Here is a 115343-nt window from a genome sequence, read left to right on the forward strand (position 1 = left end):
TGCTCAATGAAATCGAAGCGGAAACCGATGGCGTGATCAAACAAATTTTGGTTGAAAATGCCGAGCCGGTGGAATACGGTCAAGTGTTGTTCATCATTGGCTGATGATTCGAGCCGATACGGTGCGTAGATCGCTGTGGTGCTACGCAGATACCGTGTCGAATGTTCTGAAAATGATTCCGAATAGTGCCTTGTGCCTTGCTCGCTCAAATGATAGAAAACGATAGAGCCGTGCTTGGTGCATGTGTACCCAATTTGATGAAAGCGTGCTATGTTTAAAAAAATTCTCATCGCCAATCGAGGTGAAATTGCTTTGCGGATTCAGCGGGCCTGCCGTGAAATGGGGATTAAAACCGTGGTGGTTTACTCCGAGGCCGATCGTGAAGCGAAATACGTGAAGCTGGCTGACGAAGCTGTGTGTATCGGGCCTGCGCCTTCTGCGCAAAGTTATCTGAATATGACCGCATTGATCGCCACGGCCGAGGTCACTCGCGCTGATGCGATTCATCCGGGTTATGGTTTCTTGTCAGAAAACGCCGATTTTTCACAGCGTGTTGAGGAATCCGGATTTGTGTTTATCGGCCCGACGGCTGAATCCATCCGCATCATGGGCGATAAAGTTGCGGCGAAACAGGCAATGATTCGTGCGGGTGTACCGACGGTTCCGGGTTCGCCCGAAGCATTGGGGGACGATCCGCAGGAAATCCTGCGCATGGCACGCGCGATTAAATTTCCTGTCATCATTAAGGCCGCCGGTGGTGGCGGTGGTCGCGGGATGCGTGTGGTGCATTCGGAGGCTGCTTTGCTTAATGCGGTGGCGATGACCAAGGCGGAAGCCCAAGCCGCGTTTGGCAATCCGAACGTGTACATGGAAAAATTCCTGCAAAATCCGCGCCATATCGAGATTCAGATTCTCGCCGACCAACACCGCAATGCGGTTTACTTGGGCGAGCGTGATTGCTCTTTGCAACGCCGTCACCAAAAAGTGATTGAGGAGGCGCCTGCGCCGGGTATCCCGCGTAAATTGGTGGATAAAATCGGTGCGCGCTGTGTGGACGCGTGTAAAAAAATCGGTTATCGCGGTGCGGGTACGTTTGAATTTTTGTATGAGAATGGCGAGTTCTACTTCATCGAAATGAATACCCGTGTGCAAGTGGAACATCCGGTGACCGAAATGGTGACAGGCATTGATATTGTGCAAGAGCAAATTCGCATTGCGGCGGGTGAAAAATTGCGTTTCCGTCAGCGCGACATCGTGCTCAAAGGTCACTCGATTGAGTGTCGTATCAATGCCGAAGACCCATTCAAATTCACCCCGAGCCCAGGGCGCATCACCATGTGGCATACAGCGGGTGGTCCGGGTGTGCGGGTGGATTCGCATGTGTACAACAACTACTTTGTACCGCCGAACTACGACTCCATGATCGGTAAATTGATTACCTACGGCGATACACGCGAGCAGGCCGTTGCGCGTATGCGTACCGCGCTGTCGGAAATGGTGGTGGAAGGCATTTCGACTAATATTCCCTTGCATCGTGTGATGATGGACGATCCGGTTTTTGTCGAAGGTGGTTTTAGCATTCACTATTTGGAACAAAAACTGGAGCAGGAAAAACATTAAGCTCAATGAATTTTCTGATCAAACAAACATCCAACCCGTCGCGGTTGGATGTTTTGTTTTTTATGCTGAATTCACGGATAATGCGGGCATTGCTAATTAAAACAATTTAAAAGGAACACTATGTGGGTAGAAATCATTGTCAGCGTGGACGAAGCACATGCGGAAGACGTCTCCGATGCACTCATGGAGGCGGGGGCGCTTTCCGTATCGGTTGAAGACGAATGGGCGGACACCGAATCCGAAGTGCCTTTGTATGGTGAGCCGGGTTTGGAGCCCACCACCCACGCATGGCAGCAGTCGCGTCTGGTCGTTCTACTCGAACCGGAAGCGGATGTGGATGCATTATTGAGCGAAGCGTACGGCGAATTAAACTTGCCGGTACCGAGCTATGAGCGGCGCGAAGTACAGGCGCAGGATTGGGTGCGCTTGACCCAAAGCCAGTTCGAGCCGATTGAAATTACCCCGCAATTATGGATTGTCCCGACGTGGCACGAAGCCGATGAGCGCGACGCAGGCCGCATCAATCTGCGCCTCGACCCGGGTTTGGCGTTTGGCACGGGCAGCCATCCGACCACGCGCCTGTGTTTGCAATGGCTCGCGCAACACATGCCGAGCGCGCAGGGCGCGACGGTGCTTGATTACGGTTGCGGCAGCGGGATTTTAGCGATTGCCGCGAAAAAAATGGGCGCGGGCGATGTGCTTGGCACCGACATTGATGGGCAGGCGGTGCAAAGCTCGCAAGACAATGCAGAACTCAACACCACGCAGGCGCACTTCGTCCTGCCGGATGCGATGCCGCATGGCGCGCAGTACCAAATCGTTGTCGCCAATATTTTGTCGAATCCGCTCAAATTGCTCGCACCGGCGCTGGTTGGCTATGTGCAACAGGGCGGTTATCTCGTGCTGTCTGGGATTTTGGAGCGCCAAACCGACGAGCTGATCGAAGCCTATGCGCCGTACATGAACATGTCGCTGTGGCGCGCCGAGGACGGCTGGATTTGTTTGGTCGGACAGGCGGTTTAAACCACGCACCATTTGAGAAAAGATTTTCTTGCTGGCGCGCAATCACAGGAGTCAATGATGTCTCAGCAAGAATTACTGCGTCAACTGGACGCCATCATGCAACGCATCCGTCGTGCGTGCGCACGCTGTGGCCGTGATCCACGCGAGGTGCGGCTGCTGTTGGCGACCAAAACCGTGCCGGCTGAACGCATTTTGTTTGCTTTACAAGCAGGGCAAACGCTCATCGGTGAAAATAAGGTGCAGGAAATTCGCGACAAGTTTGAAGCGTTGCAGAGCATTCCGCACGAAACGCACTTCATCGGTCATTTGCAAACCAATAAAATCAAAGATATTTTGAAATACGACGTGCGCTGCATTCAGTCGCTGGATCGTTTGGATTTGGCAGAAAAGCTTCAGCAAAGGCTGGAGACGGAGCGCAAGCAGATGGATGTGTTGATTCAAGTGAACACCTCGGGCGAGGCGAGTAAATTTGGCATTACGCCGGATCGCGCGCTGGCATTGGTGCAGCAAGTGGCTCAATTGGATCGTTTGCACATCAAAGGTCTGATGACCATTGGTTTATTTAGCGTGCAGTTAGAGCTGGTTCGCCCGTGTTTTCAGCTGTTGAAACGTCTACAGCAGGAGGTGATGCAGCTTAATCTGCCGAATGTGTCTATGGCCGAGCTGTCTATGGGCATGAGCGGTGATTTGGAAGTGGCGATTGAAGAAGGCGCCACCATTATTCGTGTCGGAACGGCGATTTTTGGGCAACGCATTTATTCCGATAGTTATTATTGGAATGAAAATGTGGCAGATGATTCGGCGTCATGATCGGTGAGTTGGATAAAAAGAAAGGGTGCAACGCACCCTTTAAATTTTTGTCGAGGCTGAAAGCCTGAATGAAAATTATTCACGCAGATCTTTGCGCAGGATTTTACCGACGTTGGATTTCGGTAAATCGGTGCGAAACTCGATGTATTTCGGTCGTTTGTAGCCGGTTAAGTGTTCTTTCAAGAATGCTTGCAATTCCTGCTCGGTCAGGCTCGCGTCTTTTTTCACCACAAACATTTTCACCGCTTCGCCCGAGTAGTCGTCGGCGACACCGATCACGGCGCATTCGAGCACTTTCGGATGCATCACGGCGACGTCTTCCACTTCATTTGGATAGACGTTGAAGCCGGAGACCAGCACCATGTCTTTTTTACGGTCGATGATTTTGACGTAGCCTTGCTCGTTCATGATGCCGATGTCGCCGGAGCGGAAAAAGCCGTCGGCAGTCATGACTTTGGCGGTTTCGTCCGGGCGCTGCCAGTAGCCAGCCATCACTTGCGGGCCGCGAATGGCGATTTCACCCGGTGAGCCGTAGGGTACTTCTTTGCCATCGTCGTCCAAAATCGCAACGTCGGTCGAGGAAATCGGCAGTCCGGTGTAGCCGGTGAATGCGGTCAATTTGATCGGGTTCATCAATGCGGCCGGGCTGGTTTCGGACAGACCGTAGGCTTCGCAAATTGGCACGCCGGTGATTTCGTGGAACTGGTCGGCGACGGCTTTTTGCACCGCCATACCACCGCCCAAGGCGACGCGCAACGATGAGAAGTCCAGCTTTTTGAACTCAGGGTTGTGGTTCAAGGCGACAAACAGGGTGTTGACCGCGGGCAATACATGGAACGGGTGTTTTTGCAAATCTTTGATGAACGCGGGAATATCGCGCGGGTTGGTTATGAGCAGCACGCAGCCACCGATGTGCAGCGCATACAGTGCGTTTACGGTCAGGCCGAAGATATGGTACAGCGGCAGGGCAGAGACAAAGGTCGCGCCGTTGTTCAAATCGCTGATGGCCGGTGCACACCATTCTTCGGCTTGCAGCACATTCGCAATGATGTTGCCATGCGTGAGCGCCGCGCCTTTGGACACGCCGGTGGTGCCGCCGGTGTATTGCAAAAACGCCAGATCGTCGTGGCTCAATTGAACCGGTTGATAGGTTTTTTGCGCGCCTTCGGCCAATACGCGTTTGAACTGAATCGCGGAGTCAATGCGCCACGCCGGAACCATCTTTTTCACGTTGCGCAGGACAAAGTTGACGATTTTGCCTTTGAAACCGAGCATGTCGCCGAGTGATGAGACAACGACGTGTTTGATATTCGGCAGGTTCGGCAGGGACACTTCCAATACATGGGCGAAGTTTTCGAGAATGAAAATGGCTTTGGCGCCGGAGTCGTTGAGCTGATGTGTCAGTTCATCGGGCGTGTACAGCGGGTTAATATTGGTCACCGCATAGCCCGCGCGCAAAATCGCCGGTACCAAAATCAGGTATTGCAGACAGTTGGGCATCATGATGGCGACACGGTCGCCTTTTTGCAGGCCGAGGCTTTGCAGCCACGCGGCGACGTCGCGCGAATATTGGTCAAATTCGCGGTAGGTCAGCGATTTGCCCATATTGATCGCCATCGGGCGGTCGCTAAAGCGCGCAAATGCAGAGTCAAAAATAGCGGGAATGGAATTGAAACGGTTCAAGTCGATGTGTTCGGCTACGCCGGCGTATTGGCTCAACCAAGGCTTTTGCATGAGGGTCTCCAGAGTTTTTATATAAATAGATTGTCAATCAAAATGATGCAAGCATTGCGCAACATCTGCTGTTATTTTACATAAAAATTTAGATAACGGAAGTTATTTTCAATCATTCACAGTTTTTTCAAAATACGGACGCGTAGCCAGACAATGCGAAATTCAATTGGGTTTTATGCAATAATGCTGTCACTATATAATTAAGGAAGTACGGAGCAACCCCTACCGTCTGCGCTGGTTGATTGGCGTGATGAGTAACGAGGCGTGGCGCACAGTCTATGGTCATTCCCTAGACAAGCGTCACAACAAAGTTAATCACACGCCAATCTCCAGCCCTTCGGGTTCTGGCAAAAAACACCCAGAACTTTGTTGCAGAATAGGAGTTGTCGTAGAATAACTACGACCCCTATCCTACGCCGCGTTCTGAATGTTTTTTGCTCAGAACGCAGACTGGTTTGGGTTGCTCCGTACTTCCTTAAGAATCGCGCTCGACTGATCTGATCGAGGCGACAGAATGGATGGATAAATCATATGACTGCTGTACCAGCTACCCCTATTTCCGAGCAACGCTTGTCTCAGGTTTTGCAGCGCAATCGTCAAGCGGGGCGAAAAAACTTGGTTACATTCATTACCGCGGGTTATCCGAGCTTGGCACAAACCGAGCAACTCATGCACGCTTTGGTCAACGCCGGCGTGGATGTGATTGAATTGGGCGTGCCATTTTCCGACCCGATGGCCGACGGGCCGGTGATTCAGCGTGCGAGTGAGCGCGCCGTGGCGCAGGGCGTGGGTTTGCGCGATGTGTTGGCATTGGTGGCGCAGTTTCGCCGGAGCAATTCGCACACGCCGGTGGTATTGATGGGCTACGCCAATCCGATCGAGCGCATCGGGCAGGAAGCGTTCATCGCCGAGGCGGTGCAAGCGGGTGTGGATGGTGCGCTCATCGTTGATTATCCACCCGAGGAATCCGAAGCGTTTGCACAAACGGCACGCGCGGCAGGCCTCAATATCATTTATTTGGTCGCGCCGACCACCACCGATGCGCGTATGCAGGCGACGGCGCACTCGGCCAGCGGTTTTATCTACTATGTATCACTCAAAGGCGTGACCGGCGCTGCCTCGTTGGACGTAGCGGACGTGCAGGCGAAAGTCGCGCGCCTGCGTCAGTTCACTGATTTGCCGATCAATGTCGGCTTTGGGATTTCGGATGCGAGCAGCGCGCGCGCAGTGGCGCAGATCGCAGACGGCGTGGTGATTGGCAGTAAATTGATTCAATTGGTCGAATCCGCCCAAGCGCAAGGGCAGGATGCTTGCGCGGTGGTTGGCGATTGGGTAAAAGACATTCGCAAGGCGCTGGATGCGGTTTAAATAACTGATTTTGAACAATAATAATTGATTTTGAAGCGGTTTTAGCGAACGGTTGTGCTGATAAATTTGGTGGCGTTGCGGTATTTAAAGCCTATATAATGCCGCATTCCAATGACTATGGAGCAAGACGATGAGTTGGTTAGATAAAATTTTACCCCCCAAAATGCAGTCCGAAGCCAAAAAATCAGCGATGCCTGATGGTTTGTGGGTGAAATGTCCGGCGTGCGAAGAGGTTTTGTACAAATCCGATTTGGAGGCCAATGAATACGTGTGTCCCAAATGCGATCATCACCTGCGTGTGAAAGCGCGTGATCGCATCAATCGTCTGCTGGACGCGGACGGTCGTGTGGAACTGGGACAAGAAGTCAAGCCGGTGGACAGCTTGAAATTCAAAGACAGCCGCAAGTACACCGAGCGTCTGGCCGAAGCGGTGAAAAACACGGGCGAGTCCGAAGCCTTGGTGGTGCAAGCGGGTACCATTCATGAGCAACCGGCGGTGGTTGCTGCGTTTGAATTCGATTTCATGGGTGGCTCCATGGGTTCGGTCGTGGGCGAGCGCTTCGTGCGCGGTGTGCGTCATGCGATTGACACCAATTCCGCCTTCATCAGCATTTCCGCCTCGGGCGGCGCGCGTATGCAAGAGGCATTATTGTCCTTGATGCAGATGGCGAAAACCACGGCGGCGCTCACATTGCTGGCGGAAAAACGTTTGCCTTATATTTCGATTTTGACCGATCCGACCATGGGCGGCGTGTCGGCGAGTTTTGCCTTTATCGGCGACATCGTGATTGCCGAGCCGAAAGCTTTGATCGGCTTTGCCGGTCCGCGCGTGATTGAGCAAACCGTGCGCGAAAAATTGCCTGAAGGTTTCCAGCGCTCTGAGTTTTTGCTGGAACATGGCGCGATTGACATGATCGTGCATCGCAAACAAATGCGTGAGGAATTGGCGCGATTGATTACCTTGTTGCGCAGTCAGGGTGAAATTTCACTGGCTTAATGATGCGTTAACCAGCGAATTGCTCGGTAGAAACGAAACCGCAATGGTAAAATCCGTTGCGGTTTTTTTCATGTGAATCAAAGGAATTTATTTATGGCAACATTTGCCCATCTTGCCGATTGGCTGGCGCATTTGGAAACGGTACACAAGAGCGAAATTGACCTCGGTCTGACGCGCGTCGGGCAGATGAAAGCGCGTCTGCAAGCGGCGAGCCTGCTCACGCTCAATTATCCCATCATCACGGTGGGTGGTACGAATGGCAAAGGCTCCACCTGTGCTTATCTGGAGCAAATTTTGCTGGCGGCGGGCTATAAAGTGGGTTGCCACACCTCGCCGCATGTGATCGATTTTACCGAACGTGCGCGGTTTAACGGCGTGGATGCGACCGAAGAGCAGTTATTGCCCTTATTTCATGCGGTGGAGCGCGTTCGACAGCAGGCTCCCGAAATTTCCCTGACCTATTTTGAGTTCACCTTACTGGTATTCATGTGCTGGTTCGATGCGCAACAGCCTGACGCGGTGATTTTGGAGGTCGGTTTGGGCGGGCGCTTGGACGCGACCAATGTGTTTGAATCGGCAGCAGCAGTGATAACGTCTGTGGATATTGACCACGTGGGCTTTTTGGGGGATACGCGCGAGGCCATCGGTTTTGAAAAAGCAGGGATTTTTCGTGCGCATCAGCCAGCGGTGTGCGCCGATCCGAATCCGCCGCAATCCCTGATCGATCATGCGAATGCCATCGGCGCGGATTTGAAACTGATTAACCGCGATTTCAGCTATCAAGTGATTCAGGACGACCAGCGCAAACAATGGCGCTTTATCGGCGAACACAGCACGCGCAACAGCTTGGCCATGCCGGCGATGCGCGGTGATTATCAGTTGGCCAATGCGTCTGCGGCATTGGCTGCGCTGGATGCGCTGCGCGAGCAGTTGCCGGTGACGCAGCAGGCGGTGCGCGTGGGGATTTCCAATGCCGTCGTGCGTGGGCGTTTTCAGGTTTTGCCCGGGCAGCCGACCACAATTTTGGACGTCGCGCACAATCCGCACGCGGCGCGCGCTTTGGCCAAAAATATCAATCAAATGGGCTACGCGCCTTACACACATGCGGTATTTGGCGCGATGGCAGACAAGGACATCGGGCAGGTGTTGCGTATCATGCGCGACGTGGTGGATCACTGGTATGTGTGCGATTTACCGTCCGCGCGTGCCGCCACGGCAGAGCAATTGCGCGCCATTTTGTTGGATTCGGGCTTTGTGGCGGATCAAGATCACAGCGTTCAGACATTTGACAGCGTGCAAAGCGCTTTGGCGCATTTATCTGCAAGTGTACCCACGCAGGTCTCGCCCAATGATAGAATAATCATATTTGGCTCCTTTGTGACCGTGGAACAAGCACTCAAAGGTCTGCCGCGATTCCCAAGCGTACCGGCTGAATCGACATAAGGAAAAATGGGATGTGGTTTAAGAAAAAGCAAACAAATCAATCAAATAGCGAGCCGTCAAACGCGCGTCGCAAAGGCGATATGCGCAGCGAATTGGGCTTGAGCGGCGAGACGCATCAAGCGGTGCGCGTGCGTGCGCGCCAAGTGCAACGCGACGGATTGAATGAAACAACCGCGGTATATGACGAAGAGGTGCAGTTGCACGACTTGAAGGTGCGCGCGCGTCGTCGTTTGATCGGCGCATTGGTTTTGCTGGGTGCGGCGTTTGTGATTTTGCCGTGGGTGTTTGATGGCCAACGCAAAGAAACCGCCGCGCAAGTGGCTGTGAGCATTCCCGATAAAAACGTCCAGTTTGACGTGAAAAACCCGAAAGCCACCGACGAAAGTCTGCGCGCGGCAGCGGAGAGTGCGGATAAAACGGCAGCCGATGGCAAAGCAACCGATGCAAAGCCAAGCGATAATAAGGCTGCCGCTGCAACCACGGCAACAACTACAGCCGCCACCACAGCCGCGCCTGCAAAACCAGCGGACACCAAACAAGCCGTACCTGCTACGCCGACAACGCCAACTACCCAGCCAACGCAACAATATGCGGTACATATTGGCCTGGTCAGCGACAAAAAAGAGCTGGACAGTCTGGTGGCGCGATTGCGTGCGGCGGGTGTGCAGCCCCAACTGCGCACAGTGACGGTTGATGGTGCAAGCAAAACCCGTGTGCGTTTGGGCTTGTTTAAAACCCAAACCGAAGCCGAGGCTGCTTTGGCCAAAGTGAAAGGCGTGGCGAAAAATCCTGTTGTGATTCCGATTCAACAGGAGCAAACCAAGCCCAAGCCCTAAATCCATCCGTCAGGCCGTGAGTGTACTCACGGCCTCGTTTTTTTATGGTTGAATCCATGCAATCCCAGTAAAATGCGCGCTTGAAAACAGCAGCAAAATATGGGTCGAGATAAATGAATATTTTGAAAACAGCGCGACAAGCTGTTTTCAGCAGAGTTTTAATGATTTTAATTTGAGGTGAAAGATGTGTGGCGTGATTGGTGTGATGGCGAATAGCCCGGTGAACCAACTGATTTATGATGCGCTGTTGCTGCTGCAACACCGTGGGCAAGACGCGGCGGGCATGACGACCAATCAAGGTCAGCGATTTTGCATGCACAAGGGCAAAGGCATGGTGCGCGATGTATTTCGCACGCGCAATATGCGCGACTTGCATGGCAATATGGGCATTGGTCATGTACGCTATCCGACGGCAGGCGCGGTCGATAGCGTGGAGGAGGCGCAACCGTTTTATGTTAATGCGCCGTATGGCATCACCTTGGCTCACAATGGTAATTTAACCAATACCGACGAAGTGCGCGATGAACTATTCCGTTTGGATCGCCGCCACATCAATACCGGCTCGGATTCGGAAGTGCTGCTCAATGTGTTGGCACATGAATTGGATATTTCGGTGAATGAGGAAGATGCGACAGCGGCATTGACCTACCAGCATTTTTTCAGCGCCATGCGCCGTGTTAATGCACGCATTAAGGGCGCGTATGCCTGCGTCGGCATGGCCGCTGGCTTGTCAGTATTTGGCTTTCGCGACCCGAACGGCATTCGTCCTTTGGTTTTGGGTCAGCGTCAAACCAAAAGTGGGGCAATTGAATACATACTCGCTTCGGAGAGTGTGGCGATTGAGGGCGTCGGTTATAAAACCGTGCGAGACATCGCGCCGGGCGAAGCGATTTGGATTGATATGGACGGTACTCTGCACAGCCAAATTTGCGCTGAGAATACGCAGCTAAGTCCGTGCCTGTTTGAATACGTTTATTTTGCGCGTCCCGATTCGACGATAGAGGGCACGTCCGTGTACGCCGCGCGTTTGGCGATGGGCGAAACGCTGGCGGATAAAATCGCGCGCGAAATTGATGTGAAGGATATTGACGTGGTCATGCCGATTCCCGATACCTCGCGCCCATGTGCCATGCAATTGGCCTCGAAGTTGGGTTTGAGCTATCGTGAAGGTTTTATCAAAAACCGTTACATTGGTCGCACCTTCATCATGCCGGGTCAGGAAACGCGTCAAAAATCGGTGCGCCAAAAATTAACTGCCATGCCGAGTGAATTTGCCGGTAAAAACGTGCTGTTGGTGGACGACTCGATTGTGCGCGGTACAACCAGTCAAGAGATTGTTGCGCTTGCGCGCGAGTCGGGCGCGAACAAGGTGTATTTTGCCTCGGCTGCACCGGCAGTGAAATTTCCGAATGTTTATGGCATTGATATGCCGACGCGAACCGAGTTGATTGCTAACAATAAGTCATTGGCGGAAATTAGCGAAGCGATTACCGCCGACAAAGTTATTTACCAAGATTTGTCTGCGCTGATCGAATCGGTACAGTCGGCGGGGCAAGCGGGCGGACAATCGCGCCTGACACAGTTTGATGCCTCATGTTTTAATGGCGAATACGTCACGGGTGATATTGACGATGCCTATTTGGACCGACTGGAGCAAAATCGATTCGATGCGCAGCAGTCCAAGAAAAAAGCCAAATAATCATTTCGGTGCGTCATACGAACGCCTTTGAAAGTACTTTATGACAGAACAAAAAAAATTAAACACACATATTGAAACACAACTGTTGCACAACGATCGCTGGGCGGGTATTGCGCACTCGGCAAGTCATCAGCCCGTGTATAAAAGCGTGCAATTTACCTATGATTCGGCGCAAGGCATTGCCGATGCGTTCCAAGGCAAAATCGCCGGTTATACCTACTCGCGCTCAAACAATCCGACGCTGACCGCGCTCGAAGCGCAACTGACTTTATTAGAAGGCGGGGTTGAAACCATCACTTTCGCAACCGGCATGGGCGCGATTGCGAGCGCGATGCTGGCTTTACTCAAAGCGGGCGACCATATTGTGGTCAGTCAATATTTGTTTGGCAATACCACCAGCTTGTTTGACACCTTTGGTTTGCAAGGCGTGTCCATCAGCTACGTAGATGTCACGGATGCGGCGAATGTCGCAGCGGCGTTACAGGATAATACGCGCATGGTGTTCGTTGAAACCATTGCCAACCCACGCACGCAGATCGCCGATTTGAAAGGCATCGGTCAATTGTGCCAAGCGCGCAACATCCTATTTTTCGTCGATAACACCATGGGCACACCGGCATTGGTGCGTGCCAAAGACTACGGTGCCGGTTTGGTGATGAACTCGCTGTCCAAATCATTGTCCGGACATGCGACTGTGCTCGGCGGCTCATTGACCGACACGGGCGTATTTGATTGGACAAAGTATCCCAATATATTTGATGGCTACCGCAAAGGTGATGCGAAAAAATGGGGCATTTCCCAATTGCGCAAAAAAGGTCTGCGCGATGTAGGCGCCAGCTTATCCGTGGATGCGGCGCAACAAATCGCCATCGGATTGGAAACCTTCTTCCTGCGCAATGAGCGCGCCTGCCGCAACGCCTACGATTTGGCCAAATGGCTGCAACAGCATCACGCGGTTGAACACGTTGACTATCCGGCTTTGGTCGAGCATCCGCAGCACGAGCGTGCAAAGGAGCTGTTCGGTGATTGTGGTTACGGTACATTACTCTCTTTCACGCTTAAACAAGGTAATAAAACAGCCTATCAAGTGCTCGACGCGCTCAAAGTCACCATGATTTCCACCCACTTGGGCGATAACCGCAGCATGACCTTGCCCGTTGCCCAGACCATTTATGCCGAAATGGCAGCGGAACAGCGCCAAAAATGGGGCATTAGCGACGGCCTGATTCGTGTTTCGGTGGGTATAGAGCATATCAACGACCTGATTAACGACTGGAAACAAGCGCTTGAATAAGGTGCAGAGGGCTGCTCTGTGCATGAGCAAACTAAATAATGAGTCTCATGTTGGCGATATTAATCGTATCCAATCATTACAAAGATAAGCGTTAAATAGTGCGAGCGTCATAATTGATTGAAAATAAAGAACAAATCAAAAGATGCGCACAGAATGATTGGAGAAAGTAAAAATATCGCCAAATAAGAGTTGACAATAAGAAGGCATTCGTTCATAATTTCACTTCTTCGCCGGATGGATTTGGCGGGGGAGGTTGGAAAGGGTTGGTTGAGTTAAGATTTGTTTTTAAAAAATATTAAAAATAAATTAAAAAAGACTTGACGGAATAAAAAAACTTCTTCATAATCTCGCTTCTCTGATGTTGAGACGGACGAGAAAAAACGAAGCGGTGCCAAGGTGCTGCGGGATAAAAAGATCTTTAACAAATAACAGCCGATAAGTGTGGGCATATGTAGCGAGTCTGATTGAAGAATTGGACTTAAAAAACAAATGCTCATACTTGACGAAACAAAGCGAATTTAGAAATAAATTCAAATGTCAGTCAATACTTGAGTGCTACTGTAAAAGGTAGCGAATGCGAAAGCAATGAATTAAACTGAAGAGTTTGATCATGGCTCAGATTGAACGCTGGCGGCATGCTTTACACATGCAAGTCGAACGGCAGCGAGAGAGAAGCTTGCTTCTCTTGTCGGCGAGTGGCGAACGGGTGAGTAATACATCGGAACGTACCCTGTAGTGGGGGATAACTACTCGAAAGAGTAGCTAATACCGCATACAACCTGAGGGTAAAAGTGGGGGACCGCAAGGCCTCACGCTATAGGAGCGGCCGATGGAAGATTAGCTAGTTGGTAGGGTAAAGGCCTACCAAGGCGACGATCTTTAGCGGGTCTGAGAGGACGATCCGCCACACTGGGACTGAGACACGGCCCAGACTCCTACGGGAGGCAGCAGTGGGGAATTTTGGACAATGGGCGAAAGCCTGATCCAGCAATGCCGCGTGAGTGAAGAAGGCCTTCGGGTTGTAAAGCTCTTTTGTTTGGGAAGAAATCCTAAAGGCTAATATCCTTTGGGGATGACGGCACCAAAAGAATAAGCACCGGCTAACTACGTGCCAGCAGCCGCGGTAATACGTAGGGTGCAAGCGTTAATCGGAATTACTGGGCGTAAAGCGTGCGCAGGCGGTTTTGTAAGACAGGTGTGAAATCCCCGAGCTCAACTTGGGAACTGCACTTGTGACTGCAAGACTAGAGTGTGTCAGAGGGAGGTAGAATTCCACGTGTAGCAGTGAAATGCGTAGAGATGTGGAGGAATACCGGTGGCGAAGGCGGCCTCCTGGGATAACACTGACGCTCATGTACGAAAGCGTGGGGAGCAAACAGGATTAGATACCCTGGTAGTCCACGCCCTAAACGATGTCAACTGGTTGTTGGGTCTTCATTGACTTAGTAACGAAGCTAACGCGTGAAGTTGACCGCCTGGGGAGTACGGTCGCAAGATTAAAACTCAAATGAATTGACGGGGACCCGCACAAGCGGTGGATGATGTGGATTAATTCGATGCAACGCGAAAAACCTTACCTACCCTTGACATGTAGCGAACTTTCCAGAGATGGATTGGTGCCTTCGGGAACGCTAACACAGGTGCTGCATGGCTGTCGTCAGCTCGTGTCGTGAGATGTTGGGTTAAGTCCCGCAACGAGCGCAACCCTTGTCATTAGTTGCCATCATTAAGTTGGGCACTCTAATGAGACTGCCGGTGACAAACCGGAGGAAGGTGGGGATGACGTCAAGTCCTCATGGCCCTTATGGGTAGGGCTTCACACGTCATACAATGGTCGGTACAGAGGGTTGCCAAGCCGCGAGGTGGAGCCAATCCCAGAAAACCGATCGTAGTCCGGATTGCACTCTGCAACTCGAGTGCATGAAGTCGGAATCGCTAGTAATCGCGGATCAGAATGTCGCGGTGAATACGTTCCCGGGTCTTGTACACACCGCCCGTCAAACCATGGGAGTGGGTCTCACCAGAAGTAGTTAGCCTAACCGCAAGGAGGGCGATTACCACGGTGGGATTCATGACTGGGGTTAAGTCGTAACAAGGTAGCCGTATCGGAAGGTGCGGCTGGATCACCTCCTTTCTAGAGAACGTACTTATCTACGGATAACGTACCAACAATAGAAGCTGCATGTGCTCACGCTTATCGGAATGTTTACAGAAGTAACCCTCACGGGGGATTAGCTCAGCTGGGAGAGCACCTGCTTTGCAAGCAGGGGGTCGTCGGTTCGATCCCGTCATCCTCCACCACTGAATGCAAAAGGCGAATGCTTTGAGCAAAGAATGGGTCTTTAGCTCAGTTGGTTAGAGCACTGTGTTGATAACGCAGGGGTCGATGGTTCGAGTCCATCAAGACCCACCATCAAAGTGGGTCAAACTCAACAAGTGAGATATTAAAACTACACAATGAATTGTGTAATTTTAATCTTTTACGAAAGATTGCGTCAGCAATGACGTCGGCTGTTTCTTTAACAATTAGAAACCTGAGATTATTATTTATTAAAGAGCTTCAGCAATAAAGCAGACTTAATAAATGATATGAAGCAAATTTAACAGTGAGAATTGTTATCGAGAGTTTATATAATGTGTCGATAGAATAATCACGGGTTAGATTGCATCAAAAAGTAGTTCTCAAGAAAAGTAACTTATCTTGAGTGCGGATTTCGGCGAAGCCAAAATCCAAACGAAAGAACAAGTAGTATTTAAGAATACGACTAAACTTGAAATTACGGCAAACAAACCGAGTACTGTTCTCATGTAAAAACAGTACTCACATTAGTAAATTGTCTTATAACCGGAGTCAATAGTGTTATAAGGTCAAGTGACTAAGTGCATGTGGTGGATGCCTTGGCGATTACAGGCGATGAAAGACGTGAAAGCCTGCGAAAAGCTGCGGGGAGGTGGCAAATGACCTTTGATCCGCAGATATCTGAATGGGGAAACCCGGCCCGCAAGGGTCACTGCTGACTGAATACATAGGTCAGTGGAGCGAACCTGGAGAACTGAAACATCTAAGTACCCAGAGGAAAAGAAATCAACCGAGATTCCCAAAGTAGTGGCGAGCGAAATGGGAACAGCCGTGATGTGATAATAATTGCGTTAGTAGAATGGAATGGAAAGTCCAGCTATAGAGGGTGATAGCCCCGTATACGAAAACCCAATTATGGTACTAAGCATCAGACAAGTAGGGCGGGACACGTGAAATCCTGTCTGAAGATGGGGGGACCATCCTCCAAGGCTAAATACTCGTAATCGACCGATAGTGAACCAGTACCGTGAGGGAAAGGCGAAAAGAACCCCGGGAGGGGAGTGAAATAGATCCTGAAACCGCATGCATACAAACAGTAGGAGCCCCTACTTTAATGACCTTCGAGGTGCTTTGGCAAACGAGCGTAGCGAGTTTGTCAAAAGTAAGAAGAAGGAATTGAAATAAGCCCGACTTGCAGACAAGTTGAGGGTCATTAAAGTAGGGGTGACTGCGTACCTTTTGTATAATGGGTCAGCGACTTACGTTGTGTTGCGAGCTTAACCGAATAGGGGAGGCGTAGCGAAAGCGAGTCTGATAAGGGCGATAGTAGCACGGCGTAGACCCGAAACCAAGTGATCTATCCATGGCCAGGATGAAGGTTGGGTAACACCAACTGGAGGTCCGAACCCACTAACGTTGAAAAGTTAGGGGATGAGCTGTGGATAGGGGTGAAAGGCTAAACAAACTTGGAGATAGCTGGTTCTCTCCGAAAACTATTTAGGTAGTGCCTCAAGTATTGCCTGCGGGGGTAGAGCACTGTTTTGGCTAGGGGGTCATCGCGACTTACCAAACCAAGGCAAACTCCGAATACCGCAGAGTATGAGCTTGGGAGACAGACATCGGGTGCTAACGTCCGGTGTCAAGAGGGAAACAACCCAGACCGCCAGCTAAGGTCCCCAATATAGACTAAGTGGGAAACGAAGTGGGAAGGCTAAGACAGTCAGGAGGTTGGCTTAGAAGCAGCCACCCTTTAAAGAAAGCGTAATAGCTCACTGATCGAGTCGTCCTGCGCGGAAGATGTAACGGGGCTAAGTCTATAACCGAAGCTGCGGATACGTGCTTGCACGTATGGTAGGAGAGCGTTCTGTAAGCCTGTGAAGGTGCGTTGTAAAGCGTGCTGGAGGTATCAGAAGTGCGAATGCTGACATGAGTAGCGATAAAGGGGGTGAAAAGCCCCCTCGCCGTAAGCCCAAGGTTTCCTACGCAACGTTCATCGGCGTAGGGTTAGTCGGCCCCTAAGGCGAGGCTGAGAAGCGTAGCTGATGGGAAACAGGTTAATATTCCTGTACCGTTGTTAAGTGCGATGTGGGGACGGATGGTTGCAGGTGATCCAGTTATTGGATTCTGGTTTCTGCGATGTAGGCGACTGTTAGGCAAATCCGGCAGTCACACACCGAGGTCGTGGATCGAGTGCTCTAGGGCGCGAAGTCACTGAATGTCATCCCAAGAAAAGCCACTAAGCTCCAGCTTAACAAGACCGTACCGCAAACCGACACAGGTGGGCGAGATGAGTATTCTAAGGCGCTTGAGAGAACTGCGGAGAAGGAACTCGGCAAATTGATACCGTAACTTCGGGAGAAGGTATGCCCTTGTAGCGTGAAGAGAACATCGGAGCGTGAAAGGGTCTCAGAGAATCGGTGGCTGCGACTGTTTAATAAAAACACAGCACTCTGCAAACACGAAAGTGGACGTATAGGGTGTGACGCCTGCCCGGTGCTGGAAGATTAAATGATGGGGTGCAAGCTCTTGATTGAAGTCCCAGTAAACGGCGGCCGTAACTATAACGGTCCTAAGGTAGCGAAATTCCTTGTCGGGTAAGTTCCGACCTGCACGAATGGCGTAACGATGGCCACACTGTCTCCTCCGCAGACTCAGCGAAGTTGAAATGTTTGTGATGATGCAATCTCCCCGCGGCTAGACGGAAAGACCCCATGAACCTTTACTGTAGCTTTGCATGGTATGTTGAATCGTTTTGTGTAGGATAGGTGGGAGACTTTGAAGCCGGTACGCCAGTATCGGTGGAGTCGTCCTTGAAATACCACCCTGAATTATTTGACGTTCTAACCACGGCCCATGAATCTGGGTCTGGGACAGTGCATGGTAGGCAGTTTGACTGGGGCGGTCTCCTCCCAAAGTGTAACGGAGGAGTTCGAAGGTACGCTTAACACGGTCGGACATCGTGTGTAAAGTGCAATGGCAAAAGCGTGCTTAACTGCGAGAGCGACAACTCGAGCAGGTGCGAAAGCAGGACATAGTGATCCGGTGGTTCTGAATGGAAGGGCCATCGCTCAACGGATAAAAGGTACTCTGGGGATAACAGGCTGATACCGCCCAAGAGTTCATATCGACGGCGGTGTTTGGCACCTCGATGTCGGCTCATCTCATCCTGGGGCTGTAGTCGGTCCCAAGGGTATGGCTGTTCGCCATTTAAAGAGGTACGCGAGCTGGGTTTAAAACGTCGTGAGACAGTTTGGTCCCTATCTGCCGTGGGCGCTGGAAATTTGACGGGGGCTGCTCCTAGTACGAGAGGACCGGAGTGGACGTACCGCTGGTGTACCTGTTGTTTCGCCAGAAGCATCGCAGGGTAGCTAAGTACGGAAGAGATAAACGCTGAAAGCATCTAAGCGTGAAACTTGCCTGAAGATTAGATTTCCCGGGAACTTGATTCCCTTGAAGGGTCGTTCGAGGCCAGGACGTTGATAGGTTGGGTGTGGAAGCACAGCAATGTGTTAAGCTAACCAATACTAATTGCCCGTAAGGCTTGACCTTATAACTGTATTGATTCAGTTGGTCAATTAACTAATATGTTTGTTAGTGCAATCTAATATGATTTGCGACGCTGACGAGTGTAAAGCTCTTCAGCCTCAGGTTTCTAATTCTGTTTGTTGGCTTTGCCGGCAAACGTACAAGCTTTGCTTGATGACCATAGCAAGTTGGTCCCACTCCTTCCCATCCCGAACAGGACAGTGAAACGACTTAGCGCCGATGATAGTGCAGATTACCTGTGTGAAAGTAGGACATCATCAAGCTTTAATACCAAAACCCCGTCTCCATGAGACGGGGTTTTTTATTATGGGTTTGGCGTTGTCTTGTCCGGTATCGGACTCATTGTTTGATGCGCCAAAGTGTTGCTTGGGTGAAACGCTCAAGACAGGCTGATATGCAAGTTGCTTTGAGTGCGCTTTGATTCGGGTTATACTCGCGAGCACCATGGGCAATGGTGCTGTGGTGTATATCAACCGATTCGATTAAAGGATGTGAGAGATGCGACGTTTGGGTTATGGTTTGGTGGTGTTGGGTTTGTTCGCTGCGCAAGGTGCTTGGGCCAAGGGCACGGATTTGAATGGTGACGGGGTGTTCAGCAAGGATGAGCTGTTGCAGGCGCGCCAGAAGCAATTGGATAAGAAGTTCACGAAAACCGATGCGAATCAGGATGGCCAGATCAGTATGGATGAGCTGCAGGGTAAGCGCGGTGGTATTGCGAAGAAGGCAGACGCGAATAAGGATGGGGTGATCACGCAGGCGGAAGCTCGCGCGCACATGAATCAGAGCTTGGACAAGTATATGCAGAAGAAGGATACCAATGCCGACGGCGTGCTCGATCAGAATGAGCGTAAACGTAAGCCGAAATCAGCAACACAATCAAACAGTAAGTCCCAAAAGAAGCTCAATAGCACCAACACCAATTGAGCGAGCACGATCAATAAGTACCACGCCTTCTACTGAAACCACGCACACACAGCGTGGTTTTTTTGTGAATTGGGTGGGAAATGGAGTACATTAAGTCCGCCAAGGAGAGGGGGCTGCACATGCGGACTATTAAAATTAGGTGACGAGTACAATTAGATTGTTTAGTGGGGCTTTTCTAGCTCGAATGCTGCGTCGATTTTTGTTCGGCAATAAAAAACGCATCCCAAAGGATGCGTTTTTACTTAGTTGCAAAATGAGTTATTTGCTCATTACTCGAATCATTTCGAGTACTTTGCAAGAGTAGCCCCATTCGTTGTCGTACCAAGCTACGACTTTAACGAAGGTGTCGTCCAGAGCGATACCGGCTTCGGCATCGAATGTAGAAGTGCAGGCTTCGCCACGGAAGTCAGTGGCTACGACTTTTTCTTCGGTGTAGCCGAGTACGCCTTTCATCGCGCCTTCGGACGCTGCTTTCATGGCTTTGCAGATGTCTTCGTATTTAGCTGGTTTTTCCAATTCAACAGTCAAGTCAACTACAGACACGTCTGAAGTCGGTACGCGGAATGCCATACCAGTGAGTTTTTTGTTGAGTTCTGGAATCACTACGCCAACGGCTTTGGCTGCGCCAGTGGATGATGGAATGATGTTTTCCAAAATGCCACGGCCACCACGCCAGTCTTTGTTTGACGGGCCGTCAACGGTTTTTTGAGTAGCCGTTGCTGCGTGAACGGTGGTCATCAAACCGCGTTTGATACCGAAGTTGTCGTTCAGTACTTTGGCTACCGGTGCCAAGCAGTTGGTGGTGCATGATGCATTAGAGATGATGGTTTGACCTGCGTAGGTACCGCAGTTCACGCCATAAACGAACATCGGGGTGTCGTCTTTGGATGGTGCAGACATGATGACTTTTTTCGCGCCGGCATCGATGTGTTTTTGTGCGGTTTCTTTGGTCAGGAACAAGCCGGTTGATTCAACCACAACGTCCGCGCCAACTTCGTCCCATTTCAGTTCAGCAGGGTCTTTGATCGCGGTCAGGCGAATGGTTTTGCCATTGATGATGAGGTTAGAACCTTCAACTTTCACGTCACCTTTGAAGCGGCCATGCACTGAGTCGAATTTGAGCATGTATGCCAAATAGTCTGGCTCGAGCAAGTCGTTGATACCGACGATTTCGATATCGTCTTTGAAATCCGCAACCGCCGCACGAAATACCATACGACCGATACGACCAAAACCGTTAATCCCTACTTTGATAGTCATTGTTCACTCCTTGTTAGTGGTTACAACCGATGAAAGTCACACCGCTTATTGTACTCCAAACCGCCATCATTTTTTACGGTATTTGATGCGCTTATCGGTATAACTTTATGCTATTTAAACGATTACCTAAGATATCTTTTATACCAATTGTTGCTTAACTGCTTCAACCGTTTTTTCTGCGGTAATGCCAAAATATTGGTACAACTCTTTAGCAGGGGCAGATTCACCAAAGGTAGTCATGCCAACCACTGCTCCGCGTCCGACATATTTGTGCCAGAAGTCCGGCTGTGCTGCTTCAATCGCAACGGCAGGCAGATTGCGTGGCAACACGCTGTTTTGATATTCAGCGGTTTGACGGTCAAATGCGGAGGTGCACGGCATAGAGACGACCCGTACGGCGATACCTTGTTCGGCCAATTGTTTCTGGGCTTGGAGTGCGATTTCGACTTCTGAGCCGGTGGCGATGATGAGCGCTTGGGCATGATCCGCGTCTTTCAGGACGTAGCCGCCTTTGGCGATCAATTCGGCTTGATTGAGCTGGGTAACGTTTGGCAGGTTTTGACGCGACAGAATCAATGCGCTTGGGCCGTCCATGCGCAGAATGGATTCGCCCCACGCAACGGCGGTTTCCAAACCATCCGCTGGACGCCATACATCCAGATTCGGGATGATGCGCAGGCTGGGAACGTGTTCGACGCTTTGATGCGTCGGACCGTCTTCGCCCAGACCGATGGAGTCATGGGTGAAGACGTGAATCACACGTTGTTTCATCAATGCGGCCATGCGAATCGCGTTGCGCGAGTAGTCGCAGAAGGTGAGGAAAGTGCCGCCGTAGGGAATGTAGCCGCCGTACAGCGCCATGCCGTTCATCATTGCGGCCATGCCAAACTCACGTACGCCGTAGGACAGGTGGTTGCCCCAAACGCCGGGCTTGACGCGCACGCAGCCTTTGAAGTTGGTTAAATTTGAACCGGTCAAGTCGGCTGAGCCGCCGAAAAATTCTGGCAGTAAGGGCGCCAATGCGTCCAATGCATTTTGGCTGGCTTTACGCGTGGCCACTGCGTCGGTTTTCTCGGCAATCTGTGCGTATACGCCTTTCAGTTTTTCTGCAAAATCAGCGGGCAATTGTTTGCTCATACGGCGTTCAAATTCGGCGGCTTCCGCGGGGTAAGCGGCGCGATAGGCGGCGAATTGCGCGTCCCACGCAGCTTCGCGTTCCGCACCTTTGGCGGTGGCGTCCCATGCAGCTTTGATGTCTGCCGGAATCACGAACGGCTCGTCCGTCCAGCCGAGGGTTGCGCGGGTGGCGGCGATTTCATCCGCGCCGAGCGCCGCGCCGTGTACGTCGTGCGTGCCTTGTTTATTCGGCGCGCCTTTGCCGATCACGGTTTTGCAGCAGATCAGCGTAGGTTTGCCGTCGGCAGTTTTGGCTTGTGCTTGGGCGGCGAACAGGGCTGCTTCGATGGCAGCGGTATCGTGGCCATCGACATTGGCAATCACGTTCCAGCCGTAGGCGGCAAAGCGTGCCGGTGTGTCATCAGAGAACCAGTCTTCGACATGGCCGTCAATCGAAATGCCGTTGTCATCCCAGAACGCGATCAATTTGGATAATTTGAGCGTGCCGGCCAAAGCGCAGGCTTCGTGGCTGATGCCTTCCATCATACAGCCGTCGCCCAAAAAGGCGTAGGTGAAATGATCGACGATGGCGTGATTGGGTTTATTGAATTCTTGGCCGAGCAATTTTTCGCTCAAAGCCATGCCGACTGCATTGGCAATACCTTGACCAAGCGGGCCGGTGGTGGTTTCTACGCCCGGGGTGATGGCGTATTCGGGATGGCCAGCGGTTTTGCTGTGCAATTGGCGGAAATTCTTAATTTCTTCCATCGGCAAATCGTAGCCGGTCAGATGCAACAATGAGTAAATCAACATGGAGCCGTGGCCGTTGGACAGCACAAAGCGATCACGATTGAACCAATTCGGGTTTTTTGGGTTGTGGCTCAGGTGGCTGCCCCACAATACTTGGGCGATTTCCGCCATGCCCATCGGTGCGCCCGGATGGCCGGATTTGGCTTTTTCTACGGCATCAATGGATAGGACGCGAATCGCGTTGGCCATTCGGCGGGACATTTCTGGGGTCTGTGTGCTCATGTTGTTTGCTTTCTCAAAGAATAATGATGAACAATTAAAACGAGTGCTGCGTGATAGAAAATAGGACAAAAATAATGACCGCCATTTTATCATTGATAGGCGGTCATTCGCGAGGATTTATCGGTCAACTTGCGGCACGATTTATAGGCTCAGTTGAACCGGCGCGCGCAAGGCCTGCATCACACCGCGATAGCCGCTATCCGCGTCCGGCGCGCCAAAAACGGCACTGCCTGCGACGCAGACATCCGCGCCGGCGGCGACGATCTGCGCGATGTTGTCTACTTTTACACCGCCGTCGATTTCGAGCAGGATTTTTTGCCCGCCGGATTGCATGTGCGCGTCGATTTTGGCGCGTGCGGCACGCAGTTTATTCAGCGTTTCGGGGATGAACGCTTGTCCGCCGAATCCCGGGTTCACGCTCATCAGCAGAACCACGTCTAGTTTGTCCATGACATGATCCATGAACGACAGCGGTGTGGCCGGATTGAACACCAAACCTGCTTGGCAGCCATGATCGCGAATCAAGGACAAGGTGCGGTCAATATGGCGCGAGGCTTCGGGATGAAAGGTAATGATGTTCGCGCCTGCTTTGGCGAACATCGGAATCAGCGCATCGACCGGCTCGACCATCAAATGAACGTCAATCGGAATCTGCACGTGCGGGCGGATCGCCTCGCACACCAGCGGGCCGATGGTCAGGTTGGGCACATAATGATTGTCCATCACATCAAAATGCACCCAGTCCGCACCGGCGGCCTCGATGGCACGCACTTCCTCGCCCAGTCGGGCGAAATCCGCCGATAAAATCGACGGGGCGATGCGTAATTGCGGGGGGAGATAAGCTGCGCTCATGATATTGGCTTTCTAAAAAATGGTAATGCGCCATTGTAAAGCACCTGAACGGGTAGGGCAATTTGCATCCGTGGTGAATCGGAAGTGTTTCTTTAGTGTCAGCGCTGTGGTGCGATTGATAAAAAAATCGTCTCAACTGATCGGGGTGTATCAAAAAAATTGATAAATTTGGTATGGCTTGGTATGATTCGCAGAAGAAAATTTCAATTTTTTCAAAGAATCAGCGTGATTTGATTTTTTATGTAAATTTTCCAAAAATCCAACTATAAGGATTGTTTGATATAACAACCATCACAGCACAACACACGGAGCATTTCATGCCTAACTATACCTTGCGTCAGCTCAAGACGTTTTTCGAGGTCGCCAAGCTCGGCTCGGTTTCCAAGGCCGCAGAGAAACTATTCATCACGCAGCCGGCGGTGTCGATGCAATTGCGTCAGTTGGAGGACGAATTCGGCATCGCGCTGTTTGAAAGTGTCGGACGCAATATTCGCCTGACCCACGCCGGACAGGACTTTATGGCGCAGGCCGGTCAAGTGATCGCCTCGCTCAAAGATTTGGAAGCCGTCATGGCCGAGCACGCCGGTATGAAACGCGGGCAGATTGACTTGGCGATTGTCAGCACCAGTAAATACTTTATCCCGATGCTCTTGGTACAGTTTAACCGTATGTTCCCGACGATTGATGTGCGCTTGCACATCGATAACAAGGAAAACGTGTTTGGCATGATTGAGCGCAACGAAGTGGATTTAGCCATCTCAGGGCGCGTTCCCGATTCGTCCGACTATGTGGGTGAGCCGTTCGCCAGCAATCCGCAGGCCTTCGTCTGTGCGCCGTCGCATCCGCTCTCACGCAAGAAAAACATCAGCTACGAATTGCTGAGCGAGTACCCGTTCGTCGTGCGTGAACGCGGCTCGGGTACGCGCGCGGCGATGGAGCGCTGTTTTGATGAACATCAGGCGCAGATGCAAATTTTCATGGAAATGCCGAGTAACGAAACCATCAAACAGGCGGTGATGGCAAATATGGGCTTGAGCTTTTTATCGCTGCGCACGATTCGGCATGAGCTGGCTGCGGGCTATATCGCACTGCTGGATGTGGTCGACACACCGATTCAGGGCAAATGGCAGGTGATTCACCTGAAAAACAAAAAACTCTCACCGACGCTCAAAGCATTCAAACACTTCTTGCTCGAACAAGGCGGTGCGCTGATTGATACGTGGTCTTGAGCGAATAAATATAGAAAATGCGGAACAAGTATGTTTTTCAGCTCAAGGATTGATAGATGGAAGTACCGCTTGAAAGTACGCAATTTTAACATTTTGATTTTATTCAAATTTTGTCAGGGTTTCTCTGACAAAATTTCTAATACTCAGCACGGAAAAACTAGGGTTTTACTTTTTCCGTATTTCTTATAGAGATATGACCACCTCCGCCGTTCAAACTACCTCCCAACCCGTTCGGCGTAATTCCCGTCGCAACGGATACCAGCGGCCCGATTACTGGTCGCAGGCCACGCACGAATTGGCGCAGAACGATGCAGTGATGGCGGCGTTGATCCAACGTTACCCCGACAGCATTATGAGCTCGCGCGGGCAACCGTTTTACACCCTGGTGCGCTCGGTGGTCGGGCAACAAATCTCCGTGCGTGCCGCCGATAGCATTTGGGCGCGTCTGGAGGCGCTGTGTCCGCGCATGACGCCGAGAACCATGCTGCAATGTACGCCGGAACAATTGCGCAGCGTCGGACTGTCAGCGCGAAAAGCGCAATATGTGCACGAAGTGGCGCAATTTTTCGTGCGTAATCGCATCAGTCATCGAGGACACGAATATTGGGCGCAGCGCAGCGATCAGGCCATCATTGACGAGTTGTCCGGCATTCATGGGATAGGCCGCTGGACGGCGGAAATGTTCCTGATGTTCACGCTGCTGCGCCCCAATGTATTCCCCGTAGATGATATTGGGCTATTGCGCGGCTTGGAAAAGGCTTATCATATCGATCAGCGCCTGACACCCAAACAGGCGCGAGTTTTGTACTTTGAACGATTTTCCCCTTGGGCGAGCGTCGCCACATGGTACTTGTGGCGCAGTCTTGATCCGGTCGAAGTCGCCTATTGACGCGGGTTTTCCTGGGCTTGAGTAGGGCGGTTTTACGAACGGACGTGCGGTGTTTTGCCCACATGGGCGCGAAAAACTTTGTTAAAATGCGCCCGTTCTAATCACGGAGAAATGGTGTGAGACAAATATTTTTAGACTTTGAACAGCCAATTGCGGATTTAGAAAGCAAAATCGAAGAACTGCGTTTGGTGCAAAGCGACTCGGCGGTCGATATCTCTGAAGAAATCACTCGCCTGAAGAAAAAAAGCGATGAATTGACCAAAGACACCTACGCCAAACTCGAACCGTGGCAAGTGGTCAAAGTCGCGCGTCATGCGCAACGCCCTTACACGCTCGACTACATCGACCTGATTTTCACCGATTTTCACGAACTGCACGGCGACCGTGCATTTGCCGATGACGCCGCGATTGTGGGCGGCTTGGCACGATTCGAAGGCCAACCGTGCATGGTCATCGGTCATCAAAAAGGCCGCGATACCAAAGAGCGAGGTCTGCGCAATTTCGGTATGCCGCGCCCCGAAGGCTACCGCAAAGCGCTGCGCCTGATGCACTTGGCCGAAAAATACCGCTTACCCATTTTCACCTTCATCGACACGCCGGGTGCGTATCCGGGCATCGGTGCGGAAGAGCGCGGCCAGTCCGAAGCCATTGGACGTAATTTATACGAAATGGCCAAACTCAAAACCCCGATCATCGCCACCGTAATTGGCGAAGGCGGCTCGGGCGGCGCGCTGGCGGTGGCAGTTGCCGACACCGTGCTGATGTTGCAATACGCCATCTACTCCGTGATTTCGCCCGAAGGCTGCGCCTCAATCCTATGGAAGAGCGCGGACAAAGCATCGGAAGCGGCTGAAGCCATGGGCATCACTGCCGCGCGCTTGAAACAGCTCGGCTTGGTCGATAAAGTGCTGAGCGAGCCATTGGGCGGCGCACAACGCAACCACAAAGCCACGGCGCAAACCATCAAAAAAGCCTTGGCCGACGCGCTGATTTCCCTGCAAAGCAAACCGAATGACGAACTACTCGCCGGCCGCATGGAAAAAATCATGAACTACGGCAATTTCACCGAGGCGAAAAAATAAACATTGGGAAGTGGTTTAACTCATCAAACAGGGCGCAGAAATGCGCCCTGTGTTATTGATAACGTGCGGTATTCAATAAAATGGCGGTGAACGGAACGGTTACAGATTTTATTTACAAGCCAAGTTTATTTTTCTATGCCGCCTGTGCGGCGGTGAACAGTTGATAAATGCGTGGCGTCACAGTCACCTCTTTCTAAGCCACCTATGCGGCGGTGAACGATTCACCCGACCATCGGCGCGGTGCGCGTTTTTTCTAAGCCGCCTATACGGCGGTGAACCGCGCGATCAAAGAGATGCAGATCAGCATCATTTTCTAAGCCGCCTATGCGGCGGAGAGCGGCAATTTGCAAACGTCATCTTTGTTGCGTTTTTTCTAAGCCGCCTATGCGGCGGTGAACTTGGTTCGCGGTGCGATCAAATCGGCATTCGCTTTCTAAGCCGCCTATGCGGCGGTGAACCCATACCCTTTAAGTCTTGATTGACCTTGTTTTTTCTAAGCCGCCTATGCGGCGGTGAACTGCGAAGGTGTCCAACTGCTTTTCACCCCAACTTTCTAAGCCGCCTATGCGGCGGTGAACGTGAGTGATGGCGAGTTGACTATTGTTCATAACTTTCTAAGCCGCCTATGCGGCGGTGAACTACGAGAATCTGATGCTTGATTCTACGGGCGAATTTCTAAGCCGCCTATGCGGCGGTGAACGCTTTTGCGCAGTGTGGCTCGAAGTTGGCAAATTTCTAAGCCGCCTATGCGGCGGTGAACACCAAGGGTTTGGGCAAATATTACGACGCAGTTTTCTAAGCCGCCTATGCGGCGGTGAACAATGAATCGCTGTACAAGCGGAAACTTCACATTTTCTAAGCCGCCTATGCGGCGGTGAACAAGGTTCAAATCCACGGAGGTTCTGCGGAACATTTCTAAGCCGCCTATGCGGCGGTGAACTACTGGGTAGGCAGAGATTCGCGGGATAAATGTTTCTAAGCCGCCTATGCGGCGGTGAACATTTATCGTGAGATTTTTGAATGTGTGCGTACTTTCTAAGCCGCCTATGCGGCGGTGAACATAGGCACTACAATATCCAAGTTGTTAGCAATTTTCTAAGCCGCCTATGCGGCGGTGAACTCATCGGCTCTTTTTCTTCTGGTTGGCTTTTTTTTCTAAGCCGCCTATGCGGCGGTGAACGACGTGGTGATGCGGGCTGTTGAGCGGTAAACTTTCTAAGCCGCCTATGCGGCGGTGAACATGAGTTGCGAAGAACAACAGAGCTTTCAGTTTTTCTAAGCCGCCTATGCGGCGGTGAACGAAGACGCTGCTTAGTACGAACATACAGCGCATTTCTAAGCCGCCTATGCGGCGGTGAACTAGGGCAGTTTAGTGCAAACCTGTTGTATTTTCAAGCGGTTAAAGAGCGGATATGGATTTGTCCCTTTTTCAAACGGTATTGTTAAATATTTGTTTTTAAAAGTGTTTTTTATTTGGTCTGAAAAAGGGTTTACTCAGCTTAGCACTGCGATGCGGTGGATTGTTATCGTAGTGACGCCGATTTGTTTATTTCAACATTGTGCTTTGATGTTTCTTAATGTTCATCTGTATCAGGCGTTTTGTCAGTCATCTTGGAAACAGTAATGCTCTGTTGCTTGGGTTTTTGTTATGATGTTTGAATTCAATTTTTCGCACCATGAACGATATGATTCAAAACCTTTCATCCGTCGATTTGCGCATCCCGACTGCGGTAGCGGTCAGTGGCGGCGTGGATTCAATGAGTCTGCTGCACGTACTCGCATCGCGGGCGCGTGAGGTTCAACAGCCGTTGTGGGCATTTCACATTCACCATGATTTGCAGGCTGCCGCCGATGGCTGGCAGGTTTTGGTACGCGAGGCGGCGGCTCGGCTCGGCGTGTCGTTTGACACGCGGCGTTTGGATGCGCGCACGCAGGCGCCGGCGCAGAGTGTGGAGGAGTGGGCGCGGCAAGGGCGTTATCGTGCGTTGGCCGATCTGGCGCGGCAGCACGGTGTGCGGCAAATCGTGCTGGCGCATCATGAGGATGATCAAATCGAAACGTATTTGTTGCAAACTGAGCGCGGCGCAGGGGTGCGTGGACAGTCCGCTATGCCGACACGCATGGAGCGGCATGGTATCGCGTGGTTGCGCCCGTGGTTGACGGTGTCGCGGGCGCAGATTTATGCCTATGCGCATGCGCAAGGCATTGAGTATGTACACGATCCGTCGAATGTTGATCCGCGCTTTAAACGCAGCGCTATTCGGGTGCAGTTGGCGCAAGCGCCGTTGACGGCGCAACGGCGCGCCGATATTTTGAATGCGATTCAAACGGCGCAACGGCAGCAGGCGAGTGATAGTGCGTGGGCGCAGCAGATCATTGCGCGGCACAGCGTATCGCACCGCGTGGATATTGGCGAATGCGGTCGTTTGCGTGCGGTGAATTTGAGTGAGTATGCGGCAGAGCAGGCGCATATTTTGCTACGCGAATGGATGGCGCAAATGGGTTGGCGTATGCCGTCGCGCGCAGCGTTGGATGAGTTGCTCCGACAATTGAGCAAACCGGCGCACAATCGGCAGATGTGTTGGCGGCACGCCGATGGCTGGGCGGTGACGCAGTTAAAACACGATTGGATTGCCGCGCGCTTGTTACCGACGGGCCAGTGGTTTTTGACGGATGAGGTGCGTGCGCGCATCACGCGTGAGGGACTGAGCATACGCGCTCGAATGGGGGGCGAGCGTTTGCGTTTGGCGAATCATCGTCCGAGCATTGACCTGAAACACGCCTATCAAATGTATGGCGTCGCGCCGATGCTGCGCGGGCAGCTACCCTTGCTGTACGATGGCGAGCGGCTGGTGCATGTGGTTGGCGTGGGCGATGTGCTGCCAGCAGATCATTAAAGCACCGGCCCCATGGTCGCCACCGTGTTGTACCACAGCAGTTTGGGTTTGCGCCATTGATCTATGTCGGCCAAGGTAACCGGTGTGGACGCCGCGATGTACTCGTTTTGGCGTGCGATGATGCTTTGGGTCAGGGTGCGGTCATACAGGGCAATGTTGTTCTCGTAATTCAGCTCAAAACTGCGACGATCCATATTGGCCGAGCCGATCAGGGTGACTTCACCGTCGATGGTCAGCAGTTTCGCGTGCAGCAAACCGCCGTTGTATTCGAAAATTCGCACGCCTGCCTGAACCAAGGTGCGGTAATAACTGCGGCTGGCGGCGGCGACAATCCACGAATCATTGCGGCGCGGCACGATCAGCGTCACCTGCGTACCGCAGCGCGCAGCCACGCACAGAGCATTCAAAATCGCCTCATTCGGCACGAAATACGGCGTGGTGATGATCAACTCATGTTGGGCAATATCAATCAGCTTCATGAACACATCCGACATGGCCGAATGCCGCTCGGTCGGGCCGGTCGCGATCACCTGAGCGGGGAAACCATCGGTTTCGTGGGCGATGGACGGATCGATTTCATCCAACAAATCCAAGCGTTCGCCCGTGGTCGCCTCCCAGTCACTGATAAACACCAACTGATTTTGAAACACAATCGGCCCGGCAAAACGCACCACCGTATCCACCCACGGCGCAAATTTCGCCTTCGGCGTGAACGCCGCATCCGCACAATTCTGGCTGCCGCAATACGTGATCGCATTATCAATCACCATGATTTTACGGTGATTGCGCAGATCAATCCGACCATACAAAACACGCAAAAACGGATTGCCCACCGACAAAGCCACCCCCTGCTGCACCCCAGCCGTACGCATCTGCTGCCAATGCGGCGAGCGCATCAAGGTGCGCGAACCCAAAGCATCGACCAATACGCGGCACACCACCCCGCGCTGAGCTGCGCGGATCAAGGCATGTGCCACCTTCAGTCCGCTCTCATCCGCCAACCAAATATAAAACAACAGATGCACATGCTGTGTCGCCGCATCAATATCCGCCACCAAATCATCCATCATACTGGCCGAATCGCGGGTCAAATCCGCCCGATTCCCCGCCACCGGCGCAAAACCATTGACCGACTGACCAATGCGAAACACCTGATGAAAACGCTCCGGAATCGTGTCCAAAATCGCAGTCGGAATCAAATCTGCCATGTGCGAAGCCTTAAACCGTTCAATCAAACTCTCGCGCACCTCATGCATGCGCTGCGCGCGTTTCGCCCCGACATTCGTCTCACCCAACAACACATAAATCACCATACCGAAAACCGGCACAGCCAAAATCAACAACATCCACGCGATGCGCGAGGCCGGCTCGCGATATGGGCGCAACATCACCCGCCCGACAAAATACAACACCAACACATAATGAACGACCACCACGATGATCGGCCAAGCGCTGACCCACTGAGTAGAATGGACAATCATAGCTCCTCCAAATATACGAAACAATTAAACCACATCCGATGGCAGAGGACAACAAAACGCAATGAACAGCACGCAACAAGCAACATGTAGCAACAACGCAATAGTATTAATCACGAACTAATTTCGTAGTTCAGATAAAATGACAACAAATTTTCAGCCACCCCCATTAAGCCGATTACTGACAAACGCATATTTTGCCTCATCGTCCGTGTTGCGGATAGAGTTAAGAGGTTGTGGTGAACTTTAGCCAATTGATTTTAAAAAGTTAAAATTCGTTATTCTTCATCCTGTACCTCCCTAAAGGGTGATGGGTGTTGTCAGCAGTCTGTATTTAATGATCCAATGATTAGAGTAAAACACATGGACGGAAAATCCCTCAACCTCACGCATGAACTCCTGCAACAACTGCAACAACTCGTTCCCCAAGCCTTCTCCGAGGGCAAACTCGATACTGTCGCGCTCAAACGACTGCTGGGCGAAGACGTCTTTGTGCAAGGCGAACGCTATGGACTGAACTGGGCGGGCAAAACCGAAGCCTACCAAGTGCTGCAACAGCAAACCACCACCACGCTGCGGCCCGAGCCGGAACAGTCAGTGGATTGGGACGATGCCGAACACGTCCTAATCGAAGGTGAAAACCTCGAAGTGCTCAAACTGCTACAAAAAAGCTATTTTGGGCAGATCAAAATGATCTACATCGACCCGCCGTACAACACCGGCAGCGACTCCTTCATCTACCCCGACAAATTCTCGGAGAGCAAAGAGGAATACCTGCAACGCATCGGCGATAAAAACGACGAAGGCTATATGCTACGCGAAGGCGCATTTCGCCCCAACCGTAAAGAAAACGGCCAATACCACAGCAACTGGCTGAACATGATGTTGCCGCGTCTTTATCTGGCACGCAATCTGTTGCGTGACGATGGCGTGATCTTTGTCAGCATTGATGACAATGAAGCGGCGAATCTCAAACTGCTGATGGATGAAGTGTTTGGGGAGAAGAATTGTATAGCACAACTTGTATGGCAGAAAAAGACGGGAGCCGGAGCGAAAAGTAAGGGATTTATCGGACTACATGAATATATATTGTGTTATGTAAAATCTATAACTGATGATTTAGATTTTTCTTCGCCAATGTCTGAAAAAACAAAGGCGATGTATTCAAAAAAAGATAACAATTTTGAAAAATTAGGAGGATATGCTACTTGGCCATTAGACACAACTAGCATGGATGATAGACCCAATCTTCGATTCCCTATTTTTCATGAAGGGCATGAAATCTGGCCTCGGAAGCAGTGGTTATGGTCAAAAGAGCGGGTAGAAAAAGCACAAATGGATAATCGACTCGTTTTTAATTTTAATGAGAGAACTAATTCCTGGAGCGTGCGATTCAAAGGATATTTATTTGAGGATGATGGGGTAGAAAAAAAAGGAAAACCAACAACAGTTTTTATCGGGCCATATACACAGGAAGGAACAAGAGATTTTCAAGAATATTTTGAAAGAGAGTTATTTCCTTTCCCTAAACCAGTATCTTTAATTAAGCAACTATTCTCAATTAGAACGGAAACTGCTTTATTGGAAACTATTGATAAAACAGAGATTGTTTTAGATTTCTTCTCTGGTAGTGGCACTACGGCGCAAGCGGTGATGGAGTTGAACGAAGCCGACGGCGGTAACCGTCGTTATATCTGCGTGCAGTTGCCTGAAAAAACTGAGGAGCAGTCCGAGGCGGCGAAGGCCGGCTATGCCACGATTGCGGATATTACCGCGGCGCGGATTAAAAAAGTGATAGAGAAGATCGAAGCGGCGCGTGCAGAGAAAACCGATTTATTGAATGAAAACAAATCGTTACCGAAATTGGGCTTTCGTAAATTCACGCTCGCGCCGTCGAATTTTAAACTTTGGCGCGGTGATGTGATCGAAACCGAAGCGGATTTGGTGCGGCAGATGCATTTATTCACCACACCGCAGCGTGCGACGGCGACCACATCGGATATGGCGTGGGAGTTGTTGCTGAAAAATGGTTATGGCTTGAGCGAGCCGGTTACGGTTTTGACGCTGGATGATGGTTTGTGCGTGTATCACACGGCAGATAGACATTTGGCCTTGGTATTGGATGGGTTCAGCGCGGCGGTGCAGGATGCGGTGCTGACGCTGCGACCGAAACAGGTGCTTTTGCTCGATTCACTTTTCGCCGGTTTGAGCAACGGTGATGCGGTGAAAACCAATGCGCAGTTAACCTTTGAAGATCAGGGCATAGCCTTTCGGACGGTTTGAGGACGCGCGCAATGAAGATTCAATTTGACCAGAACCAAGCGTATCAGTTGGAGGCCATTGATGCGGTGGTGCGTGTGTTTGACGGGCAGGCTTTGGCGGCGCGGGACTTTGAGCTGAGTTTGCAGCCGTCATGGGGCGCGCCGAATGCGGGTGTGTCGCAGGCTTTGATTCAGTCGGCGGTGGCGAATGTGTTGACCATTACGCCGGAGCAGATTTTGCACAATGTGCAGGCGGTGCAGCGTAGCTATAATCAGATGATGGGTGATGATGCGGCGAGCCAGAAGCGTCATATCGCGGTGTCGGAGCAGTTGAAGCCGATGATGGTGAAAAAAACGGTTTATTTACCTTTCCGCGTCGGTATGCGAGTTGGGGAGCGTCCGAGTGAGGAGCGCGATATTGCCTGTGATTTTCCCAACCTGTCGATTGAGATGGAAACAGGTACGGGTAAAACGTATGTGTATTTGCGCACGATTTTTGAGCTGAACTGTCAATATGGTTTTACCAAATTTGTGATTGCCGTGCCGAGCGTGGCGATTCGTGAGGGCGTGTTGAAAAACCTGCAAATCACCGAGGAGCATTTTAGGCAGATTTACCAAGTGCCCGCGCAGTTCAGCGTGTATGACTCGAAGAAGCTGAATGTTTTGAGTAATTTTGCGCGCAGCAATGCGATTCAGATTCTGGTGATGAATATTGATGCGTTTGCCGGTGATGGTGTGGTGATCAATCAGGTGCGCGAGCAGGGGATTGCGCCGATTGAGTTCATTCAGGCGACGCATCCGGTTGTGATTGTCGATGAGCCGCAGAATTTTGAGACGGATACGCGCCGAGCGGCTCTGGCGAATTTGAATCCGTTGTGTTGTTTGCGTTATTCGGCAACGCACAAGGAGGCGTATGACTTGATCTATAAGCTCGACCCGGTACGTGCCTATGACTTGGGGCTGGTTAAGCAGATTGAGGTTGATTCGGTGGTGGAAGCGCATGCCAACAGCGGTGCGTTTGTGAAAATCGAGAAGTTTAAGAAAGCAGCCAAATCAATCGCAGTGCAGTTGTCGATTCATAAAGCACAGGCCAATGGCGTGGATAAGGTGAGTGTGACCGCTAGGGTGAATGATGATTTGTATCAGTTATCCCATCAGGTGGCGGCGTATCGGGACGGCTATCAGATCGTGGTCATTGATTCGGAGGAGGGCTTCGTCGAATTTGCCAACGGTGAGGTGGTGGCGCTGGGACAAGCCAGCGGTGGTTTGAACGATGAGATTCAGCAGGCGATGATACGTGCGACGATTGAGCGGCATTTGGAAAAAGAGAAGCGCTTTGCCAAAGAGGGTTTAGGGGTGAAGGTTTTGTCAATTTTTTTCATTGACCGTGTGGCAAATTATCGAACTTATGATGAGTCGGGCGCTGCGGTGGCAGGGAAGTTTGCTCGCTGGTTTGAGGAGATTTTGGCGCAGTTGCTCCAGTCGCCGCGCTTTAGAGGGATGTATGCGGATTTCGTCGTGGGTGATCTGCATGATGGGTATTTTTCAGAGGATAAGCAGCATCGGGTTAAGGACAGTAAGGAGAAGAGTACCAAGGACGATCAGGCGGCGTTTGAGCTGATTATGCGTGATAAGGAGCGTTTGCTGGATATGCAAACGCCATTGCGCTTTATCTTTAGCCACTCGGCGCTGCGTGAAGGCTGGGACAATCCGAATGTGTTTCAGATTTGCACACTGAATGAAACGGTTTCTACGGTTAAGAAGCGGCAGGAAATAGGTCGAGGCTTGCGTCTGTGTGTGAATCAGAACGGTGAGCGGATACACGCGCGAGATGTGAATTGTTTGACCGTGGTGGCGAATGAGAGCTATGAGGGCTTTGCCAAGGCTTTGCAGACGGAAATCGAGGAGGATACCGGCGTTGATTTCAGCGGTCGTATCAAGAATGCGAATCGGGATAAGGTGTTTGTGCGCAATCGTTCCAAATGGCGTGATGATGCGGTCTTTTTGGATTTGTGGGCGCGTATTAGGCATAAAACCCAGTATCGTGTGATGTATGACACGGATGAGTTAATTGCCTCCGCAGCCGAGCAAGTGCGCGCGATGCCGGAAGTTTTGCGCCCGCAGATCGTGCGTACTTTGGCTCAGGTGGATGTGTCGAATACAGGGGTGAATGCCACAGTCACCAAAGGCATGAGCCAAAGCGTGGATGGAGTGCGTTATCCGATACCGGATTTTGTCGGCTTTATTCAGAGTAAAACCGAGCTGACCCGTCAGACGGTGATTCGCATTATCGAGCAGTCGGGGCGTTTGAGCGATGTTCTGGTGAACCCACAGATGTTTATGGAGCAGGCGGCCAGAGCGATTAATTTCGCCTTTGATCAGCTCAAAATCGATCATATCAAGTATGAGAAAATCGCCAATGAGTTTTATCAGGTGGAGATTTTTGATATTGGTGAAATCGAACGTTATTTGGATAATCTGGTACCGGTGACGCAGTTGGATAAGACGGTGTGTGATTATATTGAAACTGATTCGCCGACCGAGCGTGCCTTTGCTCAGGCGTGTGATGCTCGTGAGGATGTGCTGTTTTATGTGAAGTTGCCGCGCCAGTTTAAGATTAAAACCCCTTTGGGGAATTACAATCCCGATTGGGCATTGATTAAACACGAAAACGAGGATGCGCCCAAGTTGTACTTCGTGGCCGAAACCAAAGGTGCGGCAGCGATGCAGGATCAAACGACTTTACGCTTAAAAGAGTTGGGTAAAATCAAGTGCGGTGCGAAGCATTTTGAACTATTTAAAGAGCAGGTAACATTCAAGGTGGTAAGTGAAGTAGCTGAGATTTGAGTGAATTGAATGTGAAGGCGTGTAAAAAGGCTTGCAGTGTAGAAACTGCAAGCCTTTTTATGGTCTGGTCGGAACGGCGGGATTCGAACTCGCTACCCCTTGCACCCCATGCAAGTGCGCTACCAGGCTGCGCTACGCTCCGAAGACGGCAATTATATCGGTTTTTTGCTGTAAAGCAAAGCGCATGCCTTATAATACGGCTGTTGCGCCGTGGTCGGGCTGTTTATAGTGACGGGTTTTTGTTCAAGCTTGAGCGGGTGGTTCGGATGCGGATGAGGGCTTTTTAATATTTTTCGGGATGGGTATGACACGAATTTTGGTTTCTAACGATGATGGCTATCACGCGCCGGGGATCGAGGCTTTGTACGAGGCGGTGAAGGATTTGGGCGATGTGGTGGTGATGGCGCCGGAGCAGAATTGTTCGGGTGCGTCGAATTCGTTGACGCTCGGGCGACCGGTGGGTGTGCGCCAGTCGAGCAATGGTTTTTATTCGGTGTCGGGTACGCCGACTGATTGTGTGCATTTGGCGGCGACGGGTTTTTTTGATGTGAAGCCGGACATTGTGATTTCGGGCATCAATAATGGTCAGAACATGGGCGACGATACGCTGTACTCGGGTACGGTGGCGGCGGCGATGGAGGGGCTGATGTTGGGCGTGCCGTCGATTGCGTTTTCGCAAGTGGAGCGTGGTTGGGCGCATATCGAGGATGCGGCGCAGGTGGCGCGGGCGATTGTGCAGTTGGTTTTGGCGAAAAATCTGCATGGTTTGCGTCAGGCGTTTTTGTGGAATGTGAATATTCCGAATCTGCCGTTTAGCCAGTTGCAGGCCAATGGTGTGGCGATCACGCGTTTGGGGCGTCGTCATGCGGCGCAGGATTTGCACCGCTTTGAGAATCCGCGGGGCGAGACGATGTATTGGATCGGCGCGGCGGGTGCGGTGAAGGATGGTGATGAAGGCACGGATTTTTATGCGGTGGAGCACGGTCAAACTTCGATCACTCCGTTGCAAATTGATTTGACGGGCTATACGCAGTTGCAGGGTGTGAGCGGTTTGCTGGCGGATTTGACGCTGTAAAATCATGGGTGAATCGGGTGCGCTGTGAATAAGAAGAAGCCTAAATTCGAGCATTTGAGCGAAGTGCAGCGCGCGTGGTCGAGCGCGCAGGCGCGGCGGCAGGCGATGCCGGTCAAGCCGATGTCGTTTGCACCCAGCCCCACGGAGCATTTGTATTCGATTATGCGCGAGGGTACTTTGCGCAGTACGTCGGCCGATTGGCGTGCGCATCCGGAGATTTTGAGTAAATCGCGCACGCAGATGGTGGAGGCTTTGCGCCGCTTGCGTTTGGGCGATGAGGTGGTTTTGGCGGCGATGGCGCGTGTGCCGCGCCATGTGTTTGTCGATGAGGCGTTTTATTTGCGGGCGTATGACGATGATGCGTTGCCGATTGGTTATGAGCAGACGATTTCGCATCCGTCCACGGTGGCGCGCATGTTGGGCTTGTTGCGCGAGGGTGCGCTCAAGTTGGGCGGGCGCTGTGAGCGTATCTTAGAAGTGGGGACGGGTTGCGGCTATCAATCTGCCGTGTTAGCATGTTTCGTGCGCGAGCTGTATTCGATTGAGCGCATTGAGCCGTTGTATCGTTTGGCGCAGGTCAACTTGGCGAAGGTGCAAAGCGTTTTGCTCTCTGAGCCGAATTTGCGCTTTGGCGATGGTTTGGCCGGTTGGCCGGAAGTTGGCTCGTTTGATGGCATCGTCATGGCTGCGGCCGGATTGGCCATTCCGCAGGATTTATTAGAACAATTACGCGTGGGCGGTGTGTTGGTGGCTCCTTTGGTGGTCAATCAACGCGGCGCTCAACAATTTCAGCAGTTGGTTCGCATCACGCGTGTGTCTTTGCGTGAGTGGCGGAACGAGTTTTTGGATGCGGTGCACTTTGTGCCGTTGTTACAGGGTACTCAGAGTACACAAAAATAGGAGTTGAAATGATGCGCATACAAAATTTAATCGCAAAGGCGACCTTGATCGCCGTGGTCGGAACGATGGGCTTGTCTGCTTGTACCACCACGCCGACGTCGGGCACTTCGGTCTCGCGTAAGGCCGATGGTGCTGGCATGTATCGGGTGCGTTCGGGTGACACCTTGTCGCTAATTGCGCGCGCAAACGGGGTGAGTGTATCGAACTTGATGGCATGGAATAATTTGACCAACCCCGATTATCTGGAGGTCGGTTGGCGTCTGCGTGTGCGTCCGAATGCTTCCGGCTCAACATCGGTGACGGCGCCAACACCAGCGCCGACGTCGGGTCGTGCGCAAGCGACCATTAACGATCCTGAAATCAAGGTCAATACCACCATCACCAATAATGTCGTGTGGAACTGGCCATCGAGCAATTCCATCATCCGCAATTTTGACGGCAACTTGACCAAAGGCGTGGTGTTTGGCGGCGATCGTGGTTCGCCGGTGTTAGCGGCGTCTGGCGGTGAAGTGATTTACGCGGGCAACAGCCTGCGCGGTTACGGCAATATGGTGGTGATCAAGCACAATGACACTTGGAGCAGTGTGTATGCGAACAATGAAGAGTTGTTCGTGCGCCAAGGTCAGCGCGTGAATGCGGGGCAAAAAATTGCCAATCAAGGCGATAGCGATGCCTCACGCACTCAGTTGTATTTCGAGGTGCGCCAAAACTCCAAACCGATTGACCCGATGCGGATTTTGCCGGGGCGTTGATTGGGCGTGGGCGTCTTTGCTTATCTTGACGATGAGCGATCTATTGGCGATTAAGCACTTAAACGGTTAAAATAATGACCTGAATATCGTATGCGCGGTGATTTTCACCGCGCTAATTTTATAGAGGGTTGTATCAAATGCGTCACAAAAGGCGAGATCAGGGGTTAATCAAGCCCGCCGAGCGAAAGATTTTTGAATACAAAGTTGAATCCTTGGACATGGAAGGGCGCGGTATTGCGCGGCATGACGAGAAGGTCGCGTTTATTTCAGGCGCTTTGCCGTATGAAACGGTGCGTGCCGAAATTACCCGCAGCAAGCCCAATTACGATGTGGCGCAGGTAACGGAGGTGCTCAAGCCATCCGCTGCGCGTGTACGGCCCAAATGTGTGTATTTCGGTGTTTGCGGCGGTTGCGCCATGCAGCACGTGCATCCGCGAGCGCAAGTGGCGATCAAGCAACGCGTGCTGGAGGACAACCTCGAACGCATCGGCAAGGTCAAACCGGAAATCATCCTGCGCCCGATCATGGGGCCGACGTGGCACTACCGCTATCGGGCACGTCTGACCGCGCGCTACGTGGCGAAAAAGGAATCGGTACTGGTCGGCTTTTTTGAAAAGCAGCCGCGCTATGTGACCGATATGACCTCGTGCCAAATTTTGCCGGAGCATGTGTCTGATTTGCTGCCGATTTTGCGTGAAGTAATTGGCAAACTGTCGATTCGTGAGCGTATGCCACAGATTGAGGTGGCGGTGGGGCAGGAAAACACCGTGCTGGTATTTCGCAATCTGGAAAAACTGACGGAGCAGGACGAGGACATCTTGCGTCAGTTTGCCGACGCGCACAGCGTGGATGTGTGGTTGCAGCCCAAAGGGCCGGATACGGTGTACCCGTTTTATCCGCAGCGCGAGGCGCTGTACTACGATCTGCCGGAATTCGGCGTGCGCATGCCGTACCGTCCGACGGATTTCACGCAGGTCAATTTCCACATCAACCGCGTGCTGGTCGGGCGTGCGGTGCGTTTGCTCGATGTGCAGCCGAACGAGCGCGTGGCTGATTTTTTCTGCGGTTTGGGCAACTTTACCCTGCCGTTGGCGACTCAGGCGGCGCATGTGGTCGGGGTGGAAGGCTCCACGCAGTTGAACGAGCGTGCTTTGCAGAATGCGCAGGTCAATGGTTTAGCGCATAAAACTGAGTTTCACTGCCGCAATTTGTTCGAGGTGACAGCGGATGATTTACGCGGTTTGGGGCGTTTGGACAAATATCTGGTCGATCCGCCGCGAGAGGGTGCGGAGGCTTTGTGCGTGGCGCTGGGAGAGTTGGCGGTGGAGGAGCGTCCGCAACGCATCGTCTATGTGTCGTGTAATCCGGGCAGCTTGGCGCGCGACGCGGGAATTTTGGTCGAAAACGCCGGTTATCAGCTCAAAAGCGCAGGCATCGTGAATATGTTTCCGCATACGGCGCATGTCGAATCGATTGCTGTTTTTGAACGATAAATAGAACTTTCTCCTGATTTCAATCAGTAGTGTGTATTCGTTTACACAAAAGGGCAAATTTCCATTTGACCGGTTTCCTTAAGGGGTATAATACGGGGTGATTGAGCGGCGATCTGCTGTTTGGATCGAAAGCCGCTCGTATGACCCGTATGATCTTTTAAGGAGAAGGCAATGACAGTAAAAACACTGGCGCAATTGGTTGAACAAAATGCTCTGAACGGTAAACGCGTATTCATTCGCGCGGATTTAAACGTCCCTTTCAACGACGCGGGTCAAATTTCTGACGACACACGCATCCGCGCGTCCATTCCGGCGATCAAAATGGCTTTGGACGCAGGAGCGGCCGTGATGGTTACTTCGCACTTGGGTCGCCCGACTGAAGGCGAATTGACCGAAAAAGACTCTCTCAAACCGGTGGCTGACCGCATCAGCGAGCTGCTCGGCGGCTCGGTTCCTGTGCATTTGCAAGCGAACTGGGTGGATGGCGTGACTGCCAATGCGGGCGAGGTGGTGGTTTTGGAAAACTGCCGCGTGAACAAAGGCGAGAAAAAAGACAACGAAGAATTGGCGCAAAAAATGGCCAAACTGTGCGACGTGTATGTGAACGACGCATTTGGTACGGCACACCGCGCTGAAGCAACCACGCACGGCATCGCGCGCTTCGCGCCGGTGGCTGTGGCTGGCCCGTTGCTGGCGGCAGAATTGGACGCCTTGGGCAAAGCCCTGCACGCACCGAAAAAACCATTGGCCGCGATTGTGGCCGGTTCAAAAGTCTCTACCAAACTGACGATTTTGGAAAGCTTGGCCGATAAAGTGGATCAATTGATCGTCGGCGGCGGCATTGCCAACACTTTCATGCTGGCGGCCGGTTTGCCAATCGGTAAATCCTTGGTCGAAGCCGATTTGGTCGAAGACGCCAAACGCATCATCGCCAAAATGTCCGCGCGCGGCGCGACTGTACCGATTCCAACTGATGTGGTGGTGGCCAAAGAATTCTCAAAAGACGCAACAGCAACCGTGAAAAAAGCGACCGATGTGGCGGAAGACGACATGATTCTGGACATCGGCCCTGAAACCGCGGCAGTGATCGCAGCGCAACTCAAATCCGCTGGTACCATCGTGTGGAATGGTCCGGTTGGCGTGTTTGAGTTTGACCAGTTTGGTAACGGCACGAAAGTATTGGCACAGGCGATTGCTGAGTCCGAGGCGTTCTCCATCGCGGGTGGTGGCGACACGCTGGTGGCGATTGCCAAATACGATATTGCCGACAAAGTCAGCTATATCTCCACGGGTGGCGGCGCGTTCCTCGAATTTTTGGAAGGCAAAAAATTACCGGCGGTAGCGGCTTTGGAAGCCAAGGCGTAAATCATTGCAGCCCCTTGATCGCATGGATCGTACCATCGGTCGAGGGCTTTTTTACAGGTTTTTTAATTAGGAGTGTCTCATGACTAAAGTGTTGGAAGCTGTAAAAGCAGGCGTAGCGACAGGCGACGCCGTACAGAAAATTTTTGAATTGGCCAAAGCAGGCAATTACGCTTTGCCAGCAGTGAACTGCGTGAACACGGATACCGTGAACTCGGTATTGGAAGCGGCAGCCAAAGCCAAAGCGCCGGTCATCGTACAGTTCTCAAACGGCGGTGCATCGTTTTTTGCCGGTAAAGGCTTGAAACTCGAAGGCCAACAAGCGGCCATCCTCGGCGCGATTGCGGGTGCGAAATACGTGCACGCAGTGGCCGAAACCTACGGCGTGCCAGTGATTTTGCATACCGACCACGCGGCGAAAAAATTGCTGCCGTGGATTGATGGTTTGCTCGATGCGGGCGAAAAATTCTATGCCGAAACGGGCAAACCGCTGTTCTCATCACACATGCTCGATTTGTCTGAAGAATCGCTCGAAGAAAACATCGAAATTTGCGAGCAGTACCTCAAGCGCATGGACAAAATGGGCATGACGCTGGAGATCGAATTGGGCTGCACGGGTGGTGAAGAAGACGGCGTGGACAACACTGGTATGGATTCATCCGCGCTGTATACGCAACCGGAAGACGTTGCCTACGCCTACGAGCGCCTGAGCAAAATCAGCCCGCGTTTCACCATCGCAGCCTCATTTGGTAACGTACACGGCGTGTACAAACCAGGCAACGTGCAATTGACCCCGAAAATCTTGGACAACTCGCAAAAATACGTGTCTGAAAAATTCGGTCTGCCAGCGAAATCATTGGACTTCGTATTCCACGGCGGTTCTGGCTCAAGCCCAGAGGAAATCAAAGAAGCGGTTGGCTACGGCGTGGTGAAAATGAACATCGACACCGATACGCAATGGGCGAACTGGGAAGGCGTTTTGAACTACTACAAGGACAAGCAAGACTACCTGCAAGGTCAGTTGGGCAATCCCGAAGGTGAAGACAAACCGAACAAAAAGTACTACGACCCACGCGTTTGGTTGCGCAAAGGCAGCGAATCCATGGTGGAACGCTTGATGCAAGCATTCAAAGAGCTGAACGCCGTAGATGTGCTGTAATTTGTAAATGTTTGTCAATGCCGTAGGGACGGTGATTTTAATCGCTAAAACCTTGAGTTTACGGTAAAATATGGATCGAAATTTTCGATCATGGGTTCGCCCAATGAGTCGTGTCTCATTGGGCGTTTTCCATTGCATATCCCCACTTTTGAAAGAGCATCATGACAGCCAATGCACTGTATGCCACCTCGATTAAATCCCTGCCGCTATTGGCCAAAGGTAAAGTTCGCGACACCTACATCATTGACGACGATCATTTACTGATGATTACCACCGATCGCTTGTCTGCGTTTGACGTGGTGATGAATGAGCCGATTCCAAATAAAGGCAAAGTGCTCAATCAAATGAGCAATTTTTGGTTCGCGCAGCTGCACGACGTGGTGCCGAATCATTTGACCGGCATTGATCCGAGCTCCGTGGTCGCGCCGGATGAGGTCGAGCAGGTGCGCGGTCGCTCGGTCGTGGTCAAACGCCTCAAACCGATTTTGGTTGAAGCGGTTGTGCGCGGTTACATCATCGGTACGGGTTGGAAAGACTATCAAGCTACCGGCAAAGTCTGCGGCATCGAGCTGCCCGCCGGTTTGCAATTGGCCGAAAAGCTGCCGCAACCGCTGTTCACGCCCGCTGCGAAAGCCGATGTGGGCGAGCACGACGAAAACATCAGCTTTGATGAGGTGAAACAACGCATCGGTGCGGAATTGGCCGAGCAAATTCGTGACGTGAGTTTCGCTCTGTATCAGCGTGCTGCCGATTACGCCGCGGGCAAAGGCATCATCATTGCCGATACCAAATTTGAATTCGGCTTGGACAAAAACGGCGTGCTGCACGTGATGGACGAAGTGCTGACCGCCGACTCCTCACGCTACTGGCCAGCCGATGAGTACAAAGTGGGCATTTCACCGCCGAGCTATGACAAACAATACGTGCGCGACTATCTCGAAACGCTGGATTGGAACAAAGCACCGCCAGCACCGACTTTACCGCAAAATGTGATTGACGCCACAGCAGCGAAATACCGAGAAGCACTGGTGAAAATTACCGGACACGATTTGGCAGTATGAGCGTAAAGGTGCATGGAGGCGCATGGTATGCGCCCTTGTCCCTTGTACGAGATAAAGGAATCATATGAATACAGCAACCCTCAATACTTCCGTGATGATCGGCATCCTCATGGGCAGCAACTCCGACTGGCCGATCATGAAGCAAGCCGCCGAAATGCTCGAACAATTCGGCGTGGCGTTTGAGGCCAAAGTCGTCTCCGCACACCGCATGCCCGACGACATGTTTGACTACGCCGAAAAAGCGCACGAGCGCGGTATTCGCGCGATCATCGCCGGTGCGGGCGGTGCGGCGCATTTGCCCGGAATGCTCGCGTCCAAAACCATCGTTCCCGTGTTTGGCGTGCCCGTCCCGACCAAACATTTGGGCGGACAAGATTCGCTGTACTCGATTGTGCAAATGCCCAAAGGTGTGCCGGTAGCGACCTTCGCGATTGGCGAAGCGGGCGCGGCAAACGCGGCGCTGCACGCGATTGCCAACCTCGCCATGACCGACGCGGCGCTGGCGCAAAAACTCACCGAGTTCCGTGCGAGACAGTATGAGCATGCGGCGGGGATGGTGTTGGCATAATTTCTTATTTGCTACAAACGTTGCCCTCGCCCGCTTGCGGGAGAGGGGAGTTAACAAGCAGTTATGAGCGCTATTAGAATGACTCCTATGATGAAATCACTCACACAACCCATTGCACCTCCAGCCATTTTAGGCGTACTCGGGGGCGGTCAGCTCGGTCGCATGTTCGCGCAGTCGGCGCAGGCCATGGGCTATACGATCTGGGTGCTTGACCCTGATTCCAACAGTCCGGCGGGGCAGTTGGCCAATCGTCATTTATGCGCGGCGTATGATGATGCGGCGGCGTTGGCTGAATTGGCGGCGAACTGTGCGGCGATCACCACGGAGTTTGAAAACGTACCGGCGGATGTGTTGCGTGGGTTGGGTGAACGTGTGCCCGTTGCGCCATCGGGTAATGCGGTGGCGATTGCGCAGGATCGCATCGTTGAAAAAGAGTTTTTGCAAAAAGGCGGCGTGGCCGTCGCGCCGTATGCCGTGATTCGCACGGCAGAGGAGTTGGCTCTGGCGCAGGCGCGCAGCGAGTTATTTCCCGCGATTTTAAAAACGGCGCGTTTGGGCTATGACGGTAAAGGACAAGTTTCGGTCAAAACAGCGGATGATTTGGCGGCGGCGTGGGCGCAGCTGAATCAAGTGCCATGCGTATTGGAGCAGCGTTTGCCTTTGGCTTTTGAGGTCTCGGCCTTGCTCGCGCGTGGTTGGAGTGGCGACGTGGCGCACTATGCGCTGGCGCAAAACGTGCATCGTGATGGGATTTTGCATACCTCGACGGTGCCAGCACCGAGTGCGTCGGCTGAATTGACCGCGACGGCGCAGCAGGCCGCACAAAAAATCGCTGAGGCGATGGGCTATGTGGGCGTGCTGTGTGTTGAGTTTTTTATCTTGCAGGATGGCTCGCTGGTGGCGAACGAAATGGCGCCGCGTCCGCATAACTCGGGGCATTACACGCAAAATGCCTGCCTGACCAGTCAGTTTGAACAGCAGGTGCGTGCAATGGCCGGATTGCCGCTGGGCGCGAGCTTTCAGCATAGCCCGACGGTGATGTTGAATATTTTGGGGGATGTGTGGTTTGACGCGAATGATGCACAACGCAATCCCGATTGGGCGGGCGTATTGTCGCAGGTGGATAGCTTTGTGCATTTGTATGGCAAAGCCGAACCGCGCCGCGCACGCAAAATGGGGCATGTGAATTTCGTGGGCAAACGGATGGAAGCCGTGATCGAGCGTACCGAGGCGGCGATGCGCATTTTGGGTTTGAGTGGTGGCGTACGTGACTAATGTGACTGATGTGATTGATTCTGTGCGTACTCAGGTGCTGTTGGCCGCAGAAAAATTGGCGGCGGGCGAGGTCACTGGTTTACCGACCGAGACGGTGTATGGTTTGGCGGCGGATGCGGCAAACCCATCGGCAGTGCGCGAGATTTTCACGATCAAAAACCGTCCGAGCACGCACCCGCTGATCACGCATATTGCGGCGGATGCGGACATTGGCTATTGGATTGACGCCGCGCGCATGAGCGAGGACATGTGGCGTTTGACGCGTGCTTTGATGGCGGCGTTTTTTCCCGGGCCGCTGACATTGGTGCTGCCCAAACACCCGCAGATTGATGCGACTGTCACGGGTGGGCAGGATACGATTGCATTTCGTTCACCGAATCATGTGCTGTTTCAGGATGTTTTGGCGCAGTTGGCGGTGTTAAAAAATACGCCAAACGTGGGCATTGCCGCACCGTCGGCGAACCGTTTCGGGCGCGTCAGTCCGACCCGTGCGGCGCATGTGCGCGAAGAGTTCGAGCATGCGGTTTGGGTGCTGGATGGCGATGCGTCGGTGATTGGTATTGAGTCAACGATTGTGGATTTGACTTCGGGCGTGCCGCGCATTTTGCGTTTTGGGCATATTACGCCGCAAGATATTGAACGGGTGACGGGCGTAACGCCGATTTTGCCGGAAAATGCGGGCGATGCGCCACGGGTGTCGGGCAGTTTGCTGGCGCATTATGCACCGAGCACACCGATGATGTGGCTGGATGAGTTGGCGCCTGAGGATTGGGCAAAGGGTGCGGGGTTGGTGTATTCGGAGCGCTCGGAGTACTCTGAGGCGCAGGGACGCGTTATGCGTTTATCGGCAAATCCCCATGAATATGCGCGTGGTTTGTACCACGCTTTGCGGCAGTTGGACACATGGGGTGTGACGCGCATTGCGGTGGAGCGCCTGCCTGATGATGCGGCTTGGGATGCGGTGCGCGATCGGCTGAATCGGGCGATTGTCGGCTCAAATTTGCCGTCATCAGCGCCGATTCATCTAACAAAGGAATATCATGAATGACACGATTGTAACTGCGCCTGCGAGTGAACCTGTGATCCAGTGGGATGATGAGATGGTGCTCGGCAATGCACAATTGGATGCAGTGCATCATGAAATGAGCGATTTGCTCAATCGTTTGGCCATGACGCCCGAATCCGAATTGCTCGGCGTATTGGACGAGTGCATTGCACATACGCGCGCGCATTTTGATTTGGAAGAGGGCTGGATGGCGCGTCTGAGTTTTCCTGCGGCGGGCTGTCACATCAGCGAGCACAATCAGGTATTTGGCGTGATGCGTCAGGTGCGCGAGTGCGTGGTAAACGGCGACACGCAGTATGCCTATGTGCTGGCGAAAGAGTTGGGCGCTTGGTTGCGCATTCATGCGAGCACGATGGATTATGCTTTAACGTACTTTATCGAATCAACCAACGCGGATTTGAGTCAACCGGCCTCCGCGGACCAAGTTCAACAGCTCACGGGGAATGACGGTTGTGGCTGTGGCAGCGCCGATCAGAATGAAGAAAACAGCGAAAAATAATTCAAAAAGCGAGCGTTTGGCATGATGGTACGTGTAGATACCAGATCATGCGTGGCCAAAATGTTGCATAAATGTTTATGCTCAAATTAAAATAATCAATAAAATCATTGAGTTATCTAAATAATTAAAAATATTTTTAAAAAAACTCATAATTTCTGCAAATATTCGATCAATTTTTTAAGATATTGTGTCATAAACCGGTTACATTTTTGAAAAACTGGGAGTACAATAACTCACACTGGATGGTTAAAGCAGTACAAATGAGTGCAAAATCATCACTTTTTTGGCCTGTTTGCACCTTTCGGCGATTATGACCGAAGCAATCGGCACGTCCGCGCAGAGCGCGTAATTTTTTGGAGAATGTACAATGAAAAAACTATTGACCTTGGGTTTAGCAGTTGCAAGTGCAGTAACCATGATGGCTTGTGGCGGTAAGCAGGCAGAGACCAAACCGGCTGATGCTGCTCCTGCAGCGGGTGCAGCACCTGCAGCGGGCACGCCGATGATCGGTGTAACCATTTACAAATACGATGACAACTTCATGTCATTCGTGCGTCGTGCGATCGAAACCTTGTCAGCAGGCAAAGCCACTTTGTCTATGAACGACTCGCAAAACGACCAAGCGAAACAAAATAACCAAGTAGACACCATGATTGCCAAAGGCGCGAAATCATTGGCGATTAACTTGGTTGACCCGCAAGCGGCGGCTACCGTTATTTCCAAAGCAAAAACAGCGAATTTGCCAGTGGTGTTCTTTAACAAAGAACCAAAGGCAGACGTTTTGGCTGCGTGCGATAAATGCTGGTATGTCGGTACTAAATCCGAAGAATCAGGCATTTTGCAAGGTCAGTTGATCGCTAAAGAATGGGCTGCCAACAAAGCTAAATGGGACAAAAATAAAGACGGCAAAATCCAAATGGTGATTTTGAAAGGTGAGCCGGGTCACCCAGACGCAGAAGCACGTACCACATTCATGCAAGAAGAGTTGAAAAAAGCCGGTATCGAAGTGGAAGTACTCGAATTGCAAACCGCGATGTGGGACACTGCTAAAGCGAACAACTTGATGGACGCTTGGCAAGCCAAACACGGCGATAAAATTGAATTTGTTGTAGCGAATAACGACGGTATGGCGATGGGTGCACTCAACTCATTGCAAGCCAAAGGCTACTTCAAAGACGGCAAATTCATGCCGGTAGTCGGTGTAGACGCGATTCCTGACGCTTTGGCGAAAATCAAGAGCGGTGAAATGGTCGGTACCGTATTGAACGACGCGAAAAACCAAGGTAAAGCGACTTTTGAGTTGGCTCTGAATGCTGCAACGGGTAAAGACCCATTGGCAGGTACTTCATGGAAACTCGATGGTAAAGCGGTTCGCGTACCATACGTGATCGTGACCAAAGACAATTTGCAAGTCGGCGAAGACGCTTACAAATAATTGAAACCACAAACGATGTCATTGCAAAGTGACATCGTTTTGTTTCATGCGAGACAAAAGAAGTTGCGGTCGATGTTTCAACAAACGTTGCCGCAACTTTCATAAGTACAAAAGTCGGAGGGACTATGGCTGTTTCTGAAAATGTCCACAGCAATCAAAACCCCAGTTACCTGCTCTCAATGCAGGGCATTTCGAAAAGCTTTCCGGGGGTTAAGGCACTGGACGATGTGCATCTGAATGTTCGTCCGGGTACGGTTCATGCACTCATGGGCGAAAACGGCGCGGGCAAATCCACGCTGATGAAATGCTTGTTCGGTATCTACCATCCCGATGCAGGCGAAGTATTATTAGATGGTCAAAAAATTCAATTCACCAATGCCAAACAGGCGCTCGAATCGGGTGTGGCAATGGTGCATCAAGAGCTCAATCAAGTGCGTCAGGCATCTATCGTTGACAATATTTGGTTGGGACGTTTCCCTAAAAAGGGCTTGTTCACAGACGAAGCGAAAGCCTACCAAGACACCAAAGAGATTTTTAAATCGCTGGATATTCAGCTCGATCCGCACACCAAAGTCGGCGATTTGTCAGTATCCGCGATGCAGATGGTGGAAATTGCCAAAGCCGTTTCCTATCACTCCAAAGTATTGGTGCTGGACGAGCCGACTTCCTCTTTGACTGAGAAAGAAGTGGCGCATTTGTTCCGCATCATCGACACGCTCAAAGAACGCGGCGTCGGCATCGTCTATATCTCGCACAAGATGGAAGAAATTCTGAAAATTGCCGACGATGTGACGGTGATGCGTGATGGTCAATGGGTCGCGACGGAGCGAGCCGAAAATCTGACCACCGACAAAATCATCAGTTTGATGGTGGGGCGTGATTTGACGCACCGCTTCCCACCGAAAACCAATAAACCGGCTGAAACGATTCTTGAGGTCAAAGGGTTGACTGCATTGAATCAACCATCGATTCAGGATGTCACTTTCAATCTGCACAAAGGCGAGATTTTGGGTGTGGCCGGTCTGGTCGGCTCCAAACGCACGGAAATCGTTGAAACCTTGTTCGGTCTGCGTCCGATTAAATCCGGTGACATCTTGCTACATGGTAAGAAAATCCGCAATCGCGACAGCCGCGCAGCCACCGAGAACGGTTTTGCCTTGGTGACTGAGGAGCGTCGTCAAACCGGTATTTTCAGTATGCTGGATATCAACTTCAACTCCACCATTGCCAATATGGGGCACTACGTGAAGTTTGGTATCTTGAGCGATAAACAACGTGGCAAAGACACCAAATGGGTGATTGACTCGATGCGTGTGAAAACCCCGAATCAAAAAACGCAAATCGGTACATTGTCCGGCGGTAATCAGCAAAAAGTGATTTTGGGTCGCTGGCTGTTGACCGGTCCGGAGGTATTGATGCTGGACGAGCCGACGCGCGGGATTGACGTGGGTGCGAAATACGAGATTTACCAGTTGATGATTGATTTGGCGAACAAAGACAAGGGCATCATCATGATCTCATCCGAAATGCCGGAGTTGCTCGGCGTGACGGATCGCATTTTGGTCATGAGTAATGGTCGCGTTGCTGGTATCGTCAATACCGCAGAAACCACGCAAGAAGAAATTATGGCTTTATCGGCCAAATACTTGTAATCGCAAGAGTATGTTAGGAGAAAAAAATGAGTAAAGCTTTAACGAGTAAGTCGATAGGTCAGTTTTTACTGGACAATGCGATTACCATCGTTTTGTTACTGTTGGTGGCAGTGTTTGTGTACAACGACCCGAGCTTCCTGTCGCTGGTCAACTTGACCAATATTTTGTCGCAGGCTTCGACCAACGTGATTATTGCCTTGGGTGTGGCCGGTCTGATCGTGACGCAGGGTACGGACTTGTCCGCCGGCCGCATGGTGGGTTTGTCCGCGGTTGTGGCGGCATCATTGCTGCAATCACCGGATAATGTGAGCCGTATGTACCAGCATTTGCCGGGCATTTTAGCGAATCAATATATCATTGTTGCCTTGATTGTCGCCTGTATCATCACCGCGTTCTTGGGCTTTTTGAATGGTTTCGTGATCGCTAAATTGAAAGTGACACCGTTCATTACCACCTTGGGTTCGATGATTATCATCTACGGTTTGTCATCCATGTATGTCGATCGTGAGCCGATGGGTGCGCAACCGATTGGTGGTTTGGCCACGCACTATACCGAGTTTGCACAGGGTGGTTTTCGCATCGGTAGTTTGATGGTGCCGTATCTGGTGATCTACGCCACGGCAGTGACCATTTTTATGTGGATTCTGTGGAACAAAACGCGCTTTGGTAAAAACCTGTTCGCGGTCGGTGGCAATCCCGAAGCAGCAGCGGTATCGGGCGTGAATATCACCAAAACATTGTTGATCGTTTATACCTTGGCCGGTGCCTTGTACGGTTTTGCCGGTACATTGGAAGCGGCGCGTGTCGGCTCTGCTACCAACAACACCGGTAATATGTACGAGTTGGACGCAATCGCAGCCTGTGTGGTCGGTGGCGTGTCGTTCAGTGGTGGTGTGGGTAAAATCAGCGGCGTGGTCATCGGTGTGTTGATGTTCCAAGTCATTAGCTATGGTTTGAACTTCTCCGGTGTATCGCCATACTGGCAATATGTGATCAAAGGCCTGATCATCATCTCTGCCGTTGCTTTGGATACCCGTAAATATCTGAAGAAAACCTAATGACACTTCGGTAGCCAGAGCTTTCTGGCTGCAGAATCAAAGGGCACGGGTTTCAGGGATGAAACACCGTGCCTTTGTACTTAAGGGGGAAATATGGATTTAACAGAACTCAAACAACAATTCCAAGGCTATTTTAACGAGGCAGCGAGCTACGTTGCCTTTGCACCCGGGCGCGTGAATCTGATCGGTGAATATACGGATTTTAACGGCGGTTATGTATTTCCCTGTGCTTTGGGTAACGGCACATACGCCTTGGCCTCCAAACGCACCGATCGCACGGTGCGCGTGGTCTCGGTGAATTTTGAATCCGTCGGCATCATCGAGTTTGCCTTGGACGATTTGGCATTTGATAAACAGCGCCACTGGGCGAATTATCCCGCCGGTGTATTTGCCATGCTGATGGCGGATGGAGTGCGCTTCGCACATGGCTTGAATATTTTGTTCGCGGGTGATATTCCGAATGGCGCGGGTTTGTCCTCCAGCGCGTCCATCGAGTTGGTGACAGCGGTGTTGCTGCGCGATGTGTATGGCTTTGAGCGCACGCAATTGCAATTGGTGCAACTGTCGCAACGCTCGGAAAATCAGTTCAACGGCATGAACTGCGGCATCATGGATCAATTTGCCTCGGGCATGGGGCGCGCCGATCATGCCTTGTTATTGAACACCGCGACGTTGGATTATCAAACCGTGCCAGTGCAGCTGGGCGAGCAATACACCTTGCTGATCGCCAATACCAATAAGCGCCGCGAATTGGCCGACTCGAAATATAACGAGCGCCGCGCCGAGTGCGAAGCCGCATTGGCCGATTTGCAAACTATGGTTTCGATCAAGGCGCTGTGCGAATTGACGGTGGCGCAGTTTGCGCAACACGAACACGTCATTCAAAACGATTTGGCTCGCCAACGCGCGCGTCATGTGATTGGTGATAATCAGCGTACTTTACAGGCCGTGAGCGCGCTCACATCGGGAGATATCGCGACGTTTGGGCAATTGCTCAATGCCTCGCATCGCTCGCTGCGCGATGATTTTGCCGTGACGGGCGAGCATTTGGATGCACTGGTGCAGGCGGCGTGGGATCACGGTGCGGTCGGTGCGCGCATGACCGGCGCGGGTTTTGGCGGATGCAGTGTGATGATCGTGCGTACGGACGAGTTGGAGGCATTCAAGCAGAATGTGGCGCAGCAATACGAATCAGTCACCGGTATGGCGCCGACGTTTTACGACGTGCGCATTGGTAACGGTGCGCGTATGCTCGAATCTGCATAAGAAAAACTAAATAAAGGAAGATCATCTCATGACGCAAATGGAGGTCAATCACGCACTGCATACCCTGATGCGCTACGGGCGCGAGCAGGGGCTGTATGCTGCGGCGGATGAATACGAGGTGCGCCACCGATTGCTGGCGGTATTGCAATTGGATGCGTGGCCGGATGACGGCGAGGCGCAGTTGGTTGCATTGGGGCAGATTCAGCCGGTGTTGGATGTGTTGGTGGCCGATGCATTTGTGCGCGGGGTGATTCCCAACGACGGTATCACGCAGCACGATTTGCTTGATACCGCGCTGATGGGCTGTCTTGTGGCGCCACCGTCGGTGATTCAAGCCGCATTTGCGCATGAATACGCGAGCAGTCCGCAGGCAGCGACGCGGTATTTTTACCAGCAGTCGCGCGCGAGCAATTACATTCGCATGGCGCGTGTGGCGAAAAACAATTGCTGGAAACATCGCTGTGCCTATGGTGAGTTGGACATCACGATCAATCTGTCCAAGCCGGAAAAAGATCCGAAAGCGATCATTGCCGCAGGGCAAGCCAAAAGCGCTTCGTACCCGAAATGCCTGCTGTGCCGTGAAAACGAGGGCTACGCCGGACGCATGGATCATCCGGCGCGGCAGAATCTGCGCTTGATTCCATTGACGCTGAACAATGAACCCTGGTTCTTGCAGTATTCGCCGTATGAGTATTACAACGAGCATTGCATCGTGCTCAAGGCCGAGCACGAGCCGATGAAACTGACGCGCGCGACTTTTGTGCGCTTGCTGGATTTTGTCGCGCTGTTCCCGCATTACTTCCTCGGCTCGAACGCCGACTTGCCGATCGTCGGCGGCTCGATCTTGAGCCACGATCATTTTCAGGGGGGCTGTTACGAGTTTGCCATGAGCCGCGCCGAGGTAGAGCATGCTTTTGTCTGGCCGAAATATACGGATATCGAAGTGCAGCAATTGATTTGGCCGATGAGCGTGCTGAGATTGCGTGGCCAAAATGCGGCGCAGTTGGTCGATGCGGCGGATGAATTATTGAACAATTGGCGCGGGTACAGCGACGCGGCGGTGGGGATTTTTGCGCAGACCCATGACACGCCACACAACACCGTCACACCGATTGCGCGTATGCGCGAGGGTGTGTTTGAACTGGATTTGGTGCTGCGCAATAACCGCACGAGCGACGAGCATCCGCTGGGGATTTTTCATCCGCACACGGAGCTGCACCACATCAAAAAAGAAAACATTGGTTTGATCGAAGTAATGGGCTTGGCAGTTTTGCCCGACCGTTTGCAGACGGCGTTGCAGCATTTGGCGGCGTGTTTGCGCGGCGAGGATGCGCTGTCGAACCATCCTGAGCTGGCGGTGCATGCGGATTGGTTCGCGCAGATTGCGCCGAAGTATGTGGCAGGAACGGATGCGCAGGATTATTTGAAATCCGCCATCGGGGCGGTATTTGTGCAGGTTTTGACCGACGCGGGCGTGTACAAACGTGACGCGGCGGGGCAGGCGGGCTTTGCGCGCTTTATCGAGCAGTTGATTCAGTAAGGTATTCTGGCTTATGCAAACAGTAGCTATCCGGTCGTTTGAAACACAGATCGCAGCGCACACCGTCACGGTGTATGAGTTGCGCTGTGCTTCGGGCTTTAGCGTACAGTTGATGAACTGGGGTGCGAGTGTGTTGGACATTCGCATGCCCGATAAAACGGGACAAATCGAAAGTATCGTGCTGGGTTTTGCCGATCACCAGGATTATGCGCACAATCCGTCGTATCTGGGTGCAACCATCGGACGCACGGCAGGGCGCATTGCGCGGGGTCGCTATCCTTTGAACGGTGTGGTGCAGCAACTACCGCTCACTCAAGGCGCGCATGTATTGCACGGCGGATCGAACGCGATGTCGCATCAATTGTGGCAGCACCGCGCGCAGCAATTGCCCGATGGCCGTGCGCAGGTGGTGTTTTCGCTGCTAAGTTCGGCGGGGGAAAATGGCTATGCGGGCAATTTGGCGATTGAACTGACGTATACTTTGGATCACGCACAGCGCTTGACGCTGCACTATCGCGCGATGACCGATGCGCCGACATTGTGTAATCTCACGCACCACAGTTACTTCAATTTGTCGGGTAATGCGCGTGATACGGTTCACGCGCATCAGCTGCACATCCATGCGGATGCCGTGTGTGCGATGAGTGACGAGCTGCTGGTCAATGGTGATGAATGGATGGTGACGGATAGCGATTTTGACTACCGCCGGTCGCGCGCTGTGGCGGATATATTGAACAGCGCCGACCCGCGCATCACGCAGGCGCGAGGCGTTGACCACTACTTTATTTTTGACCGCGTGGATACGGCGCGTGCGCAAGTGACGCTGTGCGAGCCGAACAGCGGGCGGCGTTTGCGCGTGTACACCGATCAGCCGTGCGCGGTGCTGTATGCGCATAATTATGCGGCGGGCGAATGCTTGCGTGATGGTGTGGAGGGGCGGCCCTACGATGCGCTGTGCATCGAAACGCAACTGTACCCACACCGAGCGAAAAGCAACGGCGACCATCCGGCGCGGCTGTTGCCTGATGAAGAATACCGTCACGAATGCGTATACGCATTTGATGTAATGAACTCAAGTGACGAACCCAAGTGACGAACTAAACTAAGGAGGAGCGAGCATGTATTTAGGCGTTGACTACTACCCCGAGCATTGGCCGGTCGAAATGATGGACGAGGACATGCGCCGCATGCGCGAGATGGGCTGCAACATCATTCGCATCGGCGAATTCGCGTGGCAAAAGATGGAGCCGATTGAAGGGCAATTTGATTTCTCGTTTTTCGATCAGGTGATAGCCAAAGCCAAAGCGCACGAACTCAAAGTGATGTTTGGTACGCCGACCGCGACCTTTCCTGCGTGGTTGGCAAAAACGCATCCGTCGATTTTGGCGCAGGAAATGAATGGCGAGGTACGTGTATTCGGCGGGCGACGACAATATTGCTACAACTCGCGCGTGTACCAACAATACACCGAAAAAATCGTCAGCAAGCTGGTCAAACATTATGCGAAGGAACCGGCCATCATCGCGTGGCAAATGGACAATGAAATCGGTCACGAAGGCTCGGATCAATGCTACTGCGAGCAGTGCCACCTGTCTTTTCAGGACTATTTGCGCGACGCGTATGAGGACGACATCGGGCGTCTGAATGAGGCCTACGGCACGATATTTTGGGGGCAAACCTACACCGATTTTGCGCAGATCCCGATGCCGGTTCACACCGTGACCACGCATAATCCGGCGCTGCGCTTGGACTGGGCGCGCTTTCGCTCGGACAGCATCAATGCCTTTGCCAAAATGCAAATTGATTTGATCAAGGCCCATCGTGGCGCGCATCAACAAGTCACACACAACCTGTTCGGCGGATTTTTCAATCGCGCGTATGACCAAAATATCATGGCGGCAGAGCTGGATTTCGTCTCCTATGACAATTATCCCGTTTGGGGCGGGTTAAAAGAACCGCTCAAGCCCGCCGAAATCGCCATGACGCTGGACTACATACGCGGGCTGAAGCAGCAAAACTTCTGGATTGTCGAGCAGCTCATGGGTGCGCAAGGTCACAACCACATCGGCTATTTGCCACGTCCGAAGCAGGCTCAACTCTGGGCGTATCAGGCGATGGCGCGCGGTTGTGACAATATGCTGTTTTTCCGCTGGCGCGGTATGGATCGCGGCGCGGAGCAGTTTTGCCTCGGTATCCTTGATATTGACAATGAAACCGGTCGTAAATACCGCGAAGTGCAGGAATTCATGCATGATGTCGCGCAGCAGCCGAGTTTGAGTACGCCGATTCATGCCGATGTTGCCGTGCTGTATGACTATGACAATATTCAATCGTGGGCGATTCAACAGCAATCCGATGCGTTTGACTTTACGCAGGAGCTCATGCGGCTGTATGCGCCGTTTCACGCGGCCAATGTCATGACCGATGTGATCAGTACGGCAAAGGATTTTTCGGGCTACAAAGTCGTGGTGCTGCCGGTGATGCAAATTATGGACGAATCGTTGGCGCAGCGTCTGCGCGCATTCGTCGCAGGCGGTGGCGTGCTGCTCATGGGCTATCGTAGCGCGATTAAAAATCGCCAAAACAATCTGCATCGTTTCATGCCTACGCCTGCGTTCATTCACGATCTGCTCGGTGGACGGGTGCGTGAAAGCGAATCGCTCGGTAACGGCATCTCTGCACCCGTGGTCGCCCAAGGTGGCTATCCGCGGGCTGTGGCAACGGTTTGGCGCGATATGATTGAGCCGGGCGAAGGCGTGCAGGTGCTGTATCGCTACGACGATAAATTCTACAAAGACTACGCCTGCGTCACAGTGAATGCCTATGAGCGGGGCTTTGTCTACTGGGTTGGCGCGGGGCTGGATGAAACCACGATGAGTGATGTGGTCGGACGGGTTTTGGAGCAAGCGGGTATAGCCGATAAGACCATAGTGGATCGTTTGGAGCGCATTGAGCGTGGCGAGGGGCAGAATGGTATGGCTTGGTATTTGAACCATACCTCGCACCCACAGACCGTTGAGTTTCGCACCATTGCGCCGTACTCGGTGCTCAAGCGCACATTATCGGATGAGCCGTAATAAAAAACCGCACGGTCATGATTCATCCATCGTGCGGTTCAGATTATAGACAAACCTCTGTTTTTTTACCTCTCACCCGTTTACGGGAGAGAGGCAAGGGGAGAAGGACTTTATCAACGGCCTCAACCGCACGATCTTTGTGCGGTTTTTTTTGAGTCGAGCTGATTAGCTGAAAAATACCAACAGCAGGGCAATGATGGCGGGCAATGCCTGCTTGAGGATGATTTGCTTGGACACAGTGAAGCCACCGTATAGACCTGCGACGATCACGCAGCCCAAGAAAAATACCGCGACGCGCACTTGCCAAATTGGGTCGGCGATCATCAGCGACCAGAACAAACCTGCGACCAGAAAACCATTGTACAGCCCTTGGTTGGCCGCCATATTTTTAGTGGCGGTGAACATGGCGTCGGGCATGGCGCCTTTGAATACTTTTTTACCGACGGTTTCCCACGCGAACATCTCCATCCAGCAGATGAATAGGTGCTCTAAGGCAACTAGGGCGACAAAGACGCAGGCAATTAAACTCATATATTTCCTTATAAACGATGTCAGCACTCCAATCAATCGGTGCTGTATTGTTAAAAAAAGATAAACAATTACTTAAGTAAATCGATTACATCTTAACTTATTTTTCTAAAATATCAATCCACCTGTCTTTCGATTATTTAAATTTTGCTTGAAATTAGTCTTAAATTTTACTATTATATGGTTTTGGTAATTTTTAGGACTAATTGTGAATGAGATTTATAATTTTGAACAACTGGGTAGGCAGATCAGTGAAGTGGATCATGTGATTGATCGCTGGATTAAAAAATTGGGTTTGAACTATAACAGTTATGCTGTTTTATATTCGCTGGCGTCATCCGAGGATTTCAAAACGACACAGAAGCAGATTTGTGAGGATTGGATGCTACCCAAACAGACTGTTTTTAATGTTTGTAAAGAATTTAGAGAGAGAGGATGGATTGAGTTGATTGACAGTCCGCACGATAAGCGAGAGCGGATTTTACATTTGACACCGCAGGGAAAAGCCAAGGCGATGCCTGTGTTTCACGCTTCTCAGACACTGAGCGAGCGTACATTTAATATTTTTGGAGAAGAGCGCTCTGCGCGCTTGTTCACTTTGTTGGCCGAATTCTGTGAAGCCTGCGGACAGGAAATAGACAAAATGCCTTTTGAAAAGGATGCATCATGTGGCAGGCTGTAAGAACGATTGGTATGGATTATCGGAAAAAACTACTGATAACCTTTATCTTTGTGGCGTTGGAAAATATATTGTTTTTGGTTTATCCAATCTTTGGCGGTTTTGCGGTTAATGCCGTAATGCAAGGCCATGTATGGCAGGCACTTACTTATGCGCTTTTAGTTTTGGTCATGTGGTTGATCGGTGCAGCCCGACGTAGCGTGGACACACGTACATTTGCACGAATTTATAGTGAAATAGCGGTGCCTGTTATTGTGAAACAGCGATTACAAGGGCAAAGCGCTTCATCCATTTCTGCTCGGGTTGCCTTGTCTCGGGAGTTTGTCGATTTTTTTGAAATGCATCTGCCCACGGCAATTACTTCCTTGGTATCCATTTTTGGTGCTTGCTTGATGCTGCTTGTATCGGAGTTTTGGATTGGCGTAATGACGGTTGTCATATTGGCGGTGTTCTCTTTGCTGCTTCCCGGTTTCACCCGTATCAGCGGCAGATTGTATTTGGCTTTAAATGATCGTTTGGAAAAAGATGTTGATATGATCGGTTACGCGTCCGAAAAAGGATTGCGCAAACATTATGGTTAAATTGCAAAAATCAATCGTAATAGCGCTGCAGGCTGATTCATGGCTTTTTGTTGACGAGTGATAACAGCAGATGGTTGCTGTGTAATAGCATGTTTGTGCTGCTTAATCAAAAATGTGAAAAGCCCTTGTTTGAAGGGCTTTTCGTTGTTGTGTCGGACGGTTTGAGCAGAGGTTTTTCTTATTCCCACTCAATCGTCGCAGGCGGTTTGCCCGAGACATCGTACACCACACGGTTGATGCCGCGTACTTCGTTGATAATGCGGTTCGAGACTTTGCCGAGCAAATCATACGGCAGATGCGCCCAGTGCGCGGTCATGAAGTCCAGTGTCTGTACCGCACGCAGCGCGACGACGTACTCGTAGGTACGGCCGTCGCCCATCACGCCGACCGATTTGACCGGTAGGAATACGGCGAAGGCTTGGCTGGTGAGGTCGTACCAAGTTTTGCCGGATTCAGGATCAACCGTGTTGCGCAATTCTTCGATGAAAATTGCATCGGCACGGCGCAGCAGGTCGGCGTAGTCTTTTTTCACTTCGCCCAAAATCCGAACGCCCAAACCCGGGCCCGGGAAGGGATGTCGGTATACCATTTCGTGCGGCAGCCCCAGAGCGACGCCGAGTTTGCGCACTTCGTCTTTGAACAATTCACGCAGTGGCTCCAGCAATTTCAGGTGCATATCGTCCGGCAGACCACCGACGTTGTGGTGCGATTTGATGTTGTGCGCGCCTTTTTTCGCACCGTGTTTGCCACCGGCGGATTCGATCACGTCGGGGTAAATCGTGCCTTGCGCCAGCCATTTGGCGCTGGTGAGTTTGTGCGATTCAGCGTTGAATACTTCGACGAATTCCTTACCAATGATTTTGCGCTTGGCTTCGGGGTCGGTCACGCCTGCAAGTTTGCCCATGAAATCGTCCACCGCATCGACGCGAATCACTTTCACGCCCAAGTGGTTGGCAAACATATCCATGACCATATCGCCTTCGTTCAGACGCAATAAACCGTGATCGACGAATACGCAGGTGAGCTGGTCGCCAATCGCACGGTGAATCAGTGCGGCGGCCACCGATGAGTCCACACCGCCGGACAGGCCGAGAATGACCTCTTCGTCACCGACTTGCTCACGGATATTCGCAACGGCTTCGGCGATGTAATCGCCCATCGCCCAGTCGGCTTTCGCACCGCAGATGTCTTTGACAAAGCGGGATAACATTGCTTCGCCTTGAACGGTGTGGGTGACTTCCGGATGGAACTGTACGGCGTAGAAACGACGTGCTTCGTCGGCCATACCCGCGATCGGGCAAGCATCGGTTTCGGCCATTAAAGTAAAACCTTCTGGCAAGCGCGATACGGAGTCGCCGTGGCTCATCCAGACGTTGAGCAGGCCGTGGCCGTGTTCGTTGGTTTCGTCTTGAATGCCATCAAACAGTTTTGTATGACCACGCGCACGAATTTTCGCAAAGCCAAATTCGCGCGGTTTACCCAGTGCTTCGGCGGTTTCCACTTTGCCCCCGAGTTGTTCGGCCATGGTTTGCATGCCGTAGCAAATGCCCAAAACCGGCACATCCAATTCAAATACGCTTTGCGGTGCGCGCGGCGTGTCGCCCTCGGTCACGGAGCTCGGCCCGCCGGAGAGAATGATGCCTTTTGCGCCATAGTTGCGGATGAACTCGTCGGAGACGTCGTACGGATAAATTTCAGCAAATACACCGGCGTCGCGCACGCGGCGAGCGATCAATTGGGTCACTTGCGAGCCGAAATCAATGATGAGGATTTTGTCGTGTTGGTTGGACATAATAAATACGATTTTGGTTGGAGTCTATAACGCATCATGGCGCAGGAGATTGTCATGCGCCATGAGGGTGGTTCGGTTGAATTAACGCTTGGCTTTTTTCGCGGGTGCTTGCGTAGAAGGATTTTGGATGCCCGGTGCCAGCAGGTTCAGGCGTTCAACCCATTTTTTTTCATCAATTTTCAAAGGTTTTTTCGAGGCTTTGCCACGCTCAGCCCATTGAACCGTGTAGTAGTCGTTACTGCCTTTGATGGCGGTGATCAATGTGGTTTCGCTTTTGTTTTTGATTGTGCCGCAGCTCAAAACTGCTACGGCGACGGGTATGCCGTTCCCCATAGTGCTTTCCATAAATTTGGTGCCGGCAAAGGAGGTGGGACAAGTTTTTTGAAAATTGAGGACGATGGTGCCGATCAGCGTCATCGGCGTGAGATTTTTATTCGCGGCGGTGTTCTTTAGACCGGTCACGGTAATCACCTGCGTCCAATTATCTGCGTTTTCGCCGATTAAGCCGCGTTCGTGAATATAATTGGTGTCGTTTGCGCGTTCGCTCAATAATTGATTGCTAAAGCCGCTCGGAATGTTGTAAAAAACCTGTTGGCTAAATACATTGGAGAGCGATTTTTCGGTGACATTGGCAGGCGTTTGGGCAAAGGCCAAGGTTGAAGCGCTGCATAACAATGCAAAGGCGGTTTTTTTTAACATGGTGCTTCCCTTTCGATCGGGTAACGGTGATAGGGTTCAAGGATAAAAACACGGCGAACGACAGTTTGTCTTCGCCGTGCTCAATGGTGCTTTAGCCAATGCTGTAATTCGGTGCTTCTTTGGTAATCTGCACATCATGCACGTGCGACTCACGCATACCCGCCGAGGTGATTTCGACGAATTGTGCTTTGGTGCGCAAATCCTCAATCGAGGCGCAGCCGCAATAGCCCATGGATGAACGGATACCGCCGATCAGCTGGTGGACAATGGCCAGTACCGTTCCTTTGTAGGATACGCGGCCTTCGATGCCTTCGGGTACGAGTTTGTCTACGTTGCCTTCGTTGTCTTGGAAATAACGGTCTTTCGAGCCTTGCGCCATCGCGCCGAGGCTACCCATGCCGCGGTATTCTTTGTACGAGCGGCCTTGGAACAGCACGACTTCGCCAGGAGCTTCTTCGGTACCGGCGAACATGGAGCCGAGCATGACGGTGTATGCGCCCGCCGCGAGGGCTTTGGAAATGTCGCCGGAGTAGCGGATGCCGCCATCACCGATCAAGGGTACACCCGTGCCTTCCAAGGCTTTGGCCACGTTGGCAATCGCAGAAATTTGCGGTACGCCGACACCCGCGACGATGCGCGTGGTACAGATGGAGCCAGGGCCAATGCCGACTTTCACGCCGTCCGCGCCGTGTTCTACCAGCGCCAATGCGGCTTCGGCGGTAGCGATATTGCCACCGATCACGTCAATGTGCGGGTAGTGTTCTTTGACCCATTTGACGCGATCGAGAACGCCTTGCGAATGACCGTGTGCGGTGTCAACGATGATGACGTCCACGCCGGCTTGAGCCAGCAGGTGTACGCGTTCGTCGTTTTCAGGGCCGACGCCAACCGCTGCGCCTACACGCAATTGGCCGTGTGCGTCTTTGGTGGCGTTCGGGTGGGTGGTGGCTTTTTGAATGTCTTTGACGGTGATCAGACCGCGCAACTCGTCGTTGTCGTCAATCACCACCACGCGTTCCAAACGGTGTTTGTTGAGCAATCTTTTGGCCACGCTCAAATCATCTTCTTCTTTGACGGTGATCAGGCGCTCGCGTGGGGTCATTTTGTCCACGACTTTGGCGGCCATGTCTTCTTCAAAGCGTAAATCGCGGCTGGTGATGATGCCGACGACTTTTTTATTTGAAACGACTGGGAAGCCGGATACGCCCGCGTCTTGTGCCAATTCGACAATCTGACCGATGGTCATGTCGGGCGTGACGGTGATCGGGTCGCGCAAAACGCCGGATTCAAAGCGTTTGACTTTGGCTACTTCGAGCGCTTGCTTGGCTGGTGTGAGGTTTTTGTGAATGATGCCAATGCCGCCTTCTTGCGCGAGCGCAATCGCCAAGCGTGACTCGGTCACGGTGTCCATGGCCGCGGAAACCAATGGGATATTCAGGGTGATGTTACGCGAGAGCTGTGATTTCAGTGAGGCGTCGCGTGGGAGAATGTTTGAGTAAGCAGGTACGAGAAGTACGTCGTCAAAAGTGAGCGCTTTCTGCATGAGTCGCATGGTGGGGTTCCTTTCGCAAAGCGCGATTATACGGTATTTTTGGTTTTTGCGTGTTAGAATGTTTGCCCTTTATTTTTGCCTTTTGTATGGGTTTTATAGCGATTTTTCGGGCAAAAATTGTTTGAGAGCCGAATAAGTTTCGGTCGATAAATCGTTTTTTTGTGGTTTTGCACTTTGGCGGTGTGGGATCGTTTTTTCAGAAAGTGCTTGATGTCCAATAATCCTTCTCCAGAGCAGTTTCGTCGCGGTATCTTCGCCGGTGTGGGTGCGGGTGCGATGTGGGGACTGGTGTTTCTGTATCCACGCTTGGTGCCGGAATTCTCGCCGATGTCGCTGATGGTGTTGCGCTATATTTGCTATGGTTTGTTTGCTGTTTTGCTGTCGTGGCGCGCGCTGCGCGATGTGTGGGGGCGTTTGCAGGGGCAGGACTGGCGCATGCTGGTGAAAATTTCTTTGCAGGCAAATATTTTATATTATGTGTGTTTGGCAACGGGGGTGAAGTTCGGTGGAATCGCGCCGACGACGCTGATTATCGGGATGTTGCCGGTGACCATCGCGCTGCTGGGGCGCAATGATGTGGGGTCGCTGCCTTGGAAACGAATGATTGCGCCGATTGCTTTGATGGCGATGGGGATTATGGTGATTAGCTATGATTTGTTTACGCATGCGAGCGATCATTTGGATAGTTCTGCATGGCAGCGTGGTTTGGCGCTGTTCGCAGCGACGGCGGCTTTGGTACTCTGGACGTTGGCGGCGGTGAATAATGCGCGCTATTTGCGCAGTCACAATGCGATTGATCCCCGTACGTGGTCGGATTTGTGCGGCGTGGTGACCGGGCTGTTGGCGTTGGTGATGCTGGGCGTGGGTTTGGTTTGGGCGCAATTTTCGCCGAGCAGTATTTTTGCGATTAGCACGGATGCGAATTTGCCGTGGTTGAAGTTTTTATTGATTGGTGGCGTGGTGATTGCTTTTTGCGCGTCGTGGCTGGGCAATATTTTGTGGAATGTCGCCAGTCATTTGCTGCCGATCAGTTTGACGGGGCAGTTGATTATATCGGAAACCTTGTTTTCGCTGATTTATGGTTTTGTTTATGATGGACGTTGGCCGCGAGTGCTCGAATGGCTGGCGATGAGCTTGGCGCTGGGGGGCGTGGTGTGGGCGATTCGCCTGCATGCGGATAAAGGCGGTGAAATTTCCGAGGAAGCGGCGCAGGTGCATTGATGTCACCCATCAAAACCGTTTGTACGCAATGACGACGGTGATGCTGTTGAGCGAGATTGTTCGTGGGTAAGCGAAGTCATCGTGCAGACGGTGTCAGCGTTTTCGTTTGTTTTTTGTCTCGGTTCCTCATACTGAGGTAGTTTGAGTATTTTTTGCAACATCTTATTAAATTCAATTGACAATCATTCTCATTTGCATTTAAAATTTTCTCACTTAAACACAAAGGGAGTAAATAATGAGTGCAAAACAATGGCGTTTGTTGGGTCTGGGAGCGGTGGTTATGAGTGCCGTGGCATTTTCCGCATGTGGTCAAAAACCACAGGCATCCGCAAATCCGGCGCAAGCGACGCCAGCCGCCGATGATGGCAAGGCTTTAACCGTCTACAGCGCGCGCGCCGAGCAACTGATTCAGCCGATTTTGGATCAATACACGCAGGAAACCGGCGTGAAGTTCAAGCTGGTTTCAGACAAAGAGGGCGTGTTGATGGAGCGCATGAAAACCGAGGGCGCGCAGTCGCCCGCTGATCTGTTGATTACCGTCGATGCGGGCAATTTGTGGCAGGCGGCACAAGCCGGTCTGCTCCAGCCGGTGCAATCGAAAGTTTTGAGCGACAATATTCCGGCGCATTTGCGTGACCCTGAGAATAAATGGTTCGGTCTGTCGGTGCGTGCGCGCACGATTTTTTACAACACCGCCAAGGTCAAGCCCGAACAGCTCTCCAGCTATCAAAATTTGGCTGATGCGCAATGGAAAGGCAAGCTGTGTCTGCGTACTTCGAAAAAAGTCTACAACCAATCCTTAGTTGCCATGATGATGAGTGAAGACGGCGAGCCGAAAACCGAAGCGATCGTGAAAGGCTGGGTGGCGAATCTGGCAACCGAGGTATTCCCCGATGACACCAAATTGCTCGAAGCCATCGGCTCGGGTCAATGCGAGGTCGGTATTGCCAATACTTATTACTATGGTCGCTTGATGGGTAAATCGCCTGATCTGCCGATTGGTATTTTCTGGGCGAATCAGCAGCTCAAAGGCACGCATGTGAATGTCTCCGGCGCAGGTGTGGCGGCGCATAGCAAACACAAGGATGAAGCGGTCAAATTACTCGAATGGCTGTCCTCGGACAAGGCGCAAGGCACATTTGCCGGCAGTAATATGGAATATCCGGTGAACCCGAAGGTGCCTGCGGATGCGAAAGTCGCGGCGTGGGGTACATTTAAGCAAGACAGCAATAACATCTCTGCGGCCGGACGCGATCAGGCCAAAGCGGTGATGTTGATGGATCGTGCGGGTTATAAGTAAATACACGCAAATACAGCGTGTTTTGAATGAGATTTCATTCAGCATTTAGGTGAGGCGTCGATCGGTTTGAGAGTGATCTCAAACCGATTTGGCGTTTTATTGAGAAATAGGGGCGATGGTTATATGGACAGTGCAGTGACGAAAGGTGCGATGAATTGATGCGGATAAATTCGGGCGGCGTATGGTTTTGGCGCGTGGTGCTGCTGAGTCTGTGCGCCCTGACTTTAATTCCTTTGTCGGGGCTGTTGCAATGGGACGGCGTGGATCGCACGGTTTGGGCGCATCTGTGGGCGTATCAAGTGCCGACGCTGTTGCGCAATACCACGGTGCTGTTATTTGGCGTGGGTTTTGGTGTACTGCTGCTCGGGATTTCGTGTGCGTGGCTGGTTAGTTTTTATGAGTTTCCTTTGCGCGGTGTGTTGCGCTGGTTATTGATGTTGCCGATGGCGATGCCGGCGTATGTGCTGGCGTTTGCCCTGCTGGGTGTATTTGACTATTCGGGCGGCGTGCAAACGTATTTGCGCACGCATGGCGTGGATGCTTCGGCTTGGCTGGATTTGCGCTCGGATTGGGGCGTGGTGCTGGTGCTGAGTTTGGCGCTGTATCCGTATGTGTATCTGCTGGCGCAGGAGGGTTTCGCGCATCTGGGCGTGCGCGTGCAGGAGGTCGGTCAGTCGCTGGGCTTGTCTCCGTGGCAGTCGTTTTGGCGCGTGGTGTTGCCGAGTACGCGGCCGTGGTGGATGGGTGGCTTGGGTCTGGCTTTGATGGAGACGCTGGCGGATTTTGGTACGGTGTCTACCTTGGGTTTTGATACGTTTACCACGGCGATTTATAAGGCGTGGTTTGCGTTGTTTTCGTTTCAGAGCGCGCAGCAGTTGGCCTCGTTGATGATCGTGCTGGTGTTTGCTTTGCTGTGGTTGGAGTTGCGCGCACGCGGTCATCGCCGTTATCAGGCTTTGGGACGAACCGCGCCGATTGTGCGCCAAAAGCTGTCTTTTTGGGGGCAAGTGGGTGTGAGCGTGTGGCTTTGGGGGATTTTGAGTCTGGCGTGTTTTGTGCCCGTGGCGCAATTGTTGGTGTGGGTCGGTGCGCAAACACAGTTGAATTGGGCGCGGGTTGGCTCGCTGTTGGGGCAGTCGTTGTTGCTCGGTGTTTTGGCGGCGTTGGTGGTGGTGCTGTTGGCGTCCATGCTGGCGTATGCGCGGCGTTATGCGCATCTGCGCGGGCAGTCGGTTCTGGTGCAAATCGCGACCTTGGGTTATGCGGTTCCCGGCTCGATTTTGGCGGTGGCGTTTTTCACGCCGATGGCTTTTTTGGATCGGATGCTGTTGAACTTGGGTTGGTTGGATGCGGGTGAGGTGTTGTTTCGTGGCTCGCTGATGGCTTTGTTACTGGCGTATGCGACGCGCTTTTTGGCGGTGGCGCATGCGTCGGTGGAGAGCGGTTTGCAGCGCATGGGACGACATCATGAGGAGGTGGCGCAGAGCTTGGGCGTGGCGGGATTTGCTTTGTGGCGGCGGGTGCATTGGCCGTTGCTGTATTCGAGTCTGCTCACGGCGGGGTTGATGGTCGCGGTCGATGTGATGAAGGAAATGCCGATGACGCTGATGGCGCGTCCGACCGGCTGGGATACCTTGGCGACGCAGATTTTTGCTTATACCAGCGAGGGAGATTGGCATAACGCGGCGTTGCCGTCTTTGCTATTGGTGTTGATCGGGCTGATTCCGGTGGGTTTGCTGGCATGGCAAATGCGGCGGCGATTTTGAGGGGGGAGCGTAGGATGGGGCATGCTTATTTGGCGGTGCGTGACATTGCGGTGGATTATGGGCATAAGGCACTCGGTCGAGGCCACAATCGAGGGCAAAACGCGCGCAACGTCGTGCTGTCGAATTTGTCTGTGCAGTTGGCACAAAGGGAAATCGGTTGCCTGCTTGGTGCATCCGGCTGCGGTAAGTCCACGGTGCTGCGCGCAATTGCCGGATTTGTCGCCATTGGCGCGGGGCAGATTGAGCTGAATCGGCGGTGCTTGGCAGCAGATGGCTTGCATACGCCGGCGCATGCGCGTGCGGTTGGCATGGTGTTTCAGGATTACGCGTTGTTTCCGCATTTGAATGTGGCGGATAATGTCGCGTTTGGCTTGTCGGCTTGGTCAAAAGCCGAGCGTGCCGAGCGCGTGCGTTATTTGCTCGAATTAACGAAATTACAGGACTACGCGCGTAGCTACCCGCACCAACTCTCGGGTGGCCAGCAACAGCGCGTGGCGCTGGCTCGGGCGCTTGCACCCAAACCGCAATTGTTGCTATTGGATGAGCCGTTCTCCAACCTCGATGTGGCTTTGCGTGCGCAACTGGCGCACGAGGTGCGTGCATTGCTCAAGCACGAAGGCACCACCGCGCTGTGGGTCACGCACGATCAGATTGAAGCCTTTCATGTCGCCGATCAAATCGGCGTGATGGAGGGCGGTGCGATTGTGCAGTGGGACACGCCGTATGCGCTGTACCACGCGCCGAAAACGCGCGAAATTGCCTCGTTTATCGGACAAAGTGTATTGCTCTCGGCGCGTGCGACGAGCAAACACACGATTGAGGTCGCTGAATTTGGCGAGTATCCGAGCGCCAGAGCTTTGACAACCGGGCAAGCGGTTCAGGTGCTTTTGCGGCCGGATGATGTGATACACGACGATCATGCGCCGATTCGCGCGCAGATCGAGGACAAACACTTTCACGGCGCGAATTTTATTTACCACCTGCGTTTACGCGACGGTCAGCGGATTTTGGCGCATGTCCCGTCGCACCACAATCACGCGGTGGGTGAGTCCATCGGCGTGCGTTTGGATTTAAATCATTTGGTGGTGTTTGATTAAGGTAGTCGTAGATACCGCTTCTGTTGGTGAGCAAGACGGTATTCACAGATTATGAACAATATGCTGAATGAGCTACGTAGATCGGATACCCGTATCCAACCTACGTTGATACAGCCCCAAAACAATCTGCGTGATTATTTTTTCCACACAATTCGATAATTCACCAACACATCCGCGCTGAGTAGGAATAGCAACAATAAGCCTTGAAACAGCATGCTCACCGACTGAGGCAGGCTCATGGAAATTTGCAGCGCTTCGCCGCCGAGGGTGAGCAGCGCCATCAGCAGCGCGCCGAGCAGAACGCCAATCGGATGCAAGCGCCCCAAAAAGGCGACGATGATGGCGGTGAAGCCATAGCCCGGGCGCCAGCTCTCTTGCAATTGACCGACTGGGCCGGCGACTTCGAGCGCACCGGCCAAACCAGCCAAGCCGCCGCTGATCAGCAGCGCCAGCCAAATCAAACGGTTGGTTTTAAAACCAGCGTAGTTGGCTGCCTTGGGTGCAAGCCCCGCGACGGTCATTTGAAAGCCGATGAAGGAGCGTTTGACGAACAGCCACATCAGCGGCACGGCCAGTAGTATCAATAAAACGCCGACATGCAAGCGCGTGGTTTCGAGCGCTGGCAACCATTGACCAAGCAGTGGCAGCGTCGCGTGCGCAGGGAACATTTGTGATTGTGGAAAACCCGCGCCCATCGGGTCTTGCAGCGGGGCGGTGTTGTCCACAGTGCCGACCAGTAAATATTGCAACAGGCTTTGCGCCACATACACCAGCATCAATGTGGTCAGAATTTCATTGGCGTTGAACTGTGTGCGCATCCATGCGGCCAAACCCGCCCACACCATGCCGCCGACGATACCGGCGAGAATCATCAGCACGACCAGCGCGCCCGAGGTGATGCTGTTTTGCGCGTAGACCATGACGGCGGTGGCGAAAATCCCACCCATGACCAATTGGCCTTCCGCGCCGATATTCCATACCTGTGCGCGGTAGGCGACCGCCAAACCCAGACCGATCAAGCATAGCGGCAGGGCTTTGAGCAGCCACTCGCTGATACCGTAGACGGAGGACAGCGGCTCGATAAAGTAGGCTTTAAACGCGATTTGCGGATCCACACCCAACAGCATGAAAATAGCCAAACCCGCAATCAGCGTGGCAATGACGACGATCAGCGGTACGATGAACTGCATACGCAATGACGGCTCTGGGCGAGGAACGAGTTTGAATGGGATGAGCATGGTGTGCTGTGCTTATATCGTTGATGGGTTAGGCCGAAGCGGTGTTTTGTGTTGGATGGTTTTCAAACAACCCTGACATCCACAGGCCGATTTGTTCGGGCGTGGTATCCTCGGTCGGGCAGGTCGGCGATACGCGACCATGTGCGATGACGGCAATGCGATCGGCGATTTGGAAAATTTCTTCCAATTCCTCGGAAATCAGCAAAATAGCCACGCCTTCTGCGGCCAGATCAAGCAGGCGCTGGCGTAAAAACGCGGATGCGCCGACGTCCACGCCCCAAGTCGGCTGCGCCACGATCATGAGTTTGGGCGCGAGCAAAATTTCGCGCCCCATGATGAATTTTTGCAAATTGCCACCGGACAGACTGCTGGCGGTGCTTTGGTTGCCTTGGCATTTGACTTGAAACTCTTGGATGCAGCGATCGGCTAATTCGCGGGTTTTTTTACGTTGAATCAGGCCGCGACGCAGCATACCGAACTTGGGTGATTGATAGGCGGTCAGCAGGGCGTTTTCGGCCAAACTCATGGCGGGAACGGCGCCTTTGCCGAGACGCTCTTCGGGTACGAAACACAGTCCCAGCCCCAAGTTGCGCCGTTGCGCCGCGTCCATGTGACCGGCACTTTGTCCCATAATTTGCACCATATCGGCGCGCGCGGCGCGCTTTTCACCGGACAAGGCGGCGAGTAATTCGGCTTGTCCGTTGCCCGAAACGCCCGCAATCCCGAGAATTTCACCGGCGCGCACGGACAGGTTGACCCCGGATAAATCGACACCGAACGGATCGTCGGTCGGCATGGATAAGTTGTTGATTTGCAATCGAATATCGCCGGTTTCGTGCGAAGCGTGCTCGTACTGCGGCAAGGCGCGACCGATCATCAATTGCGCCATGGTCTCGACGGTTTCTTCTTTAGGGGTGCATTCGCCCGATACAGCGCCGTGGCGCAGCACGGTTGCGCTGTCGCATAGACTTTGGATTTCATCGAGTTTGTGGCTGATATACAAAATACTGCAACCCTCGGAGGCCAGTTGGCGCAGGGTGACGAAGAGTTTCTCGACCGCTTGCGGCGTGAGCACCGAGGTTGGCTCGTCCATAATCAGAAGTTTGGGATTTTGTAGCAGACAGCGCACGATTTCGACGCGTTGCCGCTCACCGACTGATAAATCATGTACCAGTCGTTGCGGCGCAATCGGCAGACCATAATGCTCGGACACCTGTTTGATGCGCTCGGACAGTACGCTCATCGACGTTTTTTCATCCATGGCCAGCGCGATATTCTCGACCACGGTCAGGGTTTCAAACAGCGAAAAGTGCTGAAACACCATGCCGATGCCGAGTGCGCGCGCTTGCGCAGGAGATTTGATTTGAACTTCCTGTCCGTCCCAGAGGATTTTACCTGCGTCCGGCTGGGTTACGCCGTAGATCATTTTCATCAGCGTGGATTTGCCCGCGCCGTTTTCGCCCAGTACGGCGTGAATTTCACCCGGTGCGACGGACAGGCTGACGTTGTCATTGGCACGCATGGTGCCGTAGATTTTGGTCATGCCTTGCAGTTCAATGCGAGCGGGAGTGGCGGTATGGTGTGCAGTCATGGTGAATCACATTAGTGTGCAGGGGATTTTTTCGGCGTGAATTTGCTCACGAGGGTAACGACGAGTAAAACCAGCGCACCGACGATCGTGCCGACGATCAAATCCATAAAGATACTGGAGATGGTTTGCAACCAAGATGGTACGCTGTGAGCGACCACTTCATAAAGATGGTGGACGCCGAAGCTATGCGGCAAGTTGTGCGCAATGATGCTGCCGCCGACGAGGAACATCGCCAGCGTGCCGATAAAGGCCAAAGCCTTCATCAGGCGTGGCATGATCCATAGGGCGAGTTTGCCGAATGCTTGTGCGATGCTGCTCTTTTTTTGTAATAACCACAAGCCGACGTCATCGAGTTTGACAATGCCGCCGACCAAGCCATATACGCCGACCGTCATCAATAAAGAAATGCCTACCAATACGCCAAGCTGTTGCATGAACGGGCGATCCTGAACCACGCCCAAGGTGATGACAATGATTTCGGCGGAGAGAATAAAGTCGGTACGAACGGCGCCTTTGATTTTTTCTTTCTCATACTGCACCATATCGACGGTTTCATTTTCGATGGCGTTGACCAGCTCGGTGTGGTGTTGTTGGTCTTCTTCTTTTTTGTGCAGAAATTTATGCGCGACTTTTTCAAACCCCTCAAAGCACAAATACGCACCACCGATCATCAGTAAAATGGTGACCAGCCACGGCTGCCATGCCGCCAAAGCGAGCGACAGCGGAACGATGATGGCCTTATTAACGAGCGAGCCTTTGGCAACCGCCCAGACCACGGGTAATTCGCGATTGGCATTGATGCCGGTGACTTGCTGAGCATTCAGCGCCAAATCGTCGCCGAGTACGCCGGCGGTTTTTTTCGCGGCGACTTTGGTCATGACACTGACGTCATCCAGCAATGTGGCAATGTCGTCCAGTAGGGTTAATAAGCTTGCGCCAGCCATATGAGGGTTGTCCTTGGTTGAAAAACGTTAAACCGTAATCATAGCGTCAAACCCCTGAAAATGCATTAAAATTCAGGGAAAAGCCGCACTGGGTAGCAAGGAAATTCTGTTGCAGGAATTCAACAACTGCGAGTGATTTGTGCGTGATTTCGCGGCAGATGCGTAAAAAATCGTCAACCAGAACCGAGCTTAGGGCATTATATGGGGCGTAGGCGGATTGATTGGTATCAATTAGCCTCCCACACAAAGAAATGGAGAACCGAATGAACACTCAATTAGTCAAACGCATTGCCTTGTCCACACTGTTGGTTGGTTTGGCTGCGGGTGCTGTCGCGTATGCGGCCACGTTTGCCGAAGCGGACACCAATGGTGACGGCAAATTGTCGTTGGAAGAGGCTAAAGCCGCGAATCTGCAAGATGTCGTGACCAATTTTAAGAAAATTGACACGGATCGCGACGGCTTCTTGTCCAAAGCGGAGCTGAAAGCCAACCGCTAACCCATTCTTCAACCCATCACGGATCATACGTGAGCAATACCCTGCGAGCACCCGCCGCAGGGTATTTTCGTTATCGTTGCCATACAGCGTAGGCACTATCGCAAAACTACGCTACACTGCGAACTATTTCACACACACAGTCATTATCATGAGCAAAACCTTAAGCTTGGCCAAACGCAGCGGCGACAGCAAAACTGAAAAAGCGGCAGGACAGCGCAGTCCGATTCGCGGTCGCAACCGCAATAACCATGTCACAGGCGCAGGCGCGCATCCAAGTGGTTCGCCGGAAGCACACAAAAAACAAGGCAAACCCAACCCATTCGCGAAAAAATCCGCCGAGTCGAGTCACAATCGCTCGGCACATCCTACACGTCCTACGGCTACTGATCGTCCCGCCCGAGCGGATCGGGGCGATTCATTCGCGGCTAAAGATTCAAAGCCTCGGACATCCGCACGGCCATCGGATCGTTCGGCCAAATTCGACCCCAAAGCCAAGCCAAACAGCGATTCATCCCGCGCACAAGCCCGTACCTCTGCAGGCGCAGGCAGACCTGCGGCAAAAGCTTCAGCAAAGCCCTTGGCCAAAGCGCCACAGACCGTATTGCGTCACGGTAAAGTGCGCGACGGCGTGCGTGAGTTTAGCGATGGGCGTGTGGTTCAACCCAAACGTGGCGCGGGCAATAGCGCTGAGCGCCCCAAAAATCCGAATCTGCAGTTGAAATCGCTGCGTGATGAACGAGCAGCGGCGCAGACGATGCCAACAATGGCACCAAAGGGATCTCAAACGAAGCCATCCATCAGCAACGCCTCTAAGGAAACAGCCGCGCCCGCAGGTATCCGCATTTCCAAATACCTCGCCGATCAAGGCCTGTGTTCGCGCCGCGAAGCCGACGCCTACATTGAAAAAGGCTGGGTCACGGTCAATGGCAAGCGCGCCGAACTCGGACAGCGCGTGCTGCCGCACGAGCGCGTGCAATTGGCGCGCCAAGCGAGCGCTGCGCAAGCGTTGCGCGTCACCATTTTGATCAACAAGCCGGTTGGTTATGTGTCGGGGCAGGCCGAGGATGGCTACGAACCGGCGGTGAGCTTGATCACGGCGGACAATCAATGGGAAGACGCGCCGTTTCAACAGGATTTTGAGTTCAAACATCTACGCGGACTGGCTCCGGCAGGGCGTCTGGACATCGACTCGGTTGGCCTGCTCGTGCTCACGCAAGATGGACGCGTGGCCAAACAATTGATCGGAGAAGACAGCGAGATTGACAAAGAATACCTCGTTCGGGTGGAAGGCGAATTGATTGATAATGGTTTGCAGCTGCTCAATCACGGTTTGGAACTGGACGGCGTGCCACTGCGCCGTGCGCAAGTGAGCTGGCAAAATGAGGATCAACTACGCTTCGTGCTGCGCGAGGGAAAAAAACGCCAGATTCGCCGCATGTGCGAGCTGGTCGGGCTGAAAGTGGTGGGTCTGAAACGCATCCGCATTGGCAAGGTCAAACTGGGCAATCTACCGACGGGCAAATGGCGTTATTTGGCTGAAGATGAGGTTTTTTGACTCTATAAATCTGTGATGCAATGATTGGAAATGACTGAAGGGATGGCGTAAAAATCGCCATCCCTTTTATTATTGATAGCACCTATTTGATCTCACTTGCGCTGGTAAAATCTGCTGTGTATGATGCAGCGAAGGTAAAAATTGTTGGCATTGTCGCTCATCGCTGGTGGTTCATACTGCGCAGTGGCGAAATTAAAAAGGGAGAAACATCATGTACACATCATTCCAATCACATCTGCAAAACGAATTACAGGCCATTGAACAGGCCGGTTTGTATAAAAACGAGCGCATTATTGTGTCGCCACAGGGTGCGGTGATTCGCGTCGCGGACGGACAAGAGGTACTGAATTTTTGTGCGAACAATTATCTGGGTTTGTCCAATAGCCCCGAGCTGAAACAGGCAGCGAAAGACGCGATTGACAGTCATGGTTACGGCGTATCGTCGGTGCGTTTCATCTGCGGCACGCAGGACGTACATAAGCAACTTGAATCCGCCATCGCGCAGTTTTTCGGCACCGAGGACACGATTTTGTACGCCGCGTGTTTTGATGCGAACGGTGGGGTGTTCGAGCCGCTGCTGACCGAGCAGGATGCGATCATTTCCGATGCGCTGAATCACGCTTCGATCATCGACGGCGTGCGCTTGTGCAAGGCGCAACGCTACCGCTACGCCAACGCCGACATGGCTGATCTGGAAGCACAATTGCAAAAAGCGCAGGCGCAACGCTTTCGCCTGATCGTCACCGATGGCGTGTTCTCGATGGATGGTAATGTCGCGCCACTGGACAAAATTTATGCGCTGGCCGAGCAATACGACGCCATGATTATGGTGGACGAATCGCACTCGGCGGGCGTGGTCGGCGATACCGGGCGTGGCGTGACCGAGCGCTATAATCTGCGAGGCAAGGTGGAAATCATTACCGGCACGCTGGGTAAAGCCTTTGGCGGTGCGATTGGTGGATTTACCACCGGCAAAAAAGAAATCATTGACCTGCTGCGTCAGCGTTCGCGCCCGTATTTGTTTTCCAACTCGATTCCGCCGCTGCGCTCGTCCGCTGATCGCGACGCATTGCGTGCCGGCGTACTCGATGGCACGATTGACGCCATCGTCTCCGACCATACCGCAGTCAATGCCGATGCCAAATCTCTGCCGGTCGGTCAGGCGCAAGCCGGCGCAGTCGGCACGCAATGGCTGCTCAACAGCGTGCTGCATTTTGCCCAAGACACCCGCAGCGACATTGCGCAAGCCCTGAGCCACAGCGTGGCCAAAGCCTATGCCGTGTTGGGCTTACCCGCACCAACGTGGGAAAACGGCGCAGCAGCGAATTTCGTGGTGTTTGACGAAACCGCCCATCAGCCGATCAATGCCGAATACATCATCGGCCAACACACCAACACCCCGTGGCTGGGCTATGAGCTAACCGGACGCATCACACATGTGGTGCATCACGGTGCAGTGGTTTAAGCGATTCCAAAGCCCATAAAAAACCTCCGCTCACATACTGTGTTGCGGAGGTTTTTTCATTGCATCAACCGATCATTTACACGAGTTAACACACATTCAACTCCGATTGAATCTGCTGCGTCGCATGGCGCAGCGCGGTAACGATCCGCTCGTCACCGGCCAGCGCGCCCCACAAATTCGTGTCGGCACAAAAGGCCACAATCGGATCCGACGCTTGGCAAATCGCATGGCCGACGTCGGGATTCATCGCCTGGTCTTCGTATTTAAAGCTGACCTGCCCTTTGTCCCAACGCTGCAAAAACATCAAAAATGCCGCCGGTAAAACGGCCACCGAGCCAAACGGAATGCCTCGTGCAATGCAATCGCGGAACGTCGGTACGACATAACCCGGAATTTTGGAGAAGCCATCCATCGCCACACGCTGGATGGTATCGCGAATCGCCTCGTTACCAAAACGATCCAGCACCACGTCGCGGTATTTCGCCAGATCAATCGGGCTCGGCGACAAGCATGGGATCGCATCGTTGGTCACGTAGTCATACGCCAATTGACGAATCGCCGGATCACGCACCCCTTCGTGAATGTATTGATAACCTTTGAGTGCACCGTTCCACGCGATGCAGCAATGCGTGGCATTAAGCAAGCGAATTTTCGCCTCCTCATAGGCAGACACCGAATCCACCATTTCCACACCAACTTTTTCCCACTCGGGCCGACCGGCACAGAAGTTTTCCTCCACCACCCACTGGATGAAATCCTCCCCCATCAACGCAGCGCCGTCATCCTTCCCAGTCGCAGCCTTGACCCGCGCCCGCACCTCATCAGTCGGACGCGGCGTAATGCGATCCACCATATCGTTCGGACTGGTGGTGTTTTCCTCCACCCACGCGCGCAGCTCAGTATCGCCGATCAAATCGAGGAATTGCAAAAATCCGCCGCGGAATTTATCACCGTTGTGCCGCAAATTATCGCAGCTGAGCAGCGACACCTTGCCCACACCATTGGCAATTCGTGCACGCAAAATCGTCACCAGCGCGCCGTAAATCGTTTGCCCGACCTGCCCCGCACGCACACGCTCTATGTCTGCCTGCAAGTCGGTGAAACTCAAATCCAAGCGGTTTTGATCGTCCAGATAGTAGCCCGCTTCGGTCACGGTGAAGGAGATGATGCCAGTCGCCGGATGCGCGCCGATTTCCACCAATCCGGCGAGCGACGGCTCGTACGGGATGGCGTAGTGAATCGCATTGATCGTGTCATAACGATGCACACCCGCAGGTGAAATCGTTTCCAGAAAATAGTACCCTTGGCGTTTGAGTGCGTCAATCACCTCAACCATATCGGCACGCAAATGACCGCCGGCGAGCACCCAGCGCTCGTCCCCTGCATCCAATAACCTTTGAATATAAACCGCCTGATGTGCTCGGTGAAACGAGCCAAGCCCCAAATGCAACATCACACGGCTACTTGGATTAAAACTCATGATAACACCCTCTTTCCTTATGAAAGCCGACGGGTAATGAGCATAGATACAGGCACTCAGGTTGGACGCATCCCAATCGACTTGAGCTGACAAAAACCTTAAAAACCGCACGAGCAAACGATACAACCCTCATTGTTGGATGAATATTTTTCAATCCATCATTAGACAGGATTTTATTAAATCGTTTACATATTGAGCTATATCATACGCCGAAAATATAAATTTGCAATCACGAATTGATCCACTTACCGCCCACTTGCCACCAGAATCCCAAACACTAACGATCGCAGAACCCCAATTGCTCCAATCGCATCTCCGTGCATAAAAACACCCTCATTTCAATCATTTCGTGCATCATTAAATATGGCATAATGAACAAAAATTCACTGATATAGGTCTTGCCATGCCACGACGCAAAGCCACCCTCTCCGCACTGGAGGAGCAAAACGCCCTGGCGGTACAGGTTGCGCGTCTGTACTACCATCAGGGACTCACCTCGGACGAAGTCGCGCGTGAGCTCAATCTCTCCCGTCCGAAAGTCAGTCGCCTGCTGACATTCGCCAAACAAACCGGCTTGGTCGAAATCCGCATCCACGACCCTCAGGCATTGCCACTGAGTCTGGAAGCCAAACTCAAGGAGCGCTACCCCTTTCTGACACCGCATGTGGTCAGCGTACCGCTGGGCAGTAGCGAGGACATCTGGCTCGATCGCGTGACGGTGCTGTGCATTTGTGCGAGCGCGGGCGCAGGGTCGGCGTCTTCGGCGATTTCGCTTTGGTAGGCGGCGACGTCAATCAGGGTGTCGGCGATGTCTCGGCGTGCGTCGCGGTCGAGTTGCTGCCACTCGTCGCGGCGGATGCGGATCAGTTCGTCGGTGAGGGTGCGATTGGGCAGCATGGTGGAGAGGTTGTCCCACAGGCGCATTTCGCCTTCAAAATCAAAGGCGACGGTGTCAAAGCCAACGTGGACGTGCAGGCCGCGGCGGGCGAGCATTTCGCTCCACTCCTTGAGGTCTTGACCGCCGATGAAGTTGAACACGGGCATGAGCGGTCGGGCGCACCAGGACAGCAGGGTCAGTTCGTCGCGGTATTTGTTGAGCACCGGTTCGCGCGCGTCGATGACGTAGATGGACATGTCGCTGTGGCGTACTTGGCGGATGACTTTGGCTTCTTGGCTAAAGTCGTTTTGTGCCAGTTCGCTTTGCAAAAAGGTTTCGAGTCGCTCAATGCCGTCCGCGCGCGCGGGGGTGTTTTGCTCCAGCCATTCGAGCAGTCCTGTGGCGTCCTCCAGCCCGGGGGTGTCAAACAGGTGAACCAAATTGGTGTGGTTCAGGCGGATGGTCGCTTGCTCAACGTGGCGCGTGGTGCCTGCTTCGTCCTTGACTTCGCCAAAATGGGTGTTGCGCAACAGTGTGCGCATGAGCGAGGTTTTGCCGGTGTTGGTGTGGCCGACGACGGCGAGATTGAGTGCTTGGGTCATGTCTGCTCGGATTCGGTTGGGGTCGGTGGAATATGCAGGGGGATGTTCAACGGCATCAGGGCCGTTTGCCATAGTGTTTGCCGCTCACGCAGTGGGTCGCCGCCATCGACGGCTTTGTCATCGTTGAGTAAATAGACCCACAAACCGCCTTGCGCTTTTTGTGCAAGGGTTTCCAGTAGGCGCAATGTACCGCGTTCGGGAACCGTCTGCGCGCGAACGCCCAGCAGCAGGGCGACGGGGTGCTGTGCCATTTCGGCCAGCAGTTTGTCGGTGTCGGTGCGTCCGTCGAGATTGCCCCAATGATACCAATCGCGGTTCAGCAGGTTTTGGCTCCACGTCGCGTTGGCGGCGTATTGCGGGGATTCGAGCACGGCGGCAATGGCAAAGGCATCGGCAACGATATTCGGTCGCGTATGCGTGCCGATTTGCTCACGTAGGGTGTCGGCATCAATCACGTGCGCCGGTGTCCACAGGCGTTGTAGCCGTTGATAATACGGCAGCGCCAGCGGTAAGTCGGGTGATTTCGTCGATAAACGCAGGTGGCAAATCAGCCATGCGATCACGCGCGGCACGATACCGTACAGCAGCAGGCTGAGCATGAGCAAAATCGCCCACTGCCGCGCGTCGGCAATCTGTCCGACGGTTTGGTTGTGCGCGACGGTTTGTGCGTCCACGGTGGAAATGCCGAGTTTATTGGGCAGCCAGCTGAGCCAGCCTACCAGTTTGGCGAGCATGTGCGAGTCGAGCAGGGTGCTTTGCCAGTTGAAGGTGTATTGGCGGATGGTGAGCATCAGCGTGATACCGGCGAACAGGCCGGTGAGCGTGGCGAGCCAGAATTGGTGCGACACTTTGCCCCAGTACCAGCGCATATTTGGCTGATGCAGGTGCGCTTCGTACACGTCCACCGCCGACTGCGTCAGGGTGTCTTTGCTGCGGATGAAGGAGAGCGGGTTGAACCATGCGCCTTGCTTGCGCGCGCTTTGGCCTTTACTCATGAGTAGCCAAAACAGCCAGAGCAGCAGCATCAGCCAATTGATGCCCAAAACGCTGACCAATACATAGAAAAAGTTCACTGCGTCGGCATGCATCAACGCCATCGCGGTCATAAAGCCGCTGACCAACCAAAACAGCATGATGAGTTTCACCGCGGTGTGAATGCGCGCGTCGACCTTGTCCAGTGTGCGGCGTAGATGACCGTCGGCGTCAATGCGCTCGGCGCGCAAGCGCAGTTTGTCCGTCCAATCGCCCGCCTCGGTTTTGAGCGATTCGGTGATCGGGTGCGGGTCGGCGGAGAATACATAGCGGCGTTCTTCCAGACGGCGGATCAGTTCAATCAGGGCGTAGGCGGGTTCAATCACGGTTGGCTTTGGCTGTAATGTGTATTTGAGGAATCGGGTTCGGGTGGGGCTATCCAATGAATGCCATTTTAAAGCAATGTTCGTGCAATGTTAGCGCAATGCGGGGCTGCTGTGACTATTTCACGGCTGCTTATTCCGCATCCTGATTGCGTTGGGCGCGGTGCGTGGCGAGCAAATGCATCAATGCTTCGCGCACGGGTGAGTCTGCATCCAACTGCGTTACCAATTCGGCAATTCTCTGTGCGGATTTTTCGCTGATAACCCGTTGATTTTTAACTAATACTTTGTTTGGCGCGCGATTAATCCATTCGGGACGGTTGAATTGGCTGACTTTGACCACCATATCGCTTATGTTCCAGCCGTACATGTTCAGGCCATCGAGGATGAGCGGCGCTTGCTGCTTGATTTTCATCGCCAGCGCCTGATGTGGTACGCGCAGTGTGAGCTTTTTGCCTTCCAGGTGGGCGCGCCAGCCTGATTTGAGCGTACTCGGCATCAGATCGCTGATGTTTTGGCTCAGGCGGGTGTTGGTCTCGATGCGCGGCATGGCCTGAGCCAGCACCGGCGTCAGGCGCCAACTGTCTTGGACTTTGTAGATGTTTTTTGGCAGCGGGCTGTTTTTTATGGTCATGACGGCGGATTAGGTCGGCTTTTGTGTTTTTTGAGCGTCGGGCGTGGTAAAATGCGCCGTTTGGACGGTACGTTCACAGCGAACATTACCACAGCGGTGGTGTTTTTTAATATTTTAAGGTAAAAATTTTCATGGTCAGCGGACTTTTTAAAAAAATATTTGGCTCACGCAATCAACGCTTGCTCAAAGGCTATCGCAAGATCGTTAGAAAAATCAATCAGTTAGAGCCGCAGATGCAGGCGTTGAACGATGACGAGCTGCGCGCGAAAACCGATGAGTTCAAGCAGCGTTATGTGGACGGCGCGAGTTTGGACAGTCTGCTGCCTGAGGCCTTTGCCGTGGTGCGCGAAGCGGCACAACGCTCGTTGGGCATGCGTCATTTTGACGTGCAGTTGATCGGCGGTATGGTGTTGCACGAGGGCAAAATCTCCGAGATGCGCACGGGCGAGGGTAAAACCCTGATGTCCACGCTGGCGGTGTATCTGAATGCGATCACCGGCAAAGGCGTACACGTCGTGACCGTGAATGACTATTTGGCACGCCGCGATGCGACCGAAATGGGCGTGTTATACAACTTTTTGGGATTGAGCGTCGGCGTGAGCTTGTCGGGCATGGAGCGCGAGGACAAAATCGCCGCCTATCAGGCCGACATCACCTACGGTACGAACAACGAATTTGGCTTCGATTACCTGCGCGACAATCTGGTGTACCACAGCACCGAACGTGTTCAGCGACCGCTGCACTACGCGATTGTCGATGAGGTCGACTCGATTCTGATTGACGAGGCGCGCACGCCGTTGATTATCTCCGGTCCTGCGGATGACAACACCGAGTTGTACCACAAACTCAACTCGGTTCCGGCGATGCTGACTGCGCAGACCGTGGAACCAACCTCTGACAACCCCGATCCCGAGGGCGATTTCTGGGTCGATGAAAAGAACAAACAGATTCATTTGTCCGAAGCCGGTCACGAAAAAGTTGAGCAAATTTTGGCGCAAATGGGTTTGCTGCAAGAAGGCTCGAACCTGTACGACACGCAAAACATCACCCTGGTGCATTTCCTGTTTGCCGCTTTGCGCGCGCACAAGCTGTACACCAAGGACAAAGAATATGTAGTGCAGAACGACGAAGTCGTCATCGTGGACGAATTTACCGGTCGTTTGATGGCCGGTCGTCGCTGGTCGGACGGCCTGCACCAAGCGGTGGAAGCCAAAGAAGGTGTAACGGTGCAATCCGAGTCCGTGACGATGGCCTCGATCACCTTCCAAAACTACTTCCGCATGTACGAAAAACTTGGCGGCATGACCGGCACGGCGGACACCGAAGCCTACGAATTCCAGCAAATTTACGGTCTGGAAACCGTGGTCATCCCGACCAATCGCCCGATCGTTCGCGCGGATAAGCAGGATTTGATCTATCGCTCGGCAGAGGAAAAATTCGAGGCGGTGATTGAAGACATCAAAGACTGCGTGCAACGTGGTCAACCCGCACTGGTTGGTACGGCCTCGATTGAAACCTCGGAATTGCTGTCCAATTTACTCACGCAAGCGCAGATTCCGCACAATGTTTTGAACGCCAAACAGCACGAACGCGAAGCGCACATCATCGCGCAGGCCGGTCGTCCGGGTACCATCACCATCGCTACCAATATGGCCGGTCGCGGTACCGACATCGTGTTGGGCGGCAATGTGAAAAAACAAGCCGAGTTCATCAACAAAAATGAGGAACTGAGCGAAGACGAAAAGCAGCGTCAAATTCAAGTGTTGCACGACGAATGGGAAGCACTACACGCGCAGGTAATTGCCGCCGGTGGTTTACACATCATCGGTACCGAGCGCCATGAATCACGCCGGATTGACAACCAATTGCGCGGTCGTTCGGGGCGTCAAGGCGACCCGGGTTCATCGCGTTTTTACCTGTCGATGGACGACTCGTTGCTGCGCATTTTCGCCGGTGAGCGCCTCAAATCCATGATGGATCGTTTGAAAATCCCGCATGGCGAAGCCATCGAATCCGGCATGGTGTCGCGCTCGATCGAATCGGCGCAACGCAAGGTCGAGGGGCATAACTTCGACATCCGCAAACAATTGCTCGAATACGACGACGTGGCGAACGATCAGCGTCGCGTGATTTACGCCCAGCGCAACGAGCTGCTCGATGAAGGCGATACCGGCGCGGTGCGCGAATCGGTGAACGGCATGCGCGACGATGTGCTGGAGCAAGCGGTGCGCATTTATGTGCCGGAAGGCTCAATTGAAGAACAATGGCAATTGCACGATCTCGAAGCGCATCTGCTCAACCAATACTCTTTGGACATTCCGATCATCGAATGGATGAACGAGCATCGCAACGCGACGGATGAAGATTTGATTGCCCACATTCAAAGCATCGCCAAAGACGTGTACCAAGCGAAAATTGACCGCGTGGGCGAAGAAAGCTTCCAAAACTTCGAGCGCGTACTCATGCTGCAAACCATTGATCACCAATGGCGCGAACATCTGTCCGCTTTGGATCACTTGCGTCAAGGGATTCACCTGCGCGGCTACGCACAGAAAAATCCGAAGCAAGAATACAAGCGCGAAGCGTTTGAACTATTCAGCATGATGCTTGACCGTGTCAAAACCAATGTCTCCGGCGTGCTGATGAACGTCCAGATTCAAGAGGAAGAACAGGCCGAGCAAGCCGAGCAAAACATCCTCGCGCAAGAGCAGGCGGTGCAATCGCACATGAATCTGCAACACGATGGCGATGACGCACAAGCCGAGGAAGAAGTCGCACCCGCACCCGGCACGACTTATACCGATGAACACGGCAATACCTTCCACGTGGGACGCAATGAGCCATGCCCATGCGGTTCAGGTAAAAAGTTCAAACAGTGTCATGGCAAGCTGAAATAAGCACTACTTTTTCTGAAATAAAAAAGGACAGATGAAAATCTGTCCTTTTTTGTTGACTTGGCCAACGGTATCGACTGCTGCGCCGTGGTTTGTTTTGTAAAGTTTATTGAACGTTTACTTAAACACCACCGTCTTTTTACCATTGAGTAATACCCGATGCTCGGCGTGCCATTTGACCGCGCGCGCGAGGGTGACGCATTCGACGTCACGGCCAATGGCGGTTAATTCTTCCGGTGTCATGCTGTGATCCACGCGGGCGATGTCTTGCTCGATGATCGGGCCTTCGTCCAGATCGGCGGTCACGAAATGAGCGGTGGCGCCGATGAGCTTGACGCCTTTGGCAAAGGCTTGGTGATACGGCTTTGCGCCTTTAAAGCTCGGTAAAAAGGAGTGGTGAATATTGATCGCGCGGCCATTGAGGGCCTGACACATGTCATTGGATAGAATTTGCATATAACGCGCCAGCACGACAAAGTCGATGTTTTGCTGATGAAATACTTCCAACACACGGCGTTCTTGTTCGGCTTTTTGTTCCGCGCTGCCGCCCAGTAGTGGGAAGTGGTGAAACGGGATGTTGTACGAAGCGGCGAGTTGGTAAAAATCAGGGTGATTCGAGACGATGGCGGCGATGTCCACCGGCAAATTGCCGGATTTGTGGCGAAACAGCAGGTCATTGAGGCAGTGGCCGATTTTCGAGACCATGATCATCAGGCGCGGTTTGGCGGCTTCGTCAACCAGTTGCCAATCCATGTCAAATCGTTCGGCAATCGGTGCGAATTCGGTTTTGAGCGTTACCAGATCAATGTCGCTGCGGCGCTCCTCAAAATTCACGCGCATGAAGAATCGATCCGAATCGGTGTCGTTGAACTGCGCCGAGTCGATGATGTTGCCGCCGCGCTCGAATAAAAATCCGGAGACGGTGTGAACGACGCCCATTTGGTCGGGGCAGGACAGGGTAAGGATGTATTTGGAGGTGCTCATGGTGTGCTTTGTTTGGGGATTTTTGGAGCGCGAGGCTCGGTTACAGAGTTGCTTTATTTTACCGTACAGAGTGAAAATACATTAAAATGGCGGGGTATATTTTGTCCCATCATGTGCGCTGATATTTTACACGGACTCATGCGTTTGTTTGTATGAGTTTTTGGTGCGGGATGGCTTAAGGAAGTACGGAACAACCCAAACCAATCTCCAGCGCAGACGGTAGGGGGTTATTCCGTACTTCCTTAATTAACTTAAAAGATTGCCCATTATCATGGATACACCAGAAAAAAATACGCCAAACACCGAAACTGAAAATACCACGCATTTTGGCTACAAAACCGTTGCAGAGCACGAAAAAGAGTCGAAAGTCGCCGAAGTGTTTCACTCGGTCGCGAGCAAATACGACATCATGAACGATGTCATGAGCGGTGGGATGCACCGTTTGTGGAAGCTGTTTACGATTCAGCGCGTGGCGCCGCGTCCGGGCATGAAAATGCTGGATTTGGCCAGTGGTACGGGCGATTTGGCGATTGCTTTTGCGAAAAAGGTCGGCGCATCCGGACAGGTTTGGGCCACCGATATCAACGAATCGATGCTGCGCGTGGGGCGTGATCGCCTGCTCGATAAGGGCTTGGTGACGCCGGTGGCTTTGGCCAATGCCGAGCATTTACCATTCGCGGATAACTATTTCGACGTTGTAACCGTTGCCTTTGGTCTTCGCAATATGACGCACAAAGAGCAGGCTTTGAAGGAAATGCACCGCGTGTTGCGCCCGGGTGGCCGCGTGTTTGTGCTGGAGTTTTCCAAAGTGAACGACGCTTTGCAAAAGCCGTATGATTTTTACTCGTTCAATGTCTTGCCGAAAATGGGTGAACTGATCGCCAACGACTCGGAAAGCTATCAATATTTGGCCGAATCCATCCGCATGCACCCCGATCAAGAGTCGCTCAAGGCGATGATGGAGCAGGCTGGTTTTGAATTCGTCAAATACCACAATATGACCTTTGGCGTTTGCGCCTTGCATGAAGGTGTGAAACTGTAATGGCGGTGAACTTTTTGAATCCGTTTACGGTGCTGGAAAAACTACCCACGCCGACCGAAGTCATTTCCGGCTTGCTGGAGATGCCGAAGGTGCTGAGCGATCGGGAACTGTTTGCTGCGCACATGAGTTATCGGCTCGCGCAGGTCGTTGCCGTTGGCGTGCGACAGGCGGCGGCGCAAGAAGACTGGGTGGCCGAAACGGCATTGCCGCACAGCGGTAAAATCGTCGATGTAATCATGCCGATCATGGGGCAAAAACACACGTTACGCTGGCAAATCGAGCCGGTGGATATTTTGTCCGCACAGCGCATCGAGCCGGAGCCGGATGCGCAGACCATCACCGCCAGTCCGGCGAATGTGACCTTGACCGTCATGCCGAGCGTCTATGATGATATTCTCGATGACTGGCCGCCGCAGATACAGACGCTCATGCAGCATGTGCATATTTCGGGTGAATCGGCTTTAGCGGATTGGGTCAGTCGCCTGACTAAAAATTTGCGTCCCGACGTTTGGGCGCAATTGGCCGCCATGATTGGCGCGACACCGGCCAACTGGGTGCAACAAGGCTCCGAGCGCGCCAAACGCGATTTGCAGAAGGTTGCCGAAAAGGCACAACATCGTTTTTTGGATGATGAATCGGGCCGCGCCGTGGCGATTCGCCATGCGGCTTTGCAACAGCTTTCCGACCAAGTTCATCTGGTGCGTCAGGGTGTGGACACACTCGGGCGACGTATTGAGCGATTGCAACAAAAGGCGCGCTCATGAATCGTGCGGTGCTCAAACGCTCCATCCAAGTGGCTCGTGTGCTCAAACAGCATCACGTCCTACATCTACTGTTTGAAATGAATCCCAGTCAGGGATTCGCTGCGCGTACTGCGCGCAAACTGCTGCCGCGTTCAGACATGAGTCATGCGCAACAGGCGCATCAGTTGCGTCTGGCGCTCGAATCACTCGGACCCATTTTCATCAAGCTGGGGCAGGTGCTCTCCACCCGCCCTGATATTCTACCGCCCGAATACATCGAGGAGCTGTCTCATTTGCAAGATCGCATCACGCCGGTTCCTGCCGCGACGATTCGCGCCATCATTGAGCGCGAGTTGGGGCAGGCGGTGGACATCGTATTCAGCGCGTTTGATGATGATAACGTCGCTACCGCGTCGGTTGCACAGGTACATCGGGCAACGGTTCGCTCGGGTGAATGGGCGGGGCGCGAGGTTGCGGTGAAAGTGTTGCGACCGGATATTGACGAATTAATCAAAGTCGATATCGAGTGTATGTACACGGCGGCACGCTACTTTGAAAAAAATCATATCGATGGCAAACGGCTCAAACCGGTTGAGGTGATTGCGCAGGTAGAGCGCCATTTGCATCAGGAATTGGATTTGCAATGCGAGTCGGCCAACGCCAGCCAACTGCGCCACAATATGCAGGGCAGCGATTTGATTTTCGTTCCGGAAATCTGCTGGAATCATACCGCCCAGCGCGTGATGGTGATGGAGTGGATGAACGGCGTGCCAGTGTCGCACTTGGATACGCTGGCTGAGATGAATGTGGACTTGAAACGTTTGGCGCGTGACGGCGTGGAGATTTTCTTCACACAGGTGTTTCGCGACGGATTTTTTCATGCGGATATGCATCCGGGGAATGTATTCATTGGCACCCAAGGCGCGCAACGTGGTCACTATATTGCGCTTGATTGCGGCATTGTCGGCACCTTGTCCGAAGTCGATCGACACTATTTGGCGATCAATTTCTTGGCTTTTTTCAACCGCGATTATCGTGGCGTGGCCTATGCACACATTGAGTCGGGCTGGGTTCCGGCGGATACACCGTTGGACGAGTTGACCACCACCGTGCGCACGGTGTGCGAGCCGTATTTTGGCCGGCCGATTTCGGAAATTTCGCTCGGACAGGTGCTGATGCGTCTGTTTGATGTATCGCGCCAGTTCAATGTTTCGGTACAGCCGCAATTGGTGATGCTGCAAAAAACGCTGCTCAATGTCGAGGGCATGGGGCGCGTGCTGGATCCGAATCTGGATTTGTGGGACACCGCCAAACCGTTTTTGGAAAAATGGATGCGCAATACGCTCGGACCGAAAGGTTTGTGGCGCGGCTTGAAGCGCGAATGGCCGTATATCGTGCGGCATTTGCCCGATACGCCGCGATTGCTCTTGTCTGCTTTGCAGGCGCAGAGTAGCGACGGCTCTTGCAAAGATGAGCAGCGCTGGGCGCAGTTGGACGCGCGTTTTGACCGACAGACTCGCGAATTGCGTTTTTGGCGTTGGTTTAGTGTGACATTATTGGTGGGTCTGGTTGGCTTTGCAGTGTATTTGCTGCGTTGATGTTCAACGTTAAAAAATAAGCCCCTGATTAACGTGTGGGCTTTATTTTTGGGTAAAATGACACCACGCCAATAAAAGTGAGTCAAAAGTAAACCCGTGTATCTATGCCGCGACGGGCTTAAAAAACTGAAATGAGCCGATTTGACTGTGCTAAACTATAAAATTATATGTGCATTAAGGTTTAAAATTTAACTCGGCAAAAACAATGAATGACAATGTGAACGGGAGTTTTATATGCTCAATGTAGTGGTACTGGCGGCCGGAAAAGGCACGCGGATGCGTTCGAATAAACCCAAGGTGTTGCATCCTTTGGCGGGCGAGACCTTGCTCAACCATGTGTTGAACAGCGCGCAAAGCTTGGGCGCGAGCCAACTGTGCGTGGTGATTGGCCATGAGGCGGAACAGGTTCGCCGGTCGGTCGGTGAGCGCAATGTGGTGTTTGTGGAGCAAAGTCCGCAACTGGGTACCGGCCATGCGGTGCAATTGGCTGCAGCGCATTTGGCGGATGATGTACCTACTTTGGTGCTGTACGGCGATGTGCCGCTGACCCAAGTGGACACCCTGCGCCGACTGGTGTCACAGGTCAATGAACGGAGTATGGCTTTACTCACCGTCAATCTGGACAATCCGACCGGCTATGGTCGGATTGTGCGTGATGCGCAAGGCAATGTGTGCAAGATTATTGAGCAAAAAGATGCCGCACCTGATGAATTGGCCATCCACGAGGTCAACACGGGTATTTTGGTGGCGCCGACGCCGGCACTCAAACGCTGGTTGTCGCAATTGTCCAATCAAAATGCGCAGGGCGAATATTACCTCACTGATGTAATTGCGATGGCGGTGGCGGATGGTTTGCATGTGGCGACCGAACAGCCATCTGCCGAGTGGGAAACGCTGGGCGTCAACAGCAAAGCGCAATTGGCGCAATTGGAACGAATTTATCAGGGGCAAATTGCGCAACAGCTACTGGAGCAAGGTGTGGGTTTGAGTGATCCGGCGCGTATTGACGTGCGAGGTAAACTGGTATGTGGTATGGATGTGTCGATTGATGTCAATTGTGTGTTTGAAGGGCACGTTCAATTGGGCGATGGCGTGCAGATCGGTGCCAATTGTGTGATCCGCCATGCGCAGATCGCCAAAGGCACGCAAGTCGCGCCATTCACGCATATTGACGGTGCGACGGTTGGCGAAGGGGCGAAAATCGGCCCGTTTGCGCGCTTGCGTCCCGAGGCGATTTTGGCCGACCACACGCATGTGGGGAACTTTGTCGAAATCAAGAAAACCGTACTGGGTACTGGTTCCAAGGTCAATCATTTAGCCTATGTTGGCGATGCGAACGTGGGAAAAAATGTTAATATTGGCGCCGGTGTGATTACTTGTAATTACGATGGTGTGAACAAATTTCAGACGGTCATCGGTGATGATGCATTCATCGGTTCAGACACGCAACTGGTTGCGCCAGTGACGATTGGTGCGGGCGCGACAATTGGTGCCGGCTCAACCATTACCAAGGATGCGCCGCCGAATCAGCTGAGTTTGGCGCGTGGGCGACAAGTGACAATCGAAGGTTGGAAACGGCCTGAGAAGAAACCCAAGAATTAAGTTTTCGTTGTTAGATGTTTGTTTTTAAAGCAATTTGTTTGTATAAATAAAATGGAGAGGGTAATGGATTATAAGATTTTGATTGTGGATGACCACGGCTTGGTTCGCTCTGGTCTCAAGCCGATTTTGGATGACGCATTAAACGGTAAATGTCAGGTGCTGGAAGCGGAAACGTTAGAAGGCACTTTGGAAGTCATCGATCGTCATCAAGATGATTTGGATTTGGTTTTGTTGGATTTGACTTTGCCGGATGCGCAGGGCTTGACGGCACTTGATCGTGTGCGTGAGCGTTTTCCGAGCGTGCCGTTGGCGGTTTTGTCGGGTACCGATGATATTCATTTGATTCAGGCGGCTTATCGTCAGAATATTTCCGGTTTTATCATTAAAAATGCCAAAGCCGAGGTGTTGGTCTCTGCCGTGCGTTTGATTTTGTCGGGTGGTGTGTATATCCCGCCGGAACTGTTGACCGCAGCAATGAGCCCAGCCACCGAGCGTAAACGTGCGCGTACGGATCGTTCGCGCGAAGGCAGCGGTTCGCAGTTGACCCCGCGTCAGCAGGAAGTTTTGTATTTGATTACCAAAGGTTGCTCGAATCAGGAAATCAGCGAAACCGTCGGCGCCACCATCGGTACGGTGAAAAGTCATGTAGTCGGTATTTTGCGCGCTTTGGGCGTGCATTCGCGCACACAAGCGATTCATTTGGTACATGAGAATCCGGACTTGCTGGGACAATATCGTTCTATGAGCAGTTTGTAAGATTGTCCGATAATAGGTACGACGGCTTATGAATTGGCACTTTCTCCTGACCCCAGAAGAGCAAGAGTTATACGAATACCATATTGAAGCGTATTTACATAATACGCCGGGTTTCGTTTGGATGAATTTTGTAGGGTACGTAATTTGTACCCTACTTTTTTTTGATCATCTGTCATTAACGTCTCATCTGGTTTTGGGTGCATGGGCGCTGGGCTTTGCCATGATCGCGCATTTGTATGCCTATTTACGCTATGTCGGTCAGTTTGGCTCGCCATCAATTAATGGCGGGGTTAAGCGGGTCATTCTGATTGGCTTGATTTGGGTACTTTGGTGGTGTGCCTATTTTTATGCGCTCGTTCAGCAAGGTGATGAAGTTGCTTTGCAGCAGTTTATTATCATTCAGGCTATGGTGGTGGTGATTTCCATTGCGATGGTGGGGCGTTTTCAGCGTATTGCAATTATTAATTTATTTATTGTGGTCGGTTTCATCACGTTATTGGTGTCGACCCGAAAAGAAGAGTTTTTTGAACGTTTGTTGTTGCAGGTTTATTTGTTAAGTTTGGCTGAGTTGATGTTTTTGCGGGTATTGAATCGTCAGTTATTTGATCTGTTTCGAGTTAAAAATTTGAATACCGAGCTGGTGGATGCGCTGAAACAAAAAAATGTGGCGTTGGAGCAGGCGAATCTGGCGCAATCGCGTTATCTCTCGGCAGCCAGTCATGATTTGCGCCAGCCGTTGCATGCTTTGGCTTTGCTGACCAGTGATGCGCAAAGAAAAACCGCTCAACCCGAGGTTTCGGCGACCTTGAGCAAAATTGAGCAAGCGATTGATTCTCTGAGCACCTCGTTTAACGCGATGCTGAATTTATCGCGGCTGGATGCCGGTGTGGTCAAGCCGGATTTGCAGCTCATTCCGTTGCAACGGATATTTGATCGCATTCAAGTGGAGTTTGAAGAAACGGCGCGACAAAAAGGCTTGGCACTGGTGATTGTGCCCAGCAAAGTGTGGGTTCGTTCGGATGAAGGCATGTTGCACAGTATTTTGAGTAATTTTGTCAGCAATGCGCTGCGCTATACCGAGCGCGGAAAAGTGCTGTTGGGCGTGCGCCGTGGCACCCATCATGACATCAAAATTATGGTGATGGATACAGGCACGGGCGTTCCGACGGAGAAGGCCAAACAGATTTTTCAGGAATACCAGCGTTTGGAGTATGCGCAACAGCGGGTCAAAGGGGGCGTTGGTTTGGGCTTGGCGATTTCAGAGCGTATGGCCAAATTGTTGGAAATGCAGTTGTTTGTACAATCTATTCCGAGCAAAGGCAGTTGTTTTGGTATTGTGACCCAAGCGGCTTATCCTCCTGCCGCGAAAGAGATTCGGTATAAAGAGCGAGAAACGTTTGGTGATTACCTGAGTGGTAAGCGCATTGCGATTTTAGATGATGATGAGACGGCAGTTGATTATCTGGCTGAGTTGCTCAATAGCTGGCATCTGAATGTCTCGGTGGTACTCTCCAGTGACATGTTCCGCGAGCTGGTGAGTGAAGAAGGGTCGTTTGATTTGATCCTGTCCGATTATCATTTGGGCTTGGCTGAGGAAACGGGGCTGGATGTGTTGTTACAAGCCCGCGCGATTCAAAGTGAGCAACCGCTGGTTTGCGTATTGATCACGGGTGATACCAGCGCGGAATTGGCTCAAATGGTGCGTAAGCATCAAATTGACATCGTGTATAAGCCACTCAGTCCGGTGCGTTTACGAGCGTATCTTAATACTTTACTTATGCCTAAATAAGAGCAACGACGCCGTAAAACGGCTATTGATATTCGGGTAAAAACGTTATAATTGTCCCAATTTAAAAAGAGGAATTTATCATGTGCGGGATTGTTGCTGCCGTTGGGCAAAATAATGTCATTCCATTGTTGATTGACGGATTGAAAAAATTAGAATACCGAGGTTATGACTCGACCGGCGTGGGCTTTTTGCAGGCGGATCACAGCATTCACTGCGAGCGCTCGTTGGAGCGAGTCGCGCAGTTGGAAGTGCAAACCCAGCCTTTTTCAGCACACGTGGGCATTGCCCATACCCGTTGGGCCACGCATGGCGCGCCAGCCTTGCGCAATGCGCATCCGATGGAATCGCATGGCAAAGCTTTTGACATCAGCTTGGTACACAATGGCATCATCGAAAATCACGAAGAAATCAAAGCCGAATTAAAATCAGCCGGTTATGCGTTCACCTCGGATACCGATACAGAGGTCATGACCCACCTGATTCATCAATATTTGACCACGGGTATTGATTTGTACGAAGCGGTGTTTCAGGCAAGCAAACGACTTAAGGGTTTGTACGCCATTGCTGTGCTGTGCAGCCAGTTTCCCGACCGAATTGTCGGCGCGCGCCAAGGGGCGCCACTGCTGATCGGTGTGGGTGAGCGCGGTATGTATTTGGCCTCGGACACCTCGGCTCTGTTGTCCGAAACGCGCAAAGTGATTTATCTCGAAGAAGGCGACGTGGTACAAATCACGCAGGACAGCTACCAAATCCGCACCGCTTCGGGCGAATTTATCACGCGCGACGTATTTGAAAGTGAACTGTCCGCCGATGCGGTCAGTCTCGGACGTTTTTCTCATTACATGCAAAAAGAAACCTTCGAGCAGCCTGAGGTCGTTGCTAATACGCTCGAAATGGTCAGCGGCGCACAGTCGATCAACGCCGGTTTATTCGGTGCGCAGGCTGAAGAAATTTTCAAACGTACGGACAACATTCTTATCCTCGCTTGCGGCACCAGCTACCATGCGGCGATGGTTGCGCGCTACTGGATCGAGGAAATGGCACGCATTCCGGTCAACGTTGAAATCGCCTCCGAGTATCGCTATCGCACCAGCGTACCGATGGCGAATGCGTTGATCATCACTATTTCCCAATCGGGTGAAACGGCGGACACCATTGCCGCGTTGCAGCACGCCAAATCCTTGCACAACGGCATGGATGCCTCAACCTTGTCGATTTGTAATGTACCCGAATCCGCATTGATTCGCCAAAGCCAATTGCGCTTTTTAACCCGCGCCGGTCCCGAAATCGGTGTGGCCTCAACCAAAGCCTTCACCACGCAGTTGTCCTCATTGTTCGTGTTGACGCTGGTATTGGCGAAAGTTAAAGGGCGCTTGTCGGTTGATAAAGAAGAAAACTATCTCAAACAACTGCGCCATTTGCCTGCCGCGATGCAGCAAGTCCTGTCGCTGGAGCCACAGATTATCGAGTGGGCGCAAGCCTTCGTGGATAAGGATCATGCCTTGTTCTTGGGACGCGGCATTCACTGGCCGATCGCGATGGAAGGTGCGCTCAAGCTCAAAGAAATCACCTACATTCACGCTGAAAGCTATGCAGCGGGTGAACTGAAACACGGCCCATTGGCTTTGGTCGATGTCAATATGCCGGTGGTGGCGATTGCGCCAAACGATGCTCTGATCGAGAAACTCAAATCCAATCTGCAAGAAGTACGCGCGCGTGCGGGACAACTCTATATTTTTGCTGACCGCGACACGTTCATCGAGCCGCAAGAGGGCGTGCACGTCATCAACCTGCCGGATCACGCGGGGGTGTTGTCACCGATTTTGCATACTTTGCCGTTGCAATTGCTGTCGTACCACACCGCCGTTGCGCGGGGTACCGACGTGGATAAGCCACGCAATCTGGCCAAATCGGTAACGGTTGAGTAAATTTCAACCGAATGGATTATGTATGGAATGTAAAAATGGCTGATTGTTCAGCCATTTTTATCAGGTAATGCGGTTTTATGGAGCAAGTCTGTATGACTTGCTTCTTTTTAACCCATTGCTTGTTTTTACCCCATGTCTGCCTATTTTTTGCCCAAGGAGCCCCATACCAAATCGCGGAAAATCCACGCGGTTTTGCCATCGTCCAGCGTCACTTGAACCCATTCTTTTTGTACTTCTTTGAGCACAAAAATATCACCGTATTTGGCCGATCCCACCTTTTTTGCCGTCGTGCTGGGTTTTTCACGCAGGTTGGCAAAGGTGTTTTTCACAATCACCGTGGGCGTGTCGCTTAAGTAGCGGGACGAAACCCAGCCGGTATCGCCTTCAAAATCCTTGACGCGCGTCCAGCCGTTTTGTTGATTCAGCACTTGAAAGGGAAAATTTTTGGATACGCGCCACAGCACTTCGTGCGAGGTTCCTGCCTTTTCACGAACATTGACGCCTTCATAGTTAATGCTGCGGATGGTTTCCTGTGGTGTTGCGCTCAATGACGCGGAGAACAACATCAGACCTATCCATGCAGAATGAATCTTTTTCATACTTTCCTCCTTTATATTGATTCATTAAATAAGCCGTTAGTATAACTGCTCAAACAATGTTAGCGCACATTAACTATGAATTTGTCCGTAAAAATACGGTATCAGCGCTTAAAATGCAGTAATAGCAGAATGGATCAATATTGCTGTTATACAGTTATAAAAAATTTCTTGCTTTACTTTGATGTTTCAATTATAGTTGAAATATGGAAACAAAAATTGCAGCCACTTATCTCTCTGCTCTGGCGCAGGAATCGCGCTTGACCGTGTTTCGCCTGCTGATTCAGGCGGGCGCGGATGGTTTGCCTGCGGGTAAAATCAGCGAATTGACTGGCATTGCGCCGTCGTCTTTATCCTTTCATTTGAAAGAATTAAATTACGCGGGCTTGGTCAGCAGTGAGAATTCGGGACGATTTGTGATTTATCGTGCGAATACGGGTTTGATGCGTGAGCTGATTGATTTTTTAACCGAAAACTGTTGCGGTGGTGCGGCGTGTGACTTGCCAACTGCTGACTGTGGCTAATGAACGAAGGGTAAAACTATGAGTCGGGTGTATAACGTTTTGGTACTGTGTACGGGTAACTCCGCACGCAGCGTGATGGCCGAGGGGTTGATCAATGTGATGGGGCATGGCCGGTTCAAGGCTTACAGCGCAGGCAGTAAGCCTTTGGGACATGTGAATCCGCTGGCGATCGAGCAACTGCAAAGCATTGCTTATCCCACCGAAACTTTACGCAGTAAAAGCTGGAATGAGTTTTCCGGTGCGGATGCGCCGCATTTGGACTTCGTGATTACCGTGTGCGACAACGCTGCGGGCGAAACGTGTCCGGTGTGGTTCGGTGCGCCCGTGACGGCGCATTGGAGCTTTCCAGATCCTGGCGTGTCGGGTACGGAGCAGGAGCGACGCGCTGATTTTGCCAAGGTGTTTCGTCAAATCATGAATCGCGTGCATCTGTTTGTGAATTTGCCATTGCATATGCTCGATAGCGCGGCGATTCATCATGAGGTGGGTCAGATTGCGAACATTCATGTGGAGGCATCGCAAGAGGTGCATGATCGCTGGGTTAAGTTAAGTTAAGTCGAGTAAACACCATGAGTCAAAAAAATACATCTTCTGGCAGTACATCGCAACAACCGCTCACACAGGGCATGAGTGTTTTCGAGCGCTATTTGAGCGTCTGGGTCGCTCTGTGTATTGTCGTGGGTATTGCCTTGGGGCAATGGTTTCCGGCGGTGTTTCATGCCTTGGGCGCGATGGAAGTGGCGCAGGTGAATTTACCGGTCGGCGTGTTGATCTGGGTGATGATCATTCCGATGCTGATGAAAATTGATTTTGGTGCGCTCAATCAGGTTAAATCCCATTGGCGCGGCATTGGCGTGACCTTGTTTGTCAACTGGCTGGTCAAGCCATTTTCGATGGCTTTGCTCGGCTGGATTTTTATTCGCCATGTGTTTGCACCGTATTTGCCTGCCGATCAATTGGACAGCTATATTGCGGGGTTGATTTTACTCGCGGCGGCGCCGTGTACCGCGATGGTGTTTGTCTGGAGTCGATTGACCAATGGCGAGCCGCTGTTCACGCTCTCGCAAGTGGCGCTGAACGACACCATCATGATTTTTGCCTTTGCGCCGATTGTCGGGCTATTGCTCGGGCTGTCTGCGATTACCGTGCCGTGGGATACTTTGCTGATCTCAGTGGTGTTGTACATCGTCATTCCCGTGATTTTGGCGCAAATTTTGCGTCGCTCGCTGTTGAAAAAAGGACTGGCGGCATTTGAGCAGACGATGGGTCGCATTGGACATTATTCAATTTTGGCTTTGTTGTTGACGTTGGTGCTGCTGTTCGCGTTTCAAGGTCAGGCGATTGTCGATCAGCCGCTGATCATTGCCATGCTCGCCGTACCGATTTTGATTCAGGTGTTTTTCAATTCGGGTTTGGCGTATTGGCTCAATCGTTTGGCGGGTGAAAAGCACAATGTCGCCTGTCCGTCCGCTTTGATCGGTGCGAGTAATTTCTTTGAATTGGCGGTGGCGGCGGCCATCAGCCTGTTTGGTTTTAAATCTGGAGCGGCTTTGGCTACCGTGGTCGGTGTGCTGGTTGAAGTGCCGGTGATGCTGCTGGTGGTGCGCTGGGTCAATCGCAGCAAGGATTGGTACGAGCGCAAAGCGTAAATAGATGGTTCAAAAAATACCCGCTGAATCGTTGGATCAGCGGGTATTTTAGGAAATACGAAAAAAGTAAACCCCTACTTTTTCCGTGCTGAGCATTGGAAATTTTGTCAGGGAAACCCTGACAAAATTTGAACAAAATCAAAATGTTAAAACTGCGGATGCTTTTAAGTCTGCTTGCCGATATCAATGCGTGATCTGAGAAACAAACTTATTCCGCATTTTTTATTTTCAGTTGGGCGGGTTGAACACGCCTTGCGACAGATAGCGGTCGCCGCGATCACAGACAATAAAGACGATGGTCGCGTCGCGTACCTCTTGTGCCAATTGCAATGCCGCCCAGAGCGCGCCGCCCGAGGAAATACCGGCGAAAATTCCTTCTTCGCGCGCCAAGCGCCGTGCCGTTTCCTCCGCATCGGCCTGTGTCACCGCTATTTCGCGATCCACCCGAGCCGGTTCAAAAATCGTGGGCAAATACTCGGTCGGCCATTTGCGAATCCCCGGAATGCTGGAGCCTTCGGACGGTTGCACGCCGATGATTTGAATCTCCGGGTTTTGCGCTTTTAAAAACGTCGACGTGCCGGTGATCGTTCCCGTCGTGCCCATCGCGCTGACAAAATGCGTGATTTGCCCGTGCGTGTCGCGCCAGATTTCCGGCCCTGTGCCGCGAATGTGTGCCAGCGGATTGTCCGTATTGCCAAACTGATTGAGCACTTTGCCCAGTCCCTGTGCTTGCATGTGCAGCGCCAGATCGCGCGCGTATTCCATGCCGTGACCTTGGGCGGTTTCGGTCAAAATCAATTGTGCGCCGTATACCGTCATCGAGCCGCGTCGCTCGATACTCAGATTGTCCGGCATGATCAAAATCATTTTGTAGCCGCGCATCGCCGCCACCATGGCCAAAGCGATGCCGGTATTGCCACTGGTGGCCTCGATCAGCGTGTCGCCGGGGGTAATTTCGCCGCGTCGTTCCGCTTCGATAATCATGGACAGCGCCGCACGGTCCTTGACCGATCCCGCCGGATTATTGCCTTCGAGTTTGGCCAGTACGATGTTGTTGCGCTCGGTGAGCAGCTCGGCCTGCATGCGTTGTAGACGCACCAGCGGCGTGTTGCCAATCAGTTGATCGAGGGTAAGGTAATGGGATGACATATCTTTAATTCGTATAATGAAATCGTGATTTTATCACTAACTGTGATTTGATGTTTGCGGGTACAATGAGCCATCTTTACCTTGTGCGAGCATCATGAATATCAATCATTTCTCTACGCCACTTTCTCAGGCCATTATTTTGTTTGCCCACGGCTCCAGCCAAAGTACTTGGCGCGCGCCGTTTGATGATATTGCTGTGCGCGTACAAACGCTGTTGGCGCAGAGTGGGCAAAACACGTTGGTGCAATTGGCCTTCCTTGAGTTGATGGCGCCGTCGATTGCTCAAGCGACGCACGATCTGGCCAAGAAAGGGGTGCGTGATATTCATATCGTGCCGCTGTTTTTTGGGGTGGGCAAACACATTGCGCAGGATTTGCATGGCATTGTCGATGACGTGTGCGCTCAGCATCCACAGGTGCGGATTCAGATCGCAGCAGCTTTGGGGCAGAGTGAATTCATGCGTCAAGCGATGGCCGAATACGCATTTCAAGCGTTGCATGACTCATGATGAAACGGTGCGCAAACTCGCACCGACTAAAATAATACACGGTGCGGCGTGGTGTGGCTGCGTTTGGTCATGCGCCAATTCGCTCAAAGTCAAACGGACGATCGCTTCCTCCGACCAACTGGCGCCAAACACCATGATGACCGGCGTATCGGGTGCAAAACTTTTTTCCAGCAAAATGTGCGCGATGGCTTGACGGCGTTGCCCACCCATATAAAACACGAGGGTTTCGCTGGGGGCGAGGTGCGTATGCCACAGATTATCCGGCTGATCGTCGCCAACCGATGCGGTGAGCAGCCGCACACTGCGCGCCACACCGCGACGGGTCAAGGCGGTTTGTGCGCTCGCCGCAGCCGCGAGTGCGGAGGACACGCCCGGTACGATTTCATAGTTCAGCCCGACCGACACGATCGCGTCGATTTCCTCATCCAGTCGGCCAAAAATTGCCGGATCGCCGCCTTTGAGCCGCACCACGCGTTCGTATTGCACACCGTATTGAATCAGGGCGGCATTGATGTCCGCTTGTTTTTTAGATTCGGAGCATGAAGCATTTTTCACACCGCGCTTGCCCACATCAATCAGGATGGCATCGGGGTGCGCATGCGATAAAACACCGTGGTCAATCAGTGCGTCGTACAACACCACCTGCGCCTGCGCGAGGGCGTTCACCCCGCGCAGGGTGATGAGATCGGCGGCTCCCGGGCCTGCGCCGACAAAGGTGATGGTGTGGTGGACTGCGTTCATAGAGATATAATTTTTATGTTGTGGGTTTTCAAAAAATGGTTCAGGGTTTTTCTGAACCATTGTCGAGGCCGTTGATCAAGTCACTCACCTCTTGCTCCTCTCCCGTAAACGGGCGAGGGTAAAGCAGAGGTTTGTAGAATTTTCTAACGAAAGAATCACGAAAAACTTAGGGGATATTCTTTCGTATTTAAGCAAACATCCCGCCCGCCACCGTTTGATTGCTCACCTCGTCAATCAGAATGAATGCGCCGCCGGTTTTAATATTCGCGTAGGCGTCAATCGGCAAGGCTTGTTGCAACTGCAATTGCACGCGCGCGATACCATTCATTTCGAGGTGATGTGCATTGTTGTGCTCATCCAGCGTGTGAATGTCCAATTGATAATCCACCGTGTTGATGCGTGCGGGCGCGGTGCGTGTGCCGTGTTTGATCAAATATTTGCGCCCCAAAGCCATTGGCTCCTCGGCAAACCAGCATACGTCGGCGGCGCGCAGTTTGTCCACTTGCGCCGGTGTCGCGCCGCTGTTGATCCAGTCGCCGCGCGAAATGTCGATGTCGTCGCTAAGTGTTAAAGTCACGGACTGACCCGCATGGGCGGAGGGACGCGCACCATCGTAGGTGTGAATGCCGGTGATCGTGGTGCTGCGATTTTGCGGCTGAATGGTCACGGTGTCGCCGACCTGCACGGAGCCTGCCTCGATTCGGCCGGCGTAGCCGCGAAAATCATCAATCTTGCTGCCGTCGTGGCGCACCACTTGCTGTACCGGAAAGCGCAAGGGCTGCGTCGATTCGTCCGGCACATTCAGGTTGTCCAATAGTTCCAGCAGCGCTTGGCCGTCGTACCACGGCATTTGTGCGGACGGATGAACGACGTTATCACCTTTGAGCGCAGACAGCGGAATCGGAATGAAGTGTTTGACGCCGACGCGATCGGCGAGCTTTTGATAGCTCGCGACCACACGAGCGTATTTCGCCTGATCGTAGTCGATCAAATCCATTTTGTTGACCGCGACGATGACGTGCGCCACACCGAGCAGTGCGAGCAGGGCGGAGTGGCGTTTGGTTTGTGTGAGCAGGGCAATCTCGCCGTCACCGCTAAAATCCAGTTTGCCCACATCGACCAGCACAATTGCGGCATGCGCGGTCGATGCGCCGGTGACCATATTGCGTGTGTATTGCTCGTGACCGGGCGTGTCGGCGATGATGTATTTACGACGCGGCGTGGCGAAGTAGCGATACGCGACATCGATGGTGATGCCTTGTTCACGCTCGGCTTCCAGCCCATCGGTGAGTAGGGCGAGGTCAACGCTATTGTCATAACTGCGATTGTGTTTGGATTGGGACACAGCGTGTAGCTGATCGACAAACACGTTTTTCGAGTCGAACAGCAGACGGCCAATCAATGTGGACTTGCCGTCATCCACGCTGCCTGCGGTGATGAAGCGCAGTAGACCTTGGTTATGAATCTGGTTGGGTTGATGAGTATGACTCATAGCTATTCCTTGTTGATTTTTGTTTATTTTTTGCCGAGGTTTCCTTGGCAAATAATCAAATTTCGATCAAAAAAGTAGGGGGTTACTTTTTTTGAATGTTAAAAATACCCCTCACGCTTGCGCTTCTCCATCGACGCTTCCGACGTCTGATCGTCCAACCGTGTCGCGCCGCGCTCGGTGATGGTGGTCTCGGCGGTTTCTTCGAGAATTTTTTCCACGGTGTCGGCATCGGATAAAACCGGTGAGGTGCAGGTCATATCGCCGACGGTGCGAAAACGCACGGTGCGTTTGCGTACGCTGGCGCGCTCTTCGTCGGTCAGGGGCGGCGTGATCGGCATGACGGAAACGATCAAGCCGCTGCGCTCAAAGGTTTCGCGCTCGTGCGCGTAGTAAATTGGTGGCAGCTCGAGGTTTTCGCGCGCGATGTATTGCCAGATGTCCATTTCCGTCCAGTTGGAAATTGGGAATACACGCATGTTTTCGCCTTTGTGAATGCGCGCGTTGTAAATCGACCAGAGTTCGGGGCGTTGCGCTTTCGGGTCCCATTGGCCAAAATCGTCGCGGAAGGAGAAAATGCGTTCCTTCGCACGCGCTTTTTCCTCGTCACGACGCGCGCCGCCGATGCAGGCGTCAAAGCCGTGCTCGGCAATGGTTTCGAGCAGCGTTACGGCTTGTGCGGCATTGCGGCTGTCGGTATCGGGGTTACGCAGGCGCACCGTGCCTTTTTTGATGGACTCCTCCACGCTGCCGACGACCAAACGTTCGCCCAATTCGGCCACGCGTTTGTCGCGAAACGCGATCACTTCGGGGAAGTTGTGTCCCGTGTCCACATGCACGATGGTGAACGGCAGCTTGTTCGGGCTGTCTTTGAACTTAAATGCTTTGAGGGCGAGGTGCAATACGACGATGGAGTCTTTGCCGCCGGAGAACAGCAAGGCGGGATTGCTGCATTCGGCGGCGACCTCGCGCAGGATGTGGATAGACTCGGATTCGAGCCAATCCAGATGGGCGCTGTTGAAGGTTTGGTTAAAATCAATCTCAGTCATTTTTATCCTCATGTAAATGCAGTCCACACTCCTTGCTGTCGCTGTGCTCCCACCACCAGCGACCGGCGCGCACATCTTCGCCGTTCTTGATCGGGCGTGTACACGGCTCGCAGCCGATGGATGGGTAGCCTTGATCGTGCAGCGGGTTGTACGGTACGCGATAGAGCGCGATGTAGTTTTTCACGTCGGTCAATGTCCAGTCGCGCAGCGGATTGAATTTTTCCAAGCCATTGGCGGCATCCCATTCGCGCACGTTCAGGGCAACGCGGGTGATGGACTGCTCGGCGCGTTGTCCCGTGATCCACGCTTTTTGCCCGGCGAGCGCGCGTTGCAACGGTTTGACTTTGCGCATATGGCAGCAGGCTTTGCGCAATTCGACCGACTCGTAGAAAGCGAATTTGCCGTGCGCTTGAATGTAGTCGTTCACATCTCTGTCGTCGGGCAGATATTGCGCGACGTTCAGCCCGTAGTGCTCGGCAATGGTGGCGATCATCTGCGTGGTTTGTGCGTGCAACATGCCGGTTTGCAAGGTAAACATCGGAATCGGCAAATTAAGCCGCGCGATCACGTCGGTCAACACCATGTCCTCCAGCGCCAAACTGTTGGCAAATACCGCCGGTGTGTGGTCGTTCGCAATGTCTTTGAGCAGGGTTTCCAGCGCGTTAACTTTCGCCGTCAGTCCGTGGTCGTGCTGGGCGGGTTGCTCCTCATGCGTGCGCAAAAAAAGCGGCCGTGCGTCGTCGGTCGAGCCTTGATAGGTCACGGAAAATGGCTTGAGCATGCGCAGAGCGGTGTCCATTTTTTGATCGGCGCGCAGATTGAATGCGTTAAAACCCACGCGTTGCATATAGAACAATTGATCAACCAATACGTCACCGATGGCGCGCAATTCGTTTTTAAAATTCAAACGGTTGCGCAGCAAATAGGCGATGCTGTGGCTGCGCCCGTCGGTGAATTTCGGGTAGTCCAGCGCAATCACGGGGAAGCGATTCCAGTCAAGCTTCAGCGTTTCTGGCTCGGTCGTGTTCTCCAGCCAAACGCCGATGTCGGCACGACTCTGCAAAGCTGACTGTGCTTGCCACACCGCGAGTGGCACGATGTGTTGGCCTGCGGGGACGGTGACGGATTCGGGGGTTTCACCTTCGCTGAGACGAATGAGTGTCCAGTCGTCCTGCGCGGCGTGTTGATTCAAAATATAGTTCATAGTGTATTTTTAAATTATTTTTTAACGCATTTCTCGATCACCATAGACCGCGGTTTTGAACGGCGTGATGCCGACACGGCGCACGCAGTCGATGAACAATTCGTCGCTCTCGCGGATGTTGACGTAGGTGGTGATGATGGTTTGCACCGCATCGACGATTTTGTCCGCTGCGAACGACGGGCCGATGATTTTGCCAATGGACGGTGAAAATCCGCCCAGATGCGTGCCATCCGAGCCGCCGAGTGAGATTTGATACCACTCTTTGCCGTCTTTATCCACGCCGAGGATACCCAGATGTGCGACGTGGTGGTGGCCACAGGAATTCATGCAGCCGGAAATGTTCAACTGAATTTCGCCCAAATCATGCAGATAATCCCAGTCGTCAAAGCGCGCCTGAATCTGATTGGCAATCGGAATCGAGCGCGCGTTGGCCAGTGAGCAAAAATCTCCGCCCGGGCAGGCGATGATGTCGGTCAGCAAGCCGACGTTGGGTGTCGCCATGCCGTTGTCCTTCAGGATTTTCCAGACGTCGAGCAAATGCTTTTGCGGCACATCGGCGAGGATCAGGTTTTGCTCGTGCGAGACGCGCAATTCGCCAAAGCTGTAACGCTCGGCCAAATCCGCAGTGACGCGCATTTGGGCGGTGGTCGCATCGCCCGGCGCAATGTCATTCGCTTTGAACGACAGCACTACGCTGGTGTAACCGGCGCGTTTGTGCGCGCGGGTGTTGCGCTCACGCCAGCGGGTAAAGGCGATGTTGTCGGCATATTCGGCTTGGCTAAAATCAATATTGTTTAAGTCTTCATACGCCGGTTCTCTGAAATACGCGGATACGCGGTCTAATTCAGCTTGCGTCAGTGTCGCCGGACCATTTTGCAAATGTGCAAACTCGGCCTCGACTTGGCGCGTGAACTCCTCCAACCCCAAAGCTTTGAGCAAAATTTTAATCCGTGCTTTGTACAGATTGTCACGGCGACCGTGGCGGTTATACACGCGCAAAATTGCCTCGCAATAGCTCATCATATGCGGCCACGGCAAAAATTCGCGCACGGTTGAGCCGATCATCGGTGTGCGTCCCAAACCACCGCCAACGGAAACGCGAAAGCCCAATTCGCCCGCCGAGTTTTTCAGCAAAAACAGCCCGATGTCGTGCGCGAACGTGACCGAACGATCCTCGCGCGAGGCGCACATGGCGATTTTGAACTTGCGGGGCAGGGCGGCGAACTCAGGGTGAAACGTGCTCCACTGACGCAAGATTTCGCAAAACGGGCGTGGGTCAGCGTACTCATCCGCCGCCACACCGGCAAACTCGTCTGTGGTGATGTTGCGCACGCATGCGCCCGAAGTTTGAATCGCGTGCATTTCCACATCGGCGAGCACCTGCAAAATATCGGCGGTGTCTTCCAATTTCGGCCAGTTAAACTGCACGTTTTGCCGCGTGGTGAAATGCGCGTAGCCCTTGTCATACTGCTCAGATATCTGTGCCAGCGCGCGCAATTGCGTGGCGGATAACAAACCATACGGCACGGCCACGCGTAACATCGGCGCATGGCGCTGAATGTACAAACCGTTTTGCAGACGCAGCGGACGGAACTCCTCCTCGGACAATTCACCAGCGAAAAAACGCGCCAATTGATCGCGGTACTGATTCACGCGTTCCTGCACAATCGTCTGATCAATGCTGTTGTAACGATACATAAAAGACTCAATTAAAAAAGTTTGGAAAGATTATAGATACTCACGCAACTGATGAGCAGACCCACCAAAATCAACAAAGTTTTGGTTTGAAAATGGCGCGTCGCATACGCGGCAAAAGGCGCGGCGAACAGACCGCCGATCACCAAACCGGCGACAATTTTCCACACCTCGCCATCAAGCAATGCGAAAAAAGCCGTGGCCGAAGTCACCGTCAAAAAGAACTCCGCAAAATTCACCGAACCAATCGTCGTGCGCGGATTGTGACCCGAGCCAACCAACGACGTGGTCACAATCGGACCCCAGCCGCCACCGCCGACCGTATCCATAAAGCCGCCGAAAATCGCCAGTGGCGCAACCTTTTTCGACTCAACATCCGTCTTGAGCGCGATGCGGCGAAATGCCTTGCTCAACACATATAGCCCCATGAGCAGCAGATAAACATTGACATACGGCTTGATGACCTTGCCATCCACGCTGGTGATGATGTACGCGCCCAGCAGCACACCGATGATGCCCGGAATCAACAAATTCAAAAACAACTTCCTATTCACATTGCCCAATTTCGCATGGGAAACGCCCGACACGCCGGTGGTGAACACCTCAGCCAAATGCGTCGCGCCCGTAGCGAGCGCAGGTGACGCGCCTGACGCCAACAAAAACGAGCTGGCCGTAATGCCATATGCCATGCCCAAAGCACCATCAACGATTTGCGCCAGCAGCCCGACCAACATCGCACTCCAGAAGATTTTGCTGTGCAGCGTTTCGGTAATCAACTCGATGCCAGAAGCCTGATGATGACCAAAGAACAATTTGCCAATTAAAAATGCCGCCAAACCAAGTAAGATCGCGATTGTCAGATACATCGCCACCTGCAAGATCGGATGTGCGTTCGCTTCGGCAATCTGCCGCTCAAGTGGGGGTAATCCCAGCGCGGTATGCTCATGATTGAGCGCGCTATCTGAGAAATCTAAATCCCTAATCTTCATAAGAATCCAATCTATAAAATATAACTTAAAATAATTAAAAATTATAATGAGGCGGATTGTATATGGATTTAATATGAATTAAAAGAAATAAAAATTCAAATTAATATAAAAAAATCTAATAAGTCGCTTGGGTATAAAGAAAAAGCCATCCAGACGAATCTGGATGGCTTTTAAGGTTTTGGTAGGCCGTGCTGGATTTGAACCAGCGACCAAAGGATTATGAGTCTAAAAGTCGAATGGGCTTGTGCGCCACGTAACTACTAGATTTCGTAGTTAAATTTTGTTTAATAAAATAGTTTAAAAACGCAGCATTTAACAACCTAAACAGTGACTTTCAAGCTAGTTATTAGACAATAGTCAATATTTTTCCCGTTATATAATATGTGGAAGGTTTTATTAAAGTAGTGTAAAATATTATGTAAAGTTGCTTGTAAATAGTTCCTAGCGTAAATCCATGTGGGTTTGCTGCATCAGCTTAAACTATGGAGATTTTAATGAATGCTATTACTTCGTGGGGAAATGCCCCTATCTATTATTCTTTGGTGCAAGTAATATTCAATAATGTCCCAAATATGGAGGAGTTTTATCCAAAAATTGCAAACTCATTTAAAAAACTTGGATTTAATGATCCGGTAATACCCCCTAAAAGGGCGGCATCTAAAAGTAGAATCAACACAAGTCCTGCGTTTAGTGCAGGACGCGTGAGTTTGTTAAAGCCATCATACGCGTTTGCGCTGGAGTGAATCCACCGAGCGACATATGAGGACGGTTGTTATTGTAACACCACAGCCACTGTGTCGCCTCGATTTGAGCGTGTTCGAGTGACTCAAATAATGTCTGATTGAGCAATTCATAGCGCATGGTTCGGTTAAAGCGTTCAATGTAGGCGTTCTGCTGTGGGTTTCCAGGTTGGATGTAGAGCAGTTTAATGTCGTGCTTTTGCGCCCATTGTTGGTAGTGGTGGCTGATGAATTCAGGGCCGTTGTCCGAGCGTATCGCTTGAGGTTTACCACGCCATTCAATGAGTTGGTCGAGATAGCGCGTCAGCGTGGTTGCGGGGATTGAGAAGTTGATTTCTGCCAACAACCCTTCTCGGTTGTGGTCGTCAATGACGTTGCATGAGCGGATGCTGCGCCCATCCTCGAGGTTGTCGTGGGTGAAGTCGATTGACCACGTCACATCCATTGCGTCGGGCACTTCGAGTGGTTGCGGTGTTTCTCGGTCAAGGCGTTTGTTGGGAATCAGGCGCAAGTTGAGCCCGAGTTTGCAGTAAATGCGGTAGATGCGTTTGTGGTTGTATTTCCAGCCCAAGACGTTGCGGATGTGCAGGTAGCATAATCGAAAGCCCCATGTGTTTTGTCCTTTGGTGGTGGTCAACTCGATCAGTTTAGCGGCTATCATGGCGTTGGCTTGCGCGCGCGTTGGGATGTGGCGAAAGCGTTTTTCTGAGATACTCATGAGTTCGCAGGACGCACGGATGCTGATGTTTTTATCGTTGTGCAGTTGTTGCGCCATCTCTTTACGAGATGACGCGCTTACTTTTTTGCAAGGCACTCCTTGAGGATGTCGGTGTGCAGCTGGGATTCGGCATAGAGTTTTTTCAGGCGCGTGTTCTCGGCTTCTAAGGCTTTGAGGCGGCTCATGAGGTTTGCGTCCATGCCTGCGTATTTGCTGCGCCATTTGTAGAAGGTGGCACTGCTGATGCCATGCTCACGACACAGTGCGGGTACGGGTACGCCTGACTCGGCTTGTTTTAGAATGCTGGCGATTTGGCTGTCGCTGAATTTGGATACTTTCATGTAAAACTCCTTTGGGTTAGTTTAAAGGGTTCTACTTTTAGGTGCTGGCTTTTTTAGGGGGTATTACCATCCAATTGAAGTTGTAAATGAAGGTGTTCGATTTGAGATGACAGATTTGCAAACCCCTAAAGTAACTCAAACAAAAGAAAAAAGATGGGATATTTATAATCAAGCGAGAGATTCTGTTTTTCATTTATCAAATAACAGTCTAGTTTTTTCAACAACTAAATATGTTAACCGAGAAGAATTTATTGGGAAAATTGTTAATGGGTTGGAAATAATAAGTAGCTATGTATCACTAGTGTTCATTGACAAAATTGGCTTGAGGTATATTGATTTGATTATTCCAAAATCAGATGATGATATTTATCAGTACCTTTCTGCAGGAGTTCGCGGACTGGACTCTACCGATGGTTTGATTTTTAAGCATAAACTATCTGAAACCGTATTGATAAAAGGTTCTCATTTATTAATTGGTAAAACCATAATCACACAACAACCTGTTGGTTTAGTTAATCCTGGTGTTTTAGGGTTAATTGATTTAACACCACTTAATAAATTTACGCTCGATGTCGCAAGTGATGTTGCATGGTTTGATAACGATTGCTCTATTACAGAGCGAATGAGTTACTCAGCACAATTGGTCAAAGATAAACTTCTTGAGTTGAGAGAATCGGTTGAGATAATTTTTTCGAAATCTTATACAGATTATGCTGAAGGGGTATGGAAATGAAAACCACAACAATGTTAATTATTGGTGCATATATTGGAATAGCTCAACCAATGTATGGTGCAACTGGGCCTAACCAAGTGGTACACTACACTAGTGAAAGAGGCTCGGAAAACATAGATTCTCAATATAGCAATTCCCAGCTTGCTGCAACTCCAGCTGAGCAACTACAAGTGATACGTCAACATATTGGTATTTCAATAAGTGATTTGGCAGTCATTTTTGATAAAACTCGACCTACAATTTACTCTTGGATCAAGGGTGGGGAAATTAAAGATTCTAAGACATTAAATTTGTTGCAAAATGCCGCAGAGGTAGCTGCAAAACTTGAGGAGTTGGAGCTACATAGAGCAGATACTTTGTTAAAGCGTCCTATATTAGCAGGTAATCAAACGCTGTTAAGTTATCTCTCCAAAGGGAAAAATCTTTCTGTCAATGAGTTACACCGATTAAAAAATATCGATGAAAAGGAATACTTGGCAAGGCAAGCAAGTGAAACTAATAGAACTCCCAAAACGGCTATAACTTATATTCGCCCGTTATTTCCTTCGGAAGGTTAATATCTAATGACTAGGGCCTTTTTAAATTTTAGGCAAGGTGATATTGTTTTAGTTGCTAATAATGACGAACCTCAGAGAAAAATAATTATTATTTCTCATGATTGTGACATTGCCAGTGCGAAAGAGGCACAATTAGAAGTTATAGGGTAATACCCCCTAAAAAAGCCAGCACCTAAAAGTAGAACCCTTTAAACTAACCCAAAGGAGTTTTACATGAAAGTATCCAAATTCAGCGACAGCCAAATCGCCAGCATTCTAAAACAAGCCGAGTCAGGCGTACCCGTACCCGCACTGTGTCGTGAGCATGGCATCAGCAGTGCCACCTTCTACAAATGGCGCAGCAAATACGCAGGCATGGACGCAAACCTCATGAGCCGCCTCAAAGCCTTAGAAGCCGAGAACACGCGCCTGAAAAAACTCTATGCCGAATCCCAGCTGCACACCGACATCCTCAAGGAGTGCCTTGCAAAAAAGTAAGCGCGTCATCTCGTAAAGAGATGGCGCAACAACTGCACAACGATAAAAACATCAGCATCCGTGCGTCCTGCGAACTCATGAGTATCTCAGAAAAACGCTTTCGCCACATCCCAACGCGCGCGCAAGCCAACGCCATGATAGCCGCTAAACTGATCGAGTTGACCACCACCAAAGGACAAAACACATGGGGCTTTCGATTATGCTACCTGCACATCCGCAACGTCTTGGGCTGGAAATACAACCACAAACGCATCTACCGCATTTACTGCAAACTCGGGCTCAACTTGCGCCTGATTCCCAACAAACGCCTTGACCGAGAAACACCGCAACCACTCGAAGTGCCCGACGCAATGGATGTGACGTGGTCAATCGACTTCACCCACGACAACCTCGAGGATGGGCGCAGCATCCGCTCATGCAACGTCATTGACGACCACAACCGAGAAGGGTTGTTGGCAGAAATCAACTTCTCAATCCCCGCAACCACGCTGACGCGCTATCTCGACCAACTCATTGAATGGCGTGGTAAACCTCAAGCGATACGCTCGGACAACGGCCCTGAATTCATCAGCCACCACTACCAACAATGGGCGCAAAAGCACGACATTAAACTGCTCTACATCCAACCTGGAAACCCACAGCAGAACGCCTACATTGAACGCTTTAACCGAACCATGCGCTATGAATTGCTCAATCAGACATTATTTGAGTCACTCGAACACGCTCAAATCGAGGCGACACAGTGGCTGTGGTGTTACAATAACAACCGTCCTCATATGTCGCTCGGTGGATTCACTCCAGCGCAAACGCGTATGATGGCTTTAACAAACTCACGCGTCCTGCACTAAACGCAGGACTTGTGTTGATTCTACTTTTAGATGCCGCCCTTTTAGGGGGTATTACCAGGGTAACTGTTATTCTCTAAATGCAAACAATAGACGGTCTCTTGAAAAATCGGTATTTATTGGTACTGAAGCTGTTGTTGGACTCGATAAAAAAACCAAAGATGTTTTGCAAATTTGGTTGGCAGCTCGCTACTTTAGACATTCCTTTCCTGATGCGCTCGATCGTGAAGTTGCGGGAGTGATTAAAACATTAGCTAAGAATATAAAAGATAAGGAAGACGCAATAATTGGAATTTTTGTGCGTTATGAGGAAATTAATTGCACTCCAAATGCTGAGGTATATGAGTTTTGGGTGAAAATTGTTTATGATCCTGAGAAGTCGGACGCTGAAACAATGGCTTATGAGCTTTTGCGAGGAATGGAAAGTAAGCTTGGTAAATCAACTAAGCTATTATTATCAGAGTGTAGTGTAGTAGCTGATTCTGAGTTTACATTAAAAGACGTGTCGCAATATAACAGGTTTTGGTTAGATTATTTATGCGTTTAAAAACTTTGTTATTAGCCAGTGTCTAACATTATTAATAAAAAAACGGGGCTTCCATTGCTGGAAGCCCCGTATTTACTGGTAGGCCGTGCTGGATTTGAACCAGCGACCAAAGGATTATGAGTCCTCTGCTCTAACCACTGAGCTAACGGCCCGTTGTGTTTTTACGAAGGCGCTATTGTACGCAAAAACCGTTGGCTTGGACAGTCTCTTTATTCAGTTCAACGGCGTGCTTGAACAGGATAAAAAAGACTGTTCGTTGCTTCGTCAGTTGTTTTCCAAGAAGCTTTTGAGTTTTTCCGAGCGGGACGGATGACGCAGTTTACGCAGGGCTTTGGCTTCTATTTGGCGGATGCGTTCGCGCGTGACGTCAAATTGTTTGCCGACTTCTTCAAGCGTATGATCGGTGGTCATTTCGATACCGAAACGCATACGCAACACTTTGGCTTCGCGTGGCGTAAGCGAGTCCAGTACGTCTTTGACGATGTCTTGCATACCGGTGTGCAGTGCGGCTTCCGCCGGTGTCATGGCGTTGCCGTCCTCGATAAAGTCGCCCAAGTGTGAGTCCTCGTCATCACCAATCGGTGTTTCCATGGAAATCGGTTCTTTGGCGATTTTCATGATTTTGCGGATTTTGTGCTCTGGCATTTCCATCTTTTCGGCCAACTCGGATGCGTCCGGTTCCACGCCGGTTTCTTGCAAAATTTGGCGTGAAATTCGGTTCATTTTGTTGATCGTTTCGATCATGTGCACCGGAATACGGATGGTGCGCGCTTGATCGGCAATCGAGCGGGTGATCGCTTGGCGAATCCACCAGGTTGCGTAGGTGGAGAATTTGTAGCCACGGCGGTATTCAAATTTGTCCACGGCTTTCATCAGCCCGATGTTGCCTTCTTGGATCAAGTCCAAAAATTGCAGACCGCGATTGGTGTAGCGTTTGGCGATGGAAATCACCAGACGCAAGTTTGCTTCGGTCATTTCTTTTTTCGCCGTGCGGGTTTTTTTCTCGCCATCGGTCATGTGTTTGTGGATGTCGCGCAGATCAGGCAGAGGCAAGAGGACTTCTTTTTGAATGTCGATCAGGCGATTTTGTAATTCGTGTAAATCGGGAATGTTGCGCTCAAAAATAGTGTTGAATGCGTGCGGCTTTTTCAATAGCTCGCCAGCCCAGTCCAGATTGGTTTGATGTCCCGGGAAATTGACCAGGAAGAAGTCAACGCTCATGCCCACTTTGTCCACGCACAGGGTGCGGATTTGGCTTTCGATATCACGGATGGCTTGCACTTGCTGGCGCAACTTGTCGCACAGGCGGTCAACGGTGCGCGCAGTAAAGCGTATGCCCATCAGTTCTTGGGTCATGGCGTCTTGCGCTTTGTCGTATGCTTTTGAGCGATAACCATCTTTATCAAAGGCCACGCGCATTTTGTCAAACAGTTTTTCGATGCTGTTGAATTTTTCCAATGCACGCGCTTTCAGCGCCTCTAATTGCTTGTTGGAAACCGTACCGCTGCTGGTATCGTCGTCGCTGTCGTCGTCATCAATCTCTTCTGCATCGGCGTCTTCAAATTCCTCTTCGGTGCCGACAAAACCATCGACCACTTCGTCCACCGGTGCTTCGTCATTGCGAATTTTGGCGAACATGTCACGCAGTTCTTGAATAATGGCTGGGCAGGCAGAGATCGCCGCCATCATTTCGCGTTGACCTTCCTCGATGCGTTTGGCAATCTCAATTTCTTGCGCTTTGGTCAGCAACTCGACGATGCCCATTTCGCGCATATACATGCGCACAGGGTCGGTGGTGCGACCAAATTCGGAGTCCAATGTGGATACGGCGACTTCAACCTCTTCTTCGGTGGTGTCGTCGGCGTTGGCCACGGGAACGTTGTCGCTCATCAGTAATACTTCAGCATCCGGTGCCTGCTCGTACACCTGAATCCCTAAGTCTGAGAAGGTGGAAACGATGTTGTCCAGCGCGTCGCCTTCGACCATGTCGTCCGGCAAACTGTCGTTAATTTCGGCGTAGGTCAAATAACCGCGCTCTTTACCCTGTTTAATCAACAGTGTCATTTGTACGCGTTTGAATTCCAATGCTTGTGCAGACTCTTCGGATTCTTTGCCTTTTTTGCTTTTGGCTTTTTCGGCTTTGGTCTCGATTTCAGCGATGTCTTCGCCGGCATCATCCAGCTCGTCGTCAATCAAGTCGTCTTTGCTCAAGTCAACATCATCGTCCAAGGAGATTTTTTTGGCACTTTTGGATGTTGGCGCCTTGCTTGCGGGTTTCGCTGCTTTAGAGGCAGGCGTTTTGCTCACAGGCTTTGCTGCGCTGGCGGTCGCTTTGGTTGTTGCTTTGGCCGTTGACTGGGTGGTTGATTTGGCAGGAGCGGCTTTTGTGCTACTCGTTGTCTTTGCGGTCGCTCGGCTTGCCTGATTTGACTCAGTCGGTTTGCTCGCCACTTTTTTCACCGGTGCTTTTGATGCTGCGGCTGGCGTGGTTTGACTTGCTTTTGTGGTTTTTGTTGCTGGAGTGGCTTTTGCCGCTGTGCTCGCTGGCGTAGCCACGGCTTTTGATTGGGTTTTAGGTTGTGTTTTACTTACAGGCATATTGCTTTTCTGAGAGGTTGAGGCTTTGACGCTTGGTGTCACAGCCGCTTTTTTCGTTGGTGTTGGCGTTTTCGCCGCAGATGGTTTCACTGCGGTTTTGCTAGAACTGGTGCTGGCACGTTTGCTGGGCGCAGTGGCCACGGTACGTGCTGGAGCGGGTTTAACCGCAGCGGCTTTTTTGATCGGTGCAGTTGGGGCTTTAGTTACTGCTTTGCTGGCTGTCGTTTTGGCCGGAGTATTGACCGGTTTGCTGGCTGCGGTTTTGCTGGCAGTGCGGGTGCTTGTTGTGGCTTTGACAGTGCTGGCGCTGGCTTTGGTGCTTACCTTGGTCGTTGTTCGACTGCTGGTCACCTTTGCTGGTGCTTTGCTTGAGGTTGGCACCGCTGCCTTTGCGGTTGATTTGGCGACCGGTTTTTTAGTCGCTGGTTTAGCCGCGCTTACGCTGGCTTTAGCAGGGGCTTTCACTGGTGCCTTGGCCACAGCCTTAACAGGTGCTTTGGTTGTGGTTTTGCTGGCAGCTACCGGCTTATTGACTGTTTTGCTGGTTGATTTGGAAACCGTTTTAACCGAGTTTTTTGCGGTACTGGTTTTGCTGGAATTTTTGTTTGAGCTCATGGGATTAGGCCTTTTTAAAAAATTACTGCTTTTCTCAAATACAACGATTCAGTGACAATAAGTCGATTGTTTGGACGATGCGCTCAAACCTTAGTTGCTTATAGATTCGATAGCAGCCATAGAACTACACATTATAGCATATCTTAGCGAGTTTTTCCCGTGAATAGTTGGTTGTTTGCGTGAATTTTCAGTTCAAAAACAGGTGCTTAGCATAATTTGTCGATGCCAGACACGTTTACGCGGATTTTAGGTGTAGCGCGCACGTTCTTGCAAGAGTTGGCTGTATTCCTCTTTGGCTTTTGGATCGTGTGCCAACTGTTGCGCGAGGGCTTCCAACCTATTTTCTAAATGCTGGCGATACAGGTTTTTTTCAAGGGCTTGCAGCGCAATCTGCGCATCGTCCTCGGTGATTTCAGGTTCTTGCAATTGGCGCTGCAGGATGTGCTGATACAAAGTCCAATGATCAAGCTGTTCGATTTGGTGGTAAATGACCGCCGGTGAAAGTTGACTGGCGGGCTGTGCTTGTAAAAACTCAATCAACTGCGTTAAAGGTTGATGCTGTGCTTGCTGCTGCCAAGCGGCCAACTGCGCATGCTGTGCAGTAGTCGGATGCGCCAAAATCAAACGCAAGGCCTGATCGATGGCCGAGAGCGGTTGGCTGCGTTTGTTTTTTTCGGAGGCGCGTTTGCGCGTGCGTGCTTGTCCGGTGATTTCGGCGTATTCGGCCACGTCTATGGCCTGAATGCCCAGTTGATCGGCGATGGATTGAATGATCTGTGTGCGCAAGGCGTTGTGCGGCATGGATTGCAGCAATGGCTTGGCTAAATGCAATTGGCGTGCGCGTGCTTCGGCGTGTGCTTCGGGTGCCGCTTGACGCAGACCGTAGAGCAAAAATTGGGACAACGTCATCGCTGATTGAGCTTCGGCGTTGAAACGCTCCGCGCCGAATTCGCGTACGAAACTGTCGGGATCGTGCTCGGGTGGTAGGAATAGAAATTGAATCGTGCGTGTGTCGG

The 115343-nt window shown here is 52.0% G+C and carries 87 protein-coding genes, 4 tRNA genes, 3 rRNA genes, 2 pseudogenes and 1 CRISPR repeat array (2 of these 97 cut by a window edge); of the genes and pseudogenes, 66 read left to right on the plus strand and 30 right to left on the minus strand.

The features are described from left to right. The 4 genes from accB to ACZ41M_RS00600 all read left to right on the plus strand — a co-directional run. A protein-coding gene (gene accB / locus ACZ41M_RS00585; RefSeq protein ID WP_464730785.1) for an acetyl-CoA carboxylase biotin carboxyl carrier protein crosses the window boundary here: on the plus strand, window positions 1-104 show its 3' end. The gene continues 367 nt to the left of window position 1, outside the view; the window shows 104 of its 471 coding nt (coding positions 368-471); its start codon lies beyond the left edge, outside the window; it ends in the stop codon at window positions 102-104. A 166-nt stretch (window positions 105-270) separates the two neighbouring features. Next, entirely contained in the window at window positions 271-1620 is a 1350-nt protein-coding gene (accC, locus tag ACZ41M_RS00590) for an acetyl-CoA carboxylase biotin carboxylase subunit (protein WP_464730784.1), read from the plus strand. 120 nt (window positions 1621-1740) lie between these two features. Further along, window positions 1741-2643 (plus strand): 50S ribosomal protein L11 methyltransferase, encoded by a 903-nt coding sequence (prmA, locus tag ACZ41M_RS00595; RefSeq protein ID WP_464730783.1) that lies wholly within the window; start codon window positions 1741-1743, stop codon window positions 2641-2643. Between the two features lie 57 nt (window positions 2644-2700). Next, a complete protein-coding gene (locus ACZ41M_RS00600; RefSeq protein ID WP_464730782.1) occupies window positions 2701-3453 on the plus strand; it encodes a YggS family pyridoxal phosphate-dependent enzyme in 753 nt (250 codons plus the stop codon). Between the two features lie 75 nt (window positions 3454-3528). Here ACZ41M_RS00600 and ACZ41M_RS00605 read toward each other — a convergent pair whose 3' ends face one another. Further along, window positions 3529-5187 (minus strand): long-chain-fatty-acid--CoA ligase, encoded by a 1659-nt coding sequence (locus ACZ41M_RS00605; protein ID WP_464730781.1) that lies wholly within the window; start codon window positions 5185-5187, stop codon window positions 3529-3531. Window positions 5188-5718: 531 nt separating this feature from the next. On the opposite strand from ACZ41M_RS00605, the gene trpA reads away from it, so the two are divergent. The 12 genes from trpA (at window position 5719) to ACZ41M_RS00665 (ending at window position 19593) form a co-directional block, all read left to right on the plus strand. After that, window positions 5719-6555: a tryptophan synthase subunit alpha gene (gene trpA / locus ACZ41M_RS00610; RefSeq protein WP_464730780.1), complete on the plus strand. Its 837-nt coding sequence runs from the start codon at window positions 5719-5721 to the stop codon at window positions 6553-6555. Window positions 6556-6685: 130 nt separating this feature from the next. Continuing rightward, the gene (accD, locus tag ACZ41M_RS00615; protein WP_464730779.1) at window positions 6686-7552 is read left to right on the plus strand and encodes an acetyl-CoA carboxylase, carboxyltransferase subunit beta; all 867 of its coding nucleotides are present in this window, start codon (window positions 6686-6688) and stop codon (window positions 7550-7552) included. 93 nt (window positions 7553-7645) lie between these two features. Continuing rightward, window positions 7646-8995 carry a bifunctional tetrahydrofolate synthase/dihydrofolate synthase gene (gene folC / locus ACZ41M_RS00620; protein ID WP_464730778.1) on the plus strand — a complete coding sequence of 450 codons (1350 nt, stop codon included), beginning with the start codon at window positions 7646-7648 and terminating at the stop codon, window positions 8993-8995. Window positions 8996-9006: 11 nt separating this feature from the next. After that, a complete protein-coding gene (locus ACZ41M_RS00625) occupies window positions 9007-9831 on the plus strand; it encodes an SPOR domain-containing protein (protein WP_464730777.1) in 825 nt (274 codons plus the stop codon). Window positions 9832-10015: 184 nt separating this feature from the next. Next, window positions 10016-11530, plus strand: a complete 1515-nt coding sequence (gene purF / locus ACZ41M_RS00630; RefSeq protein ID WP_464730776.1) for an amidophosphoribosyltransferase — start codon at window positions 10016-10018, stop codon at window positions 11528-11530. Window positions 11531-11570: 40 nt separating this feature from the next. Beyond that, complete coding sequence (locus ACZ41M_RS00635) at window positions 11571-12824, plus strand: cystathionine gamma-synthase family protein (protein ID WP_464730775.1); 1254 nt, start codon at window positions 11571-11573, stop codon at window positions 12822-12824. Between the two features lie 592 nt (window positions 12825-13416). Next, window positions 13417-14958: ribosomal RNA gene (locus ACZ41M_RS00640) — 16S ribosomal RNA — on the plus strand. A gap of 91 nt (window positions 14959-15049) precedes the next feature. Beyond that, a tRNA-Ala gene (locus tag ACZ41M_RS00645) sits at window positions 15050-15125 on the plus strand. A 35-nt stretch (window positions 15126-15160) separates the two neighbouring features. Next, window positions 15161-15237: transfer RNA gene (locus ACZ41M_RS00650), tRNA-Ile, on the plus strand. 453 nt (window positions 15238-15690) lie between these two features. Further along, window positions 15691-18672: ribosomal RNA gene (locus ACZ41M_RS00655) — 23S ribosomal RNA — on the plus strand. Window positions 18673-18818: 146 nt separating this feature from the next. After that, a 5S ribosomal RNA gene (rrf, locus tag ACZ41M_RS00660) occupies window positions 18819-18932 on the plus strand. Together the 16S, 23S and 5S rRNA genes with 2 tRNA genes alongside form the textbook arrangement of a ribosomal RNA operon. A gap of 235 nt (window positions 18933-19167) precedes the next feature. Next, entirely contained in the window at window positions 19168-19593 is a 426-nt protein-coding gene (locus tag ACZ41M_RS00665; RefSeq protein ID WP_464730774.1) for an EF-hand domain-containing protein, read from the plus strand. 258 nt (window positions 19594-19851) lie between these two features. Here the strand turns inward: ACZ41M_RS00665 and gap are convergent, their stop codons facing one another. From gap to rpe, 3 genes are all read right to left on the minus strand, one after another. Further along, a complete protein-coding gene (gap, locus tag ACZ41M_RS00670) occupies window positions 19852-20853 on the minus strand; it encodes a type I glyceraldehyde-3-phosphate dehydrogenase (RefSeq protein ID WP_464730773.1) in 1002 nt (333 codons plus the stop codon). A gap of 138 nt (window positions 20854-20991) precedes the next feature. Then, window positions 20992-23001, minus strand: coding sequence for a transketolase (tkt, locus tag ACZ41M_RS00675; RefSeq protein ID WP_464730772.1), 2010 nt, complete (start codon window positions 22999-23001; stop codon window positions 20992-20994). Between the two features lie 141 nt (window positions 23002-23142). Next, entirely contained in the window at window positions 23143-23853 is a 711-nt protein-coding gene (gene rpe, locus ACZ41M_RS00680) for a ribulose-phosphate 3-epimerase (protein ID WP_464730771.1), read from the minus strand. A gap of 317 nt (window positions 23854-24170) precedes the next feature. Here rpe and ACZ41M_RS00685 point away from each other — a divergent pair, with 317 nt between their 5' ends. The 4 genes from ACZ41M_RS00685 to tilS all read left to right on the plus strand — a co-directional run bounded on the left by ACZ41M_RS00685 (window position 24171) and on the right by tilS (window position 29950). Beyond that, window positions 24171-25082 carry a LysR family transcriptional regulator gene (locus ACZ41M_RS00685; protein WP_464730770.1) on the plus strand — a complete coding sequence of 304 codons (912 nt, stop codon included), beginning with the start codon at window positions 24171-24173 and terminating at the stop codon, window positions 25080-25082. Between the two features lie 193 nt (window positions 25083-25275). Beyond that, window positions 25276-25971, plus strand: coding sequence for a DNA-3-methyladenine glycosylase family protein (locus ACZ41M_RS00690; protein ID WP_464730769.1), 696 nt, complete (start codon window positions 25276-25278; stop codon window positions 25969-25971). A gap of 116 nt (window positions 25972-26087) precedes the next feature. After that, on the plus strand, window positions 26088-27053 hold the full coding sequence (locus tag ACZ41M_RS00695; protein WP_464730768.1) for an acetyl-CoA carboxylase carboxyltransferase subunit alpha: 966 nt from the start codon (window positions 26088-26090) through the stop codon (window positions 27051-27053). Window positions 27054-27183: 130 nt separating this feature from the next. Further along, a CRISPR array of direct repeats spans window positions 27184-28413; the repeat unit is 28 nt; unit sequence TTTCTAAGCCGCCTATGCGGCGGTGAAC. A 325-nt stretch (window positions 28414-28738) separates the two neighbouring features. Next, window positions 28739-29950 (plus strand): tRNA lysidine(34) synthetase TilS, encoded by a 1212-nt coding sequence (tilS, locus tag ACZ41M_RS00700; RefSeq protein WP_464730767.1) that lies wholly within the window; start codon window positions 28739-28741, stop codon window positions 29948-29950. Here tilS and cls read toward each other — a convergent pair. Beyond that, entirely contained in the window at window positions 29947-31431 is a 1485-nt protein-coding gene (cls, locus tag ACZ41M_RS00705; RefSeq protein WP_464730766.1) for a cardiolipin synthase, read from the minus strand. The genes tilS and cls overlap by 4 nt on opposite strands. 360 nt (window positions 31432-31791) lie before the next feature. Here cls and ACZ41M_RS00710 point away from each other — a divergent pair, with 360 nt between their 5' ends. Both ACZ41M_RS00710 and ACZ41M_RS00715 read left to right on the plus strand, forming a co-directional pair. Continuing rightward, a complete protein-coding gene (locus ACZ41M_RS00710; RefSeq protein ID WP_464730765.1) occupies window positions 31792-33711 on the plus strand; it encodes a site-specific DNA-methyltransferase in 1920 nt (639 codons plus the stop codon). Between the two features lie 11 nt (window positions 33712-33722). Continuing rightward, entirely contained in the window at window positions 33723-36536 is a 2814-nt protein-coding gene (locus ACZ41M_RS00715; RefSeq protein WP_464730764.1) for a restriction endonuclease, read from the plus strand. A gap of 65 nt (window positions 36537-36601) precedes the next feature. On the opposite strand, the gene ACZ41M_RS00720 is transcribed toward ACZ41M_RS00715, so the two are convergent. After that, window positions 36602-36678 (minus strand) — tRNA-Pro (locus ACZ41M_RS00720). A 162-nt stretch (window positions 36679-36840) separates the two neighbouring features. Here ACZ41M_RS00720 and surE point away from each other — a divergent pair. The 18 genes from surE to ACZ41M_RS00810 all read left to right on the plus strand — a co-directional run bounded on the left by surE (window position 36841) and on the right by ACZ41M_RS00810 (window position 57774). Then, entirely contained in the window at window positions 36841-37611 is a 771-nt protein-coding gene (surE, locus tag ACZ41M_RS00725) for a 5'/3'-nucleotidase SurE (protein ID WP_464730763.1), read from the plus strand. A 24-nt stretch (window positions 37612-37635) separates the two neighbouring features. Next, window positions 37636-38511 (plus strand): protein-L-isoaspartate O-methyltransferase family protein, encoded by an 876-nt coding sequence (locus ACZ41M_RS00730; RefSeq protein WP_464730762.1) that lies wholly within the window; start codon window positions 37636-37638, stop codon window positions 38509-38511. Window positions 38512-38519: 8 nt separating this feature from the next. Further along, on the plus strand, window positions 38520-39263 hold the full coding sequence (locus tag ACZ41M_RS00735; RefSeq protein ID WP_464730761.1) for a peptidoglycan DD-metalloendopeptidase family protein: 744 nt from the start codon (window positions 38520-38522) through the stop codon (window positions 39261-39263). A gap of 137 nt (window positions 39264-39400) precedes the next feature. Continuing rightward, window positions 39401-40756, plus strand: a complete 1356-nt coding sequence (gene rlmD, locus ACZ41M_RS00740) for a 23S rRNA (uracil(1939)-C(5))-methyltransferase RlmD (protein ID WP_464730760.1) — start codon at window positions 39401-39403, stop codon at window positions 40754-40756. 171 nt (window positions 40757-40927) lie between these two features. Continuing rightward, entirely contained in the window at window positions 40928-42121 is a 1194-nt protein-coding gene (locus tag ACZ41M_RS00745; RefSeq protein WP_464730759.1) for a phosphoglycerate kinase, read from the plus strand. A 79-nt stretch (window positions 42122-42200) separates the two neighbouring features. Then, entirely contained in the window at window positions 42201-43277 is a 1077-nt protein-coding gene (gene fbaA / locus ACZ41M_RS00750) for a class II fructose-bisphosphate aldolase (RefSeq protein ID WP_464730758.1), read from the plus strand. Between the two features lie 161 nt (window positions 43278-43438). Continuing rightward, the gene (locus ACZ41M_RS00755) at window positions 43439-44338 is read left to right on the plus strand and encodes a phosphoribosylaminoimidazolesuccinocarboxamide synthase (protein ID WP_464730757.1); all 900 of its coding nucleotides are present in this window, start codon (window positions 43439-43441) and stop codon (window positions 44336-44338) included. A gap of 64 nt (window positions 44339-44402) precedes the next feature. After that, entirely contained in the window at window positions 44403-44906 is a 504-nt protein-coding gene (gene purE / locus ACZ41M_RS00760) for a 5-(carboxyamino)imidazole ribonucleotide mutase (protein WP_464730756.1), read from the plus strand. Window positions 44907-44984: 78 nt separating this feature from the next. After that, entirely contained in the window at window positions 44985-46181 is a 1197-nt protein-coding gene (locus tag ACZ41M_RS00765; RefSeq protein WP_464730755.1) for a 5-(carboxyamino)imidazole ribonucleotide synthase, read from the plus strand. Next, on the plus strand, window positions 46174-47229 hold the full coding sequence (locus ACZ41M_RS00770; protein WP_464730754.1) for an L-threonylcarbamoyladenylate synthase: 1056 nt from the start codon (window positions 46174-46176) through the stop codon (window positions 47227-47229). Before ACZ41M_RS00765 ends, ACZ41M_RS00770 begins: the two co-directional genes overlap by 8 nt. Then, window positions 47222-47746 (plus strand): hemerythrin domain-containing protein, encoded by a 525-nt coding sequence (locus ACZ41M_RS00775; RefSeq protein WP_464730753.1) that lies wholly within the window; start codon window positions 47222-47224, stop codon window positions 47744-47746. The genes ACZ41M_RS00770 and ACZ41M_RS00775 overlap by 8 nt, the downstream gene beginning before the upstream one ends. Before the next feature lie 367 nt (window positions 47747-48113). Beyond that, the gene (gene mglB / locus ACZ41M_RS00780) at window positions 48114-49181 is read left to right on the plus strand and encodes a galactose/glucose ABC transporter substrate-binding protein MglB (RefSeq protein ID WP_464730752.1); all 1068 of its coding nucleotides are present in this window, start codon (window positions 48114-48116) and stop codon (window positions 49179-49181) included. A gap of 125 nt (window positions 49182-49306) precedes the next feature. Further along, complete coding sequence (mglA, locus tag ACZ41M_RS00785) at window positions 49307-50833, plus strand: galactose/methyl galactoside ABC transporter ATP-binding protein MglA (RefSeq protein ID WP_464730751.1); 1527 nt, start codon at window positions 49307-49309, stop codon at window positions 50831-50833. 26 nt (window positions 50834-50859) lie between these two features. Beyond that, window positions 50860-51891, plus strand: a complete 1032-nt coding sequence (mglC, locus tag ACZ41M_RS00790; protein WP_464730750.1) for a galactose/methyl galactoside ABC transporter permease MglC — start codon at window positions 50860-50862, stop codon at window positions 51889-51891. Window positions 51892-51984: 93 nt separating this feature from the next. Next, window positions 51985-53157 (plus strand): galactokinase, encoded by a 1173-nt coding sequence (locus ACZ41M_RS00795; protein WP_464730749.1) that lies wholly within the window; start codon window positions 51985-51987, stop codon window positions 53155-53157. A gap of 28 nt (window positions 53158-53185) precedes the next feature. Beyond that, window positions 53186-54697: a UDP-glucose--hexose-1-phosphate uridylyltransferase gene (locus tag ACZ41M_RS00800; protein ID WP_464730748.1), complete on the plus strand. Its 1512-nt coding sequence runs from the start codon at window positions 53186-53188 to the stop codon at window positions 54695-54697. Between the two features lie 13 nt (window positions 54698-54710). Further along, a complete protein-coding gene (locus ACZ41M_RS00805) occupies window positions 54711-55790 on the plus strand; it encodes an aldose epimerase family protein (protein WP_464730747.1) in 1080 nt (359 codons plus the stop codon). A 25-nt stretch (window positions 55791-55815) separates the two neighbouring features. Continuing rightward, window positions 55816-57774 carry a beta-galactosidase gene (locus ACZ41M_RS00810; protein ID WP_464730746.1) on the plus strand — a complete coding sequence of 653 codons (1959 nt, stop codon included), beginning with the start codon at window positions 55816-55818 and terminating at the stop codon, window positions 57772-57774. Window positions 57775-57939: 165 nt separating this feature from the next. Here the strand turns inward: ACZ41M_RS00810 and ACZ41M_RS00815 are convergent, their stop codons facing one another. After that, window positions 57940-58305 carry a DUF1304 domain-containing protein gene (locus ACZ41M_RS00815; protein WP_464730745.1) on the minus strand — a complete coding sequence of 122 codons (366 nt, stop codon included), beginning with the start codon at window positions 58303-58305 and terminating at the stop codon, window positions 57940-57942. Window positions 58306-58510: 205 nt separating this feature from the next. Between ACZ41M_RS00815 and ACZ41M_RS00820 the strand changes: the two genes are divergently transcribed. Together ACZ41M_RS00820 and ACZ41M_RS00825 are read left to right on the plus strand one after the other, a co-directional pair. Continuing rightward, window positions 58511-58984 (plus strand): MarR family winged helix-turn-helix transcriptional regulator, encoded by a 474-nt coding sequence (locus ACZ41M_RS00820; RefSeq protein ID WP_464730744.1) that lies wholly within the window; start codon window positions 58511-58513, stop codon window positions 58982-58984. Next, window positions 58969-59562, plus strand: a complete 594-nt coding sequence (locus ACZ41M_RS00825; protein ID WP_464730743.1) for an ABC transporter six-transmembrane domain-containing protein — start codon at window positions 58969-58971, stop codon at window positions 59560-59562. The genes ACZ41M_RS00820 and ACZ41M_RS00825 overlap by 16 nt, the downstream gene beginning before the upstream one ends. Window positions 59563-59740: 178 nt before the next feature. Here the strand turns inward: ACZ41M_RS00825 and guaA are convergent, their stop codons facing one another. The 3 genes from guaA to guaB all read right to left on the minus strand — a co-directional run bounded on the left by guaA (window position 59741) and on the right by guaB (window position 63605). Further along, the gene (guaA, locus tag ACZ41M_RS00830) at window positions 59741-61354 is read right to left on the minus strand and encodes a glutamine-hydrolyzing GMP synthase (protein ID WP_464730742.1); all 1614 of its coding nucleotides are present in this window, start codon (window positions 61352-61354) and stop codon (window positions 59741-59743) included. A gap of 81 nt (window positions 61355-61435) precedes the next feature. Then, window positions 61436-62053 carry a hypothetical protein gene (locus tag ACZ41M_RS00835; RefSeq protein ID WP_464730741.1) on the minus strand — a complete coding sequence of 206 codons (618 nt, stop codon included), beginning with the start codon at window positions 62051-62053 and terminating at the stop codon, window positions 61436-61438. A 91-nt stretch (window positions 62054-62144) separates the two neighbouring features. Beyond that, on the minus strand, window positions 62145-63605 hold the full coding sequence (gene guaB, locus ACZ41M_RS00840) for an IMP dehydrogenase (RefSeq protein ID WP_464730740.1): 1461 nt from the start codon (window positions 63603-63605) through the stop codon (window positions 62145-62147). Window positions 63606-63815: 210 nt separating this feature from the next. Between guaB and ACZ41M_RS00845 the strand changes: the two genes are divergently transcribed. The 4 genes from ACZ41M_RS00845 to ACZ41M_RS00860 all read left to right on the plus strand — a co-directional run bounded on the left by ACZ41M_RS00845 (window position 63816) and on the right by ACZ41M_RS00860 (window position 68989). Next, a complete protein-coding gene (locus ACZ41M_RS00845; protein WP_464730739.1) occupies window positions 63816-64826 on the plus strand; it encodes a DMT family transporter in 1011 nt (336 codons plus the stop codon). Between the two features lie 235 nt (window positions 64827-65061). Next, window positions 65062-66126: an extracellular solute-binding protein gene (locus ACZ41M_RS00850; RefSeq protein ID WP_464730738.1), complete on the plus strand. Its 1065-nt coding sequence runs from the start codon at window positions 65062-65064 to the stop codon at window positions 66124-66126. A gap of 158 nt (window positions 66127-66284) precedes the next feature. After that, entirely contained in the window at window positions 66285-67892 is a 1608-nt protein-coding gene (locus ACZ41M_RS00855; protein WP_464730737.1) for an ABC transporter permease, read from the plus strand. A gap of 14 nt (window positions 67893-67906) precedes the next feature. Next, window positions 67907-68989 (plus strand): ABC transporter ATP-binding protein, encoded by a 1083-nt coding sequence (locus ACZ41M_RS00860; RefSeq protein ID WP_464730736.1) that lies wholly within the window; start codon window positions 67907-67909, stop codon window positions 68987-68989. A gap of 134 nt (window positions 68990-69123) precedes the next feature. Here ACZ41M_RS00860 and ACZ41M_RS00865 read toward each other — a convergent pair whose 3' ends face one another. From ACZ41M_RS00865 to ACZ41M_RS00875, 3 genes are read right to left on the minus strand one after another with little or no spacing between them, the layout of a single operon-like run. Continuing rightward, on the minus strand, window positions 69124-70227 hold the full coding sequence (locus ACZ41M_RS00865; RefSeq protein WP_464730735.1) for an ABC transporter permease: 1104 nt from the start codon (window positions 70225-70227) through the stop codon (window positions 69124-69126). A 28-nt stretch (window positions 70228-70255) separates the two neighbouring features. Beyond that, window positions 70256-71818, minus strand: a complete 1563-nt coding sequence (locus ACZ41M_RS00870) for an ABC transporter ATP-binding protein (RefSeq protein ID WP_464730734.1) — start codon at window positions 71816-71818, stop codon at window positions 70256-70258. A gap of 11 nt (window positions 71819-71829) precedes the next feature. Further along, entirely contained in the window at window positions 71830-72762 is a 933-nt protein-coding gene (locus ACZ41M_RS00875; protein WP_464730733.1) for a DUF808 domain-containing protein, read from the minus strand. A gap of 263 nt (window positions 72763-73025) precedes the next feature. On the opposite strand from ACZ41M_RS00875, the gene ACZ41M_RS00880 reads away from it, so the two are divergent. The 3 genes from ACZ41M_RS00880 to kbl all read left to right on the plus strand — a co-directional run bounded on the left by ACZ41M_RS00880 (window position 73026) and on the right by kbl (window position 76279). Then, the gene (locus ACZ41M_RS00880) at window positions 73026-73259 is read left to right on the plus strand and encodes an EF-hand domain-containing protein (protein ID WP_464730732.1); all 234 of its coding nucleotides are present in this window, start codon (window positions 73026-73028) and stop codon (window positions 73257-73259) included. Between the two features lie 148 nt (window positions 73260-73407). Next, window positions 73408-74814 (plus strand): pseudouridine synthase, encoded by a 1407-nt coding sequence (locus ACZ41M_RS00885; RefSeq protein ID WP_464730731.1) that lies wholly within the window; start codon window positions 73408-73410, stop codon window positions 74812-74814. A gap of 211 nt (window positions 74815-75025) precedes the next feature. Beyond that, a complete protein-coding gene (kbl, locus tag ACZ41M_RS00890) occupies window positions 75026-76279 on the plus strand; it encodes a glycine C-acetyltransferase (protein WP_464730730.1) in 1254 nt (417 codons plus the stop codon). Between the two features lie 85 nt (window positions 76280-76364). Here the strand turns inward: kbl and dalD are convergent, their stop codons facing one another. The 4 genes from dalD to ACZ41M_RS00910 form a co-directional block, all read right to left on the minus strand. Continuing rightward, window positions 76365-77759, minus strand: coding sequence for a D-arabinitol 4-dehydrogenase (dalD, locus tag ACZ41M_RS00895; RefSeq protein WP_464730729.1), 1395 nt, complete (start codon window positions 77757-77759; stop codon window positions 76365-76367). Window positions 77760-78401: 642 nt separating this feature from the next. Next, window positions 78402-79238: a GTPase domain-containing protein gene (locus ACZ41M_RS00900; RefSeq protein ID WP_464730728.1), complete on the minus strand. Its 837-nt coding sequence runs from the start codon at window positions 79236-79238 to the stop codon at window positions 78402-78404. After that, window positions 79235-80653 (minus strand): DUF2868 domain-containing protein, encoded by a 1419-nt coding sequence (locus ACZ41M_RS00905; RefSeq protein ID WP_464730727.1) that lies wholly within the window; start codon window positions 80651-80653, stop codon window positions 79235-79237. Before ACZ41M_RS00905 ends, ACZ41M_RS00900 begins: the two co-directional genes overlap by 4 nt. A 73-nt stretch (window positions 80654-80726) precedes the next feature. Next, a complete protein-coding gene (locus tag ACZ41M_RS00910) occupies window positions 80727-81227 on the minus strand; it encodes a hypothetical protein (RefSeq protein ID WP_464730726.1) in 501 nt (166 codons plus the stop codon). A gap of 131 nt (window positions 81228-81358) precedes the next feature. Between ACZ41M_RS00910 and secA the strand changes: the two genes are divergently transcribed. Next, window positions 81359-84124, plus strand: coding sequence for a preprotein translocase subunit SecA (secA, locus tag ACZ41M_RS00915; RefSeq protein WP_464730725.1), 2766 nt, complete (start codon window positions 81359-81361; stop codon window positions 84122-84124). 114 nt (window positions 84125-84238) lie between these two features. Here the strand turns inward: secA and purU are convergent, their stop codons facing one another. Further along, entirely contained in the window at window positions 84239-85105 is an 867-nt protein-coding gene (gene purU / locus ACZ41M_RS00920) for a formyltetrahydrofolate deformylase (protein WP_464730724.1), read from the minus strand. 271 nt (window positions 85106-85376) lie between these two features. Between purU and ubiE the strand changes: the two genes are divergently transcribed. The 7 genes from ubiE (at window position 85377) to glmS (ending at window position 94563) form a co-directional block, all read left to right on the plus strand. Continuing rightward, complete coding sequence (gene ubiE / locus ACZ41M_RS00925; RefSeq protein ID WP_464730723.1) at window positions 85377-86147, plus strand: bifunctional demethylmenaquinone methyltransferase/2-methoxy-6-polyprenyl-1,4-benzoquinol methylase UbiE; 771 nt, start codon at window positions 85377-85379, stop codon at window positions 86145-86147. After that, window positions 86147-86911, plus strand: a complete 765-nt coding sequence (locus ACZ41M_RS00930; protein ID WP_464730722.1) for a hypothetical protein — start codon at window positions 86147-86149, stop codon at window positions 86909-86911. The genes ubiE and ACZ41M_RS00930 overlap by 1 nt, the downstream gene beginning before the upstream one ends. Further along, the gene (gene ubiB, locus ACZ41M_RS00935) at window positions 86908-88488 is read left to right on the plus strand and encodes a ubiquinone biosynthesis regulatory protein kinase UbiB (protein WP_464730721.1); all 1581 of its coding nucleotides are present in this window, start codon (window positions 86908-86910) and stop codon (window positions 88486-88488) included. Before ACZ41M_RS00930 ends, ubiB begins: the two co-directional genes overlap by 4 nt. Window positions 88489-88722: 234 nt before the next feature. Further along, window positions 88723-90090: a bifunctional UDP-N-acetylglucosamine diphosphorylase/glucosamine-1-phosphate N-acetyltransferase GlmU gene (gene glmU / locus ACZ41M_RS00940; protein ID WP_464730720.1), complete on the plus strand. Its 1368-nt coding sequence runs from the start codon at window positions 88723-88725 to the stop codon at window positions 90088-90090. Between the two features lie 63 nt (window positions 90091-90153). Beyond that, window positions 90154-90846 carry a response regulator gene (locus ACZ41M_RS00945; RefSeq protein ID WP_464730719.1) on the plus strand — a complete coding sequence of 231 codons (693 nt, stop codon included), beginning with the start codon at window positions 90154-90156 and terminating at the stop codon, window positions 90844-90846. Between the two features lie 28 nt (window positions 90847-90874). Continuing rightward, on the plus strand, window positions 90875-92635 hold the full coding sequence (locus ACZ41M_RS00950; RefSeq protein ID WP_464730718.1) for an ATP-binding response regulator: 1761 nt from the start codon (window positions 90875-90877) through the stop codon (window positions 92633-92635). Window positions 92636-92715: 80 nt separating this feature from the next. After that, window positions 92716-94563, plus strand: a complete 1848-nt coding sequence (gene glmS, locus ACZ41M_RS00955) for a glutamine--fructose-6-phosphate transaminase (isomerizing) (RefSeq protein WP_464730717.1) — start codon at window positions 92716-92718, stop codon at window positions 94561-94563. A 140-nt stretch (window positions 94564-94703) separates the two neighbouring features. Here the strand turns inward: glmS and ACZ41M_RS00960 are convergent, their stop codons facing one another. Continuing rightward, on the minus strand, window positions 94704-95162 hold the full coding sequence (locus ACZ41M_RS00960; RefSeq protein ID WP_464730716.1) for an SH3 domain-containing protein: 459 nt from the start codon (window positions 95160-95162) through the stop codon (window positions 94704-94706). 203 nt (window positions 95163-95365) lie between these two features. Between ACZ41M_RS00960 and ACZ41M_RS00965 the strand changes: the two genes are divergently transcribed. From ACZ41M_RS00965 to arsB, 3 genes are read left to right on the plus strand one after another with little or no spacing between them, the layout of a single operon-like run. Further along, window positions 95366-95683 (plus strand): ArsR/SmtB family transcription factor, encoded by a 318-nt coding sequence (locus ACZ41M_RS00965; RefSeq protein WP_464730715.1) that lies wholly within the window; start codon window positions 95366-95368, stop codon window positions 95681-95683. 18 nt (window positions 95684-95701) lie between these two features. Continuing rightward, window positions 95702-96238, plus strand: a complete 537-nt coding sequence (locus ACZ41M_RS00970) for an arsenate reductase ArsC (protein WP_464730714.1) — start codon at window positions 95702-95704, stop codon at window positions 96236-96238. A 14-nt stretch (window positions 96239-96252) separates the two neighbouring features. After that, the gene (gene arsB, locus ACZ41M_RS00975) at window positions 96253-97332 is read left to right on the plus strand and encodes an ACR3 family arsenite efflux transporter (protein WP_464730713.1); all 1080 of its coding nucleotides are present in this window, start codon (window positions 96253-96255) and stop codon (window positions 97330-97332) included. 228 nt (window positions 97333-97560) lie between these two features. On the opposite strand, the gene cysM is transcribed toward arsB, so the two are convergent. Then, the gene (gene cysM / locus ACZ41M_RS00980) at window positions 97561-98481 is read right to left on the minus strand and encodes a cysteine synthase CysM (RefSeq protein WP_464730712.1); all 921 of its coding nucleotides are present in this window, start codon (window positions 98479-98481) and stop codon (window positions 97561-97563) included. 94 nt (window positions 98482-98575) lie between these two features. Between cysM and ACZ41M_RS00985 the strand changes: the two genes are divergently transcribed. Beyond that, window positions 98576-98989: a sirohydrochlorin chelatase gene (locus ACZ41M_RS00985; RefSeq protein WP_464730711.1), complete on the plus strand. Its 414-nt coding sequence runs from the start codon at window positions 98576-98578 to the stop codon at window positions 98987-98989. On the opposite strand, the gene cobA is transcribed toward ACZ41M_RS00985, so the two are convergent. The 7 genes and pseudogenes from cobA to ACZ41M_RS01020 form a co-directional block, all read right to left on the minus strand. Beyond that, window positions 98984-99730 carry a uroporphyrinogen-III C-methyltransferase gene (gene cobA, locus ACZ41M_RS00990; RefSeq protein WP_464730710.1) on the minus strand — a complete coding sequence of 249 codons (747 nt, stop codon included), beginning with the start codon at window positions 99728-99730 and terminating at the stop codon, window positions 98984-98986. The genes ACZ41M_RS00985 and cobA overlap by 6 nt on opposite strands. Before the next feature lie 187 nt (window positions 99731-99917). Beyond that, window positions 99918-101222, minus strand: coding sequence for a sulfate adenylyltransferase subunit 1 (locus tag ACZ41M_RS00995; RefSeq protein ID WP_464730709.1), 1305 nt, complete (start codon window positions 101220-101222; stop codon window positions 99918-99920). A gap of 98 nt (window positions 101223-101320) precedes the next feature. Next, a complete protein-coding gene (gene cysD, locus ACZ41M_RS01000) occupies window positions 101321-102268 on the minus strand; it encodes a sulfate adenylyltransferase subunit CysD (RefSeq protein ID WP_464730708.1) in 948 nt (315 codons plus the stop codon). Next, a complete protein-coding gene (locus tag ACZ41M_RS01005) occupies window positions 102261-103472 on the minus strand; it encodes a phosphoadenylyl-sulfate reductase (protein ID WP_464730707.1) in 1212 nt (403 codons plus the stop codon). Before ACZ41M_RS01005 ends, cysD begins: the two co-directional genes overlap by 8 nt. Window positions 103473-103493: 21 nt before the next feature. Further along, window positions 103494-105170, minus strand: coding sequence for a nitrite/sulfite reductase (locus ACZ41M_RS01010; RefSeq protein ID WP_464730706.1), 1677 nt, complete (start codon window positions 105168-105170; stop codon window positions 103494-103496). Window positions 105171-105181: 11 nt separating this feature from the next. Next, on the minus strand, window positions 105182-106156 hold the full coding sequence (locus ACZ41M_RS01015; protein WP_464730705.1) for a sulfite exporter TauE/SafE family protein: 975 nt from the start codon (window positions 106154-106156) through the stop codon (window positions 105182-105184). A 687-nt stretch (window positions 106157-106843) separates the two neighbouring features. Further along, a pseudogene (locus ACZ41M_RS01020) lies at window positions 106844-107955 on the minus strand (IS3 family transposase). A gap of 106 nt (window positions 107956-108061) precedes the next feature. On the opposite strand from ACZ41M_RS01020, the gene ACZ41M_RS01025 reads away from it, so the two are divergent. The 4 genes and pseudogenes from ACZ41M_RS01025 (at window position 108062) to ACZ41M_RS01040 (ending at window position 111114) form a co-directional block, all read left to right on the plus strand. After that, window positions 108062-108688 carry a TIGR04255 family protein gene (locus ACZ41M_RS01025; RefSeq protein ID WP_464730704.1) on the plus strand — a complete coding sequence of 209 codons (627 nt, stop codon included), beginning with the start codon at window positions 108062-108064 and terminating at the stop codon, window positions 108686-108688. Continuing rightward, window positions 108685-109245: a hypothetical protein gene (locus tag ACZ41M_RS01030; RefSeq protein ID WP_464730703.1), complete on the plus strand. Its 561-nt coding sequence runs from the start codon at window positions 108685-108687 to the stop codon at window positions 109243-109245. Before ACZ41M_RS01025 ends, ACZ41M_RS01030 begins: the two co-directional genes overlap by 4 nt. Window positions 109246-109458: 213 nt before the next feature. Beyond that, window positions 109459-110570 (plus strand): annotated as a pseudogene (locus tag ACZ41M_RS01035) (IS3 family transposase). A 175-nt stretch (window positions 110571-110745) separates the two neighbouring features. Further along, window positions 110746-111114, plus strand: a complete 369-nt coding sequence (locus ACZ41M_RS01040; RefSeq protein ID WP_464730702.1) for a hypothetical protein — start codon at window positions 110746-110748, stop codon at window positions 111112-111114. 76 nt (window positions 111115-111190) lie between these two features. Here ACZ41M_RS01040 and ACZ41M_RS01045 read toward each other — a convergent pair. After that, window positions 111191-111266: transfer RNA gene (locus tag ACZ41M_RS01045), tRNA-Ile, on the minus strand. 112 nt (window positions 111267-111378) lie between these two features. Next, the gene (gene rpoD / locus ACZ41M_RS01050; protein WP_464730701.1) at window positions 111379-113712 is read right to left on the minus strand and encodes an RNA polymerase sigma factor RpoD; all 2334 of its coding nucleotides are present in this window, start codon (window positions 113710-113712) and stop codon (window positions 111379-111381) included. Window positions 113713-113737: 25 nt separating this feature from the next. Between rpoD and ACZ41M_RS01055 the strand changes: the two genes are divergently transcribed. After that, the gene (locus tag ACZ41M_RS01055; RefSeq protein WP_464730700.1) at window positions 113738-114382 is read left to right on the plus strand and encodes a hypothetical protein; all 645 of its coding nucleotides are present in this window, start codon (window positions 113738-113740) and stop codon (window positions 114380-114382) included. A 191-nt stretch (window positions 114383-114573) separates the two neighbouring features. Here ACZ41M_RS01055 and dnaG read toward each other — a convergent pair whose 3' ends face one another. Next, window positions 114574-115343: the final stretch of a DNA primase gene (gene dnaG / locus ACZ41M_RS01060; RefSeq protein WP_464730699.1), read on the minus strand. 985 nt of this gene lie beyond the right edge of the window; only the last 770 of its 1755 coding nucleotides appear in the window; its start codon lies off the right edge, out of view; it ends in the stop codon at window positions 114574-114576.

Source organism: Puribacter membranae, assembly GCF_055380425.1.

Bases quoted from the DNA above. Each gene is read 5' to 3' on its own strand.
- ACZ41M_RS00715 (WP_464730764.1), top strand. From the start codon at position 33,723: ATGAAGATTCAATTTGACCAGAACCAAGCGTATCAGTTGGAGGCCATT.
- guaA (WP_464730742.1), bottom strand. From the start codon at position 61,354: ATGTCCAACCAACACGACAAAATCCTCATCATTGATTTCGGCTCGCAA.
- ACZ41M_RS00625 (WP_464730777.1), top strand. From the start codon at position 9,007: ATGTGGTTTAAGAAAAAGCAAACAAATCAATCAAATAGCGAGCCGTCA.
- accD (WP_464730779.1), top strand. From the start codon at position 6,686: ATGAGTTGGTTAGATAAAATTTTACCCCCCAAAATGCAGTCCGAAGCC.
- gap (WP_464730773.1), bottom strand. From the start codon at position 20,853: ATGACTATCAAAGTAGGGATTAACGGTTTTGGTCGTATCGGTCGTATG.
- ACZ41M_RS00825 (WP_464730743.1), top strand. From the start codon at position 58,969: ATGTGGCAGGCTGTAAGAACGATTGGTATGGATTATCGGAAAAAACTA.
- ACZ41M_RS00970 (WP_464730714.1), top strand. From the start codon at position 95,702: ATGAGTCGGGTGTATAACGTTTTGGTACTGTGTACGGGTAACTCCGCA.
- ACZ41M_RS00885 (WP_464730731.1), top strand. From the start codon at position 73,408: ATGAGCAAAACCTTAAGCTTGGCCAAACGCAGCGGCGACAGCAAAACT.
- secA (WP_464730725.1), top strand. From the start codon at position 81,359: ATGGTCAGCGGACTTTTTAAAAAAATATTTGGCTCACGCAATCAACGC.
- tilS (WP_464730767.1), top strand. From the start codon at position 28,739: ATGATTCAAAACCTTTCATCCGTCGATTTGCGCATCCCGACTGCGGTA.
- ACZ41M_RS00775 (WP_464730753.1), top strand. From the start codon at position 47,222: ATGAATGACACGATTGTAACTGCGCCTGCGAGTGAACCTGTGATCCAG.
- ACZ41M_RS00945 (WP_464730719.1), top strand. From the start codon at position 90,154: ATGGATTATAAGATTTTGATTGTGGATGACCACGGCTTGGTTCGCTCT.
- ACZ41M_RS00795 (WP_464730749.1), top strand. From the start codon at position 51,985: ATGGATTTAACAGAACTCAAACAACAATTCCAAGGCTATTTTAACGAG.
- prmA (WP_464730783.1), top strand. From the start codon at position 1,741: ATGTGGGTAGAAATCATTGTCAGCGTGGACGAAGCACATGCGGAAGAC.
- ACZ41M_RS00815 (WP_464730745.1), bottom strand. From the start codon at position 58,305: ATGAGTTTAATTGCCTGCGTCTTTGTCGCCCTAGTTGCCTTAGAGCAC.
- cobA (WP_464730710.1), bottom strand. From the start codon at position 99,730: ATGAACGCAGTCCACCACACCATCACCTTTGTCGGCGCAGGCCCGGGA.
- ACZ41M_RS00930 (WP_464730722.1), top strand. From the start codon at position 86,147: ATGGCGGTGAACTTTTTGAATCCGTTTACGGTGCTGGAAAAACTACCC.
- ACZ41M_RS00900 (WP_464730728.1), bottom strand. From the start codon at position 79,238: ATGACCCAAGCACTCAATCTCGCCGTCGTCGGCCACACCAACACCGGC.
- ACZ41M_RS00965 (WP_464730715.1), top strand. From the start codon at position 95,366: ATGGAAACAAAAATTGCAGCCACTTATCTCTCTGCTCTGGCGCAGGAA.
- mglA (WP_464730751.1), top strand. From the start codon at position 49,307: ATGGCTGTTTCTGAAAATGTCCACAGCAATCAAAACCCCAGTTACCTG.
- accC (WP_464730784.1), top strand. From the start codon at position 271: ATGTTTAAAAAAATTCTCATCGCCAATCGAGGTGAAATTGCTTTGCGG.
- ACZ41M_RS00875 (WP_464730733.1), bottom strand. From the start codon at position 72,762: ATGGCTGGCGCAAGCTTATTAACCCTACTGGACGACATTGCCACATTG.
- ACZ41M_RS00685 (WP_464730770.1), top strand. From the start codon at position 24,171: ATGCCTAACTATACCTTGCGTCAGCTCAAGACGTTTTTCGAGGTCGCC.
- kbl (WP_464730730.1), top strand. From the start codon at position 75,026: ATGTACACATCATTCCAATCACATCTGCAAAACGAATTACAGGCCATT.
- ACZ41M_RS01010 (WP_464730706.1), bottom strand. From the start codon at position 105,170: ATGTATCGTTACAACAGCATTGATCAGACGATTGTGCAGGAACGCGTG.
- ACZ41M_RS00850 (WP_464730738.1), top strand. From the start codon at position 65,062: ATGAGTGCAAAACAATGGCGTTTGTTGGGTCTGGGAGCGGTGGTTATG.
- ACZ41M_RS00765 (WP_464730755.1), top strand. From the start codon at position 44,985: ATGACTCCTATGATGAAATCACTCACACAACCCATTGCACCTCCAGCC.
- trpA (WP_464730780.1), top strand. From the start codon at position 5,719: ATGACTGCTGTACCAGCTACCCCTATTTCCGAGCAACGCTTGTCTCAG.
- ACZ41M_RS00950 (WP_464730718.1), top strand. From the start codon at position 90,875: ATGAATTGGCACTTTCTCCTGACCCCAGAAGAGCAAGAGTTATACGAA.
- purE (WP_464730756.1), top strand. From the start codon at position 44,403: ATGAATACAGCAACCCTCAATACTTCCGTGATGATCGGCATCCTCATG.
- ACZ41M_RS00880 (WP_464730732.1), top strand. From the start codon at position 73,026: ATGAACACTCAATTAGTCAAACGCATTGCCTTGTCCACACTGTTGGTT.
- guaB (WP_464730740.1), bottom strand. From the start codon at position 63,605: ATGCGACTCATGCAGAAAGCGCTCACTTTTGACGACGTACTTCTCGTA.
- rpe (WP_464730771.1), bottom strand. From the start codon at position 23,853: ATGAGCGCAGCTTATCTCCCCCCGCAATTACGCATCGCCCCGTCGATT.
- glmU (WP_464730720.1), top strand. From the start codon at position 88,723: ATGCTCAATGTAGTGGTACTGGCGGCCGGAAAAGGCACGCGGATGCGT.
- glmS (WP_464730717.1), top strand. From the start codon at position 92,716: ATGTGCGGGATTGTTGCTGCCGTTGGGCAAAATAATGTCATTCCATTG.
- ACZ41M_RS00870 (WP_464730734.1), bottom strand. From the start codon at position 71,818: ATGACTGCACACCATACCGCCACTCCCGCTCGCATTGAACTGCAAGGC.
- mglB (WP_464730752.1), top strand. From the start codon at position 48,114: ATGAAAAAACTATTGACCTTGGGTTTAGCAGTTGCAAGTGCAGTAACC.
- ACZ41M_RS00845 (WP_464730739.1), top strand. From the start codon at position 63,816: ATGTCCAATAATCCTTCTCCAGAGCAGTTTCGTCGCGGTATCTTCGCC.
- tkt (WP_464730772.1), bottom strand. From the start codon at position 23,001: ATGAGCACACAGACCCCAGAAATGTCCCGCCGAATGGCCAACGCGATT.
- ACZ41M_RS00755 (WP_464730757.1), top strand. From the start codon at position 43,439: ATGACAGCCAATGCACTGTATGCCACCTCGATTAAATCCCTGCCGCTA.
- ubiE (WP_464730723.1), top strand. From the start codon at position 85,377: ATGGATACACCAGAAAAAAATACGCCAAACACCGAAACTGAAAATACC.
- ACZ41M_RS00805 (WP_464730747.1), top strand. From the start codon at position 54,711: ATGCAAACAGTAGCTATCCGGTCGTTTGAAACACAGATCGCAGCGCAC.
- rpoD (WP_464730701.1), bottom strand. From the start codon at position 113,712: ATGCCTGTAAGTAAAACACAACCTAAAACCCAATCAAAAGCCGTGGCT.
- surE (WP_464730763.1), top strand. From the start codon at position 36,841: ATGACACGAATTTTGGTTTCTAACGATGATGGCTATCACGCGCCGGGG.
- ACZ41M_RS00865 (WP_464730735.1), bottom strand. From the start codon at position 70,227: ATGCTCATCCCATTCAAACTCGTTCCTCGCCCAGAGCCGTCATTGCGT.
- dalD (WP_464730729.1), bottom strand. From the start codon at position 77,759: ATGAGTTTTAATCCAAGTAGCCGTGTGATGTTGCATTTGGGGCTTGGC.
- ubiB (WP_464730721.1), top strand. From the start codon at position 86,908: ATGAATCGTGCGGTGCTCAAACGCTCCATCCAAGTGGCTCGTGTGCTC.
- folC (WP_464730778.1), top strand. From the start codon at position 7,646: ATGGCAACATTTGCCCATCTTGCCGATTGGCTGGCGCATTTGGAAACG.
- ACZ41M_RS00600 (WP_464730782.1), top strand. From the start codon at position 2,701: ATGTCTCAGCAAGAATTACTGCGTCAACTGGACGCCATCATGCAACGC.
- ACZ41M_RS00635 (WP_464730775.1), top strand. From the start codon at position 11,571: ATGACAGAACAAAAAAAATTAAACACACATATTGAAACACAACTGTTG.
- ACZ41M_RS00855 (WP_464730737.1), top strand. From the start codon at position 66,285: ATGCGGATAAATTCGGGCGGCGTATGGTTTTGGCGCGTGGTGCTGCTG.
- ACZ41M_RS01005 (WP_464730707.1), bottom strand. From the start codon at position 103,472: ATGAACTATATTTTGAATCAACACGCCGCGCAGGACGACTGGACACTC.
- arsB (WP_464730713.1), top strand. From the start codon at position 96,253: ATGAGTCAAAAAAATACATCTTCTGGCAGTACATCGCAACAACCGCTC.
- cysD (WP_464730708.1), bottom strand. From the start codon at position 102,268: ATGACTGAGATTGATTTTAACCAAACCTTCAACAGCGCCCATCTGGAT.
- ACZ41M_RS01030 (WP_464730703.1), top strand. From the start codon at position 108,685: ATGAAAACCACAACAATGTTAATTATTGGTGCATATATTGGAATAGCT.
- cls (WP_464730766.1), bottom strand. From the start codon at position 31,431: ATGATTGTCCATTCTACTCAGTGGGTCAGCGCTTGGCCGATCATCGTG.
- ACZ41M_RS00665 (WP_464730774.1), top strand. From the start codon at position 19,168: ATGCGACGTTTGGGTTATGGTTTGGTGGTGTTGGGTTTGTTCGCTGCG.
- ACZ41M_RS00835 (WP_464730741.1), bottom strand. From the start codon at position 62,053: ATGTTAAAAAAAACCGCCTTTGCATTGTTATGCAGCGCTTCAACCTTG.
- ACZ41M_RS00960 (WP_464730716.1), bottom strand. From the start codon at position 95,162: ATGAAAAAGATTCATTCTGCATGGATAGGTCTGATGTTGTTCTCCGCG.
- mglC (WP_464730750.1), top strand. From the start codon at position 50,860: ATGAGTAAAGCTTTAACGAGTAAGTCGATAGGTCAGTTTTTACTGGAC.
- ACZ41M_RS00985 (WP_464730711.1), top strand. From the start codon at position 98,576: ATGAATATCAATCATTTCTCTACGCCACTTTCTCAGGCCATTATTTTG.
- ACZ41M_RS00800 (WP_464730748.1), top strand. From the start codon at position 53,186: ATGACGCAAATGGAGGTCAATCACGCACTGCATACCCTGATGCGCTAC.
- ACZ41M_RS00810 (WP_464730746.1), top strand. From the start codon at position 55,816: ATGTATTTAGGCGTTGACTACTACCCCGAGCATTGGCCGGTCGAAATG.
- ACZ41M_RS00995 (WP_464730709.1), bottom strand. From the start codon at position 101,222: ATGAGTCATACTCATCAACCCAACCAGATTCATAACCAAGGTCTACTG.
- ACZ41M_RS00910 (WP_464730726.1), bottom strand. From the start codon at position 81,227: ATGACCATAAAAAACAGCCCGCTGCCAAAAAACATCTACAAAGTCCAA.
- purU (WP_464730724.1), bottom strand. From the start codon at position 85,105: ATGAGCACCTCCAAATACATCCTTACCCTGTCCTGCCCCGACCAAATG.
- ACZ41M_RS00690 (WP_464730769.1), top strand. From the start codon at position 25,276: ATGACCACCTCCGCCGTTCAAACTACCTCCCAACCCGTTCGGCGTAAT.
- ACZ41M_RS00605 (WP_464730781.1), bottom strand. From the start codon at position 5,187: ATGCAAAAGCCTTGGTTGAGCCAATACGCCGGCGTAGCCGAACACATC.
- cysM (WP_464730712.1), bottom strand. From the start codon at position 98,481: ATGTCATCCCATTACCTTACCCTCGATCAACTGATTGGCAACACGCCG.
- rlmD (WP_464730760.1), top strand. From the start codon at position 39,401: ATGCGTCACAAAAGGCGAGATCAGGGGTTAATCAAGCCCGCCGAGCGA.
- ACZ41M_RS00745 (WP_464730759.1), top strand. From the start codon at position 40,928: ATGACAGTAAAAACACTGGCGCAATTGGTTGAACAAAATGCTCTGAAC.
- ACZ41M_RS00860 (WP_464730736.1), top strand. From the start codon at position 67,907: ATGGGGCATGCTTATTTGGCGGTGCGTGACATTGCGGTGGATTATGGG.
- ACZ41M_RS01025 (WP_464730704.1), top strand. From the start codon at position 108,062: ATGACAGATTTGCAAACCCCTAAAGTAACTCAAACAAAAGAAAAAAGA.
- ACZ41M_RS00735 (WP_464730761.1), top strand. From the start codon at position 38,520: ATGATGCGCATACAAAATTTAATCGCAAAGGCGACCTTGATCGCCGTG.
- purF (WP_464730776.1), top strand. From the start codon at position 10,016: ATGTGTGGCGTGATTGGTGTGATGGCGAATAGCCCGGTGAACCAACTG.
- ACZ41M_RS00710 (WP_464730765.1), top strand. From the start codon at position 31,792: ATGGACGGAAAATCCCTCAACCTCACGCATGAACTCCTGCAACAACTG.
- fbaA (WP_464730758.1), top strand. From the start codon at position 42,201: ATGACTAAAGTGTTGGAAGCTGTAAAAGCAGGCGTAGCGACAGGCGAC.
- ACZ41M_RS01015 (WP_464730705.1), bottom strand. From the start codon at position 106,156: ATGAAGATTAGGGATTTAGATTTCTCAGATAGCGCGCTCAATCATGAG.